Source organism: Kocuria sp. (assembly GCF_030538595.1).
Classification (GTDB): Bacteria; Actinomycetota; Actinomycetes; order Actinomycetales; family Micrococcaceae; genus Kocuria.
In genome coordinates, this window is the sequence record NZ_JAUNTS010000001.1 from 255,112 (window position 1) to 370,454 (window position 115,343).

The window sequence follows — 115,343 nt, forward strand, 5'->3', positions numbered from 1 at the left end:
GAAATTGGCGGCCTGCGGATCAGGCCAGGGTGGTCACAATGCGCTCGGTGACCTGGTCAATGGAACCCAGGCCATCCACTTCTCGCACGATTCCACGTGCGGCATACAGATCGACGACCACCGCCGTCTCCTGCTCGTACACGTCCAGCCGGTGGCGGATGACGTCCTCGGTGTCATCGGCGCGGCCCTGCTCTGCCGCGCGGCCCAGCAGACGAGCCACCAGTTCCTCGGTGTCCGCGGTCAGCTGCAACACCACGTCAAGGTTCTCCCCGCGTTCGGCCAGGATGCTGTCCAGCTCCTCAACCTGCGCGGCGTTGCGCGGGTAGCCGTCCAGCAGAAAGCCGTTCTGAGCATCGTCTTCTGCCAAACGGTCCCGGACCATGCGATTGGTGACGGAATCGGGAACCAAATTTCCGGCGTCGGTGTAGGACTGAGCTTCCTTGCCCAGCTCCGTGCCGTTCTTGATGTTGTAGCGGAAGATGTCTCCGGTGGAGATCGCGGGGATGCCCAGCCGCTCGGAAATGCGCACGGCCTGGGTACCTTTGCCCGCACCGGGCGGACCGATGATCAACATGCGTGTCATATTCACTCTCCTATGAGTTCTGCATTTGCCGTCCACACCTGGTGCACGACGACGTTGGGGTCAAGTGGCGGGGTGCGTTCGCCTCAGCGCAGCAGACCTTCGTAGTGACGTTGCTGCAGCTGAGCGTCAATTTGCTTGACCGTGTCCAGCCCCACACCCACCATGATGAGCAGGGACGGACCACCGAACGGGAAGTTCTGGTTGGCGTTGAACAGCACCAGAGCGATCAAAGGGATCATCGACACGATACCCAGATACAAGGCACCCGGCAGGGTGATGCGGTTGATGACGTAACGCAGGTAGTTCTCCGTGGGTTTGCCCGCACGGATTCCGGGGATGAATCCGCCGTAGCGCTTCATGTTCCCGGCAACTTCCTCCGGGTTGAAGGTGATGGACACGTAGAAGTACGTGAAGAAGACGATCAACAGGAAGTAGGTGGCCATGTAGACCGGATGGTCCCCGGAAGCCAGATAGGTGTTGACCCAGTTGATCCACGCCGGGACCGGAGAGCCGTCCGTGGGCATGGCGAACTGGGAGACCAGTCCGGGCAGCATCAGCATGGAGGAGGCAAAGATGATCGGGATCACGCCGGCCATGTTGACCTTCAACGGGATGTAGGTGGTGGTGCCGCCGATGGTGCGCCGGCCGACCATGCGCTTGGCGTACTGCACCGGCACCCGGCGCTGGGACTGCTCCACGAACACCACGCAGATGATGACCACCAGGCCCACCAACAGCACCAGCGCAAACGGACCCCAGCCCTGGGTATTGAAGATCTGCCCCAGCGCAGACGGGAAAGTGGCGGCAATGGAGGTGAAGATCAGCAAGGACATGCCATTGCCAACACCCTTGTCCGTGATCCGCTCACCCAACCACATGATCACGGTGGTTCCGGCGGTCAGCGTCAGAATGATGATCAGGATGGTCACAATGGTGTCGTTGGGGATCACCGGAAGCGGGCAACCTGCCAGCAGCTGGCCGCTGCGGGCCAGGGACACCACGGTGGTGGCATTGAGCAAGGCCAGTCCGATGGTCAGATACCGGGTGTACTGCGTGAGCTTGGCTTGCCCCTGGGGGCCTTCCTCATGCAGTTCCTGGAACCTTGGGATCACCACGCGCAGAAGCTGCACAATGATGCTGGCCGTGATGTAGGGCATCACACCGAGGGCAAAGATCGACACCTGCAGCAACGCGCCGCCACTGAACAGGTTGACCAGGTCATAGACACCACCGGACGTATTACCCAACGCCAGGCACTGCTGGACGTTGCCGTAATCCACGCCGGGGGCGGGCACAAAAGTGCCCAGCCGGTAGATCATGATGATCCCGATGGTGAACAGAATCTTGTTCCGCAGCTCGGGAGTCGTGAAAGCACGACCGAAAGCGCTGAGCACAGATCTCTCCTTGGGTCTTGTTCTCGACCGTGGGCCGGTCAAATCTCCGGCCCCATCCCGGTACGCATCACAATGCGTTGAACGGATCGCGTTGGGCGAATCCACCCGGGCGGGTGTCGGTGCTGATATTGCAAAGGCCGTCTTGGCCCCGGCAAGTCTAACGAAAGGGTGACGAATCGCAGCATCTTGGGTCGGAGGGAAGTCTCACACTCCGCCTTTACAGGGACGAATTCGCACTTCCTTGGTTCCTGACGCACTCAGGTGCCGCATGTTTGAGTACTCGACGCCGGGTACCCGGCAGCCGGACCACCACCAGCCAGTTACCACCCGGGCATGACACTGGCCCTCACCCCTGTGCGGGATGAGGGCCAGTGTCATGGTCGCCGGTTCACACCGACGACGCCGCTCTCACGATGATCACACCGTGGTGGTGGAACCACCGGCAGCAGCGATCTTCTCCGCAGCGGTGGCGGAGAACTTGTTGGCGGTCACGTTGACCGCAACGGTGATTTCGCCGTCGCCCAGGACCTTGACCGGCTGGTTCTTGCGAACCGCACCATTGGCCACCAGATCCTCGATGCTCACGGTGCCGCCCTGCGGGAACAACTCGCCCAGACGGTCCAGGTTGACCACCTGGTACTCGACGCGGAACGGGTTGTGGAAACCACGCAGCTTGGGCAGACGCATGTGCAAGGGCAGCTGGCCACCGGCAAAGCCGGGCTTCACCTGGTAACGAGCCTTGGTGCCCTTGGTACCGCGACCTGCGGTCTTACCCTTGGAACCCTCACCACGGCCCACACGGGTGCGGGCCTTCTTGGCGCCGGGGGCCGGCTTCAAGTGGTGGATCTTCAGGGCATCCTTGGTGCTGCCGTCAACAGCAACATTCTCAGTGTTCTCAGCCATGCTCAGGCCTCCTCAACCGTCACGAGGTGGGCCACGGTGTTGATCATGCCCGCGGTTGCCTCATCGGCTTTGCGAACCACCACGTTGCCGGGCCGCTTGAGGCCCAACGAACGCAGGGTGTCGCGCATGTTCTGCTTCTGGCCGACCTGGGAGCGGATCTGGGTGATCTTCAGCTCCCGACCGTCAGCCTGGATTCGCTTCTGCGTCATCTCACGCACCTGCCTTCTGCTGGAGTTCGCGCAGCAGCGGGGCGGGGACGACCTCGTCCATGGGCAAGCCACGGCGAGCCGCGACAGCCGCGGGCTCTTCGAGCTGGCGAAGGGCCTCGATGGTCGCGTGCACGATGTTGATCTGGTTGGAAGACCCGAGGGACTTCGAGAGAACGTCGTGAATACCGGCGCACTCCAGAACCGCACGCACGGGACCACCGGCGATCACACCGGTACCCGGGGTTGCCGGACGCAGCATGACGACGCCGGCAGCGGCTTCACCCTGCACACGGTGCGGGATGGTGCGCTTCTCCACGCGAGGAACCCGGAAAAAGTTCTTCTTGGCTTCCTCGACGCCCTTGGAGATGGCGGCCGGAACTTCCTTGGCCTTGCCGTATCCGACGCCGACCATGCCGTCGCCATCGCCCACAACCACCAGTGCGGTGAAGCTGAAGCGACGACCACCCTTGACCACCTTGGCCACGCGGTTGATGGTCACGACGCGCTCAAGGAACTTGTCCTTGTCTTCATCACGCTCGCGGCCACGACCACCGCGCTCACCACGGCCGCCACGGTCGTTGCGACCGCCGCGATCGTTGTTGCGGCCACCGCGGTCATTGCGATCGCCCTGGGCGCCGCGCTGCTCGGTGTTGGATTCCGTGCCAGCCTCAGCTGCCACGTTGTTGTTCTCGGTGTTCTGCTCGCTCACAGTGCCAGACCTCCCTCACGGGCGCCGTCGGCGACGGCAGCCACTCGACCGTGGTACTTGTTGCCACCGCGGTCGAACACGACGGCTTCGATGCCGGCGGCCTTGGCGCGCTCGGCGACGAGTTCGCCAACGCGCTTTGCCTTTGCGGACTTGTCAGCCTCGGAGCCACGCAGCTCAGCTTCCATGGTGGAAGCAGATGCCAGGGTGACACCGCGGGCGTCGTCGATGACCTGCACAAACATGTGCCGGGTGGACCGGGTCACAACCAGGCGCGGACGCTCGGCAGTGCCCGTGACGTACTTGCGAACGCGGGCGTGCCGGCGCGCACGCTGTGCGGCCTTGGACTTGCCCTTGATGTTCAGAGCCATGATCACTTACCTGCCTTTCCGGCCTTGCGGCGGATCTGCTCGCCCGCATAGCGGACACCCTTGCCCTTGTAGGGCTCGGGGGCGCGCAGCCCGCGAATCTTGGCGGCCACGTGGCCAACCTGCTGCTTGTCGATGCCCTTGACGGTCAACTTGTTCGCACCTTCGACGGCGAACTCGATGCCTGCGGGGGCTTCAAACGTGATCGGGTGCGAGTAACCCAGAGCGAACTCCAGGTTCTGGCCCTTTGCCTGCACGCGGTAACCGGTGCCGACAATCTCCAGACCCTTGCTGTAGCCATCGGTGACACCCACGATCATGTTCTGGACCAGGGTGCGGGTCAGGCCGTGCAAGGAGCGGGACTCGCGCTCGTCATTGGGACGGGTGACCGTGATCGTGCCGTCTTCCTGAGACAGTTCGATCGGTGCGGCCACGGTGTGGTTCAGCTCGCCCTTGGGTCCCTTCACGGAAACCTCGGAGCCGTCAATCTTCACCTCGACGCCGGCGGGCACAGAGATGGGGAGACGTCCAATACGTGACATGTTCTCTTCCTTCCTTTCTGCGCTACCGGATCACCAGACGTAGGCCAGGACCTCGCCGCCCACGCCCTTCTTGGAAGCCTGCTTGTCAGTCAGCAGTCCCGAGGAGGTCGAGAGGATGGCGATGCCCAGCCCGCCCAGAACGCGCGGCAGGTTGGTGGACTTTGCGTAAACACGCAGGCCCGGCTTGGAAATACGGCGCACGCCAGCGATCGAACGCTCGCGCTGCGGACCGAACTTCAGGGTCAGAACCAGGGTCTTGCCGACCTTGGCGGGTTCCTCGGACCAATCGGCAATGTAGCCCTCGGTCTTCAGGATCTCTGCAACACGTGCCTTGAGCTTGGAGTACGGCATGCTCACGGTGTCGTGGTAGGCAGAGTTTGCGTTGCGCAGACGGGTCAGCATGTCTGCGACAGGATCTGTCATGGTCATGTGGGCTCGTGCCCTTCCTCGTCTTGGTTTCCTAATGCGGTTGCAGCGCTGCGCGCCGCCGCACGTTCAAGGACCTGAGACGTAGTCGTCAGTTGGTCTTGAAGGGGAAACCGAGCGCCTTCAGCAGCGCACGGCCCTCGTCGTCGGTCTTTGCCGTGGTCACCACGGTGATGTCCATACCGCGCACGCGATCAATCTTGTCCTGATCAATTTCGTGGAACATGGACTGCTCGGTCAGACCGAAGGTGTAGTTGCCGTTGCCGTCGAACTGGCGGTCAGAGAGACCGCGGAAGTCGCGGATACGGGGCAGAGCCAGGCTCACCAGACGGTCCAGGAACTCCCACATGCGATCGCCACGCAGAGTGGTGTGGCAACCGATCGGCATGCCTTCACGCAGCTTGAACTGCGCAATGGACTTCTTGGCGCGGTTGATCACGGGCTTCTGGCCGGTGATGGCCGTCAGGTCCCGGACAGCCCCGTCAATGAGCTTGGAGTCCTTGGCGGCGTCGCCCACACCCATGTTGACGACAACCTTGACGATGCGGGGCGTTTCCATGACGTTGGCGTAGTTGAACTGCTCCTGCAGAGCGGGAACAACCACGTCCTGGAACTTGGTCTTGAAGCTAGGTGCGGTGGTCTCGGTCATCACAGATCCTTACCAGTGCTCTTGGACACGCGCACGCGAACGGTCTTGGTGCGGCCGTTGCGTTCCACGGTCTCGGTGCGGTAGCCAACCTTGGTCGGCTTCTTGGTCTCGGGGTCAACCAGTGCCACGTTGGAGATGTGAATCGGGGCTTCGAGCTTCTCGATGCCGCCGGTTTCACCCTGCATGGTGGCGCGCTTGTGGCGAGTCACCACGTTGACGCCCTCGACGACCACACGCTGGGTCTCGGGGATGACACGCAGGACCTTGCCCTGCTTGCCCTTGTTGTCCTTCTTGCCGGAGATGACCTGCACCAGGTCGCCGGTCTTGATCTTGAACTTGGGCATCAGAGCACCTCCGGTGCCAACGAGACGATCTTCATGAACTTCTTGTCACGCAATTCGCGCCCCACCGGGCCGAAAATACGGGTACCGCGGGGGTCACCGCCGTCGGACTTGAGGATCACTGCGGCGTTCTCATCGAAACGGATGTAAGAACCATCCGGACGGCGGCGCTGCTTCTTGGTACGAACGACGACAGCCTTGACGACGTCGCCCTTCTTGACGTTGCCACCGGGGGTGGCGTCCTTCACGGTGGCAACGATGGTGTCACCGATGCCTGCGTAGCGGCGACCTGATCCACCGAGAACGCGGATGGTCAGGATTTCCTTCGCACCCGAGTTGTCGGCGACGGTCAGCCGCGACTCCTGCTGAATCACTTGTTGTCTCCTGTCGTCACGCCGGTTCCAGCACCCTTCACTTCACATGCTTCAGGGGCGGGCCTAGCGGAACAGCTAGTCGGATAGATTCCCCTCCACCGCGTCTCGGCACGCTGGGCGCACACTGCGGCAGGGGCTCGGCCTATTCGTGCCAGAAGCATCTGAACTCGCAGTGGATTCATTGCTGCCCGGTGGGCGCAGAGTCATGCTGCGGGCATTATGCGCTGGCACGAAAGAGCAGAGGGGTGAGGGCATAGTGCTGCCCACACAAGACGTCAACATTACCACGCTGACCACAGAGCCGCACCCTGAGTGTGAGCAGCACAACGGCCCGCCCTCCCCCGAGTTTTCGGGATCGGACGGGCCGTTGCAAAGTGTTCAATCTGCTCCGTCAGCCGTGTGAGCCGCGAGCGCAGATCGGCACCGGATCACTTGGCCTTTTCGATGATCTCCACCACGCGCCAGTGCTTGTCAGCAGACAGCGGGCGAGTCTCAGCGATCAACACCAAGTCGCCAATGCCGCACGAGTTTTCCTCGTCGTGGGCCTTGACCTTCTTGGAGCGGCGCATGACCTTGCCGTACAGGGCGTGCTTGACGTTGTCCTCAAGCTGCACCACAACGGTCTTGTTCATCTTGTCCGAGGTGACGTAGCCACGGCGGGTCTTGCGGTACCCGCGCTCCTCGGTCTTCTGTGCCTGTTCGGTCACTTGGCATCATCCTCATCAGTGGTGTTCGTGGCACGGATGCCGAGCTCGCGCTCGCGCAGGACCGTGTAGATGCGGGCGATGTCACGCTTGACGGCCTTCAGACGACCATTCGACTCCAGTTGCCCGGTGGCCGACTGGAAGCGCAGGTTGAACAGCTCTTCCTTGGCCTTCTTCAGCTCGGTGTAGAGAGCGTCGTTGTCGAGCTCGTCGAGCTTTTCAATGCTCAGATCCTTGGATCCAACAGCCATGGATCATTCACCGCCTTCGCGTCGCACAATGCGTGCCTTCATGGGGAGCTTGTGGATGGCCAGACGCAGAGCCTCGCGGGCGACCTCTTCGGACACGCCGCCGAGTTCAAACATCACGCGACCCGGCTTGACGTTGGCAACCCACCACTCGGGGGAACCCTTACCGGAACCCATACGGGTTTCGGCGGGGCGCTTGGTCAGGGGACGGTCCGGGTAAATGTTGATCCAAACCTTGCCGCCACGCTTGATGTAGCGGGTCATGGCAATACGAGCTGCCTCGATCTGCCGGTTGGTCACATATGCCGGGGTCAGTGCCTGAATACCCCAGTCACCGAAAGTTACTTCGGTGCCGCCCTTGGCCATGCCACTGCGCTTGGGGTGGTGTTGCTTCCGGTACTTCACACGACGGGGGATGAGCATCAGTTACCACCCTCTGCGTTGGACGCCGAAGCCTGGGCTTCAGCGGCAGGAGCCTCGCCGGAACGCTCGGTGCGCTCCCCGCGGCGGCCCCCACGGTCATTACGGTCGTTACGACGACGACGCTCGCCACCACCGCGACGGTCGTTGCCGCCACGGCCGCGGGACGGAGCTGCAGCTTCCTGTGCTGCCAGTTCCTTGTCCGTCAAATCGCCCTTGTAGATCCAAACCTTCACACCGATGCGGCCGAAGGTGGTCTTGGCTTCAAAGAAGCCGTAGTCGATGTTCGCGCGCAGGGTGTGCAGGGGCACACGGCCTTCGCGGTAGAACTCCGAACGGGACATTTCCGCACCGCCCAGACGGCCGGCGCACTGGATACGGATACCCTTGGCGCCCGCACGCTGTGCGGACTGGATGGCCTTCTTCATGGCGCGGCGGAAAGCCACACGGGAGGCCAGCTGCTCGGCAACACCCTGGGCAACCAGCTGAGCGTCAGCCTCGGGGTTCTTGACCTCAAGAATGTTCAGCTGGATCTGCTTGCCGGTGAGCTTTTCCAACTCACCGCGGATGCGGTCGGCTTCGGCGCCGCGGCGGCCGATCACAATGCCCGGACGGGCGGTGTGAATGTCCACGCGGACGCGGTCACGGGTGCGCTCGATCTCCACCTTGGAGATGCCGGCGCGCTCCATGCCGGTGTCCATCAACTTGCGGATCTGCACGTCCTCGCGGACGTAGTCCTTGTACTGCTGGCCTTCCTTGTTGGAATCAGCGAACCAGTGCGAAACGTGGTCCGTGGTGATTCCAAGGCGGAAACCGTTGGGGTTGATCTTCTGTCCCACTTAGCGGACCTCCTCGTTCTCCGGGGTGGCCACGACCAAGGTGATGTGGCTCGTGCGCTTGTTGATCCGGTAGGCGCGGCCCTGGGCACGCGGGCGGAACCGCTTCATGGTGGGTCCTTCATCCACGAAGGCTTCGGACACAACCAGGTCCTCTTCGCGGAACGGCAAACCCTGGCGGTCAGCCGCCTGGCGGGCGTTGGCCACTGCGGACGACAGAACCTTGAACACCGGCTCCGAAGCACCCTGGGGGGCGAACTTCAGGATGGCCAGTGCCTCGTGTGCCTGCTGGCCACGGATCAGGTTGACGACGCGCCGGGCCTTCATCGGCGTCACGCGGACATATCGCGCGGATGCCTTGGCTTCCATTGCTTTCCTCTTCTCGTCTCTTGACGAAGTGCTAAACGCTACTGATCACGGGGATCAGCGGCGCTTGCCCTTCTTGTCGTCCTTCACATGGCCACGGAAAGTGCGCGTGGGAGCGAACTCGCCGAGCTTGTGACCAACCATGGACTCGGTGATGAACACCGGGATGTGCTTGCGGCCGTCGTGCACGGCGATCGTGTGCCCGAGCATGTCGGGAATGATCATCGAGCGGCGCGACCAGGTCTTGATCAGGTTCTTGGTGCCCTTCTCGTTCTCCTTGGCCACCTTCACAAAAAGGTGCTGGTCGACGAAAGGGCCCTTCTTCAGGCTGCGTGGCATGGTTAAAGGCTCCCTTAGCGCTTGTTCTTGCCGGTACGGCGACGGCGGACGATGAGCTTGTCGCTTTCCTTGTTGGGGCGACGGGTACGGCCCTCGGGCTTACCGTTCGGGTTGACCGGGTGACGACCACCGGAGGTCTTGCCTTCACCACCACCGTGGGGGTGGTCAACCGGGTTCATGACCACACCGCGCACGGTCGGGCGAATGCCCTTCCAGCGGTTACGGCCTGCCTTGCCCCAGTTGATGTTGGACTGCTCAGCGTTGCCGACCTCACCGACGGTCGCGCGGCAGCGGACGTCGACGTTGCGGATTTCGCCGGAAGGCAGACGGAGCTGACCGTACTTGCCCTCCTTGGCAACCAGCTGCACGGAGGCACCTGCGGAGCGGGCCAGCTTGGCACCGCCACCGGGGCGCAGTTCAACCGCGTGGATCACGGTACCCACGGGGATGTTGCGCAGCGGCAGGTTGTTGCCGGGCTTGATGTCCGCCGCGGGACCGGTTTCAACGACGTCGCCCTGTTTGAGACGGTTGGGCGCCACGATGTAGCGCTTGGTGCCGTCCACGTAGTGCAGCAGAGCAATGCGTGCGGTGCGGTTGGGGTCGTACTCAATGTGAGCAACCTTGGCGTTCACGCCGTCCTTGTCGTGACGACGGAAGTCGATCACGCGGTACTGGCGCTTGTGTCCACCGCCCTTGTGACGAGTGGTGATACGGCCCAGGTTGTTACGCCCGCCCTTCTTGGGGAGGGGGCGCACCAGGGACTTCTCCGGCGTGGACCGGGTGATCTCTGCGAAGTCCGCGACGGACGAGCCACGGCGGCCCGGCGTCGTCGGCTTGTGCTTACGAATAGCCATGTTTGAAATTCCTCGATAGGTGTGGCCTTTGGGCTTTTCAGCCCTGGCCTCCGAAGATGTCGATGGTGCCCTCGGAGAGGGTCACGATGGCGCGCTTGGTGCGGTTGCGCTGGCCCCAGCCGAAGCGGGTGCGCTTGCGCTTGCCGTCACGGTTGGCGGTGTTCACGGATGCCACCTTGACATCAAAGATGGCCTCAACAGCCTGCTTGATCTCAATCTTGTTGGCATCGGTGGCGACGAAGAAGGTGTACTGCCCCTGGTCGATCAGGCCATAGGCCTTTTCGGAGACCACGGGGGCGATGATGACGTCGCGCGGGTCCTTGTAGGTCACGCTCACTTGGCGTCCTCCTGCTTCTTGCCGTTCTGGGCGACCTCGACAAAGGCGTCGTAGGCAGCCTTGGTGAAGACCACGTCGTCGTTGACCAGAACGTCGTAGGTGTTGAGCTGGTCGGCGTAGAGGCTGTGCACGTTGCCCAGGTTGCGCACCGACAACGCGGTGACGTCATCCTGGCGGTCCAGCACCACGAGCACGTTCTTGCGCTCGGTGATCCCGGCCAGTGCAGCCTTGGCAGCCTTGGTGGAAGGGGTGTCCCCCTCAACCAGGGAAGCCACGACGTGGATGCGATCGTGGCGCGCCCGGTCAGACAGGGCGCCGCGCAGGGCAGCAGCCTTCATCTTCTTGGGGGTGCGCTGTGAGTAGTCACGCGGCTGTGGGCCGTGGACAATGCCACCACCGGTCATTTGAGGTGCACGGATGGAGCCCTGACGAGCCCGGCCGGTGCCCTTCTGCTTGAACGGCTTGCGGCCTGCGCCGGACACTTCACCGCGACGCTTGGTCTTGTGGGTGCCCTGGCGGGCGGCAGCCAGCTGAGCGACGACGACCTGGTGCATCAGCGGCACGGAGGTCTTGGCGTCGAAGATCTCGGCGGGCAGTTCCACGTTGATGGTCTCAGTTGCCATGGCTTGATCAGGCTCCCTTCACGGCGGTGCGGACGAAGACGACCGAACCCTTGGGGCCGGGGACGGCACCCTTGATGAGAAGCAGGGAGTTATCGGCGTCAACGGCCTGGACCTTGAGGTTCATGGTCGTGTGGCGGTCGTGACCCATCCGGCCCGCCATGCGCATGCCCTTGAACACGCGAGCGGCGAAGGAGGCGTTACCGATAGAACCCGGCTTGCGGTGGTTCTTGTGCTGACCGTGGGAGGCGCCCACACCGGCAAAGCCGTGGCGCTTCATGACACCGGCGGTGCCCTTGCCCTTGGTCGTGCCGACGACGTCGACCAACTGGCCGGCCTCGAACAGCTCTACGGAAAGTTCCTGGCCGAGCTCGTACTCGCCGGCATCGGAGGTGCGAACCTCAACGACGTGGCGGCGCGGAGCAACACCGGCCTTCTCAAAGTGCCCTGCCAGGGGCTTGGTCACCTTGCGGGGGTCGATCTGGCCGTAGCCGATCTGGATGGCTGAGTAGCCATCGGCCTCCGCGGTGCGCAGCTGAGTCACAACGTTGGTGTCGGCCTGCACGACGGTGACCGGGACGAGCTTTCCGTCCTCGTCCCAGACCTGGGTCATACCGAGCTTCTTGCCCAGGATGCCCTTCATCTGGCGTTCGTAAGTCGTAGTCATTACGTCTGCGGTCCTTATCAGAGCTTGATTTCGATGTTGACGTCGGCCGGGAGGTCCAGGCGCATGAGCGAATCAACGGCCTTGGGAGTCGGGTCGACGATGTCAATCAGCCGCTTGTGAGTACGCATCTCAAAGTGCTCACGGCTGTCCTTGTACTTGTGCGGCGAACGGATCACGCAGTACACGTTCTTTTCGGTCGGCAACGGCACGGGGCCAACCACGGTTGCCCCAGCGCGGGTCACCGTCTCGACGATCTTGCGGGCCGAGACGTCAATGACCTCGTGGTCATAGGACTTCAGCCGGATGCGGATTTTCTGTCCCGCCATGGCGTCGTGACTCTCTTTCTTCAAGTACTTCCCTGTGACGGAGCGTGAAGCTCCTTGTGTGTGGCACTTTCACAGTGCCGCTTCGCATGGGCCGAATCCGGATCATCCGGGTTCCTCGCCCCATCGAAGCACCGGTCCCCGTACTCGGGCGTGTCGCTCACGCGCCTTGCGCATGCCGATGCCTTTGAGGTTTCGGGGTGGTCGTTCATGGGTTGTTCCGTGACGCACACGTGGGTTATCTGTCCCGATTTTTACCGGAATCTCCGCACGCGGACATGCCACGGCTTGCGAACAACAGCGTCTATCCTGCCACGCGGCTCCACTCCCCCGCAACCCCGCACCCAACCATGTGCCACACCTCACCCACCCCCTGACTGCCGAACGTCCGAGTTTGGCTGTTTTTCCGCCTCGGAAACGACCAAACTCAAACGTTCGGCAGTAAGGGGGTGGGGTGCCAACTGTTGTTGCCCGAAGATGTATTCATGAGCTGTCAAGTTCTAAGCTGAGCACATCCGGCCTGGTGGCAGACAGCTGAGGAGGCCACACATGTGGATGTTGTTCGGAATCGTGGGCGGATTGCTCGCTGGACTGATCGTCCGGAACGTCAGTGGCATCAAGGCCATGCTCGTCTTGGCGGCCCCACTCCTGGTGTGGTGGTTGGCCTACTTTGGCGTGATCGGGCCGGGCATGAATGACAACAACCATCCCCAGTTCATGCTCGCCATGCTGGGGATCATGATCGGGATCGGACTGCCGAGACTGCTCGACTGGCGTCGTGAGAAGAGCTCAGCCACAGAGCTCTGACCCGTGGCACGCCGTCGAGCTCCCCCTACCCTCTCCACTGCCGAACGTCCGAGTTTGGCTGCTTTTCCGCCTCGGAAACGACCAAATTCGGACGTTCGGCAGTGGAGGAGGGGGGCGGGTGGGAACGGCAGAAGGCCCCGTACCGGATATGCGGTACGGGGCCTTCAAAGCAGTCCCGGATCAGGTCCTTACGGACCTGAGTCCCAGATCAATCAGCGAGTGATCACTTGATGATCTTGGTGACCTTGCCGGAGCCAACGGTGCGGCCGCCTTCACGGATGGCGAAGCCGAGGCCGTCTTCCATGGCGATGGGCTGGATCAGCTCAACGGTCATCTCGGTGTTGTCACCGGGCATGACCATCTCGGTGCCTTCCGGCAGGGTGATGACGCCGGTGACGTCGGTGGTCCGGAAGTAGAACTGCGGACGGTAGTTCGAGTAGAACGGGTTGTGACGGCCACCCTCGTCCTTGGAGAGGATGTAGACGTTCGCCTCGAAGTCGGTGTGCGGGGTGATGGAGCCCGGCTTGCAGACAACCTGGCCACGCTCGACGTCGTCGCGCTTGAGGCCACGCAGCAGCAGGCCACAGTTCTCACCGGCCAGAGCTTCATCCATCTGCTTGTGGAACATCTCGATACCGGTCACGGTGGTCTTCTGGATCGGGCGGATGCCAACGATCTCGACCTCGGAGTTGATCGGCAGGGTGCCACGCTCGGCACGGCCGGTCACCACGGTGCCACGACCGGTGATGGTGAAGACGTCCTCGATGGGCATCAGGAAGGGCTTGTCGGTCTCGCGGACGGGGTCCGGGATGAACTCGTCAACAGCTTCCATCAGGTCCTCAACGGACTTGACCCATTCGGCGTCGCCTTCCAGAGCCTTCAGAGCGGAAACGCGGATCACGGGAGCGTCGTCGCCGTCGAAGCCCTGGTCGGACAGCAGTTCGCGGACCTCCATCTCGACCAGGTCCAGCAGCTCTTCATCGTCGACCATGTCGGACTTGTTCAGAGCAACCATCAGGGAGGGCACGCCCACCTGACGGGCCAGCAGAACGTGCTCGCGGGTCTGGGCCATGGGGCCGTCAGTTGCAGCAACCACCAGGATTGCGCCGTCCATCTGGGCGGCACCGGTGATCATGTTCTTGACGTAGTCAGCGTGGCCGGGGGCGTCCACGTGAGCGTAGTGACGCTTTTCGGTCTGGTACTCGATGTGCGCGATGTTGATGGTGATACCGCGCTGGCGCTCCTCGGGAGCGGAGTCGATCATGCCGAAATCGCGCTGCTCGTTGATGTCCGGGTACTTGTCAGCCAGGACCTTGGAGATGGCAGCCGTGAGCGTGGTCTTGCCGTGGTCGACGTGGCCGATGGTGCCGATGTTGACGTGCGGCTTGGTGCGCTCGAACTTGGCCTTCGCCATGGTTGTTCCTCCTAGAACGTGAGTGGAAACCTTGCTTGCCCGCTCGCGCAGGCATAAGAGGCGCTGAAGCGAACAGAAACCTCTGCAAGTGTAGTCATGTGGTGGTTCGTTATGAAATTGGAGATTGTGTCCCGCGCCCGCTGGGAACGGGACACAATCTCAGGGCTCGGATGGGTCACCCGAGCGGCGATTCGCTACCGGGACACACCCGTTGCGAATCGCTGACGACTCATTCGCCGCGGTTCTTCTGGATGATCTCGTCAGCCACGGTCTTGGGAACCTCTGAGTAAGAGTCGAACTGCATGGAGTACACCGCGCGACCCTGGGTCTTCGAGCGCAGGTCTCCGATGTAGCCGAACATCTCAGACAGCGGAACGTTGGCCTTGACCAGCTTGACTCCGGTGACGTCCTCCATGGACTGGATTTGTCCACGGCGGGAGTTCAAGTCACCGATGACATCGCCCATGTACTCCTCCGGAGTACGGACCTCAACGGCCATGAGCGGTTCCAGCAGCACCGGGTTGGCACGCTTGGCGCCTTCCTTGAACACCATGGAACCGGCGATCTTGAACGCCATTTCGGAGGAGTCGACGTCGTGGTAAGCGCCGTCGATCAGCGTTGCCTTGACACCCACCATGGGGTAGCCGGCCAAGATGCCCAACTGCATGGCGTCCTGGATACCGGCGTCCACCGACGGGATGTACTCGCGCGGCACACGACCACCGGTAACGGCGTTGTCGAACTCGTAGAGCTCTTCGGCATCCAGCTCGATCGGGGCGAAGGAGACCTGCACCTTTGCAAACTGACCGGAACCACCGGTCTGCTTCTTGTGGGTGTAGTCGACCTTGTCCACGGCCTTCTTGATGGTTTCGCGGTAAGCCACCTGGGGCTTGCCCACGTTGGCTTCCACCTTGAACTCGCGCTTCATGCGGTCCACCAGGATGTCCAGGTGCAGCTCGCCCATGCCGCCGATTTCGGTCTGACCGGTTTCGTCGTTCAAGGACACCGTGAAGGTGGGGTCCTCTGCGGAGAGCTTCTGGATGGCCGTGGACAGCTTCTCCTGGTCACCCTTGGTCTTGGGCTCAATGGCCACAAAGATCACGGGAGCCGGGAAGGACATGGACTCCAGCACAATCGGGTTGGCCGGATCGCACAGGGTGTCACCCGTGGTGGTGTCCTTCAGACCGATGGCCGCATAAATGTGGCCAGCCTGAATTTCCTCAACCGGGTTCTCCTTGTTGGAGTGCATCTGGAACAGCTTGCCAATGCGCTCCTTCTTGCCCTTGGTCGAGTTCAGCACCTGCTCGCCGGCCTTGGCCTTGCCCGAGTAAACGCGGGTGTAGGTCAGGGTGCCGTAGAACGGGTGAGTTGCCACCTTGAACGCCAGAGCGGAGAAGGGAGCAGCCGAGCTCGCGGGGCGAGTCATGACTTCTTCTTCGTCGTTCACGGCGTGGCCCTGGACGTCGGGGACGTCCAGCGGGGAGGGCAGGTAGTCGATCACGGCGTCCAGCATGGGCTGCACACCGCGGTTCTTGAAGGCGGAACCACACAGCACGGGGTAAGCCTGGGAGCTGATGGTCAGCTTACGGATGCCGGCCTTGAGCTCCTCAACGGTCAGCTCTTCGCCGCCCAGGTACTTCTCCATGAGGTCGTCGTCGGCTTCGGCGACGTCCTCAACCAGCTTGTTGCGGTATTCCTCCGCGCGATCCTGCAGATCAGCCGGGATCTCCTGGGTTTCGTATGAGGCACCCAGGGAGACATCGCCCTTGGAGTCGCCTTCCCACACGAGTGCCTTCATGGTCAGCAGATCAACCACGCCGACGAACTCGGATTCGGAACCGATCGGCAGCTGCAGGACCAGAGGCTTGGCGCCCAGGCGGGAGATGATGGTGTCCACGGTGAAGTAGAAGTCCGCACCGAGCTTGTCCATCTTGTTGACAAAGCAGATACGGGGGACGTCGTACTTGTCAGCTTGACGCCACACGGTCTCCGACTGCGGCTCAACGCCTTCCTTGCCATCGAACACGGCAACGGCACCGTCGAGCACACGCAGGGAACGCTCCACCTCAACGGTGAAGTCCACGTGACCGGGGGTGTCGATGATGTTGATCTGGTTGTCGTGCCAGTAGCAAGAGGTGGCAGCGGAGGTGATCGTGATGCCACGCTCCTGCTCCTGCTCCATCCAGTCCATCGTCGAGGCACCGTCGTGGGTCTCGCCGAGCTTGTGGTTGATGCCGGTGTAGAACAGGATGCGTTCGGTTGTGGTCGTCTTGCCGGCATCAATGTGGGCCATGATGCCGATGTTGCGGACCTTCTTGAGGTCGGTAAGCACGTCAAGTGCCACGGTGTATCCCTTCTGAGGTGTGGCCATCGGTCTGCCGCCCGAACCACCCGGGGGTGGTTGTCAAAGGAGCGGCAGACCGGGCCGATGGTACCAGCGGGGCTGGTATTACCAGCGGTAGTGAGCGAAGGCCTTGTTGGAGTCAGCCATCTTGTGGGTGTCTTCACGGCGCTTGACCGCTGCACCGAGGCCGTTGGAGGCGTCCAGGATCTCATTCATGAGACGCTCGGTCATGGTGTTTTCGCGGCGGGCTTTGGCGTAACCGACCAACCAGCGCAGCGCCAGAGCGGTGGAACGTCCGGCACGGACCTCAACGGGCACCTGGTAGGTGGCACCACCGACGCGGCGGGAGCGCACTTCCAGAGCAGGCTTGACGTTTTCCAGAGCCTTCTTCAGGGTGGCGACAGGCTCGGAGCCGGTCTTCTGCTCCACACCGGCCAGGGCGCCGTAAACGATGCGCTCGGCGGTGGACTTCTTGCCATCCTGCAGGACTTTGTTGATCAGCTGGGTGACGACCGGCGAACCGTAGACGGGGTCGACAACGAGCGGGCGCTTGGGAGCGGGACCCTTACGAGGCATTACTTCTTCTCCTTCTTCGCGCCGTAGCGGGAGCGGGCCTGGCCGCGTCCCTTGACACCCTGGGTGTCCAGGGCGCCGCGGACGATCTTGTAGCGAACACCGGGGAGGTCCTTCACACGACCACCGCGAACCAGCACGATCGAGTGCTCCTGGAGGTTGTGGCCCTCACCGGGGATGTACGCGGTGACCTCGATGCCGCCGTTGAGGCGCACACGAGCGACCTTACGCAGAGCGGAGTTCGGCTTCTTGGGGGTGGTGGTGTACACACGGGTGCACACGCCACGCTTCATGGGGTTGCCCTTCAGGGCAGGCGCCTTGGTCTTCACGACCTTGGGGCTGCGGCCCTTCCGGACCAACTGCTGAATAGTTGGCACTTTGTCTCCTGGTGACGGCGGCCCGCAAGGAACGGCACCGCTTTCATGGTGGTCTGTGGCTTTTGACGGCCTGCTCGTCACCCGCCGCTCACTGGAGCGTGGACATACAAAAAAGTGGCACTGAGGTTCATCTTGCGATCCTCGGGACGGTGTCCAAATTGCCACTGGAATGCGATCTCATGTTTGCCATAATCGCGGTCTGCTGAATTCACAGATTCCGCTAAAGGCAGGCATGGGTGATCGAGCCAATCCCGGACAGCTTAGCAGAGTCCCCGCTGCGTGGCTACTGCTCGGGTGCGCCAGTCTGCGGGACGCACGGGCTTGCGAGACAGCATGGGCTGGTGGGACGGCATGGGCTGGCCAGATGCAGAAGTAGCGGCGAGGCCGCGTGGGTGGCCCGGTGGCGGCGAGGATGGCTAACTGGCTGCACTGGCCACCAGATCGCGGTGCACTGCGGCGGCGCAGCTTTGCAGGTGGGGCAAGATCTGCCCCACCGGATCATCAGCCGCCGGACTTGCCCCCACCCTCATGGAGACATTGGCTGCGGCCACGGTCACCCCGCGGGAATCCTGGAGCGGGACCGCCACGGAACGTAGCCCGGCTTCCAATTCCTGATCCACGACGGCGTAGCCACGCCGGCGAACCTCATCCAGTCGCCTGATGAGTTCTTGCGGCGTGGAAACCGTCCGAGCCAGGAGAGGATCACCCAGGTGCTCAGCGCACCGGGCCACGGCGTCGTCGTTGCTCAGTTGCGCCAACAGGACCCGGCCCATGGACGTTGCGTGCGCGGGGAAACGGGTTCCCACGGCGATGGCCACGTTCATGATGTGGCGCATCTGCACCCGGGCCACATACACAATGTCTCCGCCGTCCAGGACCGCCACCGAGCAGGATTCCTGCACCTGTTCGGAGAGCTGGCGCAGGTGCGGGGTGACCAACTCGGGCAAGGTCAGTGCCGACAAGTAGGAGTAGCCCAGCGTGAGAACTTTTGCGGTGAGCTCGAACTGCCGACCGTCACTGCGCACGTAGCCGAGTTCTTCCAGGGTCAACAGAAAACGCCTGGCCGTGGCGCGCGTGAGGCCGGTTCGGCGCGCCACATCCGAGAGCGTCATGCTGGGGTGGCGGTCGTCGAAGGCCGCGATGACCGCCAGACCCCGCGCCAGGGATTGCACAAAGTGCCCGCCACCCTCGCGTGCATTCGGACCACCTTCACCACCCGCGGTGCTCATACAGCTCGCTCCACCGGGAATGGCACCAGGTCTTGGACATCGTCAAAATCGCAGCCGAAGGTTTCCCGAACCACCACGGTGCCGCCTCCCTGCATCAAAAAGACTGCCTGATCGGTGTAAACCCGAGAAACACAACCCACTCCAGTCAGCGGCATGGTGCATTCCTCCACCAACTTGGGCTGGCCGTTCTTGGCGGTGAGGGTCATCATCACGAACGTTTGTTTTGCTCCCGTGGCAAGATCCATGGCCCCACCCACCGCAGGAATGGCATCCGGTTTGCCCGTGTGCCAGTTGGCCAGGTTCCCCGCACGGTCCACCTGAAAGGCGCCGAGCACACAGCAATCCAGGTGACCGCCGCGCATCATGGCAAAGGAATCCGCGTGGTGAAAGTAGGAGCATCCCGCAGTCTCCTGGACGGGGATTTTCCCGGCGTTGATCAAATCCACGTCCACGTCATCACCGTGGGCCTCTGCTCCCATGCCGAGCATGCCGTTTTCCGTGTGCAGCGTGACATCATCCTCCGGGGTCAGGTAATTGGACACCAAGGTGGGTTGGCCGATCCCCAGGTTCACGTAAGCCCCCGCTGGAATGTCCGCCGCCACCACTTCAGCCAGTTCCTGCGGACTCAGCGCCGCCTCCCGAGTCTTGCGAGTCATGCTGTGCTCTCCTTCAACAGTTCCGGACAGTGCCGCTCAGGCCTGTCCCACGGCAGATTCGGACACGGCGACCACGGTGTCCACGTAAATCCCCGGGGTCACCACCACCTCCGGGTCCAGTTGGCCACGTTCCACAAGGTGGCTGACTTGAACAATCGATTGTGTGGCGGCAGCGGCCATGATGGGGCCAAAGTTTCGCGCGGTTTTGCGGTAGACCAGATTGCCCGCACGATCCGCGGTGAGCGCCTTGGTCAAGGAATAGTCCGCGGTGATGGGGTACTCCAAAATCTGCATTTTTCCACCGAGCTCACGGACCTCTTTGCCGTCAGCCAAGGGCGTGCCGTAACCGGTTGGCGTGAAAAAGGCCCCGATTCCCGCACCGGCCGCACGGATTCGTTCCGCAAGACTGCCCTGCGGCACCACTTCCAGCTCGATCTCACCGGCGTGGTACTTGGCATCAAAATGGTGAGAATCCGATTGCCGCGGGAAAGAGCAGATGATCTTGCGTACTCGCCCCAGGTGGATCAGCTTGGCCAGCCCCACATCCCCGTTGCCTGCGTTGTTGTTCACCACGGTCAGCTCCGTGGCGCCCTGCTCGATCAAGGCGTCAATGAGTTCCACGGGCTGCCCGGCAACACCAAAGCCCCCGATCATCACGGTGGAACCATCTTTGATGGGAGCCACGGCCTGGGCCGCTGATTCAACGATATTGAGCATGACGGCAGTCCTTCACTTCGCGTCTTCGTTTTCGAGCACCACGGCAAGCCCCTGGCCAACGCCGATGCACAGGGAGGCCACGCCCCAGCGCTGATTCTCGGCCTTCAGACGCCGCGCCAAGGTCCCCAGCACGCGAGTTCCGGAGGCTCCCAGCGGGTGCCCGATGGCGATGGCACCACCCCAGGCGTTGACAATGTCCGTGTCCACACCCCATTGCCGTGTGCACGCCAGCGACTGTGCCGCAAAGGCTTCATTCAGTTCGACGGCGCCCACCTGGCTCCAGGTGACACCCGCCCGTTGCAGTGCCACATTCGCGGCCTCCACGGGAGCTTCACCAAAAAACTGTGGCTGATTGGCTGCGGAACCACGTCCGGCGATCCGCGCCAGCGGGTCCATGCCCAAGAGCTGTGCGCCGGCTTCTGATCCCAGCCAGGCTGCGGAAGCGCCGTCGTTCATGGGGGATGCGTTACCTGCCGTGATCGTCCCGTTCTCCGCACGGAACACGGTGCGCAGTGCGCCCAAGGATTCCGTGGTTGAGTCCGGGCGAACCGTCTCATCCGTGTGGACATCTGAACCACGTGTGGAGTTGGCCGGCACACTGACCACAAGATCTTGGTAGCGTCCCTGCTCCCAAGCTGCTGCCGCCAGCTGGTGGGAACGCGCAGCGAATTCGTCTTGCTCGCCACGGGTGATGCCGTGCTTTTCCCGCAGTTGCTCCGTGGCCTCCCCCAAGGACACCGTCCACTCCCCCGGCATCTGGGGATTCACCAACCGCCACCCCAAGGTGGAGTTGGCCAAATGCAGGTCCTGCACAGGGAATGCTCGTTCGGTTTTGGGCAGAACCCAGGGCGCGCGGGACATGGACTCCACACCACCCACCAGCATGAGATCGGACTCCCCCACCTCAATCTGGCGGGAGGCGATCATGGCAGCGTCCAGAGAGGAGCCGCACAGGCGATTGACCGTGGTGCCGGGTACAGACGTGGCAAGACCAGCCAACAAAGTGGCCATGCGTGCCACATTGCGGTTCTCCTCCCCCGCCCCGTTGGCATTTCCGAACACCACTTCATCAATGCGTTCCTGATCCAGCGCGGGGGCCCGCTCCACCATGGTGCGCACCACCAGTGCCGCCAGATCATCCGGACGATGATCGGAGAGAGCGCCGCCAATTTTGGCAAAGGGCGTGCGAACGGCGTCGTACACATAAGACGGGCTCATGACTTTTCCTTCTGCTCTGCCGTGAGGTCACTGTGACTCTGTTGACCACCGGTGTGATCTGTGCGGCCGTTTTTGTTGCTCGCGGGGCCATCAGGGTGGTCAGCAGCTTCTGCATCCAGTCGATGAAAAACCGCTCTGGCGTGGGAGAAAGCGTTGTTGGCCGCCGGCACGGAGAGATAGATGGCAGATTGGAGCAGGACTTCCTTGATCTGCTCCCGCGTCAAACCGTTGCGCAGCGCCGCCCGGACGTGCATCTCGAATTCGCCCCAATGTCCACCGGCAATCAACGCAGTCAAGGTGATGGCGCTGCGCATGGGCCGGTCAAGTCCGGGCCGAGTCCAAATCTCCCCCCACGCGTACCGGGAGATGAAGTCCTGCCATTCAGACGTGAAGTCATTTTTGGCGGCTTCCGCGCGATCCACGTGAGCATCGGAGAGCACCTCTCGGCGCACCTTCATTCCGTCCGCGTGCGCTTGTGCTTCAGTTCGCTGTGGGTTGTTGATACTCATGGCTCAGGCCTCCTGCCCGCTTTGGCTCACACGGTCCAGCACGGCGGCAATTTGTGCAGCCACGCGCTGGGGGGCTTCCGCGGGTGGGAGGTGAGCGACGTCGTGGTACTCCACGTACTCCGCCCCGGTCATGGCATCGGCCAGTTGCCGGAGCTGCTCCGGGGGTGTGGCCACATCCTGACCACCGGCCACCACGGTGACCGGCACCCCGACGCCGCCCAGTTGCCCGCGGAGGTCGAACTGGGCCAGGGCCTCACACACCTGGGCGTAGCCGTGACGGTCCGCATCTTGCAGGTCATGTAGGAGGCTGGTGGAAATACCGGTACCGGACTGTGCATCCCGGGCAATGAACCCTTCCGCAAACCACCGCTTGGCGCTGCCAATCACCTGAGTGGGAGTTCCCGCCTGGGCCACCAACTCGGCTCGTTCACGCCAGCCCTGCGCCTCACCCACTTTTTGTGCCGTGGTCACCAGCACCGCGCCCAGGACCCGCCTGGGCACATCCACCAGAAGTTGCTGGCCGACACAGCCGCCCACCGAACATCCTGCATAAACGAAAGAACGTTCTGTTTTTGTAGTTTCCCCCGCAGCCAGGACGGCATCCAAACCTGCCAAGACTCCTTGAGCCAACTCCGCCATGGTGAACTCCTGCGCAGCGGCAGGCGAGTGTCCGTGCCCGGGCAGATCCCAGCCCAAAATCCGTGCCTGCCCCTTCAACTCACGGGCCACGGGGCCCCACAGGTTGCTCACCGACGTTCCCAAGGACGGACCCACCACAACCAGGGGTGCTTCTGAGCTCGGGTCTGACAGGTTCTGGTTCTCCGTCAGTTGTGGTTCGGAGAGCATCACCCAGTGAATGTCAGGAACGGTCATTGTTGCTTGTCCTCCATCAGATCTGGTCTTCCCGCACGGAAGCCGGTTTTCCTGCAGACGAACTGGCCTGCACCTGCTCCAACCGGCACAGCGCGTCATCCACCAACTGCGCAGCTTGGCCCGTGTACCCAGCGGGATCACACAGCTCACGAATGAGCTCTGCCGTGACCGCTGAGCCATCCGGAAGAGTGCGGCCCTGCGTCAGGGCCAAGAGTTCACGCCACACGCCATCGCCATCGCCGTCACCGTCGGTCAGGGCATCAGAGCCCGGTCCGGACCTGGAACTGGGTGCATGAGTCACAAGCACCTCCTGAATCTGAGCTTTGGCCTCCAGGCCGTGATCGGTCAGCGCCGGACCCAGCACCCTCACCAGTCGCTCAGACACCAAGCCGGGATCGCTGAGTGCAAGATTGGCACGCATGGCATCCGGGAAGATCTGCAAGCCTGCGATCAACTCACCGGCCTGCAGGGTGGCCGTACCGGTGAGCTCCAAAAGATCTTGAAAGGCCGGCCACTCGCTGTGCCAGGCCCCGTCTGGACGTTCGTCCACAAATTCACCAGCGGCCACAAACAGCTGAGCCACCAACTGCGGTGTACTCAATGCTGTTCGCTTGATCAGCACCGAGAGCACAGGGTTCTGCTTTTGTGGCATGGCTGAGGACACCCCGCGGCCCGGCGCCACAGGTTCGCGCAGTTCGGCGATCTCCGGGCGGGAGAGCAACAGGACATCGTTGGCAATTGCGCCCAGTGCGGCAGCAGTCTGCCCCAGAGCCGCCCCACACTGCAGGACGGCTTCACGCGATGTGTGCCATACATGTTCAGGTGGATTCAGACCGAGCTCCGCCGCCCAGCGGCTGTTCAATGCAGTCACGGTGGTGCGATCAGCCACGCCGTCCGGGTGCATCCCCGCCGATGACTCAACCAGGGAATCAACGCCCGCCAAGGTGCCGGCAGCACCTCCCACCGCAAGCGGAAAGCGCAGATTCGCCAGCGCCTGATTCGCATCCAAAACCGCGTGCATCCACCGTGCACACCGCAGCCCGAACGTGGCGGGTACGGCGTGCTGAGTCAAGGTTCGGGCCACGCAGGGGGTGTCCCGATGCTGCGTCGCCAGCTTTCCCAGTGCCCGCGCACAGTCCATCAGTTCGTCACGAACAGCCTTCACACAGCGCTGGGCCACCACCATGAGCGCCGTGTCCAGAACATCCTGACTTGTCAGACCGCGGTGAATGCTGACCGCTGCCTCAGAGTCAACGGCACGAACCGCTGCACGGACATCGTGCAGCATGGGGATCACGGGGTTCCCCCCGGCCTCAGCCCGAATGGCAAGATCTGCAACGTCCGTGAAGTCCACCAGCGGGCCGCAGAGAACCTGCTGCACCACGTCTGCGTGTTGCGCAGGGATCAGTCCAGACGCAGCCTGAGCCCGGACCCACGCGATCTCCACGTCCACCAACGCACGCACTACGGCGTCGTCGTCCGTGAACGTGGCGAACCGGTGGGCCCCAGGCCGCAGCAATCCTCGCTGAGTCACGGCGTGTGGTTCGGGAAGGTGAGGAACACGGTTTCGCCATCACCCTGCAGGTGAATGTCAAAGTGCAGTGATCCATCGGGCTCACGCTGAGCAATCAGTGTTTGCGCACGCTGCTCCGGAAGTGCTGAGAGCACCGGATCTTGCGCCAACGCCCGGGTGTCCTCCGGCAGATAAATCCTGGTAAACAGACGATTGAGGAGACCGCGCGCAAACACGGTCATGGCAATGAACGGGGCCTTGCCTTCATCTGTTGCCCCCGGGTTGACCGTGATGAAGTCATAGTGGCCCACGTTGTCCACTGCCACGCGGCCAAAGCCGGTGAAGGTGTAGCCGTCACGGATCAAAGAGCCCGGCTCCTGCGAGACCCGGCCGTTGGCATCAGCCTGCCAGATTTCCAGCATGGAGTCCGGCACGGGATCCCCGTTGCCGTCGTAGACCGTACCGTGCAACCGCACGGCGTCCGGATGATTACGGTCCACCAGGTATTCGCCGCGTTCATAGGGCAGGGCGTAGCCGTAGAACGGCCCAATGGTCTGTCCCGGGGTGGCCACCAGATGACCGTGCCGCTGTTCGATTGACTCAGACATCGGTGTCCTCCTCGGTGGGGGTGCGGTGGGAACCAGTCAGCACAATGTCCCAGGTGTAGCCCAATGACCATTCGTGCTCAGAGGTGCTGTGATCGTAGGTGGCCACAAGGCGTTCGCGGGCCTTGGGGTCCACGATCGCCTGATAAATCGGATCCAGGTCAAAGAGCGGATCTCCCGGAAAGTACATCTGGGTGATCATGCGCTGCGTGAAATCAGTACCGAACAGGGAAAAGTGAATATGCGCCGGACGCCACGCATTGTGGTGGTTCTTCCACGGGTAAGGACCGGGCTTGATGGTGGTGAAGGAGTAAGAGCCATCATCCCCGGTCAAACAGCGGCCCACGCCGGTGAAGTTGGGATCAATGGGCGCAGGGTGCTGATCGCGCTTGTGGATGTAACGCCCAGCGGCGTTGGCCTGCCAGATTTCCACCAGCTGGTTGCGTACCGGGCGGCCATTGCCATCCAGTACCCGTCCACTCACCGTCATGCGCTCCCCGATGGGTTCGCCGCCACCTTGAATGGTGAGATCAGCTTCCAAGGCGTGCACGTCCCGCTGACCGAATGCCGGGGCCCACAACTCAATGGTTTCCGGATCCGCGTGGTGCAGGTCCTTGGTGGGGTGGCGCAGGATGGAACTGCGATAGGGCGGGAAGTCGATTCTGGGCTGCGTCTCCACCACGCCGCTGGCAGCGTAGTCACGGTATATCTCCTGCATGTCCGCAGTGATCTCCGCCTGAGAGTTCGCGGCGGCATCCGACGAAACGACGGGTTCTGCCATGGTCATCTCCTTTGATGAATCTCCAGCACGTCATGATCCGTACTGGTCAGGGACTTGTCTGTGATGACCGCCCGCTGGACGATTGCCGGCACTGGGAATTGTTCCCGATCGACTGGCTCCAGCATAACGCACATCACACGCTATGCGAACAGGTGTCCGTATAGCGCACACTTTGATGAGGGCGCCTCCTTTCGTCATGACTCACTCGTATGCTCTTTGAGCAATTCACCCGCGTGAGACTTCATTGCCACCCCGTGTAGCACTCCGCAAAATACGCGCGGCCGTGCTCCGAGTCCGTGATGGAACGCAACTGTCCGCGGCGGCGCTGCTGTTCAAAGGAGTTCTCCCCTTCCACGGTGTGCATCATGCTGGTGGCCCAATAGGAGAAGTTCTGCGCCTTCCACACTCTTTCCAGTGCTGCGGCGGAGTATCCGGCCAACAGCTGGGGGTTGCCGTCACGCAGCAAACTGACCAGAGCTGGTGCCACAACACGAACGTCACTGAAGGCCAAATTCAACCCCTTGGCACCAGTGGGCGGCACAGTGTGCCCCGCATCTCCGACCAACACCAGACTGTGATGGCGCAGCGGTTCGCAGACGTAGGAGCGAAACTTCAGGACTGTCTTGTCAAAGATTCGCCCTTGCTCAAGTCGGAAACCATCCGACCCCTGGACGCACTCCTGAAGGCGAGCCCATATCCGTTCATCACTCCAGTCAGCCACATCTGTTTGAGGGTCACACTGGAAGTACATCCGCTGCACTGTCTCTGAACGCTGGGAGATCAGGGCGAATCCTGCCTCCGAATTGGCGTAGATCAGTTCCGGCCAGCTGGGTGGCGCCTCACACAAGATGCCGAACCAAGCGAACGGATATTCGATGAAGTGCTCCGTGCGCACATCCTCCGGAATGAGCTGACGGCACATGGACCGCGACCCGTCGGCCCCCACCACAATTCGAGCGGAAATTTCCGTGGCTTGGCCGTCTTCGTCCGTGAAGGTGATGCGCGGGTTCCGGGTCTCAATGTCATGCACAGCGGTGTCCATGACGGACCAGAACAGGGTTCCGCCGTCACGTTGACGTGCCTGGTACAGGTCCCAGAACACCTCGTTCTGCGGATAGAGCCACACGGACTGGCCCACGGCATCTTGGAAGTCAATGTGATGGTTTTGGCCGTCGTAACGCAGTGTGGTTCCGCGGTGCTCATGGCCTTCGGTGAGCACCCGGCCATCCACACCGGTGTCCGTGAGCATCCGCACGCTGGCAGCTTCAAGGATCCCCGCACGGTGCGTGTGGCGAATGGTCTCCGGGTCACGGATGTCAACAACTGCGGAGTCAACACCTTCCTGAGCCAGCAGGTGGGAGAGCATCAGCCCTGCCGGGCCGGCGCCCACAATGCCCACTTGAGTCTCAATGACCCGACCTCCCGATTGCTGACCCATGGGAACTTCCTTCTGATCGACAGGCGAACATCTGTGCGATCAGTGTGACACTGCTCTGTGGCGGAGGCCCTAAAGTTTCCGTTCAATAGGATATGCCCGCTCACCACACTTGTCCGTGGGCTATCGGGAGAGCTGGACGTTGTGCGGGTGCTGCCGCATGATCCGCTCAATGCCGTGAGCCGCTGCCCTCAGCACTTGAACGGTGGCCTCCGGATCAACCACCACCGCCGAGCGATCAAGCACCGCTCCCAATCCCGCCACCACCTCTGCGCGGGCGGAGTGGACCGGTACCGCAATGCCCGTGCGGTCCGGCTCCAGATTCCCCGTCTGAATCACGTGCCCCACCGAACGGATGGAAGCCAGGACAGCTTCCAGCTGAGCCACACCGCCCTGCGGAATCACGTGGTCACCGGCGCGCAGCGCAGCCAGATACTCCTGACGCCCTCCGGTGGGCATGCCCGCCAAAAGCACCAGTCCCACTGCGGAGACGTGCAGCGGCAACCGACCCGCCACCCCCGAACTGATCTCCCGGGCGCCATGCGCGGACAGCCGCTGCAGAATCAGTACCTCGCGGCCTTCCACCCGCCCCAGCTGGACGTGCTGGCCCAGCACCGTTTGGGCATCCTGCATGAACGGCAAGGCAATGGCCGCAAGTGTGGATTCCCGTGCCGCGCGTGTGGCCAGTTCCCACAGCCTGGTGCCGATCACAAAAGCACCGCCTTCTGCCTCCAGCCATCCGCGCTGGGCAAGTTCGGTGCACAACCTGTGGACCGTACTCACCGGCAGATCTGCGTTACGGGCCACTTGCGTGACGGTGAGTCGCGGGGTCTGCGGGGAGAACACACCCAGAATCCGGTCCACACGCTCAAGCACAGATTCGCCGCTACGGGAGTTGGCCATGGTGGCATTGTGCCGGATCGGTTGGCTCCCCCGCGCTACCCACGGTGCCGGTCAGATACCCCCAATCACGACGTCGGTCACCCGCTGACCGTGAAGCTCCGGCTGGTTCCACTCACCGCCACAGTGGTACCGATGGCAGTGCGGCGATTGCCCCTGTAGACAAAACGATAGGTCCCGGCCGCCCCTGGCGGTACGGTCCAGGACAACGTCACGCGGGAGACGCCCAGACCGCGGTCCTGCCATTCAAAACGGGTGTCGAAATCCTGGTCATCGCGTACGCGTACCCACGTCCCGGCGTCGTTGCGCTCCACCGCCATGAAGGTGTCCCCGCGGCGCTGATCGTGATTGGGGTGGGCACCTGCAAACTGGGCGCGCACCGTGTTTCCGGGGTGAGTGTTGACCGGTTGTTCGATCACCTGCCCGAACCAGCGGCCCAGCTCCGGGAGGTCGGTGGGAGGGACGCCCTGTAGCGACGGTTCCGCGGTCCAGGACTTGTCCGGTGGCACGGCACCCAATCCCACGGGGGTTTTGTTCACCACGGCGCGGGCCAACTGATCCAAGATCTGGCAGTAGGCGCGGGCCGTGAAGCGCCCGTACAGAGTTGCCGCGCCTTCATATTGCTGGGAGTCGTACTCCTCCGGTGTGCTCACGTAATGCGTGTATCCGTTACAGGTTCCGTGCACAATCACATCCGACTCCGCAGCACCCGTGGCGGCAGCCACAGCCCGGCGGTACAACACCCCGGTTGCTGCCGTCATCTCACCGGGCATGGCTGCCAGCCACAGCCGACCCAGCCGAATGAGCTGGACAGGTACCGACTGCTGCACCCAGTCCATGGCGCCCACTGCCAGCAGACAGACCTTTGGTGCTTGCACGGCAGCTTCAAAGCGGTCAGTCCTGTACCGCCAGGACTGCAAGGTGGACAGCAGGGGGTTGCCGCTCAGCCCTTCACTGAAGATCGAGACACCCCCGCCGTCTTCCGTACTCCCCGCTGCAAAGGCTGTACCCAGGCTGGCCCAACCTGTGCGTTCGGTTTTGCCCGTGCCGGAGAACTCGGGCCTGATGGCATACCCCCGCAGATCCACGTACGTGACCCGAGTTTCCAGCCCCGAGCCCACGGGATCTCCGGGTGAACTGAGTTGGGCACGCACCGCATCGGCCTGCCGGCTGCCAATGATCCGCATGTTTTCAAACTGGTCCCCGGTGGGGCCCTGTCCGGGAGCCAAATTGAGATTGGGCGTGATGTCACCCGAATTTGAGTTGGCGAAAGCCGCCACAAACGGTGGCCGGGCCGTGCTCATGAGATCAACACCCTGGTCCAAGCGCTCCAAAGCGTATTGGGCGTAGCCCTTGTTGTCGCCGGAGATCAGGCGGTTGGTGTTCGTCAGGGACGTGGCATGGGTGGCAAACCAGTTGAGCACCGCATCCGTGCGACCCTCCCGCTCCAGCCGCAGGGTCACGGACGCGGGATCAATTCCACCGGGCAGTGCCGCCTGGAGCTCTGCGGGGTTACGGCGGAACGCTTCCGCCGATCGGTTGACTCCGGCATCGGTCAGACTGGACCGACTGATCCGCAGGCGCCCCGGAGCGCGGTCGGCATCCGCGTTGACAACGGCTTGAACCATGGCTTCCACCTGTGCTTCAAAGCTGCGGCGCTGAAAACCCCAGGTGGTCACATTGTGGAGCTGATCATATGTTGCCCCACCCGGAGTGGCGTGGGTGTGGGTGCTGGAGATCACCACCTGCGCCTGACTCCACCGTCCGGGTGCACGCCGCGCCAGTCGATCGAGCACAGCCTGACGCACTGCATTGGACGGCGAGAGAATGTCCGCCACCACAATGGCCACGTGTTCCCCTGTCGCTGCGTCCTCCAAGACAAAGGCACGGGCGCGCTGACGCATGTGGACACCCCGGCCGGTCTGCTGGGTGTCCCCGTAGCCGAAGAAGGCCACTCCCCCGGCTGGGCCCGTGCAATCCGTGACGGCACGGCCGATCAGGTAATCGCCATCCCCACCCCATTCAGCAGGAACAGCCGCGGCGGGGGTGAGCGCGGTTGTGGCACCGGCCAGGCCCGTACCTGCAACGGCCAGGGCGCCTACGGCAGCCCACCGCCCCAGTTGACGGCGGGTGGGGCCACCACAACCTGGTGTGGTTCCAGCCTGAATCGTGTCACACGTGGCCGCCCCTGCGGAATCGGGCTGCCGGTCACGCTGCGCGGTGGTACTCATGAGCCACACGCTAGACCGGTGCCGTGCAGATGCACCCGCCCGCACTCATTTGTGGGAACAGATGTGGACACACACGCGCCCCCGCAGAGAAGGGGAAAAGCCAAGGGCCCTTTCCCCGCGACAGCGAGGAAAGGGCCCTTGGGCGGGCTGATCAGGAATCAGCCGAGCGGCACATCAGTTGGCGCCGAAATCGTAGTCCTCCAGCGGGATCGCCTGGAACTCGGAGGCCAGCCCCGAGTTCTCCTCCGCGTAGGAGAAGTCCGCGTAGGCACCGGAATCCGTGAACAAGGTGGCTTTGGCTTCATCCGTGGGCTCAACGCTCACGTTGTTGTAGCGAGCCAAGCCGGTACCGGCCGGGATCAACTTACCGATGATCACGTTCTCCTTCAGGCCCACCAGCGGATCCGACTTGGCTTCCATGGCAGCCTGGGTCAGAACACGAGTGGTTTCCTGGAAGGAGGCGGCCGAGAGCCAGGAGTCCGTGGCCAAGGAGGCCTTGGTGATGCCCATCAGCTCGGGGCGGCCGGAGGCCGGACGCTGCTGCTCGGAGACCGCCTTCAAGTTGGCCTCACGGTAGCGAACGTCGTCCACCAGCTCACCCGGCAGCAGGTCGGTGTCACCGGATTCAATCACCGTGTTACGGCGCAGCATCTGGCGGACAATGACCTCCACGTGCTTGTCGTGGATGCCCACGCCCTGGGAGCGGTACACACCCTGGACCTCGTCCACCAAGTGCTTCTGAGCGGCACGGCGACCACGGATGCGCAGGACCTCCTTGGGGTCCACGGCACCGGCCACCAGCTGCTGACCGACCTCCACGTGATCGCCGTCGGCAATCAGCATCTTGGCACGGCGCAGCACCGGGTAGGCGAACTCTTCGTCACCGTTGTCCGGGGTGACCACCACGCGAACACCCTTGTCGGTGTCCTCGATGTTCACCCGGCCGGCCACCTCGGAGATCGGTGCCACACCCTTGGGGGTACGGGCCTCGAAAAGCTCCTGGATACGGGGCAGACCCTGGGTGATGTCACCGTCGGAGGAAGCCACACCACCGGTGTGGAAGGTACGCATGGTCAGCTGGGTACCGGGCTCACCGATCGACTGTGCGGCAATGATGCCCACGGCCTCACCAATGTCCACCAGGTTGTTGGTGGCCAGGGAGCGGCCGTAGCAGGCAGCGCACACGCCCACGGCGGATTCGCAGGTCAGCACCGAACGGACACGAACCTCATCCACACCGGCATTGAACAGCGACTCGATCAGGGCATCCGAGATGTCCGAACCGGCCTCCGCCAAGATCTCACCGTTGGCATCCACCACGTCCACAGCCAGCACACGGCCGTGAACGGTGTTCTCAACCTCTTCGTGCAGGACCCGGGCACCGTTGTCCTCGACCGCCAGCGGCAGCGTCAGACCGCGGTCTGTACCGCAGTCCGCCTCACGGACAATGACGTCCTGGGAGACATCCACCAGACGACGGGTCAGGTAACCCGAGTTGGCGGTACGCAAAGCGGTGTCAGCCAGACCCTTACGAGCACCGTGGGTGGCGATGAAGTACTCCAGCACGGACAGGCCCTCACGGTAGGAGGACTTGATCGGGCGGGGCATGATCTCACCCTTGGGGTTGGCCACCAGGCCGCGGATACCCGCGATCTGACGTACCTGCATCCAGTTACCACGCGCACCGGAGGAAACCATGCGGTTGATGGTGTTCAACTCGCCCAGGTTCTCCCGCATGGCCTCGGCAACCTCATCGGTGGCCTTGGTCCAGATGTCGATCAACTCGGAACGGCGTTCGTCGTCGTCAATCAAACCGGTGTCGTACTGGCCCTGGATCTTGGCAGCCTGAGCCTCGTAACCCTCCATGATGCCGGGCTTGGCGGGAGGCGTGGCGATGTCGGAGATCGCCACGGTGATCCCGGACCAAGCAGCCCAGTAGAAGCCCGCGTCCTTGAGGTTGTCCAGGGTCTGGGCAACCACACCCATGGGGTAGGTCTCCGCCAGGTCATTGACCAGCTTGGAGAGGAACTTCTTGTCCGCAACGCCCTCAACCCACTGGTAGTCGGCCGGAAGCTGCTGGTTGAAGATCACACGACCCAGCGTGGTTTCCAGGGTGACCGCGTCCCCGGCCTGGTAGCCCTCGGGGGCAACCCAACCCGGGTACGGCACAAAGTCCTGGACCACAATCTTGGCCTTGGCGTTCAGGTGCAGCGTGTGCGCGTCAAAGGCCATGATGGCCTCCGCCACGGAGGAGTAGCTGGTACCCGTGCCAACTTCCTCAGCACGCTCGGTGGTGAGGTGGTACAGGCCAATGATCATGTCCTGGGAAGGCAGAGCAATCGGCTTGCCGTCTGAAGGCTTCAGGATGTTGTTGGAGGACAGCATCAGAATGCGTGCCTCCGCCTGGGCCTCCGGGGACAGCGGCAGGTGCACAGCCATCTGGTCACCGTCAAAGTCGGCGTTGAACGCAGAGCAGACCAGCGGGTGCAGCTGGATGGCCTTGCCCTCCACCAGCTGCGGCTCAAAGGCCTGGATGCCCAGACGGTGCAGGGTTGGTGCACGGTTGAGCAGCACCGGGTGTTCGGTGATGACCTCTTCCAGCACGTCCCACACCTGCGGACGGTAACGCTCCACCATTCGCTTGGCGGACTTGATGTTCTGCGCGTGGTTGAGATCCACCAGACGCTTCATCACAAACGGCTTGAACAGCTCCAGAGCCATCTGCTTGGGCAGACCGGCCTGGTGCAGCTTCAGCTGCGGACCCACCACGATCACCGAACGGCCCGAGTAGTCCACGCGCTTGCCCAGAAGGTTCTGACGGAAACGCCCCTGCTTGCCCTTGAGCATGTCAGACAGCGACTTCAGCGCGCGGTTGCCCGGTCCGGTGACGGGGCGGCCGCGGCGGCCGTTGTCGAACAGGGAGTCCACGGCCTCCTGCAGCATCCGCTTTTCGTTGTTCACGATGATCTCGGGGGCACCCAGATCCAGCAGACGCTTCAGGCGGTTGTTGCGGTTGATCACACGACGGTAGAGGTCGTTGAGGTCGGAGGTGGCAAAGCGGCCACCGTCCAACTGCACCATGGGGCGCAGTTCCGGCGGGATCACCGGCACGGCGTCCAGCACCATACCCAGCGGGGAGTTGTCCGTGGTCAAGAAGGCGTTGACCACCTTCAGGCGCTTGAGCGCACGGGACTTCCGCTGGCCCTTGCCGGTGGCAATGATCTCCTTGAGAGTCTCTGCCTCACCGGCCAGGTCAAAGGTCTCCAGGCGCTTCTTGATCGCCTCGGCGCCCATGGAACCCTCAAAGTACATGCCGTAGCGGTCCACCATCTGGCGGTACAGGGCCTCATCACCTTCAAGGTCATTGACCTTCAGGTTCTTGAAGCGGTCCCACACGCGCTCCAGGGCCTCGACCTCACGGTCGGCGCGCTTGCGCACGTTGGCCATCTGGCGATCAGCAGCGTCACGCAGCTTGCGCTTCTCGGCGGCCTTGCCACCTTCGGCCTCGACCGTGGCCAGATCCTGCTCCAGGTCACCGGCAATGGCGACGACGTCGGCATCCCGCTGGTCTTCCAGGGTCTTCTTTTCCCGGTCAATGGCTGCCTGCAGGTTGGGGAGATCGTCGTGACGAGCCTCCTCATCCACCTTGGTGATCATGTAGGCGGCAAAGTAGATGACCTTCTCCAGGTCCTTGGGCGCCAGATCCAGCAGGTAGCCCAGACGGGAGGGCACACCCTTGAAGTACCAGATGTGAGTCACGGGTGCGGCCAGCTCAATGTGGCCCATCCGCTCGCGGCGCACCTTGGCGCGGGTCACCTCAACGCCGCAGCGTTCGCAGATGATGCCCTTGTAGCGCACGCGCTTGTACTTACCGCAGTAGCACTCCCAGTCGCGGGTGGGGCCAAAGATCTTTTCGCAGAACAAGCCATCCTTCTCAGGCTTGAGCGTGCGGTAGTTGATCGTCTCGGGCTTCTTGACCTCGCCAAAGGACCAGCTGCGGATCTGATCGGCCGTGGCCAGGCCAATGCGCATGAGGTTGAGTGAAGAATCGTTGGACATAAGGATCCTTGATCTCTTTCTGTGAATTCTTCTGAAAATCTTGTGTGGATGAAGTCTGCGGGTGCCCCGCCGTCGTCACGGCCTCATCAGGCAACGACGACGGCGGGTCACCCCGGCGCGAACTGGCCGCTCAGACCTCTTCAACCGAGCTGGGCTCGGAGTGGGAGAGGTCGATACCGAGTTCTTCAGCGGCGCGGAAGACTTCGTCATCGGCGTCACGCATCTCGATGGTCTGGCCGTCAGCCGAGAGCACCTCGACGTTCAAGCACAGGGACTTCATCTCCTTGATCAGGACCTTGAAGGATTCGGGGACACCCGGTTCGGGGATGTTCTCGCCCTTCACGATCGACTCGTAGACCTTCACGCGACCGTGAACGTCATCGGACTTGACCGTCAGGATTTCCTGCAGCGTGTAGGCGGCGCCGTAAGCCTCAAGGGCCCAGACTTCCATCTCACCAAAGCGCTGGCCACCGAACTGAGCCTTACCACCCAGCGGCTGCTGGGTGATCATGGAGTACGGGCCGGTGGAGCGAGCGTGGATCTTGTCATCCACCAGGTGGTGCAGCTTCAGGATGTACTGGTAGCCGACCGAGATCGGGTCCGGGAACGGCTCACCGGAGCGGCCGTCGAACAACTGAGCCTTACCCGTGTGGTTGATCAGGCGATCCCCGTCCCGGGTGGTGTTCGAGTGGTCCAGGAGGTCAAAGATTTCGTCCTCGCGGGCGCCGTCGAACACCGGGGTGGCCACGTTGACCTGACCGGTGGACTTGGGGAAGTCCGTCAAACGATCCAACCACTCGGGGTTGCCTTCGATCTCCCAGCCCTGTTTGGCCAACCAGCCGGTGTGAACCTCCAGCACCTGGCCCAGGTTCATACGGCCGGGCACACCCAGCGGGTTGAGGATCACGTCAACGGGGGTACCGTCGGCCAGGAACGGCATGTCCTCCACGGGCAGGATCTTGGAGATCACACCCTTGTTGCCGTGCCGGCCGGCCAGCTTGTCGCCGTCCGTGATCTTGCGCTTCTGGGCCACGTACACGCGGACCACCTGGTTGACACCTGCGGGGAGGTCGTCGCCGTCGTCGTCGCGGTCGAACACGCGCACGCCGATCACGGTTCCGGACTCGCCGTGGGGCACCTTCAGAGAGGTGTCGCGGACCTCACGGGACTTCTCGCCGAAGATGGCGCGCAGCAGGCGCTCCTCCGGGGTCAGCTCGGTTTCGCCCTTGGGCGTGACCTTGCCGACCAGAATGTCACCGGCCTGGACCTCGGCACCGATGTGGATGATGCCGCGCTCGTCCAGTGCGGAGAGCACTTCCTCGGAGACGTTGGGGATGTCACGGGTGATTTCCTCGGCACCGAGCTTGGTGTCGCGGGCATCAATTTCGTGTTCCTCAATGTGGATCGAGGTCAGGACGTCGTCGGAAACCATGCGCTGGGACAGGATGATGGCGTCCTCGTAGTTGAGGCCTTCCCAGGACATGTAAGCCACCAGCAGGTTCTTGCCCAGAGCCAACTCACCGTGATCGGTGGAGGGGCCATCGGCAATGACCGTACGGGTTTCCACGCGGTCGCCTTCGGAGACGATCACACGCTGGTTGTAAGTGTTGCCCGGGTTGGACCGAACGAACTTACCCACCACGTAGTCCTTGGTGGTGCCATCGTCATTGGCCACGGTCACGTGGTCGGCGGCAACCTCGGTCACCACACCCGGCTTGACGGCCAACACGGAGTCACCGGCATCCATGGCGGCAAACCGCTCCATGCCGGTACCCACCAGCGGAGCCTCGGTGACCAACAGCGGCACAGCCTGACGCTGCATGTTGGCACCCATCAGGGCTCGGTTGGCGTCGTCGTGCTCCAGGTACGGGATCAGGGCCGTTGCCACGGACACCATCTGGCGCGGGGAAACGTCCATGAACTCAACGGCGGAGGGCTCCACCAGCACGGCTTCACCCGAGCCGTCTGCGGCACGGGCCAGCACGGCGTCCTCGGCAAAGCGCAGATCGTCGGTCAACGGGGCGTTGGCCTGGGCGATCACAGCACCGCGTTCGTCGTCGGCGGTCAGGTAGACGACGTCGTCGGTCACCACACCGTCCACCACGCGGCGGTAGGGGGTTTCGATGAAACCGAACGGGTTGATCCGCGCGTAGGTGGCCAACGAGCCGATCAGGCCGATGTTGGAACCTTCAGGGGTTTCGATCGGGCACATACGGCCGTAGTGCGACGGGTGGACGTCACGGACCTCCATGCCGGCGCGGTCACGGGAGAGACCACCCGGGCCCAGCGCGGACAGACGCCGCTTGTGCGTCAAACCGGCCAGCGGGTTGTTCTGATCCATGAACTGGGACAGCTGGGAGGTGCCAAAGAACTCCTTGATCGCAGCCACCACGGGGCGGATGTTGATCAAGGTCTGCGGGGTGATGGCTTCCACGTCCTGCGTGGTCATGCGCTCACGCACCACACGCTCCATGCGGGACAGGCCCGTACGGATCTGGTTCTCGATCAGCTCGCCCACCGCACGGATGCGGCGGTTGCCGAAGTGGTCGATGTCATCCACGTCAATGCGGATCTCTTTGGCTTCACCGTCGCGCACACCGTTGATGGAGCTGCCGCCGGCGTGCAGCGTCACCAGGTAACGGATCATGGCCACGATGTCCTCGATGGAGAGCACCGAGGCATCCGGATCGTCAAAGCCCTTGTCAATGCCCAGCTTGCGGTTGATCTTGTAGCGACCCACCTTGGCCAAGTCATAACGCTTGGGGTTGAAGTACATGTTGTCCAGCAGCTGCTGGGCGGCATCAACCGTGGGGGGCTCGCCCGGACGCAGCTTGCGATAGATGTCCAGCAGGGCGTCATCGCGGGTTTCCGTGGTGTCCTTCTCCAAGGTGGCACGGATGGAGTCGAACTCGCCGAACTCCTCCAGGATCTTGGATTCGGTCCAACCCAGCGCCTTGAGCAGCACGGTCACGGACTGCTTGCGCTTACGGTCCAGACGCACGCCCACCTGGTCGCGCTTGTCGATCTCCAGCTCGAACCAGGCACCGCGGGACGGGATGATCTTGGCGGAGAAGATGTCCTTGTCCGAGTTACGGTCCTGGCCCTTTTCAAAGTAGGCACCCGGGGAGCGCACCAGCTGAGAGACCACAACACGCTCGGTGCCGTTGATCACAAACGTGCCCTTGTCAGTCATGAGCGGGAAATCGCCCATGAAGACGGTCTGCTGCTTGATCTCACCGGTGGTGTTGTTCATGAACTCGGCTTTGACGTACAGCGGTGCCGAGTAGGTGGCGTCACGGTCCTTGCATTCTTCGACCGTGTACTTGGGGTCGTAGAACTCCGGTTCCGTGAAGGACAGGGACATGGTGCCCTGGAAATCCTCGATCGGGGAGATCTCTTCAAAAATGTCGGACAGGCCCGAGGTGCTGGGCACGCCGGTCTGGCCGGTTTCCTGCGCCTGGCGCAGGCGCTCCTGCCACTTTTCGTTGCCGACCAGGCGGTCAAAGCTGTCGGTCTGCAGCGCCAGGAGGTTCGGGACCTCCAACGGCTCATGAATTTTTGCGAAAGAGACACGACGCGGGGTGTTGTTCCCGGTCGTGTTTGCGGTGACGGACGAATCGGTGCTCAAGGCGACCAAGATGAGATTCCTTCCACAGATCTGCAAGTGAATCGCGCGGTTCCCGTCCGAAGTGACGGACTCCTCAACTCTGGTCCAGCACCCTGGGAAAAACGTTCCGCTGGGTTGGCTGACATGGGGGAAGTGACAGAGTTGAAGGATCCGAAGGGCGCCCACCGCTATATGAAGGCACGCTGAAATCAGGGACGACGCAAAGATTCAGCATAGGGCATCAAAAGCGCTTTGTCCAGCACATGGTTTGTCCAACGCAGTGTTCGTCAGGCACGGCGCCCCGCCGACTTCCCAGTTGGCTGCCAGATCACCGCCTACAACGTGGGGGCTGGGCGCCCAGGTGGGAAGTCGGCAATAGAGTCCACCACGCATGAACCCCGTGCACGTGATGTGCACGGGGTTCATGGCAGTGAGGTAGCGGGTCAACCCGCCTGGATCACTTGAGGGTGACGGTTGCGCCGGCGCCTTCGAGCTGCTCCTTGGCCTTCTCGGCATCCTCCTTGGAGGCACCTTCCAGAACAGCCTTGGGAGCGCCGTCGACGAGCTCCTTGGCCTCCTTCAGGCCGAGGGAGGTCAGGGCGCGCACCTCCTTGATGACGCCGATCTTCTTGTCACCGGCAGCTTCGAGGACGACGTCGAATTCGGTCTGCTCCTCGGCAGCTTCCTCGGCACCGCCAGCGGGGGCACCGGCAACGGCCACGGCGGCCGGAGCAGCAGCGGTGACGTCAAAGGTCTCCTCAAAGGCCTTCACGAACTCGGAGAGCTCAATCAGGGAGAGTTCCTTGAACGCGTCGATCAGTTCCTCAGTGGAAAGCTTGGCCATGGTGTTGGCTCCTTCTTGGTTTGCGTCTGCGTCCGTTCCCGTGACGGGCAGCGGACCGGTCAGATCTGGGTCTTGCGGTATGTGGTGACGTTGAGAACGTCAGGCTGCTTGGCCGGTCTCCTCGACCTTGGCGCGCAGCGCCTCGGCCGTGCGGACCGTCTTGGACAGCGGGGCCTGGAACAGTGCGGCAGCCTTGGACAGCGATGCCTGTGCGGCACCGGCAACCTTGGCCAGCAGAACCTCACGAGACTCAAGGTCCGCGAGCTTCTTGATTCCGTCTTCATCAAGTGCGGCGCCATCCATGTAGCCGCCCTTGAGGATCAGTTCCGGGTTGTCCTTGGCAAAGTCACGCAGGGACTTGGCGACGGCGACCGGGTCACCGGCAACGAACGCAATGGCCGAGGGGCCGGACAGCTTGCCCTCGAATGCGTCGATACCGACTTCCTGGGCGGCAATGCCGGCCAGCGTGTTCTTCACCACGGCATACTCGGCTTCTTCACCGAGTGCGCGGCGCAGCTGCTTGAGCTGAGCCACCGAGAGACCGCGGTATTCGGTCAGCACAGCAGCATTGGAAGCAGAGAACTGCTCCTTGAGCTCTGCTACCGCGGCGGCCTTTTCCGGGTTCGCCATGGCACTCCTTTCCTGGTGGGCCGGTCGTATCCGTTGCGAGCGCAATGAAAAACGCCCCGGCAGGAGCCAGGGCGTAAAAGATCAGTCATGCTTTCCAGCATGAGCAGAACAGAAACGTTCTAGGACACCTGCGTTGGACGCCCTCACGGGCTCTTACGGCGATCCGTCACGCATGCACCAGGTGTGCTGCAGACATGACGAACCACGACCGACGGTCTTTGGATGGAAGAAACTATATCCGCGTCCCACCGCAATACGCAACCTGTATCTTGATGCGCCGCACTGACCGGAACGCCCGGGGCTCACTCCAGACCCACGCGGCGTGACCACACGGCCGAGCGGCCCAACACGGTGGCGCCCAGTCGCCGATTGACCCAGTTCATGCGGGTGTTGCCGCTGTGGGTCCACACGTAGATGGATTCGACGCCGGGAGCGTGCTGGGCCAGCCGGGCCATGTTGGTCAATTTGAGGCGCAACCCCAAACGACGGCCGCGATGCTCACGCAGCACCACGGTTTCGTCCTGGAAGCAGATGGTGGACTCCGCCCCCGGCAACACCAGTTCCGTCATACCCACCAATTCGCCCGTTTCCAGATGTTCCACAGCACTCATCACGGAGGTGTCGCCGTTTTCTGCCCGCAATGCCTCCGTGCGCCGCACCCGTTCGGCGTCCCACGGCTCCGACGCCCATAGTCTGGGTGGGACAAAGGAGTCCGAGGGAATGCGCTCATGCAGACGTGCCAAAGAGTCCAGCCACCGCTGCGGAGCGGCACCAACCCAGGCGTGCATTCGGTAGGCCTGCGCATCAGGATGCGACTCCACCTCCCCCACCAGCCGGTCTCGGTCCTCAGCATCGAGCGGCATGGAGATCCTGCTGACGTCACTCACGGTTTGCAGTTCGTAACCGAACCGGTGCGCAAATCGCGTTTGGCGGTTGGACACCGGAAGGCGCCCCGATCCATCCACTGCGGAGATCCACGCATCCGGGTCAATGATCGGCAGCGCGCCCGTGGGTGAACCTATCCGGCCATCCCCTTGGATGTCCTGCGGGCCTGGATGCTCCGAGTGGATCACGATCATTCGCCGCGCCTCCGCCTGCGCCACCGATTCGGCCGCTGCCAGGAGGTGGGAGCCCGCTCCCTCGGCCTCATGATCCGGGTCCACGGCCAGAAAGATCTGGGCGCTGCGGGTTTCCACGATCAGTGGCAGACGAACCTCTGCCCGACCCACCAGCTTTTCTCCCACGCGTGCCGTCAGCAGGACAACGCGCTCCCACGGATCGTGAAGATCACGGAAGATGTCCTCCGCGTCATTGGCCAGATCTGCGGTCCCCCACACGGACTCACGTGAGCGACGCACCAGGTGGGCGATCTCATCAAGGACCCCAGCGGCGTCGTGGTCCAAAGAGTCCGGGATGCGCACCTGGCTGACAACCACAGGCTGCAAAACGTTCACGACAAACCCTCCAAGAACACAGCAGCCCCTCCCATTGATACTTCACACCACCCTATCCGCCCGGTCCGTGGGGCAGAGGGCTCATCCAGGGCACAGACGAGAAAAGCCGGTTGCAGCGCCTGAGCACTGCAACCGGCTTGACCGGACCACCTGAAATCAGTCGGTGGAAACCTCGGTGGCGTTCGGGTCAACCGGGACGCCGGGGCCAAAGGTGGAGGCCACGGTCATCTTGGTGACGTAGCGGCCCTTGGAGGAGGAGGGCTTCAAACGCAGCACCTCTTCCAGAGCGGCGCCGAAGTTCTCATTGAGAGCCTTCTGATCAAAGGAGGACTTCCCGATGATGAAGTGCAGGTTGGAGTGCTTGTCCACGCGGAAGTCGATCTTACCGCCCTTGATGTCTCCAACAGCCTTGGCCACATCCATGGTCACGGTGCCGGTCTTGGGGTTCGGCATGAGGTTACGGGGGCCCAGAACTTTACCCAGGCGGCCCACCTTGCCCATCATGTCCGGCGTGGCCACGGCGGCGTCGAAGTCCACCCAGCCGCCGGCAACCTTGGCGATCAGGTCATCCGAGCCCACAAAGTCGGCGCCGGCGGCTTCTGCCGCTGCTGCCTTGTCGCCCTGGGCAAAAACCACCACGCGGGCGGTCTTACCGGTGCCGTTGGGCAGGTTCACGGTGCCGCGAACCATCTGGTCCGCCTTACGGGGGTCAACACCCAGGCGCATGGCAACCTCAACGGTTGCATCTGCCTTGGAGGAGTTGATCTCCTTCACCAGGGCAACGGCCTCGGCCGGGCTGTAGAGCTTGTCCGCATCAATCTTGGCGGCTGCTGCTTTGTACGCTTTGCTGCGCTTAGCCATCTGCTTTGTCTCCTTGTGCAGTCGTGGTCATTACGGACCGCGCTCGGCCCTGCCACGTGTTGTCTGTCTGCTGTTACCAGCGGGTGGAGGTCAGGTGTTCGGGAGAACCCGAATCACTCAACCTCAATGCCCATGGAACGGGCGGTGCCGGCAATGATCTTGGCGCCTTGCTCAACGTCGTTGGCGTTGAGGTCTTCCTGCTTGGTGGTGGCGATCTCGCGTGCCTGATCCCAGGTGATCTTGCCGACCTTCTGGGTGTGCGGAACGCCGGAACCCTTGGCAACGCCGGCAGCCTTCTTGATCAGCTGTGCAGCGGGCGGGGTCTTGGTGACAAAGGTGAAGGAGCGGTCTTCATAAACCGTGATCTCCACCGGGATGATGTTGCCGCGCTGGGATTCCGTGGCGGCGTTGTAGGCCTTGCAGAACTCCATGATGTTGACGCCCTGCGCACCGAGCGCGGGGCCAACCGGCGGGGCCGGGTTAGCGGCGCCTGCCTGGATCTGCAGCTTGATCAGGCCAGTGACCTTCTTCTTGGGAGCCATGGTGATGGTCCTTTTCTGCTGAACGTACCGCCGCGCAGGAGCGCACGACGGCGGGTGGTCACCGTGGCGCGGTGACCGCACGGAAGAGCCCCAGGCAAAGCGTGGCCCAGGGATCTACCGAAGTCTGTAAGGGCTGGATCAGATCTTGGAGACCTGATCGAAGGCAATGGTGACGGGGGTTTCACGCTCGAAGATCGAGACGAGCACCACCAGCTGCTGAGATTCCACTTTGATCTCGGAAATCGTGGCAGGCAGCGTTGCAAACGCGCCTTCCCTGACGATCACGGATTCGCCGACCTCAAAGTCCACGGTCACGGCCGGGGCAGCGGCAGCCGGAGTGGCACCTGCTGTAGCGGAGGTTTCACCATCAGCAGTGGTCTGCGGGGCCTCAAAGACCGGGTTGAGCATGTCAACCACTTCGTCGATCCGCAGCGGGTTGGGGTTGTAAGCATCCTGGCCCACGAACCCGGTGACACCCGGGGTGTGCCGGACCGCACCCCAGGAGGCGTCGGTCAGGTTCATCCGAACCAGCACGTAACCGGGGATACGAACGCGGCGCACGGTCTTGCGCTGGGCGTTCTTGATCTCCACGACCTCTTCCATGGGGACCTCGATCTGGAAGATGTCTTCTTCCATGTTCAAGGACTGGATTCGGGTCTCCAGATTGGTCTTCACGCGGTTTTCGTAGCCGGCGTAGGTGTGGATGACAAACCAGTCACCCTCCTGGCGCCGCAGCTTGGCAGCAAATTCGGCGCGGGGGTCAACAACCTCAGCGGCATCACCTTGGGCGTCGGTCTCTGCCTCAGCAGTGGCCTGACCCTCAACAGCGGGCTCTGCAGGTTCCCGGTCCTCATCTGCGAACTGCAGATCAGCTTCCTGCACCGAGAGGGAGTCGGTGGGCTCCTGGGCAGCCTGATCCACCGTGTCAGCCAGCGGCTGCTCGGCCGTGGAGTCGGCATTGAGTTCGACGTCGTTCTCAGCCTGGTGCTCGGTCACTTCAGGTGTCCTGCTTTCCTCTGCTCTAAGTGGTGCTCCGATGAAACTCGGAGGTTCCGCTGGTGTCCCGCCGGACTGCTTCCGGCAGTGCACCGTTGGGTCGGGCGCAAGCTAGTTGGCGATCGTGCCCTCACCGAAGACCAGCATGGCCAGCTGCCCGAAGCCCAAGTCCAGCACGGAGATCAGCGCCATCATGAAGGCCACGAAGACCAGGACCACCAGCACGTACTGCACCAGCTCCACTCGCGTGGGAGTGTGAACTTTGCGCAACTCACCAAGAACCTGGCGCAAGAACAAAAAGAGCCGACCGAAGATCCCGCGGGGGGCTTCTTCCGGCTCACCGCCGGGGTGATCGGTGACTGTTGTCTGCGACATGGCTGCTCCTGGAAGGACTACGCGCGCTGTCCTCGGTTTGGGTCGATTGGTCACTGCGGGTACAAACCGGAGACTGTGCTCCGGGCCGCACCCGCAGTGACGCGACGCAGGGCAGACAGGACTCGAACCTGCAACCTGCGGTTTTGGAGACCGCTGCGCTACCAATTGCGCCACTGCCCTAAAAATGTTGCGTCTCCTGGTCGGTTCACCGCGTGCGTGAAATCCTGCCGGGGAGGGCGAACATCGGTCCAAGACCTTACCACTGCTCGGGAGCCGCCACGGTGGATTCGTTGCGGGCATCACGAAAGTTCGCCAGCTTTGCGCTGACGCTGCACCGATTGGCACAGGCTGCTTGGACACCAGCGTCACATCTTAGGCCACGTGCAACCGGCAGGCAATTGAAGGTGGCCACGGCACTTGTTCTGCCGCCACAGGACTGTTGTGCCACCAGGGCGGCGGCCGCAGCCTGCGCATGGGTAGCATGGTGGTGACCCGTCTGTCTCAGCCACGGTCTCCCCAGCGGCCTGGAGCGGCATTGCTCAACCGCCGCGCAGGGAGGGCATTAGGAGGATCCGCAAGTGATGTCGGACCGCACAGCCAACTCCACGTCTCATCGCATTTCCCGCCGAATCGGCGCCATTACACCGTCCGCCACACTCGCCGTCGATTCAAAAGCCAAGGCTTTGAAAGCTGCCGGTGAGCCGGTGATCGGTTTTGGCGCGGGCGAACCTGACTTTCCAACGCCGGATTACATTGTGGCCGCCGCCGCCGAGGCTCTGAAGGACCCCGCGAACTTCCGCTACTCCGCCGGAGTCGGTCTCCCTGAACTACGCCAAGCAATAGCGGAGGTCACCGCACGGGACTCGGGTTGGCAGGTGGATCCTTCCCAGGTGATTGTGACCAACGGCGGCAAGCAAGCCGTTTATCAAGCCTTCCAAACCGTTGTTGACGACGGCGATGAAGTCCTCCTCCCCAGCCCCTACTGGACCACGTACCCGGAGGCGATCAGGCTTGCCGGAGGCGTTCCCGTGGAGGTTTTCGCCGGCCCTGAACGCGGTTACAAGGTCACTGCGGAAATGCTGGAGGAGCACGTCACGCCGCGGACCAAAGTGCTGCTGCTGTGCTCGCCCTCCAATCCCACCGGTTCAGTTTTCACCGCGGATGAGATCAAAGCTCTGGGCGCCTGGGCTGCGGCCAAGGGTCTCATGGTCATCACGGATGAGATTTATCAACACCTGGTGTACGACGGTTTGGAGTTCACCTCCATTGCCGGTGCCTGCCCGGAGCTTGCGGAGAACGTCATTGTGCTCAATGGCGTGGCCAAGACCTACGCCATGACCGGTTGGCGCGTGGGATGGATGATCGGCCCACCCGACGTCATCAAGGCCGCCGGAAACCTTCAGTCGCATCTGAGCTCCAATGTGAACAACATTGCCCAGCGGGCGGCTTTGGCCGCATTGACTGGACCCATGGACCAGGTTGAGGTCATGAAGGAGGCCTTTGACCGACGTCGCCGTGTGATCGTGGACGGGTTGAACGCGATTGACGGCGTGGAGGTACCCACCCCGCAAGGCGCGTTCTACGCCTACGCGGACGTCCGTGGGCTTTTGGGCAAGGACTTTGGAGGAAGCACACCGCAGACCTCGGCCGAACTGGCCGAACTGGTGCTCAATGAGGCCAAAGTGGCCGTGGTCCCCGGCGAAGCTTTTGGGCCGTCAGGGTTTTTCCGACTGTCCTACGCCCTGGGTGACGATGACCTTGCCGAAGGGCTGAGCCGCCTCCAGACTTTCCTGGGCTCCGCGCGCTGATCACAGCGTTTCACCACCAGTCGGCCATCCAGTCACCAGTCAGAAGCGACGCCGCCCTGATACGCCCGCGGGAGGCGGGCGGCACTGCTCCATCAGCTCCGTCAGCAAGAGGTTCACATGTCCAACAGTTCTGCATCCGCTAGCGTCACCCTCAAGGATGACCTGACTGACCTGTACACCGGCGCGCGTGCCGCCAATGAACAGATCCCCACCGCCGCGCTGGTCTCCGCCGGTCTACTGGGCGGATATGGCGTAGCACGGTGGACCGGAGTCCGTCCCCTGGGCGGTGCGGTGCTGTTTGCCGCCGGTGCCGCCGCAGCTCACAACTGGTGGCACAAGTCTGGCCCCATCACCACAGCGGCGTTGAGTGCCACCTACCTTCTGGGTTTTGGGCTCTCCCACCCGCTGGCCAAGAAAATCGGCGCATGGCCCTCCGTGTTGGCTGTGACCGGTGTGAATGCCACCGCAGCGTGGGTCCTGGCTGACCGCTCCTGAGCGGCTCACCACTCCCAACCGTCACACAACAGAGCCCTCCGTGACGGCCGTGAGATCGTCTCGATCTTTGGCTGTCACGGAGGGCTCCGTTGTCATGCGTTCAGAGGGTTAGTCGTCCACGGCATCCCGACCGCGGCGCACGATCAGGGGATCAGCGGGGTACACCACGGAAGTGTCCTTGTCGTCATAGTCGAACTGATTGAGGAAGTGACGCATGGCGTTGAGGCGCGCACGCTTCTTGTCATTGGACTTGATGGTGATCCACGGGGCGTGATCGGTGTCGGTACGCCGGAAGGTCTCCTCCTTGGCCAGGGTGTAGTCATCCCAGCGGTCCAAGGAGGCCAGGTCATTGGGGGAAAGCTTCCACCGGCGTACGGGGTCGATCTGCCGGATGGCAAAGCGAGTGCGCTGTTCGTGCTGGGTCACGGAGAACCAGAACTTGGTCAGATGGATGCCCGAGTCAACCAGCATTTTTTCAAAAACCGGCGCCTGATTCATGAAGTCTTCGTACTCGTCATCCGAGCAGAAGCCCATTACCCGCTCCACGTTGCCGCGGTTGTACCAGGAGCGGTCAAACATGACCATCTCCCCAAAGGTGGGGAAATGCTGGATGTAGCGCTGGAAGTACCACTGCCCCCGCTCACGTTCATTGGGGGCATTCAGGGCCACCGTGCGGGCAGCGCGTGGGTTCAGGTGTTCCATGAACCGTTTGATGGTGCCGCCCTTGCCAGCCGCGTCCCGGCCTTCAAACACAATGATGTGGCGCAGGTTGTTGTCCTGGGACCAGTACTGCAATTTGAGCAGTTCGATCTGGAGTTTGTACTTCTCCATCTCATAGTCCTCACGGGACATGCGTTCCTCATACGGGTAGCCCTCCCGCCAGGTCTCCACGGCTGATCCACCGGGATCAATCAAGTCAGGATCCGGAGAGTGCCCCTCTTGGACCGTGTATCCCTGCTCCACGAGTTTGTCGATGAACTCCCGGAGGTTTTCTTTGGGGGCTTCGGCCATGTCCACTACTCCTTCGCGGTTCCTTTGCGGTCACCGGGACACCCACTGTGGTCTCGGACTCACTTCCAGTCTAGTGCTCGGCTGCATCATGACGGCATTTCCTGCCAACTCCAATGATTGAACGGAGACCTGCTCCTAGACTGGACACGGAGTTCACGGATCCATCCCTGACCATGAGGAGTGAGCATGAAAATCGGTTTGCTGACCAGCGGCGGAGACTGCCCCGGCTTGAACGCGGTGATCCGCGGCGCGGTTCTGCACGGCATCAAGTCCTACGACCACGAATTCGTAGGTTTCCTGGATGGCTGGCGCGGCGTGGTGGAGGGCGATGTGATGGACCTCCCCCGCTCCTCCGTCCGCGGTTTGGCACGCGTGGGCGGCACCATTTTGGGCACTTCCCGCACCAATCCGTTCGATGGCCCCAACGGCGGCCCGGAGAACATTGCCAAGTCGCTTGAAAAGCTGGGGGTGGACGCCATTGTGGCCATCGGCGGCGAAGGCACCTTGGCCGGGGCCAAGCGCCTTGCCGATGCCGGGCTCCCCGTGGTGGGCGTGCCCAAGACCATTGACAATGACCTCCAGGCAACTGATTACACCTTTGGTTTTGACACCGCCGTTCAGATCGCCACTGACGCCATGGACCGTTTGCGGACCACCGGGGACTCGCATCACCGCTGCATGGTGGCAGAGGTCATGGGCCGCCACGTGGGTTGGATCGCCTTGCACTCCGGCATGGCAGCAGGCGCCCACGCCATCCTGATCCCCGAGCAGAAGATTCCCATGGAGCAGGTGGCTGCTTGGGTTTCCGAGGTCCACGAACGCGGCCGTTCACCTCTGGTGGTGGTGGCTGAAGGCTTCATTCCGGAGGGCTTTGACGAGGTTCTGCACAACAAGGGCTTGGAAGCTGATGGCCGTCCGCGCCTGGGTGGGATCGGTGACTACGTCACGCAGGAGATCGAACGTCTCACCGGCATTGAAACTCGCAACACCATCCTGGGTCACATCCAGCGCGGTGGCGCTCCCACCAGCTTTGACCGGGTGTTGGCCACACGGTTCGGCATGGGCGTTGTGGACCTGGTGCGCGACGGCGCCTGGGGCCAGATGGTGGCTCTGCGCGGCACCGATGTTGAGCGGGTGGACTTCTCCGAGGCTTTGGACGGTCTCAAGACCGTGCCGGAATCCCGGTACAACGAGGCCAAGATCCTCTTCGGTCGCTGACCGGAAGCGTTTGGCCATTCACCGAAAGTGTTTGGTCACTCACCTGATGTACTGAAAGACCTGTGGGCCCTCACCGTGACGCGGTGAGGGCCCACCTACTCAGCGCGGTCCGCGCAGAAAACCTTTTTCCCGCTGCACCGTTTGGCCGGCTTCCGGAGGAACCACGACGGTCTGGGCCGCCGCCCACTGCTCCCTGGCCTGGTCCGTGGTCCCAGCCGCTCCGGGTGCTGGAGTGGTCTCAGAGATTTCGGGGGTTTCGGGTTGGGGGGCTCGAACCGTGAGATCGGCTGCGGGGTCTACCGACCTTTTCACCACCGCCAGCGCCACGGGGCCGGCCTCATGGTGGAGTTGGGCTGACGTGACTCGACCCACAACACGCTCGCCGAGCAGCACCTCGGACTGGGCGGGTGGCACGGTGTGCTCAGAGCCGTCCAGGTCCAGGAACACCAGGCGGCGGGGCGGGTGGCCCAGATTGTGCACCCGTGCCACCGTCTCCTGCCCCTTGTAGCAGCCTTTTTCCAGGTGCACGGCGGTTCGCAACCAGTCAAGCTCATGCGGCACTGTGCGCTCATCGGTGTCCGCACCCATCCTGGGCCGCCAGGTTTCAATGCGCAGCGCTTCAGCCGCCCACGAGCCGGCCAATCCCAGTCCGTCAGCAACGGGACCGGTCAAGACCTCCACAAGGCGATCTCGCGCCACCAGCACCTCATGCCAGGTGGTCTGCTCAGCGGGATGCCCCTGAACCACCCCGTAGGCCCACCCACCACGGACCACACCGGGCCAGGGATCGGACCACATCAGGGGCAGTGCCACGGGGTGCAGCTCAGCTTCCGCCCGCTGCGGCTCCCCTTCCGTCTTTTTCTGCTCGGCCCCTGGAGCAGTCACCTCACGGGGCAGACCATCCAGTGCGGCATACAGCTCTGCTGAAGCTGCGCGGAGGTGATCCGGCACCGTGGTTGCGCCGATCACAGCCACCTCCGCCGTTCGATCCCTGACATCGACGCGGAGGGCAAAACGCATACGGTCCAGCCAATCGCGCAGGGGCGCTGCGTGGTGAGCTTCCACGATGAGCCACGTGCGAACGCCGTCGTCAAGAACATGCGGGGCGAACTCCACGCGCCCTTGGACGGAGAGAAAGAGAGTTTCCGCGCTGTCCCCGGGCACCAGGTCCGTGAGCACCTGCGAACTCAAGGTGGTCAGCCAGGTCAGTCGGTCCGGACCCTCAACGGTGAGCACCCCTCGGTGGGAAAGGTCGGCCACGGCCGTCCCCCGGGCCAAGGCCCGCTGCTCCCGCAGGGGATCCCCGTAATGGGCGGCCACACCGGCGTCCGCCCCGGCAGCCTCCACGGCCCCCTGAACTTCATCCAGGAGAACAGATCGGTAGGTGGCATCTGCCACGGCGATCAACCCTTCTTTTTCAGCTCTGCGGATGCGTGAGTGCCCAGCTCGTGACCGTCAGCGGCCATGTCCCAGGCCCAAAAGAGGTCACCGTTGACCAGACCCAACATGCGGGTGGCAGCTGTGTACGGTTTGGCTCCTGCCGCACGGAGAACGGCATCCGTGCCCATTTGAATCCGCGGGCCGTTGATCTCCCCCACGTAGAGCTCACTGACTCCACCCGGGCGACTGATGGTGGCCAAAATGGGGAATCCACCCGAACCCGTGCGCAATTTTTCCACGGCCTCTGCATCACGCAGGACCGGAACCACGTCCGGCGGCATCAGGCCGGGGCCCAGATCGCCGTCTTCAAACCGGCGGTCCAACTGCCAGAAACCGGTTTCAACGGCGATCAGGCGGGACGGCAGGCCGTCGTCGTCCATCAGATGTGTTTCAGCCCGGTATTCCAGGAAGGGCAACCCGTGATGGGCAAAGTGAACGTGCTGGCGGAACGGGCGCTGGTCCACATCGGCGTAGCCCAGAAACCCATCCCCCTCCCATTCGCCCAGTAGCCAGGCGAACGGCACCAATTCCGGTGTGAGGTCAGTGGGGATTTCTACCGGCACAGTTACTTCTGACCCTTGAACAGGCCCTTCAGCACGATCCCGGCAACCCCGGCGATGCACAGCGAGGCCAGAACGAGCAGAACAAGGAAGAAAATCTCAAGAGCAAGCATGGCCTCAAGCTACCACGAGGCCGACCAACTGGGAGGTGACCAATACAGCCGGACCCAGCAGCGCCACGGGGGTCACCGCCAAAGATGCCATCCCACGTTTGGGCCCCTCCTGCGGCGCGGAGGCGATCAGCCGGGCACCAATCACACCGATCACCACAAAACTCACCAAACCGGAGATCAGGACGGCCGTCACCGGGGATTGATCCGTGGCGTTCAAGGACTGGGACAGTGCAATCCAGCCGGAGCTGGAAACCACTGCCAGCACCGCCACCACGGAGGAAATGGTGGACTCCAACCGGTGTTGGGCCCCCTCCCCACGCACCAGTTCCGCCAAGAACGTGGCAATCAGGGCCACACCCACAATGGCGGGAAGCCACACCAACCGCTGATCAGGATCCAGCCAGGACAGCAGTGCCGCCAGGATGCCGCTGCTGAGAATGATCACGTTGTGGCGGTAGCGCGCGGGGATTCCCACAGCCAGCGACCAACCGGAACCGATCACCACGCTCATGGCCACCACCACGATCACCGGGGCGGGACCGCCCACTGCGGCACTGACCAGGGCAAGGATCAGCGCCACCACTGATGTGACGATGATCTTGAGGTAACGCATGTGGTGTTTCCTGAAGTGAGAGTGAGAGGGACAGAGGCTCAACGGCCGGATTTGTTCTGCCCCACGATAGCGGCAGCACCGGCAACTCGATTGCAATGAGCTGGAAACAAGGCCTTCTATACTGAAGAAATCCCACATAAAGACAGGAGCGCACCGGTTGCTAGAGATCCTCATGCTCACCGACTCAACCGGTCCATCCGCCGCTGTCCTTCCGGCCCTTGACCTGTTGAACCACAGACTCAGCGCACAGCCCACCCGCGTTGTCTCCGGTGCCGTGGATTCCATGACAGCGGACGTGGTGGTGGTGGATGGCCGAAAAGATCTGATTTCAGCCCGCAATCTGGCGCAACTTTTGCGGGGCAAGGGACTGGAAGCTCCGGTGATCATGGTCCTCACCGAAGGCGGCATGGCAGCGGTGGCCTCCACATGGATGGTTGATGACGTTGTCCTGGAAACCGCAGGGCCCGCGGAAGTGGAGGCCCGCCTTCGCCTGGCTTCCGCCAAGGTGCTGCTGGGAGACGCGGAGGACGATCCCCGGATTCACGCTGGCTCAGTGGTGATTGATGAAGCCGCGTACTCCGCCCATGTCCACGGTGAAGCCTTGAACCTCACCTACAAGGAGTTTGAACTGCTCAAATTCCTGGCCCAGAACCAGGGGCGAGTCTTCACGCGCTCGCAACTGCTCTCCGAAGTTTGGGGCTATGACTACTACGGTGGAACCAGAACAGTTGACGTCCATGTTCGGCGCCTGCGCTCCAAGCTGGGCTCCGATCACGAACACATGATCACCACCGTGCGCAACGTGGGTTACAGCCTGTCCGCCGAACGCTCCTCCGAGCACCGTCTGACCGGCGACTGACGAATCTGCGGTCCACGGGGAAAGTGAACCACCGTGAGCACGCAACCATCAGCCGATTCTTCGGCATCGGTCCAAATCACCGCACTCGACCCGAATCCGCAGACCGTCTCTGAGCTCACCGCTCTGGCCAAGGCCGCAGCGGATCACGACGGCGATCCCCCCTTCTCCGATCAGACCCTGGTGCAGCTGCGCACCGCTGCCCACACCACCACCGTGGTGGGCGCGCTCCTGGAGGATTCACAACGGATGGTGGGGGCCGCCGTCGTGGTGCATTCCGATCAACCGGACACTGCTGCGGTGTTGGAGGCAGTGGTGGACCCTGCCCACCGGGGGTCTGGTACGGGGGCTGCCATGGTCACGGCTGCTTTGGACGGCGGGGTGGGTGACCATGCTGCGATGGATGCCTGGGCGCACGGTGACCACGCGGCCGCGCGGGCTCTGGCCACCACCTTGGGCTTCACCCCCGTACGCGAGTTACACCGTTTGTTACGGCCAATGACCGGAGTCACGGATGAACTCGCACTGCGGTTACCTCCCGGGCTGGCACTGCGCGCGTTTGAAGTGGGTGTGGATGAGGAGGCGTGGCTGGCCGTCAATGCAGCCGCCTTTGCCGATCATCCCGAACAGGGACGGATGACCATGTCCGATCTGCGCGAACGTGAAGCCGAGGACTGGTTTGATCCGCAGGGATTTTTGATTGCCCACCCCGTGGGAGACCCGCGGGAGATCGCAGGTTTCCACTGGACCAAAGTTCATCCGGCCACGCACCGCGAACCCGCCCGCGGCGAGGTCCACGTGGTGGGGATCGCCCCGGACCAGCAGGGACGCGGATTGGGTAAGGCCCTGACGGTGGCGGGATTGCACCATTTGGCGCAGCGTGGTTTGCAGGAAGTTCTGCTCTACGTGGATGCCCAGAACACGGCGGCGTTCAATCTCTACCGCGCGCTGGGCTTTGAACCGTGGCACGTGGACGTGATGTTCAGCCGCCGCTGACCGCTGGGTGCCACCCGAACTCATCCGTTGATGCTCGGGGAACCACGGGCCTCGGGAACGGGTTAGCATGTCCTGGCCACGGGTGGGGCCCAGGAACAGTAGGTGCCCGAGTCAATGGCGCGCACAGCCACCAAGTGCAGCACGGAGAGGAAACCCACAACCTCATGCCCAAATCTGCTTATCGCACCTCGGTGCAAGCTCCTGACGCCACCGCGGACATCCGCGCGGCCGGCTGCTTGTGCTGGCGTCCCACAGCCGATGGTGGCATTGAAGTGCTGGTGATCCACAGGCCGCGTTACGACGACTGGTCATGGCCCAAAGGCAAGCTCGATGACCAGGAAACCCTGCCTGAAGCCGCTCACCGGGAAGTCCACGAGGAAGTGGGGCTCAAGGTCCGGCTGGGGATCCCCCTGGCCATCACCGAGTACCAGGTCAAGGGTGGGCTCAAACACGTCTACTACTGGAGCGCTGAACTTCCCGCCTTCACCAAAGGCCGGGCCGACGGCAAGGAAGTGGATGAGCTGCGCTGGGTCAGCCCCGAACAAGCCGGACGCATGCTGACCAACACCACGGACGTGGAACCGCTGCAGCGACTGATCCAACTGCGTGATGCCGGCGACCTTGCGGTGCGCGCTGTGCTCCTTGTCCGTCACGCCAAGGCCAAACCGCGTTCGTCCTGGTCCCGGGCGGAGGGTGACCGACCCCTGGCGGCCACCGGCAAACGTCAAGCTCTTGCCGTCACCCGTCTTCTGGCGGTGTGGTCCCCCGAACGGGTGGTCTCCTCCCCCTGGCTACGCTGCCTGTCCACCGTGACCCCTTATGCCAAAACCGCCGGGCTCAAGGTCAAGGAACGGCCTGCTCTCACGGAAGCCGCCCACAAGCGCAGCCCGCGCAAAGCTGCCGCTGTGGTGGAAACCCTTTTTGACAAGGACAAAAGTGCAGCTTTGTGCACTCACCGCCCGGTCTTGCCCACCGCCTTGAAAGTTCTGGCCAACCACCTTCCCAGCACTCTGAGCAGCATGTTGCCCCAAGAAGATCCCTATTTGGCACCGGGTGAGATGATCGTGTTGCAGGTTTCGCGGCGTCACCGGCGCCGGGCAGTGTCCATGGAAATTGTCAAGCCATTTGATTCCTGACCGCGGCGCAGGCCTGCACCGCATCCAGAAACCTTTCGCCGCATCCAGTTGCACACCCCACCAGTACCCACGGGCACGCCCCAAGGAGCATTCGCTTGAGCACCGCTGCCACACCCGCATCCCACGCGGCAATTGCCACCCCCTACGAGGATCTGCTGCGTGAAGTTGCCGCCACCGGTACGCAGAAAACGGATCGGACGGGGACCGGGACTCGCTCCGTGTTCGGTCGTCAAATTCGCTACGACCTCTCCGATTCCTTCCCGTTGCTGACCACCAAACGCGTCCACTTCAAGTCCGTGGCGCTGGAACTGCTCTGGTTCCTCAGCGGTTCCTCCAACGTTCGCTGGCTGCAGGAGCGCGGCGTGAGCATCTGGGACGAGTGGGCAGATGACAACGGTGAACTGGGCCCGGTCTACGGAGTGCAATGGCGCTCTTGGCCCACTGCGGATGGTGGAAGCATTGATCAAATTGCCAAGGTCATTGAGCAGATCCGCACCAACCCGGATTCCAGGCGACACATTGTCACGGCGTGGAACCCTGCCGAAGTGGACAACATGGCACTTCCGCCGTGCCACACCATGTTCCAGTTCTGGGTGGAGCCGCAGGAGGAAGGCCCCTCCAAACTGTCCTGCCAGCTGTATCAACGCTCCGCGGACATGTTCCTGGGCGTGCCGTTCAACATTGCCTCCTACGCCCTGCTGACCCTGATGGTGGCTGAGCAGACCGATTTAATACCCGGCGAGTTCGTGTGGACCGGAGGAGACGTACACGTGTATGACAACCACCGGGACCAGGTGGCCAAACAACTGGCCCGCGACCCCTTCCCCTACCCCACCATGCGCTTCAAGCGCCGCCCCGATTCCATCTTTGACTACACCTTGGATGACTTTGATCTGGTGAACTACCAGCACCACCCCGGGATCAAGGCGCCGGTGGCTGTATGAGTGGCGCGCCACCGGTGATCGGCGCCATTTGGGCTCAGACCCGGGACGGGGTGATTGGCGCAGGCGGCAGCATGCCATGGCACGTCCCGGAAGACTTTGCGCACTTCAAGTCCGTGACCACGGGCCATCCAGTCATCATGGGGCGGCGCACCTGGGAATCTTTCCCGGCCAAGTTCAAGCCGCTGCCGGACCGGACCAACATTGTGATGACCTCCCGGCCGCAGGAGTTCGGGGACGCGGAGGGCGCCGTCGTCGTTGATTCCTACGCTGATGCCGTGGCTGCGGCGCGGGCGGCGGAGGGCGGGGAAGAAATCTGGGTGATTGGCGGTGGGCAGCTCTACGGCCATGCCCTGACCAGTCCTCAACATCCCGTGACGCACTGCGTGGTGTCCGTGTTGGACCTTCAGATCGACGGCGACACCCACGCCCCGCAACTGGATGCCACATGGCAGCTGGTGGCGGAGGAGGACCGCGGCACCTCCCGCACCGGGGTGCCGTGGCGGGTGCAAACCTGGCAGCGCCATCCCATGGCGTGAAGCTGCGGCGGTGAAGCGCAGTCAGTCCTGCGGTCTAGAGTGGGATGCACCACATGTCACCTGCCCTTAGGAGGCCCGCGTGAGCACGGAGCACACCGAGTACAACGAGCCCCAGGTCCGCGAAGATCCCGAACTCAAGCTGGTGGACAACCAGGAAAAGAGCCGGGTGGAGCTGTGGAACGGTGCCACCTTCATTGGATTCGTGGCGGTCGAACGCCTGGCCGATGGCACCGTTGACCTGCAGCACACCATCATTGACGAGCGTTTCAGCCGGCAGGGTTACGCCAGGACCTTGATCACGCTGGTACTGGACACGTGCCGCGCCTCCGGAGTGCTCATCCACCCCACCTGCACGTACGTTCAGGATTACTTGCAGCGCTTTCCGCAGTACCAAGATTTAGTGGCATGACGCCCCGTGTGCGAGCTATCTCACATCCGCACCTGTGGCCTCGAAGGCTTCCGGTGCGGTCCGTAGACTGGATCGCATGATTTCTAGCGCCAACTCCACTCCCGCCGTCGGCCTGGTCGGCTGGCGCGGCATGGTCGGATCCGTTCTGGTGGACCGCATGGTCTCCGAAGGTGACTTTGCGGATATTCAGCCGGTCTTTTTCACCACGTCCTCCCCCGGTGCCAAAGCCCCGGAGATTACGGGTATGGGCGACACCGGCACGCTGCAAGATGCTTACGACCTGGACAAGCTGGCAGCGCTACCCATCATCCTCACCGCGCAGGGTGGTGACTACACCTCCCGGGTGCACGGGGAACTGCGTGCCCGCGGCTGGGACGGCCTGTGGATTGACGCCGCCTCCACGCTGCGCACCAACCAGGACTCGATCATTGTGCTGGACCCGGTCAACCGCAATGTGATTGATGCCGGCCTGGAGTCCGGCATCAAGGATTTTGTGGGCGGCAACTGCACCGTCTCCTGCATGCTCATGGGCATGGGCGGACTGTTCCGCAACGGCCTGGTGGAGTGGGCCACGTCCATGACCTACCAAGCGGCCTCCGGCGGAGGCGCCCGCCACATGCGTGAGGTTCTGCAGCAGTTCGGTGATCTGCACGTGGAGGTTGCGGAAGGACTGGCCGATCCGGCGTCGGCAATTCTGGAGATTGACCGCCGCATTCTGGCCAAGCAGCGTTCCGGTGAGCTGGACACCACCCAGTTCGGCGCCCCGCTGTCCGGCTCCCTGATTCCGTGGATTGACTCGGATCTGGGCAATGGGCAGTCCCGGGAGGAAAAGAAGGCCGGGGATGAGACCAACAAGATCCTGGGGCGCAGTGCCGAAAATCGCATCCCGATTGACGGGCTGTGTGTCCGCATTGCCACCATGCGCTCTCACGCGCAGGCCATGACCCTGAAGCTCACGGAGGATCTGCCGGTTCAGGAGATTGAGCGGATTCTGGATGCCGACAACCAATGGGTCAAGGTGGTGCCGAACACCAAGGAAGCATCCTCCGTGGAGTTGACCCCTGTGGCAGCTTCCGGCTCCCTGGACGTACCGGTGGGCCGTATCCGCAAGCTGGAGATGGGACCGGAGTACATTTCCGCGTTCACCGTGGGGGATCAGTTGCTGTGGGGTGCTGCTGAACCGTTGCGTCGCATGCTGAAAATCGCAGTCGGCACCCTCTGAATCCCCGCCGAAAACATGGTTTGACCCAATTTTCGCCTTCCCAGAGCCAACAAACCATGTTTTCGGCGGAGGGGTGGCGGTTAGTGGCCGGGAGGGGCGTTGTGCGGGGAGAATCTGACCGGTTGACCAGCCGCTTGGCGGCGAGCGCCCTCCGCATTGGCCGCATTGCGTTCCTGCGGACCGGACAGGCACCAACGCCACCATTGCATCAGCCGTGTCCGCTGAATCTTGGCCCAGGCCACGCTGAGTTTTTTGATGGCCCACAGATTGAGTTTGTGCGCCCAGTCGAACTCCATGGACCACACGCCAATACCCAGGAATATAAACACCCAGCCGGGTCCGGGCAGCACCAGCATGGCCACCCCGGCAATGAACAAGACAAAGCCGATCACGGCGATGGAACCGCGCACCATCACACGCCGGAACTTGCTCCCCTGATGCGACCAGGCCTGAAATTTCTCGATCCGCCGCCGGATGGGGTGGCTGCGGTCCTGCCCCCGCCGCAGTTCTTCGGCCAACTCCGACGACGCGGGGTCGGGTGCCGCCCGGCCCCGCGGGTTCACAGATCCATCCCCACCATCACGGGCTCGGGAACCAGCTCGACGCCGTAAGCCTCCAAGACACCGTTGCGCACCGTCCGAGCCAGTGCCACCATGTCTGCGGCACTGGCGCGACCACGATTGCTCAGAGCCAGTGTGTGCTTGGTGGACAGCGATGAGCGGCCCTCAGAAACTGATGCGCCGTCAATGGACAGGCGTTCGTTGCGGCTTCCCTCCAGGCCAAAACCTTTGCCGAATCCGGCGTGGTCGATCAGCCAGGCCGCCGAAAGTTTGACTCGTCCGTCCAGGGGGTTTCCGGCGGGATCCACCACCGGGAACCTCGGGGCATCAGAAGGTACCAACTGCGCAGCCGCTGAGCTTTCCACAATGGGGTTGGTGAAGAACGATCCCGTGCTGTAGGTGTCCCGATCTGCCCTGTCCAGGACCATGCCTTTACCGGCTCGCAGCTGCAATACCGCCTCACGCACCGCGACCATTGGTGCGCGCTGGTTGACCTCCACACCCAGGTGCTGGGCCAGCTGACCGTAACGGATGGGTTTGGACAAATCGCCGTGCGTGAACTGGAACTGCACGTCCAAAACCACATAACGCGGAGATCCCTCCACCGTGGTGCGCTTCAGCAGGGAATCCCGGTATCCGAAGTCAAGCTCCGCAAAGGCAAAGGACGTACGTCTGCCGGCTTCACGGTCATAGACCCGCACGCGGGCGATGGTCTGGGAGACCTCCTGCCCGTAGGCGCCAACATTCTGTACGGGTGTGGCCCCGGTGGTGCCCGGGATTCCGGAAAGGGCTTCAATACCCACACGTTCGTTCTCCACCGCCCAGGCCACTACGTCATCCCAAGGATGCCCGGCAGCCACCGTGACCAAAGTTCCGGCACAGTCGGAGACGTGATCCACCTGTATCCCGCGGGTGGCAATGTGCACCACGGTACCGGGGAAACCCGAATCACCCACCAGAAGGTTGGACCCACCACCCACGATCAGGACGGGTTCCCCAGCTTGATCCGCCATCCTGACGGCATCCACAATCTGGTCTTCCGTCTCCGCACGCACGTAACGTTGGGCGGCTCCACCCACGGCGGTGGTGGTCAATTCGGCCAGGGTGATGGGGTGCTGGGTGGTCATGTTCGCCATCCTAACGAGCCCCGGTCTCCGCCGGTTTCACGCGCAGGCCACCACAGCTTGCGCCTTGACCAGAACTTTCAACGGCGCGGCTTCCTGCGCAGCAACGCCTGGGTCCGCAAGATCCGGTGCCGTCACCGTCAGATCAATGCGCGCGGTCCGAGCTTGATCGTCCAGCGCACCTACTTTGGCCACCACGGTCAGCGCTGTGGAAGCGCGCACCTGGGTGTCAAAGACATTGGGCACCACCACGGGTTTGGTGAAGCGGGTCTGCACATCTACGACGGCGGCCGGGTCCCCTGCCCAATCCACCACCACCTGCATGGCAGCACCCATGGTCAGCATCCCGTGAGCGATCACATTCGGCAGGCCCACGGAAGTGGCAAAGTCTTGGTTCCAGTGGATGGGGTTGAAGTCCCCGGAGACAGCGGCGTAGCGGACCAGGTCTGCCCGCGAAAGTTGCACGGTGCGGGAGGCAACTTCCTGGCCCTTTTCCAAGGCGGCAAATTCAGGTCGGGTAGCGGTGGTCACTGGTCTTCTCCCCTCACCAGCAGTGAGGACACGGCGGTGGAGACCGCGTGCCCGTCACCATCAAGAATGTCCGTCCGGAAGCTCACCATGGCACCGGTGCCCACTGCCCGGACTCCATCCACCGTGGTGGCTGCGGTGAGCTCATCGCCCGCCACTATGGCGCGGTGGTGGGTGAAACGTTGGTCGGCGTGGACCACCCGGGAGAAGTCGATCCCTGCGGTTTCATCTGCAACCACTGCCGCTTCTGCCTTCTGCGCCACAATGATGGCAAAGGTGGGTGGTGCCACCAGGTCCGCGTGCCCCGCTGCGCGGGCTGCTTCCACATCCTGGTGGATGGGGTTCTGGCCGCCCACGGTGTGGGCAAAAGCCCGGATGGCTTCCCGGGACACCTGGTACGGGGCAATGGACGGGTAGGTCCGGCCCGCGACGTCGGGATTAACACTCACGGTGGCGCTCCTCTCTGACTGGTCTGACTGGGTGAACTGCGCCTGGGTGCACAAAAGCCCGCGATCCTTGAATCAGATCACGGGCTTTCGGTCCGTAGCGGTGGACGGGCTCGATCCGTCGACCTCACGATTATGAGTCGTGCGCTCTAACCAGCTGAGCTACACCGCCAGGTTGGATGGGGAAACCCGTGACTGACGTTGTTCAAACGTTGATCACGGGCCCTCATCACGAGAGCCCCGACCGGGAATCGATCCCGGGACCTCCATCTTACCAAGATGGCGCTCTACCACTGAGCTATCGGGGCAACGCGGAATACTGTAACAGCCCATTTGGCTCAGGCAAAAACGGCGCGTTGACTCATCCAAGATGCCCGCGTGGAGTGCTTCGTTGACTCACCTCAAAGTACCCGCGTGGGTCCAGGGTGAGTGGATGGAGTTGGAATTGGCTCAACGCAAGGCGATCTTGGCCTCGCAGGTGAAGAAGTGACCCAAGGCCACCAAACAAGAGAAAACCGAGATCCTGGACGCGATCTGCCAGGTCACCCGGTGGCATCGCGACCACGCCCGCAAAATGATCCGACAACGAGTGGCAGGCATCGAGTCTGGTCCTCGCCAGCCTCGGGAACCGGTAATCACCTACAACGAGGACGTGATCGCTGTACTAGTGCGATGTTGGGCACTGTTGGATGGCCCCACAGGCAAACGCCTCCAACCAGCCCTACCGCAGCTGCTCGACTCACTGCGCGCGCATGACCGACTCGACGCTAGCGACGATGTAGTCGAGGCGTTGCTGCGGATGTCACCAGCCACCATCGACCGGCGCCTACAGCCCTACCGAGTAGGGCTGGTCTCATCCAAAGGAATATGTCACACCCGACCCGGGTCGATCCTCAAGGCCAGCACCCCGATCAAGACCTGGGCCGAATGGGACCAGACCGAACCTGGCTTCGTGCAGATCGACCTGGTCGGGCACGAGGGCGGTGACAACAACGGGGTGTTCCACTTCAGCCTAGATGTCACCGACATCGCCACCGGGTGGACCGAAGCGATCAGCATCCGCAGCAAAGGCGAACGCATCGTGCGCACCGGACTGGAAGAACTACACCTGCGTTTCCCGTTTGCGATCCAAGGAATCCATTCCGATAACGGCAGCGAGTTCATCAACCACCACCTCCAGAAATGGTGCGCCCTGCACGAGATCACCTACACACGAGGCCGCCCAACCCGATCCAACGACCAAGCCCACATCGAGCAGAAGAACTGGGCCATGGTCCGCCGCTGTGTCGGCTACAACCGCTACGACACCGCCCGCGAACTGGAGTTACTCAACCAGCTCTGGCCCCTGGAATCGACCATGACGAACCTGTTCATCCCCCAACAAAAACTCGCCACCAAAACACGCATCGGTGCGAAAGTCACCAAGACCTACGACACCGCCACCACCCCATACCAGCGGATCCTGCGCGATCACCCCGACATGCTGGACGCCTCTGACAGCAAAGCCCTGGCACAGCGACTTGCCCAGGCCGACCCCGTGGCTATTCGTGAACAGATCGCGCTGATCCAAGCCAATCTGCTGGAACTGGCCCGACGCCGAGGCAACGTTGAACGCAAAGCCAAACGCAACGCCGTTTACCTCTCAAGAACCAAGCTCACCAAACGGGCATCTTGAGATGAGTCAACGACCCCCAACCACGCGGGCACCTTGACATGAGTCAACAGGACGCCAGTGACCGCTCTGGGCCACTACTATCGCACCGTCTCGACTGCTCGCTTCGCTAGAGCGATGACTGCTCGGAGAGACCTCGTCAGAGGTGTCGGTCAGGGTCCATTCGCTGATGCAGGATGCGGATGATGTCCACAGCTTTGGCAGCATCGTTCACGCGATAGAACAGCGTGTGGCTCACGACGCTGTAGCTCGAGTAGCCCTCCCGGATCTCGTCTCGGGCGCGACCTCGGCGCGGATCTTCAGCGACTCGCTCGACTGCAGCTCGGATCTCACCAATGTACGTCTCAGCCTGCTGGACGTCCCAGCGCTCTGCGGTGTAGTCCCAGATCGAGGAGAGGTCTCGCTGTGCGGCTGGGGTGAGGCGGTAGCCGGTCATGCCTTCTTCGCCGCGACGAAGGCGTCGAAGTCGAAGGGCTCTGCCTCGCCGCTGGCCTCACCCTCGGCAAGCGCCGAACGCAGTGCTGCCAGCTGAGTCTCCTGGTCCTCCAAGAGGCGCAGCCCCGCTCGGACGACTTCGCTCGCAGAGCGGTAACGGCCCGAGGAGATCTCCTGTGCGAGGAAACCGGTGAAGTGGTCATCCAGGCTGATCGAGGTGTTCTGTGCCATGGCGCAAGAATACCAAGGATTGGTACTCACGTGAAGGTCCCGCGTTGACTCATCCAAGATGCCCGCGTGGAGTGCTTCGTTGACTCACCTCAAAGTACCCGCGTGGGTCCAGGGTGAGTGGATGGAGTTGGAATTGGCTCAACGCAAGGCGATCTTGGCCTCGCAGGTGAAGAAGTGACCCAAGGCCACCAAACAAGAGAAAACCGAGATCCTGGACGCGATCTGCCAGGTCACCCGGTGGCATCGCGACCACGCCCGCAAAATGATCCGACAACGAGTGGCAGGCATCGAGTCTGGTCCTCGCCAGCCTCGGGAACCGGTAATCACCTACAACGAGGACGTGATCGCTGTACTAGTGCGATGTTGGGCACTGTTGGATGGCCCCACAGGCAAACGCCTCCAACCAGCCCTACCGCAGCTGCTCGACTCACTGCGCGCGCATGACCGACTCGACGCTAGCGACGATGTAGTCGAGGCGTTGCTGCGGATGTCACCAGCCACCATCGACCGGCGCCTACAGCCCTACCGAGTAGGGCTGGTCTCATCCAAAGGAATATGTCACACCCGACCCGGGTCGATCCTCAAGGCCAGCACCCCGATCAAGACCTGGGCCGAATGGGACCAGACCGAACCTGGCTTCGTGCAGATCGACCTGGTCGGGCACGAGGGCGGTGACAACAACGGGGTGTTCCACTTCAGCCTAGATGTCACCGACATCGCCACCGGGTGGACCGAAGCGATCAGCATCCGCAGCAAAGGCGAACGCATCGTGCGCACCGGACTGGAAGAACTACACCTGCGTTTCCCGTTTGCGATCCAAGGAATCCATTCCGATAACGGCAGCGAGTTCATCAACCACCACCTCCAGAAATGGTGCGCCCTGCACGAGATCACCTACACACGAGGCCGCCCAACCCGATCCAACGACCAAGCCCACATCGAGCAGAAGAACTGGGCCATGGTCCGCCGCTGTGTCGGCTACAACCGCTACGACACCGCCCGCGAACTGGAGTTACTCAACCAGCTCTGGCCCCTGGAATCGACCATGACGAACCTGTTCATCCCCCAACAAAAACTCGCCACCAAAACACGCATCGGTGCGAAAGTCACCAAGACCTACGACACCGCCACCACCCCATACCAGCGGATCCTGCGCGATCACCCCGACATGCTGGACGCCTCTGACAGCAAAGCCCTGGCACAGCGACTTGCCCAGGCCGACCCCGTGGCTATTCGTGAACAGATCGCGCTGATCCAAGCCAATCTGCTGGAACTGGCCCGACGCCGAGGCAACGTTGAACGCAAAGCCAAACGCAACGCCGTTTACCTCTCAAGAACCAAGCTCACCAAACGGGCACCTTGACATGAGTCAACAGGAACGGACTGTTGGGTCCTGGCAACGAGTCGACCTGACCCCGAATCGCCGCCCGAGAGTCACTACTCAGTCGTCGTCCCAGTCATCGTCATCCCAGTCGTCATCGTCCCAATCGTCGTCGTCCCAGTCGCCGCTGTATACGTAGTTGGGAGCAGGCTGAACGGGTACGGGCACCTGAGCGGGGGCGGCCGGAGCAGGCGCCGGTGCAGCGGGAGCTTGTGCAGGGACCGCGGGGGCTTCGGCGGCATCCGCTGAGGCGTCACCCTGGGAGGTTTCAGCGTTGCCTGCATCCGCAGAAGACTCGTCATCTTGGCCGGTCTGCCCCTCCCCCGGGGTGCTCACGGTGCCTGACGGGCTGGGTGAGGAGGACGACGCCGGACCACTTTCGACCACCACGCCGTCACGCAAAATCTGGGAATCTGATGGGGCAGCCGCTGCGATCCACAAGAAGATCGCCACCGCGCCCACCACCACCAAGCTGAGTGTGGACCATAAAACCTTCATGGCATCCATGGTGGCGGACTTAGATAAGACCAAGATGAGAGATCACGGCACCCGGGCTGATGTCACCGAATTGTGACTCTGCTGAGATGACTCCCGGGCTCATTCAAGGATCAGACTTCCGCCACCATCTCCCGCACCAGGTGTTCGGCCCAGGTGCGCGCCAATCCCACCCACTGTGGACGGAAGGCGTAGACACAAACCAGCCGGGCACGGGTGGCTGCGCGATACGCCCGCAAATGCTCAGCAGAAATCTTGAGTTCCTGAGCCACCGTCCCCACAGCCTGGTGCCCCACCCGGTGCAGTGCCGGGCTCAACAAACCTTGGTCACGGTGAAGATCAAGGTGAACCCCCAGGTTGGCCAGGTCGAGCGCGGGGTCTCCCACGGCTGCGGTGTCAAAGTCCAGCAACCCGATTCTTGAGGTGGCGGCATCCACCAGGAGTTGTTTTTCGTGGAGGTCCCGGTGCACAACGCCCCGAGGAATGCCTGCAGCCATTGGTGCAGCACCGTGAGCCCGCCCCCGCTGTGCAAGATCACGCCATGCAAGATCACGAGGTGCCATTCCATGCTGTGCCGAGTCCAGGGGAGCCAAGTCCAGAAGCCTCTGGCTGATCGTCTCCACGGTACGGGTCCAGGCTGCCACCGGAACACCCAAGCACCACGGGAAGGCTTCCAGACGCTGCACCCAACCCGTCAGCGTGTTCACCTCATCGGCCGCGGTGTATTCAGGTAGCTGCCCGGGAGGCACCTCCGCACGTACCAACGCCGGCCAGCACTGCGCCCATGCGTGGAAACCTGTCGTGTAGACAGCCAGGTCCGTATCGGCTCCCACCCGGTGCAAACTGTGCCCCGGCAGCACGGAGAACTCCACACGATCCGCCGCAGCGGCAAGCACCCTGGGAACATCAAATCCGGCGGCGGTGCCCAACTCGTGGAGCGTGTGGGACAGCCGCGCTGCGGGCTCGGCCTTCTCCCCCGCCAGAAGTTTGACGTAGCGGTCCTGCATGGCGACCACAGCACGCCGCGCCCGCCGGTGGACCACCACCTGCCCTTGATCGGCAAGCTGACGGAGGCCGGGAAATTTGTGGTCCTCCCCGTAGGGATTGACCTTCCATCGTGGTAACCCCAGGACTGCGGGGTCCGGGGTACAAACTGCCGCGCGGACACGCCCCGCGGGGTCAATGAGCTCCGCAGTCAAGCCGCCATCGGCCTTGGGCCAGGCACGTTTGACGGTCATCCGCTCGCCAACTCCTTGGGTCACGGCTGCGGGCACAGTGACAGGTACCAGGGCCGCAGCGGAGTCCATGATCTGCCGCATCTGCGTAGCCCACGCCGGGTGACAGTTCCGAAAGGGCTCCATGACTCGCATGAGCAGGTGGAATGCAGCCCAAGCCCGGATCTGGTGATCCTCCGGAGCCTCCAAATGACTGGGCGCGGCTGCCTCCCGATACCCCTGCAGCACCGCGGTCATCACCGGATTCAGCTGCACGTGGCGCTGGTCGAACCTTGCCGTGTGCCCCTCACCTATGGCATGCGGCAGTACGACGGCGGAGACCGCGTTGCCCACATCATCCGCCGCAACACCAACCCGCAGACGGTCAAGGTCGGTGATCAGCACCGACTGCTCGGGCCCAGAATCGTCCACCAACACTTGATCCGCGGAGAAGTCACCGTGCAGCAGCACAGCAGGGAGATCAGTCCGCAGCTCCTCCAGAACTCGGCCGGAAACTGCGGTGAACTTTTGGGCCACATCCGCATCCAGGTGGGCCAAGTCGTTGGCCATGGCAGTGAGCCTTGCCCGTGGGTCCTGGGGCGCGGGAAGTTGCTCCACAGCCAGCAGCCCCACGTCCGCCCCGTGCATTCCCGCTAGCCCTGCACCGGCCATGTGGGCTGCTTTGAGGGTGCGATCCTCGGACGGACGGGTGGAAAGGTCGCCGTCGCCGAACCAGGGGTAGCACTGCACCCGGTCATCGGCCGGCAGGTGGGGGCAGGTGACCGTGGTCTGCACTGGAATACCGCGTGCTGCCAAGAGCTGCGCCACAGTTGGCGTGGCACTGGGTACCCGGGCCGAGAGCTTGACCACGGTGGAAGGAGAGTTTTTTCCGCTGGCATCCGCCAGGACCAACCGGCGCAGCGGATTGAACCGCAGCAGACCCCACGGACTGCCCGGGCTGCCCACCTCCAGGGCGGCTGAGCCAAGGGTCGTCCGCAGAATCTCCGCCAGTTTGGGATCTGCCGCCAGGCGACCCACCGCCAGAACGTGACCGGGGTGGCCTGGAACCTCCCGCACCGTGATGAGCTCCGCCCCTGCCAATCCGTACAGTTCGCGGGCCTTGGCCACCGCTTTGTGCAGCTTGGTCGCAGCCTCCGGCGCGTAGGTGGCCACCCATCGGGTAGAGGTCTCGGGGCTACCGTCCGCGTGTGAGGTGATGTCGAGCCTGGCCACCGCCGTGAAACCAGGTTTGTAGCGCAGATAGGAAGTTTCCGCCGTCAGCTCAGCCCCGGCAAACAGCGGTACAAGTTTTTTCGGGTCAAGAATCCAGGCCACACCGGGCAGCCGGTCGGCCGAAATCGGCAGTGATGGCTGCCCGAGCTGCCCTCCATCACCAACCACGGTGACCCTCCCGGGAATCCGGCGCCGGCCCTGCAACCACGTCAGCACCCAGACCTGCGCGACTGTTCGATGTCTGGGCCTGAACCTCCGAGCCGTCACGGGCCTGTTGTTGCGCCACCCAGGCCGCAAAAACGCCGTGGGGATCTGCCAGCAGTTCCTCCGGAGTTCCGTCCAACAGAATCCGGCCGTCCTGAACCCACAGCACGCGGTCTGAAGCCAAGGCCATGGCGGCATCATGCGTGACTGCCAGGGACGTGCGGCCTTGAATCAGCTCAGCAATGGCATCCACCACGGCCTGGGTGGATTGCGGGTCCAATCCGGTGGTGGCCTCATCCAGCACCACCACCGGGGCATCCCGCAGCAAGGCACGTGCAATGGCAATCCGCTGCCGCTGCCCGCCGGAAAGACTGGAGCCCCGCTCCGCCACCACGGTGTTGTAGCCATCTGGGAAACTCAGCACAAAATCGTGCGCCTGGGCGGCCTTGGCTGCTGCCTCCACCTGGGCATCAGTTGCCTGCTCACGGCCCAGTCGGATGTTCTCCCGAATGGTGCCGTGGAACAGCACAGACTCCTGCAGCAGCAGGGCCACATTGGCCCGTACGGACTCCAGGGAGAGCAAACGTAAGTCTTGCCCGTCCACCGCCACGGAACCGTGGGCTGGGTCCAGCGAGCGCACCAGCAGTGCGGCCAACGTGGATTTACCGGACCCGGAGGGGCCGATCACGCTCACATGTTGCCCGGGAGGAATTACGACGTCGATGTCGCGCAGAACCATTGCCCGGCCAGGGTCTTTGGGGTCACCGTAGGAGGCATCCACGCGGCGGAACGTGATCTCCCCGCGCACAGCGCCCAGGGGTGCGCTGTCCGCGCCGTCGCGGATGTCCGGCACGGTGTCCATCAGGTCTGCAACGCGTTCCCCGGAGGCTGCAGCCCGGGCAATACGGCCCGTGTATTTGGCCATGTCCCGCAGAGGCTTCATGCACGTTTTCAAGTACGTGATGAACAGCACCAGGTCCCCCAGGGTCATCTCCTCCTGGAGCACCCGCCAGCCGCCGCCCACCAGCACGATCGCGGTGGCAACCCCCACGATCACATCCGTGGACCGCTCCAACCCTGCGGCCAAACGGCGGGACTGCACACCCTGGGTGAGTGCCAGTTGATTGGATTTCTCGAAGGAGCGCGCCATACGTTCCTCCAGACCGTAGGCCTGAACCACGCGGATGGCGCCCAGGGATTCGTGTGCGGTGTTGGCCAAGGCGCCCTCGCCCTTGCGGGTTTTGCGGGAAGCCGCAGTGATTTTTCCGGAGGACCCACGGCTGATCAACCAGAACGCCAGGATGGCACCCACCACCACCAGTGCCAGCATCCAGTCCAGGATCAGCATCACAATGCACATGACCACCAGAGTGATCACATTGGCCAGCAGAGGAAGGCCCGCCGTCACGGCAACCTCTTGCAGTTTGCCGATGTCCGACACAATGCGCTGCACCGTGTCCCCGGCACGCGATCCAGAATGAAAGCGGTCGGAGAGACTTTGCACGTGGCGGAACAGCTGACCACGCAACACCGTGGACACCCGCGAACCCACCAGTGCGAATGCCACGGTGGCCAGATAGTTGGTGAGTGCACGGAAGCCCACAATGCACACCGTGGCCAATCCGGCCGCCAGCAGCAGCTGCCAGGAGGCTTCCGGAATCCAAGTGTCCACCGCGGTGGCATCTGCACCCAGGGAGCGGGATATGGAGTCAATGAGGATTTTCAGCGGCCACGGTTCCAACACCCGAAAAGCCACTTCCAGCAGCAGCGCAAGGACACCGCCGGCAATGAGCCAGCGGTGCTCGCCCAAGTGCGGGCGAATCAGGCCGAGAGTTCTACCCAGAGCCCGCTTTTCGATCCGGTTTGCGGTACCGCGCGACTTCCCGCTCATGGGCGCCCACCGGTCACAGCCAATTCCGTGTCCGCCAGGATGGCCGCCAGGACAGTTTCCCAAGAGCGTTCCCGCACGGCCATGTCCCGCGCCGCTCGCCCCATGGCACGACGACGCCCAGGGTCCCCCACCAACTCGTCCACCGCACGTGCCAGGTCGGCGGGGTCGGAGGGTGCCACCAAAAGGCCAGTGACGCCGTCGTCGATGATCGCGGGGACTTGCCCCACCCGCGATGCCACCACGGGGAGGGCGGCAGCGCAGTATTCGTAAATCTTCAACGGTGAAAAGTACTGATCCATGCTCTGTTCGGTGCGCGGATACGGAGCAACAGCCACGGCGCAGTCCATCAGGTGGTCCGGGATTCGGTCCGGTGCCACAGCGCCGGTGAACTCCACCTCAATCCCCAGCTGCCGGGCTTGATCGGTCAGGGATTCCCGTTGAGGGCCATCACCCACCAAGCGCAGCCGCCACGCACGGGTGGCAAGAGCACGCGCCTGAAGCAGATGCTCCACGCCGTGCCAGGGCTTCAACGTGCCCACGAACACCACCGTTGGGACCCGCTCTGCGGAGGGAGAGTCCGCATGCGAATCGGGGCTGGTCGTAAGCGGACCGGGGCCAGTCACCTGCAGACCAGTGCCCGTCACCTGCGGATCAGGACCGCCGATCCCCGAGTCCAGTGACGGCCCGATCCGCTGCACGTTGACCCCGTTCGGTGTCACCACCACCCGCTCGGCCAGCTGCGCAGAAACCAGCCCACTGCCTGGCCCGGCAGTCGTTCGCACCCACTGGGCTACGGGCTCCGACACACACGCAATGCGCGTGGCAGCTCCCACCTGCCGGTCAAGTGCGGCATAGGCAGATTGCTGATCCACCAAATCCCGATGAGTCCGCTGCTCGTCAATCAACGGCGCGTTGACCTCCAAGAAACCTGGCACGGACAAGGTCTCGGTGACCTCAGCCAAGGCGGTTGAAAACAACGAATAGCGTTCGTACACGGCATCCACACCCGCAGCGATCACTTGGGCCGCAATGGCCTGGGCGGCATGCTGCTGGGCCACCTCCCTGGCGATCACGCGGGCTGTGCGGTCATCCTCGGAAACCTGCGCAGCGACGGCGGGAACTGCGGGCACGGGTACATGGACAACCTCCAGATCGGTCAAATCTGCGGGCACCTGGTCCCCAATACGCGTGGCGTAAACCGTGACCTCCCACCCCATGGCCCGCCAGCACCGAATGATCTCCTGAACATGAACGGAAGCCCCCTTGGACCCGAACACCGGGATCCCCGGATCCGCACTGATGTAGGCCAAGCGCATCACTGAACACCTGCTCTCTGGGTTGGGCCGGACATTGGGGCATCGCTGCTTGTGGATGACACGTCGGGTACGGGCGGCAACTGTGTTGGAACGGGTGGTAATAATGCCCGCAGAGCGGCCGCCTGATGCTGCGAGTCAAAATGTGTCTCCACCACCTCTCGTGCAGCACGGGTCACGGTGGCTCGGTCCCACCGCGGGTCGGCAACGGTCGTCAAGGCTTGAGCCAGGGATTCGACGACGCCGGGCTCCAGCAGGATGCCCGTCTGCCCAGAACCGTCAGCGTCACCACCGCGGATCACTTCCGGAATCCCCGTCACCCGCGTGGCAATCACAGGAACGCCCATGGCCATGGCTTCCAGAAGCACCGTGGGCAAACCATCCGCGTTGCCATCCGCCCCCACCACACACGGAGCCACGAACACGTCTGCCTGCCGCAGCAGCTCGCCCACTTCACGCTGTGTACGCGGGCCCTGGAACTCAATCCGATCTGCCAGTCCCACCTCAGACACAAGCTCCTTCAGCTGTTGATCGCGCTCCCCTCCGCCGGCGATGGTGACCCGCACCTCCAATCCTGCACGGTGTGCCACCGCCGCTGCGCGGATCAGGACGTCAAAGCCCTTCTTCTCCACCAGACGCCCCACCCCCACCACATGCAGCGGGCCGCTGGGGTTCGACGGCGCAGCGTACGGGAATCTGCTCAGTTCCAGTCCGTTGTAGACCAGATGCACCTTCTGCCCAGCGACTGACCGGAAGATCTGAAAATTACTGCTGAGGAAACACCGGTTGTACCGGGAGATGGTGACCACGTGGTCAGCGTGGCGGAAAGTGCGCTCCAGCCGCGGGTGACTCACGGATTCGTGGAACAAGTCCTTGGCATGTGTGGTCACGGAGTACGGCACACCGGTCAACCGGGAGGCAATTTCAGCCACCTTGACGGAAAGATTGGCAAAGTGACAGTGCAGATGGGTGATGCCGCGGTACACCACCGAACACGCCAGCTCAATGCCCTGATGCACCTCAGAAGCCTCGGTCTCAGCCAAATCCGGCAACAACCGGGCCAAGCGCAGACCAAAGTCCGGAATGATCCGCTGGGCGCGGGCCATCACTTCCCATGCCTCGGAAGCCTTGAACGGTCGGGGGACATATGTCAGCGGGGCCTGAACCCGAGCCAGTTCCGGATGAAACCGCGGGTCAGTGGAATGCCGCAGGGCAAAGATCTCCACCTGCTCGCCCTGAGCTTCCCGTGCCAGGATCTCCGTGACAATGAAGGTCTCCGAAAATCGCGGGTAGACCTTGAGCACATAACCGATGCGGTGCTGACCTGCAAAGCTGTTGTGCTGAGCTTCCGAGCTGCTGGGCTGAACTTCTGGGCTGCTGAGCTGACCGTCCGGGTTCCCGGGCTGGCCACCAGAGTTCCCGGGCTGGCTATCTGGGCCACCGTGCTGATCTTCTGGGATGCCGGACCAGGAACCAGAGTTACCGTGCTGGGTCATTTCCGCTGTGCTCCTTCCAACCGGGGGCTGGGAGCCAGCGTGGCGGCTGCCAACTGAGCAACGGTGTGCAGACCGCTGAGGTCCACCTGGTGGCGCAGCTTGACGGTTCCCACCACTGCCCGCAGCCACGCGGAGATGGCCTGCGGTGTGAGGTCTTGGAGACGCAGAACGTCCACCGCCCCGGTGCGAGCCAGGGCCTCGGCCCGGATCAGCTGTTCCAGCCGGGGTGTTTCCCGCGGCACAATCAGGGCGGGAGTATTGGTGGTCAAGATTTCAGTCACGGAGTTGTAGCCACCCATGGAAATCACGGCATCGGCTGCCATCACCTCCACCAGTGCATCCGGTACGGAAGCCACCACGGTGGTCCGCTCCCCTGCCATGGATTGGATGCGTTGCACCTGGGCGGGCGCCATCTGCGGGCCGGCGATCACCAGGTGGCGGTATCCGTGCGGTACACGCGCCCGGACTGCCGCGCTGAGGAGGTCAACGCCGTCGGACCCACCGCCTGCCATGGACACAATGTAGGGGCGGCTCATGCCGGAGGTACGTTGACCCACGGGTCGCCCGGCGGCCAGGTACCCGGTGTGCTGAACCATGTCCGCCAGCTGCCCGGGAATCTCACCACTGATCAGAGGATCGTGGACGGTGCGGTCACCGTAGACCCAGATGTGGTCGTACACCGAGCGGAAATGCCCGAGCGCGCCCACCTTCTCCCATTCGCGGGCCGCCACGGATGGGGTGTCCAGTACTTCCCGTAGACCCAGCACAATGGTGGTCTCCGGGAACTGGGCCCGCAGGCGGGTCAGCGGTGCCTCCAGTTCACGGTCAACACCCCACGCATGCCGGTCTATGACCACCAGATGTGGTTTGAATTCCAGCAGGGCGGCCTCAATGAGACCCGAACGCAAAGCGGTCAGGTGCTCCATTCCCACTGCCAAACTGCGGGGGCCGTACCGGCCGCTGTCCTTGGTGACTCCGGGCAGCACCACCGCGTCAAAGCCCCGGGGCTTGTGGCGAATCGCAGCAGAATCGACGCCGGTCAGCAGCAATCCGGTCACCGGACGCCCCACGAGCTGGGGCAGACTGTTCGCCAACGCGTGAGCCAGAGCCACGTTGCGACGGGTGTGACCCAACCCCTGGGAGTCATGCGAGTAAAAAACCACCCGCACTTCTTGGCTGTCCATACCCGTCCCCTCGCTCCTCCGGCATGTGCCGCTGTGCTGTTCAGTCCAGTGGCACAGACTCATCAACGTCTGAAGCCTCCACTGTGCTCACAGGAGATGATGAGGATATGAGCACTTCATGAGGACGTTCTCATGAAGTGCATTGAGCGCTCGGACAGGTCCTAGCGCCCAGCCCTCAGCACAGGCTTGACCTCGTCTCCACTGGCCAGAAGAGTCATTCAGATCTCCGCCAGGCGATAGCCCACCCCGCGAACGGTCACAAACCTCTGGGCGCCCAGCTTGTTGCGCAGATACCGGACGTAGACATCCACCACATTGGAGGAGCCGTCAAAGTCATAGCCCCAGACCTTGTTGAGCAACTGATCACGGGTCAACACCTGCCCCGCGTTCTCCAAGAACACTGTGGCAATGCTGAACTCCCTGGCAGAAAGTTCAACGTGCTGGCTCTCCCCCGATTCGGAGGCCACCACGGCACAGCGTTTACCGAAATCCAGTGACAGCGTGCCGTAGCTGAGGTCATCTTCGGCCGCAGCCGGTGCCGTGTAGCGCAGCCGTGCCTTCACCCGGGCCAATAATTCCTGGAACCGGAACGGCTTGGCCAGATAGTCATCCGCCCCCTTGTCCAACCCCTGCACGGTGTCCTCCACGGTGTCCCGGGCGGTGCACATGATCACAGGCATGGTGGATCCTGTGCTGCGCAGCACGGAAAGCACCTTGAAACCATCCATGCCCGGCAGGCCCACGTCCAGGATCAGAAGGTCAAACTCGCCCGTGGCGGCGTAGTCCAGGGCTGATACTCCGTCCTCCACCACCGTGGTGGTGAATCCGGAGGCACGCAGACCTTTCTGGATGAAGCGCGAGATCCGTTCCTCGTCCTCGGCAATGAGGATATTGGCCATCACAGGTCCTTTCCGTTGAATGTTCTCTGGGTTCATGGCTGCGGCGCCAGTGTCGGTGGGCCTGGGTCGGTGGGCCTACATCAGTGGGCTGTGGCCCGGTCCGATTCCGTAGGTGGCCGCTCCGGTAGCCACAAGGTGAACGTTGAGCCGCGGCCGGCTTCGGAGCGCAACCGCACAGCACCCCCGTGGCCCTCGGCAATTGCAGTCACAATGGCCAGTCCCAGCCCGGAGCCTTCCACGGTGCGCCCGGCTTCTGCCCGTCCAAAGCGTTCAAAAATGCGCTTCTGGTCCGCCGGCGCAATACCGATTCCGGTGTCGCGCACCCACAGCTCCAGGAACCGGCGGGAGGCCGCCCCGGTGACCGCAACGACGTCGTCGGGAGCGGCCGCCCATGCAGCCCCCAGTGCAATCACGTCCCCGGGGTGGGAGAACTTGACGGCGTTGGCCGCCAACTGCAGCACGGCCTGGGTCAGGCGCTGGCGGTCCGCCACTGCCTGACCCGTTGCCGTTCCCTCCAACCGCCAGTCCCGGTCCCCCAACGCGGGTAGCCGCTCCATGGTGGTTTCCAAGAATTCGTGAACCTCCACGGACTGCACCCGAATGAAGTCCGAACGTTGAGACTTGGCCAACAGCAGCAGATCCTCCACAAGACGGTTCATGCGCTCGATCTCGTCCAGCAGCATGGACCGGGTCTCCTCCACATCCGCCGGGTCCTCGGCATCCATGAGTTCCAAGTTTCCGTGCAGGATGGTCAGTGGCGTGCGCAGTTCGTGGGCGGCGTCGTCAAGGAACTGACGCTGCTGGTCAAAGCCGCCTTCAATGCGGTCCAGCATGTAGTTGAAGTGTTGGGCCAACTGACCCACATCTGAATCGTCCTGGGCCACCGGCACGCGCTGTTGGAGATCGTCCACCGTGATGCCCTGCGCGGCCTCACGCAGGCGTGTGATGGGTGCGGTGACCCTGCCCACCAGGAAATAAGCGATCACACCGCCAATGACCAGCATTCCGGCGGAGATACCCATGTAACGCCACCAGGAATCAAAGATCAGTTCCCGTTGGGCACCCAGGTCCGTGCCGATCACCAGGTACGCCGTGCGGTCATCGGTGGGCAGGGACACGTCAATGACCCCGAGCCGCAGGCGTTCACCATCCAGCTCATGATCGAAAATCACCGTCTGGCGTGCTTGGGCACGGTCTTGAACGGCGCCCACCCGTTCCGGGTGGTCCAGCCGGGAACGGGATTCCCCTAGATACTCATAGGCCGGTTGGCCGTCCAGGATGACCATGAAGTTTTCATATTCACCCGGCACCGTGGTGGTCATGAACGTGTAGAGCAGCTGGTCCACGTCTGTGAACGGCTCACCTTCAACCGGTTCTGGACCATCTGGCACGCGGGTCTCACGGCCCAGTGGGCCGCGTTCTGCCAGGCGTTGCAGCTCGCTGACTTCCTGCTCAATGTCCCGCTCAATGCGATGTTCCAGATCCGCCAGCTGGAGGTAATGCGTGATTCCCCCCACCAGCGTCAAGGTGATGGCCATGCACGCAATGGTTGTGGCCAGCACACGGGAGCGGACGGACTGTAGCTCCGCCCGCACCGTTGTCCATCGCCTCATCCAGGGTGGCGCAGCCATGACTGAAAGGTTACTGGGAACTCATGAGACACAGATGAGGCGCCAGCTCACTACCTGCCGTTGACGCTCACCGCCTGGCGTTGCCGCCGCCCACTTCTCATCCAGCTGCAGATTCAACCCCTAGAACGTGGGAAGTCGGCGCAGTTGTGGGAAGTGGGCAGCCAGGTGGGAACTCACCGACCGGCAACGGATGTGCCGGCCGGTAGCCCTCAGTAGCCCTTCTTGAACTTGGGCTTGCGCTTGTCCCGGCCTTCGCCAAAGCCATCGTTGCGCCGGAAGCCCTGCTTGCCCTTGGGACCGCGACCGCCTGAACGCGGGGGACGGTCACCGTAGCCACCACTGCGGGGACGGCCGGCACCGCTGGAGCCACCGCCCTTGGGGCCGCGATCCTGGCGGATGTCCAGGCTTTGACCGTTGATCTTGATGTCGCCCAGACGTTGCAGATCGTCCCGGGAGAGGTCATCCGGCAAGCCGATCAGGGTGAACGACGGGCGGATTTCAATGGCCCCGATGTCGCTGCCGTTCAGGCCACCTTCGTTGGTCAATGCCCCCACAATGGAACCCGGCGCGGCACGGTGCTTGTGGCCCACTGCCATCCAGTACGTGGCCTTGCCTTCCTCGGAGCGCGGCGCGCGGTTGCGGCCCCCGCGGTCGCCGTCGCCGTCTTCACGACGCCGCTCGCGGTCCTTGCGCTTGGGCAGCTCCGGCAGCTCTTCGGCAAAGAACGGGCGGCCATCCTGAGCAATGACGGCCAGCGCTGCGGCCACCTCCACCGGATCCACGTTCTTCTCGGCCACGTAGTCCTCGATCAGGCCGCGGAACAGCCCCAGATCCTCACCTTCAATGGCTTCCGTGATGCCCTGGGCAAAGGTCTGGCGGCGCGTGGCGTTGACGTCGTCGACCGTGGGCATGGGCATCTGCTCCACGGGCTGGCGGGTGGTGCGCTCGATGGCACGCAGCAGGTACTTCTCCCGCGGGGTCATGAACAGCACGGCATCCCCGTCACGTCCGGCGCGCCCGGTACGGCCGATCCGGTGGACGTAGGACTCGGTGTCGTGGGGGATGTCGTAGTTGACCACCAGGGAGATGCGCTCCACGTCAAGGCCGCGGGCGGCAACGTCCGTGGCCACCAGAATGTCGATCTTGCCCTCGCGCAGCTGATCCACGGTCTTTTCGCGCAGCTGTTGCGGGATGTCGCCGTTGATGGCGGCAGCGGCGTGCCCGCGGGCGCGCAGCTTCTCCGCCACTTCCTCTGTGGCGGCCTTGGTACGGACGAACACAATGATGCCGTCGTGCTCTTCAACTTCCAGCAGGCGGGTCATGGCCTCTAGCTTGTGGGGGCCCATGACCTGGAGGTAGCGCTGGCGGATGTTCTTGGCGGTGGTGGTCTTGGCCTTGACCGTGACCTCTTCAGGATTGCGCAGGTATTGCTGGGCGATCTTGCGGATGGCCGGCGGCATGGTGGCGGAGAACAGGGCCACCTGCTTCTCCACCGGGGTTTGCGACAGGATGGTTTCCACGTCCTCGGCAAAACCCATGCGCAGCATTTCATCGGCTTCATCCAGCACCACGTACTGGAGGTCTTCAAGCTGCAAGGAACCGCGCTTGAGGTGGTCGATCACGCGGCCCGGGGTGCCCACCACAACCTGTGCACCACGGCGCAGGCCGCCCAGCTGCGGGCCGTAGGAGGAACCGCCGTAAACCGGCAGCACGGTGAAGTCCTCCAGGTTGACGGCATAGGAGCTGAAGGCCTCAGCCACCTGCAACGCCAGTTCACGGGTGGGGGCCAGCACCAAGACCTTGGTGGAGGTGCTGGTTCCGTTGAGGTCAGCCAATTCGGCCAAGCGGGACAGTGCGGGGACTGCAAAAGCTGCGGTCTTGCCGGTACCGGTCTGGGCCAGACCTACGACGTCGCGGCCCTGCAGCAACAACGGAATGGTGGCTTCCTGGATGGGCGACGGCTTTTCATATCCGATGGTTTCCAAGGCTGCCAGCACGCGGCCGTCAATGCCCAGATCGGCAAAGGTGGGACCAACCGGTTCCCCGGAGTTTTCTTCCGGCGCGGTCTGGTTCTGGTTTTCTTCTGCGGTGTTTTCAGTCAAAGCGGGGGCTCCCTACGGTTTCAGGGCACGCTCCACCGATCATGTGGGATCGGTGTGGTGCTCACGTGACTCCGGTGTTCCCCCAACATGAACCGCTTGTACAAGGGGTTCCAACGCCATGGGCCGCCGCTCACAATACCGATTGGGTGTGTGGGAGACGGCAGAACCAGGTGGAAAATCCACTAACCACCGATTCCTGCAATTGCGGATCGGTGCACAGTTAAACCAAGTAGATCCAGGGAATGGACCGGAATGAATACGTCAATCTTAACGTAGTGGACACCTGCCTGGGTACCCGGGGTGATGATCAACACCGCAGAGCTTGTCTGCCCCCGGTGCCAAGATGGCTTCATGTCCGCCGCAGCCCCCGCACAGTGCCGTTGGAGCCCCAGCTCACCGGTGAATTTGCGCGCCACCATGCGCGGGCTCACCCGCGGCAGCTCGCACCCCACCGCCCGCATCACTGCCGACGACGCCGTATGGGTCACCACCCGCTGTGACGGCCACCCCGTGACAGCCCGCTTCAGCCGTTGCGGATCGGGGCCCGCACTGTGGCAGGACATCCAGGTTCACGCCTGGGGCACCACGGCGGAGCTTTTTCTGGCGGAGGCACCGGCGTGGACGGGTGAACGGGACGACTGGCAGGGGTTCATGGAGTCACCGGCGTGGTCCACGCTGCCGGACGTTCTGCAACGAGCGCGCCGTGAGCATCCGGGGGTGCGGTTGATCTCCACCGGGCGTCTGGTGGACACCCTTGTGAACACGGTCTTGGAGCAGCGCGTAACGGGTGGGGAGGCAGTGCGCGCCCAACGCTGGTTGAGCCGGGCCCACGGTCAGCCTGCGCCGGGCCCTGCCCCGGATGGTATGCGGGTGTTCCCTGATGCCCCTGCAATTCGCCAGATCCCGTCCTGGGCATGGCATTCAGCAGGTGTGGACGCTGCCCGGGCCCAGACCGTGCAGGCTGTTGTTGTTCGCGCAGCCGCCATCCAGCGCTGGGACAGCGCCCCTTTGGGCCCGGCCCTTCACCGCGCGCTCGGTTCCATACCCGGGATCGGCCCGTGGACCGTTGCGGAGACGCTGCAGCTGACTCACGGAGACCCTGATTCGGTGAGCGTTTTTGACTATCACGTGGCCCACCACGTCACCGAGTTCTTTGACGGGCACCGTGGTGACGATGCCCGGATGTTGGAACTTCTGGAGCCCTGGCGTGGGCATCGCCAGCGCGTGGTGCGCCTGATCGGCGCCTCCGGGCACCGTGCGCAACCCAAGGGTCCGCGCCTGTCCCCCCAGGATTACCGGCGCATCTGAACTGTCCGGTGTGGACTCAGTGAGCCTAGCCTTTCCTAGCTGGAAAGCCCTTTGGGTTAGGCGTTAAATGACTGCCATGAACGCGGCACACAAGAGCAACCCGGATACCAGCCCGGATATTTTCCGCACCCCTCAGCAGCGGGTCCACGTGGAACCCCAAAGCGGGAACTACAGCGAACGCCTGAACAAATTACGAGCTGCCGTGTTGGGCGCCAATGACGGCATTGTCTCCGTGGCCGCCACCGTGGTGGGTGTTGCCGGCGCATCAGCTGACCGCGGGGCACTGTTTTTGGTGGCTGCCGCAGCGTTGTCGGCCGGTGCACTGTCCATGGCGCTTGGCGAATACGTGTCAGTCTCCTCCCAGAAGGATTCACAAAAAGCTCTCATCGAGTTGGAGTCCCGGGAACTGGCCGAAATGCCACAGGAGGAACTGGCGGAATTGGAGCAGATTCTCCGCGACCGTGGGATGTCTGATGACGTGGCACGTGCCGCGGCAGCAGATCTGACCCAGCACAATGCCCTGAAAGCCCACCTGTCCTTTGAGCTTGGGATTGATGAGGACGACATCCCCTCTCCCATAGGAGCGGCCATTGCCTCCGCCTTGGCTTTCGTGACGGGGGCCATGCTGCCCATCCTGGCCATTCTGCTCCCGCCCGCCGGCGTGGCCATCCCCATCACATTTGCCGTGGTCCTCATTGCTCTTGCCATCACGGGATGGTTGGGCGCTGTGCTGGGCGGTTCCCCGCACAGGCTGAGGGCCGCCATGCGCTTGGTGGTGGGTGGCGCCTTGGCTTTGGCCGCCACCTTCGCCATCGGCTCGCTGCTGGGGACCGGAGCCATCGGCTGACTCACCGCACGGTAGTCCCCGGTGGCTGAGCTTGTGAGCGGTTCCGGTGGGGCGGCGTCGTGGTTGCCACCGGAATCCAGCAGAAACAGGCTCATGGGCCAGAAACACAGAGAGGGTGGGCGAGTCCGCGGACTCGCCCACCCTCATGTTCTGTGCAGCTGCGCTGCCTCGGCTTGCTCGTGCAGCCCTGCCCTGGTTTTACTGCTCGGTGTCACCGGCCTGCTGTTCGGCCACCTGCTTGCGAACTTCTTCCATGTCCAAGCCCTTCACGGCGTCGACCACCTGATCCAGTGCGGATTCCGGCAATGCGCCAGCCTGGGAAAACACCAAAATGCCCTCCCGGAAAGCCATGAGGGTGGGGATGGAGGAGATCTGTGCGGAAGCGGCCAGCGCCTGCTGGTCCTCCGTGTCCACCTTGCCGAACACGATTTCCGGGTTCTTCTCTGAAGCTGACTCGAACGTGGGGGCAAACTGCTTGCAGGGGCCGCACCAGTCAGCCCACCAGTCCAGTAGAACAATGTCATTACCGCTGATGGTTTCCTGCAGGTTTTCCTGAGTGATTTCAACCGTAGCCATGGTGTCCAGCCTACGGACCCCAGGGAGAGGTGTCTTGTGCGTTCACCACCAGGGAAAGCCGGAAGCGCACGCCAGCAATGCAAAAGTCCCGGAACCAGGTGGTTCCGGGACTTTGTGGCAGATGAGGGATTCGAACCCCCGTAGGCAGTGCCAGCTGATTTACAGTCAGCCCCCTTTGGCCGCTCGGGTAATCTGCCGAGTTTGTCACGGGCCGTGTTGCCACTGACCCTGACGCGCCCCTGCAACAGGAGCGGTGCAACTCTACTGAACATGGGCGAAGGAGCCAAATCGCTGCCTCGGCCTTGAAGTGTTTGCTCTCCAGCGAGCTCAGACGGAAAAGGCGCGTGCCTGGATCTGGGCAAAGAACGCCAATGCCTGTTCCAGCGTGACTTCCCCTCGGCTCACGGCACGGTCCAGTTCCTCTGCCACGGCACCCAGCCGTTCAGTGACCGCAAGCTGCGAAGTGGTCACGCTTGGTTGATCCCAGAGCACACCTTGATCCGGGCTGACCGCAGGAATCTCTCCCGTGACGTCCACGGCCACCGCCGGGGCCGAGCCCATACCGGTGAGCAGGGCAGCCGCCAGCACGGTACCCACGGCTGCTTTGCCGGTCCGGGCTGCCTGGCGGTTCAACTGTGAGACCCCATTGGCTATCCGCGAGCGCCGCTGCGGATCCGACGGCGAGTTCAGCAAAAACTTCGACGACGTTGCACTCATGAGTGCAGTGTGCCGGATCTACCTGCAGAAGTCCTCAGACGGACATCACAAATCCATCACACCTCTAGACTGGCCTGTGACTTCCACGGGGCACCGCTGCCCCACAACCCCGTCATGAAAGCGAGTTACCCATGGCCAGCGACTCAACCTTCGATGTTGTCAGCAAGGTGGACAAGCAGGAGGTGTCCAACGCATTGAACCAGGCGCAGAAGGAGGTGGCGCAGCGTTACGACTTCCGGGGCGTTGGCGCGGACATCGACTTCTCCGGCGAAAAGATCCTCATCAAGGCCAACTCCCAGGAGCGCGCACAGGCGGTTTTGGACGTGTTCCAGTCCAAGTTGGTCAAGCGCGGCATCTCCCTGAAGTCCCTGGATGCCGGGGAACCGTACGCCTCCGGCAAGGAGTTCCGTATTGAGGCCACCATCAAGGAGGGCATTGCCCAGGACCAGGCCAAAAAGATCTCCAAGATCATCCGGGATGAGGCCCCCAAGTCCGTCAAAGCCACCATCCAGGGTGATGAACTGCGCGTCTCCTCCAAGTCCCGCGATGACCTCCAGGAGACCATCAACCTCTTGAAGTCAGCGGACGTTGAGGTGGATCTGCAGTTTGTGAACTTCCGCTAGAGCCCCTGCGGCAACCCCCTGACCAACGACGACGCCGGTGCTCACCTTCCGAAGGTGAACACCGGCGTCGTCGTTGGTCCACTCACGTGGTGGACCTGCTCCATGCGTTGTGTGGACTGTGGTCAAGCGGGTGAACGCTCAACGCTGTGTGTAGCCCCCGCGAGCCATGTTTTGCAGGCGAGCAATGCGATCCGCCGTGGGCGGGTGAGTGCGGAACAGATTGGCCATGCCGCGACCTGCAAATGGGTTGGCGATCATCATGGAAGAGGTGTTGACCACCCTTTGATCGTTGGCGTTCAGCGGCCGGGCGTTGACACCATTCTCGATCTTGTTGAGGGCATTCGCCAGGGCGATGGGGTCACCGGTGAGCTTGGCACCGTCCTCATCGGCGTCGTACTCGCGGGTGCGGGAGATCGCCAGCTGGATCACGGTGGCAGCCACGGGCGCCAGGAACGCAATGGCCAGGCCACCCAGCACGTTTCCGCCGTTGTTGCTGTTTCCACCGCGGCCAAAGATCGCGGCGAATTGAAGCATCTGCGCCACGGAAGTGATCACACCCGCAATGGCTGCCGCAACCGAAGAGGTCAGGATGTCTCGGTTGTAAACGTGCATGAGTTCGTGTCCCAGAACCCCGCGCAGCTCGCGCTGATCGAGCAACTGCATGATGCCCTCGGTACAGCACACCGCCGCATTCTGCGGGTTACGTCCGGTGGCAAAAGCATTGGGGCTCATGGTGGGTGAGATGTAAAGCCGCGGCATGGGCTGGCCCGCCTGGTCTGAAAGCTCACGAACAATCCGGTACAGCTCCGGCGCCTGCTGCTCCGTCACCGGAACGGCGCGCATGGACTTCAGCGCAATTTTGTCGCTGTTCCAGTAGCTGTAAGCGGTGGTGCCCAACCCGATCAGCGCAAAGAGGAAAATGAACATGGAGTTGTTGGCGGCCACGGCCACCCCGTAGCCGATGGCCAACAGCAGAAGCCACATGCCACCCAGAAGAGTTACGGTTTTCAACCCGTTGAAATGTCGGTGCATGGTGTTCGTATCATTCCTTGATGTGTGATCCGTAATGTTCACTTACCTCAACTGAAGTCCCCGCGGATGTGTTCCGGGCTGCGGCGTAGCAACAGCAGAGTCTGGGTGAACATGCACCATTCTCTCAGCTGAGCCGAACCCAGCCCTGCGGTGTCCAGAGCCACCAGCCGCCGGGGCCTTGGCCCTGGCCCGGAGTGGCATTCTCCCCCTGTCCCGGGTCCTGCGTGGTGGTATCCCTGGGGCCTACAGCATCCTCGTCCGTGTTGGTGCTGTCTGAATCATTCGTGGTGGCGTCTGCCGTGTCTGTACTGTCCGCGGTGTCTGTGCTGTCCGCTGGGGTGCTCTCAGGGGCCGTTGGATCAGCATCAGTGGAATCGGTGGCTGAATCGTCCACGGGCTGGACAGGCTCCGCCGGTTCGGCCGGCTCTACTGGGTCTACTGGTTGAGCTGCTTCGGTCGACTCGGGCGTGGAGTCATTACCCGTCTCGCCACTGTTGGAGGTGGGCTCCGGCTCGGATGCCGTGGGCTCCTGGTCCGGAGCGGGTTCCGGGGCAGTGCCCAGATCAGTGGTTGGTTCCGGATCAGCAGTTGGTTCCGGATCAGCCACGGGGGCAGGGTCGGCAGCTGGTTCCGGATCTGCGCTTGATTCCGGCTCAGTGGTCGGTTCCGATTCAGCGGGTGAGACGCGCTCGGGGCTTGAGGCGGCTCCGGCGTCGTCACCTGCCGTGGAGTCCTCAACGGCCGACGAATCCTCGACCGCAGGGGTGCCAGGCACCGCGGGGGCAAAGTTGGTCGCAGGGGAGGATTCGATCGGTGCCGATGTTTCAGGGGCACCGGGAGCCACCGGGGTCGCAGGCGCACTGGGGACTGATGGCACGGGAGGATCAACGGTGGGATCAGCTGTGCCCGGTTGGGCGGGTGCTGTGGGAGTGGTTGTCTGCGGCGGCGCCACCGGGCTGGTAGGAGCTGCGGGCTCAGGAGCAGTCGGAGCCAGGGGCGTGGTCCATGTGGGAGCCGGCAGAGACCCTGAGTTCTGCTGCGGCACATTGGGAGCCCAGGGAGTTGGCCGAGTCCCGGACTGCGGGTAGCCAGATTCCGTGGCCGCACTGTAGCTGGTCCCGGCCTGGCCAAAGGACAACAGACCGCTACCGCCTTGGCTCTCGGCGGACTGCTGCGCTCCAGAAGGTTGCTGCCCAGCGGAAGGCTGCCCGAATCCGGCGGAGGTATCGCCGCCACCGCCATCCGATCCACCAGCCATGTCCGGTCCGGCAGCTACATCTGTGTCGCGGTTTTGGGCCCGGTCCAAGGCGGTGATGAATGACGGCTCGCTCGGGGCGTCGTCGTCGTTGACAGCACGCATCTGAGTGGCGCCGGGGACCTCCGGCTGCTCCGGGTCAGTTGCGGAGTCGGAATTGCCCGAGGGCACGGAGGTGGCTGCGGTGTCCCCGGAATCCTCCGGAGTCACGTTTCCGTTGGCCGGGAAGGGAAGGCCGCCCAACGTGGTGGAGTTGTTGGTGCCATCGTCCTGAACCAGTGTGCTGACCCCAACGCCCACCAGGGCCACGGCTGCAGATGCGGCAACCGCGCCCACCGCGATTTTCAGTCCCAGTCCCGCACCTGCTCCGGCAACCACTCCCGTGACCCCGGCGCCACCTGACCCGCTGTTGGCGGTGGAGGCAGACTCGCCCGCCGGCCCGGTGGCGCTTGCAGCGGAACCGGCACTCACGACGTCGTCGGGCGCCGTTGCATCCCCCGCTGCGGCTGTGGTGGCAGGGTCAGCATGAGATGCTGCGGCCCCGTTGGCTGCGGCACCCTCACTGGTTGCTGCGGCCCCGTCGGTTGCGGGAGAGCCCGCCGCATCTGCGGTCCCAGCCACTGTGGCCTGAGTTCCCGTGGTGACACCCGCCAGGCCGCCGGTACCGGAAACCATCAGCGCAGCCAGCACCTTGGACTCGGTTCCCCACAGCGGCAACGCGGCCAGGGCAGGCAGCAGCCAGGTGCGCATACCCACTCCAGTGTCTTGCAGCTGAAGGTACTCGGCCGTGCAGCGCGGGCAGGAATCCAGATGCTGCTGAACCTCGCGGCGAGCCCTTGAGCCCAAACTGCCTTGAACAAAGGCACCCAGCTCTCCGGCCACCTCCGGGCAGGAGGCTGTGGCGGCGTGTGAAACCTGCGCTTGGAGATAAGCGGCTTGCAACCCTTCCCGGGCGCGCTTGGCCAGGGCAGAAACGGCATTGGGGGTCATCCCCAACAGACCTGCCACGGCCCGCGGCTTCATCTCCTCCACTTCCGTGTGCCATAGCACCGCTTGCCAGCGCTCCGGGAGGGAGGCAAAGGCGTTGGCCACGGTGATGGAGTCGCACTGTTTGACCACGACGTCGTCAAAATCTTGCGGTCGGTCCAGGACCGTGTGCTCATCCACCGGCCGAATCTTGCCGGTGCTGACCGCATGATCCACCGCCAAGCGGCCGATGGTGGTGACCAAGTAACTGCGCATGAACTTCTGCGGCCCACCACCGCTACGAATCACCGCCAACACCTTGGCAAAAGCCTCGGACACAAGGTCCTCGGCGTCGTGAACATTGCGGGTGTGCATGCGCGCCACATTGAGCGCCGTGGAGCGGTGCCGTTCGTAGAGCACACCGTAGGAGGATTCATCCCCTGCCCGGACAGCCTCCAGCAGTTGCTCATCGCCCACGACAGAGGGGGCGTCTTCTACGGAGCCGGCCTGCGACGTCGCCCCCTGGTTCACGTCCGAAGGCTGTGGCTCCGCTGCGGGAGCCTCGGCATGGGGAGCCTGCGCGTAGGAGGTTGCGGTATCCGCTTGGCCGGGGGTGGGCACGGCCGGGGAGGCGCCCGTCTGGTCGATCTGGGGCGGGGACTGTGAATCGCGTGGGGCTCCGATGGCGCAGCCTCCTCCTAACAAGCATCCTGGGCGGGCAGGTATACCCGCGAGCCTCCCTAGTCTACGTGCCGTGCGGTAGCCATCCAAGGCGCTTGACCTGGGTAAATAATCATCCAGCCTTTGCCCAGCCAAAGATCAGTGAACTTTCCTGTTGGACGTACCCGGCGATTCCGGCCCCTGGGTTACGGTGGCTGAAGGCACGTCAACATTCAGGAGGAATCATGTCTGCCGATTCGCAGAGCACCAATCAGAACATTGTGGAGACTGGGCTGCGCGCCACGGGCAGTTTCACCACCGATCAGCTGGGCAAACCCGTCAGCTCGGATGCTCACTCCCTGACCAGCGGCGGCCCGGACGGCGTGATTGCCCTGCATGACACCTACGTGGTGGAAAAGCTGGCGGCCTTTGACCGCGAACGCATCCCCGAGCGCGTGGTGCATGCCAAGGGCGGTGGCGCATTCGGTGAACTGGAAATCACGGAGGACGTCTCCCAGTACACGCGAGCCGCAGTGTTCCAGCAGGGCACCAAAACTCCCATGCTGGCGCGTTTCTCCACCGTGGCCGGCGAACAGGGCTCGCCGGACACCTGGCGTGACCCCCGTGGTTTTTCGCTGAAGTTCTACACCACCGAGGGCAACCTGGACATCGTGGGCAACAACACGCCCGTTTTCTTTGTCCGGGACGGCATCAAGTTCCCGGACTTCATCCACTCCCAGAAGCGCCTTCCCGGCTCCGGTCTGCGGGACAACACCATGCAGTGGGATTTCTGGACCCAGTCCCCCGAATCTGCGCATCAGGTGACCTACTTGATGGGTGAGCGTGGCATTCCCACGTCCTGGCGTCACATGAACGGCTACGGTTCGCACACCTACCAGTGGGTCAACGACTCTGGCGAACGGTTCTGGGTCAAGTACCACTTCATCTCCGAGCAGGGTGTTGAAGGGCTTTCCGAGGAGGAAGCCGCCAAGATTGCCGGTGATGACGCCGATGCCCACCGCCGTGACCTCTACGACTCCATTGAGCGTGGCGAGTTCCCGTCCTGGTCCGTTGAGGTCCAGGTGATTCCGTATGAAGATGCCAAGACTTACCGCTACAACATCTTTGATGTGACCAAGACTGTGCCCAAGGGTGATTACCCGAGGATCAAGATTGGCCGCTTCACGCTGAACCAGAATCCGTTGAACTTCTTTGCCCAGATTGAGCAGGCGGCGTTCTCCCCGGGCAACACGGTTCCGGGGCACGAAATCTCCCCGGACAAGATGTTGATGACCCGCGTGTTCTCCTACCCGGACACCCACCGTCACCGCCTGGGAGCCAACTTTGCCGAATTGCCGGTGAACTACCCGCATTACGCCGAGCAGAACTCATATTCGCAGGACGGCCCCATGCGGCATTCCTTCAAGGCCCCCGATCAGCCTGTTTACGCACCCAACACCAAGGGTGGTCCGGTTGCCGGGCAGGGTGTGAAGCCCGCCGATGAAATGCGCTGGGAGACCGATGGAGAGATGGTCCGCGCCGCAGCCACGCTCCATGAGGCCGACGACGATTTTGGCCAGGCGGGAATCCTCTACTCGCAGGTTCTCAATGCCGATCAGCAAGCCGTACTGGTGGACAACATTGCCGGTCACGTGGGTGAGGTTCAGGATGCTGAAATCCTGGAACGCGCCCTGCAGTACTGGGAAAACGTGCACCCGGAGTTGGGCCAGCGAGTCCGCGCGGCACTGAACTCCTGACCCCCTCCGCCGAAATCATGGTTTGACCCAATTTTTGGGCCAGATTTTCCATCAATCCATGATTTCGGCGGAGGGGTGCTGGGTGGGAGAGGTGGACGGGGTTGCGATGGAGTCCAGGACACTGCGAATGTCCTCCATGCTGAACGTGGCCACCGGCGGACGGGCGTTGATGCACACCTGCTCGGCCCCGGTGCCCAACGCGTAACGCAGGACATCCCTGCCCGCTGCCGAGCGAATCTCCAGCGTGGGGTCCAGCGCCGCCACCTCAGCCGCAGAGGTGAACAGCAAAAGAGTGTCCGCGTCCTGCCCCTCCTGCGGCTTGGCCCACACCGGCTCCACATCATCCGCCCCCTGGGCGCCTTCCACTGGCCGAACGCCCAGCAGAAGAACTCCGTTGGCCGCCACAAGCCCGGAGAGCACCTGTGGGATGTTGTCCACCAGCAGACCGTTCTTGGCGACGTCGTTGCGCGGCGAGGAGAGCAACCACTCAATCTGGCGGCGCGGAATCCGGCAGGAGGCACCACCGGCGTCCAGAATCAAGTGGTCGTACTGGTCATCAGCACCCACCAGGTCCAGAACGGCTGCGGCGGGCTGGCGTAGCAAGACCGGCTCCCCCTCCTGGCCCGACCGTTCAAACATGGCTCGGGCATCCACTGCTGCGGTGTAGGCCGCCAGGGTCCGCGTCCCATCCGGTTCGGCAAAACTCTGCAATTGAATCTGGGATTCCGGGCTCAACTCGCCGCTGTCGGTGCGAATCAAGGTGGAGCCGGTGGCATCCACCAGCAAATCGCCGGCGGTTGCTTGGCGCATGACCTCGATCAGGGCCGTGTCTGAGGGGGCTGCGGCAAAGCCCGCAACGGCTTCACGCAACCGTGGGTTCACGGTGCCTTCCGGTGTGGATTCCGCCTCCGCCTCCGGGGCCAGAACCTGAATGCTCTGACCTGACTCCGCAGCCAGCTGGGCCAGCCAGCCAGGCACACGGGCCTGAGTCCGGGGAAAACTCTCCAGGTGCTCCAACCCGTCCTCCAGGGAGTAGGAGCCTTCCTCCCCCAGTGTGGGGGGACGCTCGTCGAAATTGTGCGCGGTGGCAAAGGAGTACTGCGGGGTTGGCCAGCCATCCGCCATCACGCTGACCACGGTGGAGAGCCAGGTACCCCGCCCCGGCCGGTAGGACAGGGACTGCAAGCGGTTGATCCGCCGCAGCACTGGACTGCCCGGTTTGATGGGTCCCACTGTCCCCGGAAGAACTCGGCCGTCGCGGTGCTCGGTGATCCGCAACCAGATGCGGCCACCTTGCGGTTTGAGGTCAACCTCCATCCGCTCCCACCCCGGTTGGGCGTTGAGCACCCCCAGCACCCAATCCCCCACGGCTCGCAGCTCCTCCTGGAGAGCCTGCGCCACTTGCTGATCTGTCAGTTTGGCCGCCGCGTGGTGACCGGAGCGGTCCCGCGAGCGCCGGGTGGGTTGTTCTTGATCCTGCGTCATGAGCCCACCCTATCCGGGGGTTCTCAGTGATGATCCGCTCACATCCGCCCTTCATGTGGGGTTGCTGATGTCCTCCGCACAGCCACCGTTGCTAGCCTGGGGAGCATGACGACTTCACTGCAGGAATTGATCGACGACTCGATCTTTATTTCGACCGAGCATCAGGCCCGGTTGGCTGAATTGAGCCAGGGTGTGGAGTGGGACGTGGACTTCTCCGTTCCCTCCTTCACTCTCCAGTCCGATCCCCCCGTGGTGCTGACCCCTCACCTGCTGGGCACGGATTCCGCAGACCGCGGTTCCTGGGTGTGGTCTTGGCAGGAATTGGGGCATTTCCCGTCCGAGGTGGTGGCCGCCGCCGTGCAGACCCGTGAGTCCGCTGCGCGCTCGGATGTTGCCGAACTCATCACGGATGAGGTGCCCACGCAGGACGGTTTTGCCCGCCAGGTCACGTTGGCGGCCAAGGCCCTGACAGGGCTGTGGGCCCATTACCCCGCACGCGTTGGCAAGAATGTGACGGCATGGCTGCTGTTGGACGGTCCGGAATTGGAACTGGAACCGATCAGCCTGGAAACCATGATGCGCGTGATCGCGGAGGGTCTGCAGACCGGCACCGCCGTGGATCACAACCGCGCGCTGGACTCCTACGCCAAGCTGCGCGGCGCCCACATTGAGTGGGACACGGATGCCATGTGCGTGATCACCACCCGCGACGGTGCCCAGCGCTTCTGGCTTGAAGAGCACCAGATCTCCGGTGTGGAACCAGCAGAGGCCACGGTCAGCGACGACGAACTCACCCGCCTGGAGCAGGACGCCCGCACCCGCCGTGAGGCTCTGGCTGCGGACCGCGCGGACGCACGCCGCATTGCCGATGAACAGGCCGCCCGGGACACTGCGGCCCGTCAGGAGCAGGAAGCGTCACGCAGGCAAGCAACTGCCGCTGCCGCCCCGGTTTCCACACACGACGACGCCGCCGCCCAGCCGAGCTCCGACGCTACGGATTTGAGCACCGATGCTTCCGAGCAAGCTGCAGAGGCCAGCGAGTCGGCCACCGAGCAGCCCTTGCCCGCCGAGCTGGCTCAGGAAGAGATGGACGCCCCCGTCCCCGGCGCCGCCACGGAACACGAGCAGGACTTGCCGTACGACCAGGAGCCGCGCCGCGACGTCGCTCCCGGGGAAGTCACCACCACCACGGTGCCGTCCCTGGCCGAGGACCGCGATGCTCAGGTCGATCAGCCTGCGGATCAGCCGGCAGCTCACCAGTCCGAGCAGGCCGCTGAGCCCGCCGCGTCCAGCGAGTCGGTTGCTGAGTCCGCTACGGACGAGGACTTTGCCGCAGATCTGGAAGCTGCCGTGGAAGGTGACGAGCAGGCCCAAACCGAGCAGACAGAGACCGAGCAGGCCGAAGACCGCGCACCAGATGTGGACGGCGCGGACCTCGACGAGCAGCGCCCCGCCGTGGTTCAGCCCCGTGTGGAGGAGCCCGCAACGGCTCGTCCCATCGAGGAGGACGCTGTGGCCCCGGTGGAAACTGGTCAGCCCGCAGACGCCACGGAGGCCGCCGCTGCGGATACGTCCGCGGATCAGCCCGAACGCGACGAGCAGCAGGACGACCAGCCGCGCAAGAAGGGCTTCTTCAGCCGCTTCTTCGGACTCTGATTGGCCTGTGATTGGTCAGTGACCGTGTGAATCCTTCCGGGGATCACCGCCCGGCCTCGGAGGGGCGGCGCGGGCTGATCTACGGAGCGAGCGCCTACGGACTGTGGGGGTTGTTGCCCCTGTATTTCGTGGCGCTCGCGCCGTCTGGGGCATGGGAAATCGTGTCCATGCGCGTGCTGTTTGCCCTGGCCCTGTGCCTGGTGTTGCTGGGCGCCTTTGGGCAGTTCGGCCGCTTCCTGGCGGTATTCGCCCGGCCGCGAACGTTGGGGCTGTTCGCCCTCTCGGGTGCTCTGATCGGTTGCAACTGGCTGCTCTACACCATTGCCACCACCACGGGACACACGCTGGAGGCCTCCCTGGGGTACTTCATCAACCCGCTGGTGGCCATCACCTTGGGGGTGGTGGTGCTCCGGGAACGTCTGCGCCGGCTGCAATGGGTGGCTGTGGGTCTGGGCGCAATAGCAGTGGGCGTGATGTCCGTGTTCTACGGCCAGGTGCCGTGGCTGTCCCTGGGCCTGGCCTTCACTTTTGGGCTCTACGGGCTGACCAAGTCCATGCTGGGGGGCAGCTGGCCGGCACTGGTGGCCCTGACCGTGGAAACCCTGGCGATCATGCCCATCGCCGTGGTGATCGTGGCTCAACAGGCCGCCCGTGGGGATCTGACCTTGTTCGGTTACGGCTGGCTGCACACCACTTTGTTGGCCGCCACGGGTGTGGTCACCGTGGTTCCACTACTACTCTTTGGGCTGGCCGCTGCGCGGTTACCGCTGAGCACCGTGGGAATGCTGCAATACATTGCCCCCATCATGCAGTTCTTGATTGCGGTGTTCATCCTGCATGAAGCCATGCCCCTGGAGCGCTGGATGGGGTTCGGCTTCGTGTGGATAGCGGTGGCCGTTCTGATGGTGGATGCAACACGGTTACGACGACGCCGTCGTCACCCACCCCGGCGCTGACCCCATCGCCCCTAGGCCCCAGACGCCGACTTCCCATCTGGCTGCCAGATCACCGCCCACAACGTGGGGGCTCGGCGTTCAGATGGGAAGTCGGCGTCAGCGCGGTGGCGCTTCGGCGGGTGGAGGTCGGGCGTTATTCGTCCCCGCCTTGGTCCGGATTGCGTCGCAGGTTCACGATGGATGCGGCCAAGCCGCCCCACACGGTCACGCCCGCCACGATCAACATGATGATGGCTGAAGTGCTCATCGGTTGCCCTCCTTCCCTGCGGTTGTCTCAGCTTCCGTGGCCACGTGCCTGCCTGTGGATGGTGCGGATTCTGCCTCTGCTGACCACGGTTCAGGGGTGGCAGCAGCGTCCCGGTCATCCCAGGGTGAGCCATCGCGCACGGAGGTGCTGGTGATGGTGGCCAGAGACCCCGTGGTCATGTACTTCCGGTCCACTCCGGGATCCAACACCGGCAGCGCCGGAGAAGGCTGTGCACCACGGGAGCGCTGGGACCACGGGACCTTGGCGATGATCACGGAGATCACCACCAGGGAGATGGCCATACCCCAACCGAAGGTGGCCACGTACCAGCCGGGGAAGTCCCCGTAGCCCTCAGACAGCACGGTGGTCAGCTGACCGATGAGCGAGTAGCCCAGAACCACGGTGACCACACCACCCAGCAGGATCATCCAGGTACGGCCCACCTTGAAGGCAGACACCGCGTTGAGGTGATCGCGCAAACCGGGCAGGGCGGAAAGCCCAGCAGTCAACAGAATCACGCAGACCAGGGCGGCAGCCATGATGCCAAAGTTGTTGACAAAGGCATCTGTCACGTCCAACAAGTTCAACCCCGTGGTGGTGGGGAACAACAGCAGGGAGGCAGCGGCCAGCGGGATGATGACGGCCAGGGTACCGGCCACGCGGTTGAGGCCCAGCTTGTCCTGAATCCCGGCGATGATCACCTCCACAATGGAGATCAGGGAGGTGAAGCCCGCAAAGGTCAGGGCACCGAAGAACAGTACCCCCAGCAGAGCGCCCAGCGGTGCTTGGGAGATGATCGTGGGGAAGGCGATGAACGCCAACCCGATGCCGCCGGAAACCACCTCTGAAACACCCACGCCGGAGGCCGCAGCCATGAAGCCCAGTGCCGCAAAAACACCGATGCCGGCCAAAATCTCAAAGCTGGAGTTGGCGAATCCGACCACCAGTGCGGTGCTGGTCAGATCAGACTTCCGCTTGAGGTAGGAGGCGTAGGTGACCATGATGCCGAAGCCCACGGACAGGGAGAAGAAAATCTGGCCGTAGGCAGCCATCCACACAGCGCTATTGCCCAACGCCGACCAGTCCGGGGTGAACAGCGCATCCAGGCCGGCCGCTGCCCCGTCCAAGGTGAGGGCCATGATCACCATGACGGCAAACATGATGACCAGTAACGGCATGAAGATCACGTTGAAGCGGCCAATGCCGCGTTGAACGCCCAGCGCCATGACAATCAGCAGAACAATCCAGACCAGGGCAAGACCCAGCAAGACCTGCGGGACAAAATCAAAGCCGAGTCCAACGTCCTCAGCCACCTGGAGGTACTGGCCCATGAAGAAGCCTTCGGGGTCATCCCCCCAGGCCTGCGTCACGGAGAAGATGGTGTAGGAGCCGGCCCAGGCAATGATCACGGCATAGTACGCGGCGATCACAAAGCAGATGCACAGTTGCCACCATCCCAAGAACTCAGCTTTGGGGTGCAGGCGGCGGTAGGACAGGGGCGCGGAGGCACGGTATCGGTGACCCACCGCGTAGTCCAGCATGAGCAGCGGCAAACCTGCGCTCAGAAGAGCAATCAGGTACGGCACCATGAAGGCGCCGCCGCCGTTTTCATACGCAACGTAGGGGAACCGCCAGATGTTTCCCAAGCCGATGGCTGAACCCATGGCGGCAAGGATGAAGACGGTGCGATTGGAGAAGACCTCGCGCTGCCGCGCAGCGGGGGGTGCAGTTTTGTTAGAGGACACTGGTCCACCTCGTGGTGCTCAGGTGCCGTGAGTCGCATGGGGCGCTCCGGCGCAGTTTGGAACCTGCCGTGATTCTGGTGAGGGTGGCCGAATCAGCGGCTTGAGCGTTAGGTTACCCCCGAGTCACGCGCGGCGATGAACCATACCGCGGGCAAAGCTGTGCAGAGCGGCCTTTGCGGTAGATTCCGGAAGCGGTTCCAGAGCCGCTTCGGCTTGGGCCACCCACTGTTCGGCAACCTCCCAGGACGCCTGGATGGCTGCATGTTCGGACAGCGCAGCAACAGCGGCCTCCAAAGCGCTGTCCGAGCTGAGATCGCCGTCCACCAGGGACAAAACCTCCCTGGCTGAGTCGTCCCCCTGATCGGCCATGCGACGCAGCATCAGCACCGGCAGGGTGGGAATGCCCTCCCGCAGATCCGTGCCGCGGGCCTTGCCGGAGGTGGCCGATGGTGAGGTAATGTCAATGACGTCATCTGCCAGTTGAAAAGCCACGCCAAGCTTTTCACCGTAGGTCTCCATGATTCGCTCCGCCTCGGCGGAACCACCGGCCAGCACGGCGCCGAAAACACCGCAGGCCGCAATCAAGGAGCCCGTTTTACCGGCCAGCACCTGCAGGTAGTGCTCCAGGGCATCTGCCCATTCAGGCGGGCCCGAAGTCTCCTGTAACTGCCCGATCACCAACCGCTCGAAAGCCAATGCCTGGATCTGATAGGCCCGCCCGGAGATGGTGGCCACCAAGGAGGAAGCCCGGGCAAAGATCAGGTCACCGGTCAGGATCGCCACGTTGTTGCCCCACACCGTGTGGGCGGTGTCCACACCGCGGCGTACGGGCGCCGAATCCATGACGTCGTCGTGATACAGGGAAGCCAAGTGGGTCAGCTCCACCACGACGGCGGCGTTGATGACGTCGTCGTTGATGCCTCCACCAATTTCCCCGGCCAAAAGGGTCAGCAACGGACGAATGCGCTTCCCACCTGCATTGAGCAGGTGGGATGCGGTCACGTGAATCAGGGGATCCGAACTTTCGACGTGCTGAGCCAGCCGGGACTCTATCTGGCCCAGAGCTGCCAGCACGCGGGCCGCGAACTCGGGGTCCTGGGTGAGTACCTCCATACCCGCGGGAAGATCTGACTCAAAGGCCTCCGGCACAGCGGCAGCACCGAACTCACCCGTGGGGGTGTGCGCGTGGCCGGGCCGCGGTGTTGAGGTGGAGGAGTCAGTCACGGGGTATCACTCTACTGGTTTCTGGTGGACGGGGTGAGGGCATCCAGAACGGCCACGGTGCGGTCCTGCCACGTGCGGGCCGGGTGATCCGTGAGCTCGGTCATGGTCTGCACCACAAACCGCATGAGCGGCGGGACGGACATGCCTGTGGCCAGCGCAGCCTTCATGATCCGCGGGTGCCCGATGGCCTCTGCCAGCAGACGCCCCTGCGTGAAATGCGCGCCCCATTCCCGGCGAAGCCGGTGGGGGTACCCCGCCAGAACTGCATCCCTCTGAGCGGGCCCGTTGGCACGTTGGGATTGCAGAATGTGCTCGGCTGCGTAGCGGGCAGACTCCATGGCATTGGAGATTCCCTCCCCGTTGAAGGCAGAAACCAACCCGGCCGAATCTCCCAGCAGCAACATTCCCGGGATCCAGTGTGGGGTGCGGTTGAAAGCCATGGGCAAGGCTGCGGAGAGCACCCTTCCCTGCCGGTGCTCCGGGTCGAACTGCCATTCGGGAGGCATGGATGCGGTCCAGTCCGTGAGGACCTGCCGGTAGTCGATCTTGCCGAACGCCGGAGAAGTGTCCAGGATGCCCAACCCCACGTTGGCGGTGCCGTCTCCGGCGCCGAACACCCACCCGTAGCCGGGCAGCAGTCCACCCTGGGGATCGGTGCCGTCCGTGAGTTCCAGCCACCCTTCCATCCAGTCCAGATCGGCCCTCGGAGATCGGTAGTAGGCACGTACGGCCACCCCCATGGGGCGGTCCTCGCGCCGGTGCAACCCGGCGGAAACAGCGGTTCGGGAGGAGACGCCGTCGCAGGCCAGAATCACATCCGCGCGGTGGTCCTCCGTGTCCCCGGTGCGGCGTCCACGTTCATCCAGGACATTGGCGCGCAGACCGATCACGCGGTCATCGTCCTGGCGCAGCACGTGCGTGACCGAGCGGCGTTCAATGATCTGGGCGCCCGCCCCGCGAGCGTGCTCCGCCAAGTGCTGGTCAAAGCCCGCGCGCGAACGCACCAACCCGTAATTCGGGAAGTCCGTCAGCTGCGGCCACGGCAACTCGATAGAGCGACCCCGAGCACGAATCCGCAAACCCTGATTGCGTTTATACCCCAACTCGGGACCGTGCGGCAGACCCATCAACTGCATTTCCCGCACCGCACGCGGTGTCAGACCATCCCCGCAAACCTTCTCCCGGGGGTAGGAGGTTTTTTCCAGGACAGTGACCTCAACACCCTGGGAGGCCAGCCAGTAGGCCGCGGTGGCGCCTGCCGGGCCACCGCCTGAAATCAGAACCTTCACGCCAGTTTGATCTCCGGTGCACCGTAAGACGGAGCCTGGCCCTTGACGGCATGGTGGATTGCCACAATGCCCCCGGAGAGGTTGCGATAACGCACCTGCTCCCAGCCAGCGGCCGTGATGTCCTTGGCCAGACCGTCCTGATCCGGCCAGGCCGCTATGGATTCAGCCAGATATTCATAGGCCTCCGGATTGGAGGAAACCTTCTTGGCCACCCCCGGCAGTGCCTTGACCAGATATTCGCTGTAGACCTTGCGGAAAGCCTTGTTGGTGGGGGTGGAGAACTCCGCAATCACCAACCTCCCACCCGGCTTGGTCACCCGGTACATCTCATGCAGCGCCCGGTGATAACCCTCCACATTGCGCAACCCGTAGGAGATGGTCACGGCGTCAAAGGCATCATCGGCAAACGGCAGCATGGTGGCATCCGCTTGGACGAACTCAATGTCCGGGCGGCGCGTACGCCCCACCTGCAGCATGCCCAGGGACAGGTCCGCAGCAACCACCTGCACACCGGCATCCGCAAACGGCTCCGAGGATTTCCCCGTTCCCGCCGCCAAATCCAGGACAAACTCGCCGGGAACCGCACCCACGGCCTCCGTCACGGCTTTCCGCCAACCCCGGGTCTGCCCCAACGAAAGAATGTCATTGGTGATGTCATAACGCGGGGCCACCTGGTCAAACATTGCGGTGACAGCGTCCTTGCGCTTGTTCAGGTCTGCACGATTCACCCTGACAGTTTCGCATCTCCCGGCACCGGCACTAAACCCACCGCCCTGCGGTGGCCAGTAGCCCCGTCCGGCAGGTAGTCGGTAGCCCCCGTCCGGCAAGTGTCCAGCAGGCCACCCCGGCAGGCAGTCGGTGACTGGTGCCCGGGAGGCACGCCCTGGATCTACACTGACCGGGATGCCCGCCTCCACTCACGCTCTCTCCAGTTCCCTGACCGTGCCGTTACAGGATTTGGCCGCCCTGCCAAACTCCCCGGTCCCGGCCGACTTTGCGGCCGCCCCGGATCTGCGCCGCATCCTGGACGGGCAACGCACCAGCTGCTGGACCATCGGCGGGCTGGGTCTGGTGGGGTTTGGGCGCGCCGCACACGTGCTGGTCACCGGTGAGGACCGCTTCACCGCAGCTCGCGCGTGGTGGGACACTCTGACTTCCGGGCTGAAGATCACCGACCCCGTGCACCGTTCGGCCACGGGACCGGTGGCCTTTGGCGCCTTCACTTTTGCCCGGTCCTCCCCCACATCGTCCGGCTTGGTGCTCCCGGAACTGGTGGTGGGTCACGACGACGACGGCGCCTGGGTCACCTTGGTCTCCACCGCCCCCACGCTCACCGTGGCTGATGTGGCCGCAGCCTGGTCCCGGTGGATACCCACCGTGCGGCCCATCGGTGAGCCGACTCGTGCGCACCTCACATCCTCGGATGCAGTCCCCTCAGCTTCAGATGTTGCACCGGTGGCGCAGGAGAACCCGGCCGCAGACCGTGCCTGGTGTGCGGCCGTGGCGGATGGCGTGGGGCTGATTGCAGACGGCCAGTTGGACAAGCTGGTGCTGGCCCGCCGCGTGGAAGTCCGCGCGCAGACAGAGCATCTTGATCTCCCCGGTGCGCTGCGAGCTCTTGCCGCTGACTACAACACCTGCTGGACCTACTGCGTGTGCGTGGAAGAGCACCGGGACCCCACCGTCAACAGGCTGTTCGGGGCCACCCCCGAGCGCCTGGTGCGTGTTCTCAACGGGCGCCTGCACGCCCGGGTACTGGCCGGAACTCTGGACCGCCGGTCAGTTCCTGCTGGGATGGACGAGTCCCGGTGGGCTCGGGAAAACCTCTTGGAGGACGCCAAACAACGCGCCGAACACGATTTTGCGATCACCTCGTTACTGGATTCGGTGTCCGCCTACACGGATGACGTGGTCTCCTCCCCTGGGCCCTTTGTGTTGGAGCTACCCAATGTTTGGCACTTGGCCTCCGATGTCACCGCTGAGCTGCGCCCCGGGCCGGATGGCAGTGTGCCTTCGGCCTTGGAACTTGTGGAAGCGGTGCACCCCACGGCGGCAGTCTGCGGGACACCCACCCAGCCTGCCGCCGAGGCCATCACTCGTTTGGAGGGTCTGGACCGTGGGCTCTACGCCGGCCCGGTCGGCTGGTTGGATGCACGCCACAACGGCGACTTTGGGATCGCCCTGCGCGGCGGTGTCCAAAGAGATGCCCGCACGGCACACGTCTACGCAGGCTGCGGCGTCGTCGAGGCTTCCGTGCCGGAGGATGAACTGGCCGAAACTCAGGCCAAGTTACGCCCGGTACTAGGCGCTTTGGGGGTCATACCCCGATGAGAGCCCGCGGGCACCGGAGTGCGTAACCTCCAGGCCACAGCGGTACGGCTACCATGAAGCGGTCACCGCCCCGGTTCCCGGGCCTGTGCAGGCCCACGGATGACCGTGGCGGCGGCGCCGTCAGGTCAGCGCCACCGGGTGCTCACCAGCGCGAGTCCGTCCCCTTGCCCACACCACATGACGCACCGAGGTAACACCCATGAAAACCCGCAACCTCTCCACCCTCCTGGCTGCCGGCGGAGCCACCGCTCTGGTTCTCACCGGCTGCACCTCCACAACGGGTGAGAACCAGTCCGCCTCCGGCGTCCCGCTGATTGAAGACGGCAAGCTGACCGTGTGCAGCAACACCCCGTACACCCCGTTCGAGTTCGAACGCGACGGCGAGGTGGTGGGCTTTGACATGGACCTGGCCGATGAAATCGCTGCCGACCTTGATCTGGAGAAGAACGTCATCCAGACCGGCTTTGAAGGCATCGAGTCCGGGGCGGATCTGTCCACCAACAAGTGCGACATCGCCATTTCCGGCATCACCATCACCGAGGCCCGCCAGTCCGTGATGGCCTTCTCCGAGCCGTACTTCGACGACGAACTGGGCCTGCTGGTCACCGCAGGCTCCGACATTCAGAGCTTTGACGACATCGGCGATGCCCGCGTGGCCGTTCAGCAGGCCACCACGGGCCAAACGTACGCCGAGGACAACGGCCTGAACTTTGAGCAGCAGGAAGACACCGCGCTGATGCTGCAGTCCCTGGAGACCGGTGGCGTGGAGGCCGTGATCGGCAACGTCTCCGTTCTGGGCAATCGCGCCGCGGAGAATCCGGATCTGGAACTGGTGGACCAGGAATCCAATGGCGAGCAGCTGGGCGTGGCCGTGAATTCGGACAACACGGAGATGGTGGACTCCGTGAACTCAACCATTCAGCGCATCAACGACGACGGCACCATGGACACCATGCGTGAAGAGTGGATGGGTCTGTGAAAACTTCCACCGCTCGTGTACTGGTGGGCCTCAGCACCGTGAGCCTGCTGGCCCTGACCGCATGCACGTCCACCACGGGGGCGGATACAGGCTCCACCGATGGCACTTTGGAAACCATCTCCGATGGCCAGCTGACGGTGTGCTCGGAATCCAACTACCCGCCCTTCGAGATGGAAGAAGGCGGGGAAATGGTGGGCCTGGACATGGATCTGGCGGCGGAGATCGCCAAGGACAACAACCTTGAAGTCCACAACGTGACCCTGCCCTTTGAAACCATGGTTTCTGGGGCTGCCCTGGACACCCGCCAGTGCGACATTGTCACCTCCGCGTTGACCATGACGGATGAGCGCCGTTCGGTCATGGATTTCTCCGAGCCGTACTTTGACAACCAACTGGGCTTGGTGGTCAAGGACGGTTCCCAGATCACCTCCGTACAGGACGCCGTGGACTCCAAGGCCCGCGTTGGAGTGATGCAGCAAACCACCGGGGACGTCAAGGCCAAGGAACTGGGGCTGAACGCCGTGCAGTTCGAGGACGTCCTCATGTTCCAGGACCTGCAGTCCGGTGGCGTGGATGCTGTGCTTGATGACTTGGTGCCCATTGCCCAGCATTCGGAGGACTACCCGGACTTTGTGGTGGTTGAAGAAGTTGAGGCGGATGACCAGTTCGGGGTAGCTGTCCGTAAGGGAGACACCGCCATGCTGGCGGCGGTCAACTCCACCTTGGAGCGCATCAAGGGTGACGGCACCTTGGAGGAAATCACCCAGAAATGGGTTCCGATCACCGAGCAGTGATCGCGGTTCACACATCAAGAGAAGGAATGAGCCCCACATGGCTATGACCGCCCGCCAGAGGGCCAAGATCTCCCGGGGAGTCCAGTACGGGCTGCTGGTGGTGATCGTGGTGGCCCTGATTCTGATTGCAGACTGGAACACTCTGATCTCCCGAGCCCTGAACCCATCGGTGATGGCTCAGCAGTTCCCGCAGATCATCACGGTGGCCTTGAAGAACACGCTAATCTACACGGCACTGGGCTTTGTGGCGGGTATGTCCGGGGGCATTCTGTTGGCGCTGATGCGGCTGTCCTCCGTGGCCCCGTACCGCTGGATTGCCACGCTCTACATTGAGCTCTTCCGTGGTGTCCCAGCGCTGTTGGTGTTCTTGGCCTTGGGGTTCGGCGTGCCGCTGGCTTTCCAGGTCCGATTCAACAATCTGGTCACCGTGATGCTGGCTCTGGGCCTGGTCTCAGCCGCCTACATTGCGGAGTCCTTGCGTGCTGGCCTGCAGGCAGTGCCCAAAGGCCAGTACGAGGCCGCTCGGTCCTTGGGCATGACCCATTCGCGGGCCATGATCACCATCATCATTCCGCAAGCGCTGCGCATTGTGCTGCCGCCGTTGACCAATGAGGTCATCCTGCTGGCCAAGGACTCCTCCCTGGTCTATCTGCTGGGCATGACGGTGGCGCAGTACGAACTCACCAAGTTCGGCCGTGAGGCCATCTCCGGCACCGGCGCGGGTCTGACTCCCCTAGTCCTGGCCGGTGTGTGTTACCTGATCATCACCGTTCCCCTGGGCCTGCTGGCCCGGTACTTCGAGACGCGCGCTGACGCCCGTTCGGCCCGTAAGTAGGAGTTGTTCACAGTGAAGAAGTCAACTGCCACGGAAACGGCAGCCCACCCGGCGTCGGTCACCATTGACGGCCTGCACAAGTCCTACGGGTCCCTGGATGTGCTCAAAGGCATCTCCCTGGACGTCCAGCCCGGTGAGGTGGTGTGCCTGATCGGGCCCTCCGGCTCGGGCAAGTCCACTCTGCTGCGCTGCGTCAACCTCTTGGAGTCCCCGCAGCGTGGCCGCATCCATATCGGGGATGTGGAGGTGACCGATCCCGACGTTGACATCGACGCCGTTCGACGCCGCGTTGGCATGGTCTTTCAGCAGTTCAATCTGTTTCCCAACATGTCCGTGCTGAAGAATCTGACGGTGGCTCAGCGCAAGGTGCTGGGCCGTTCGGAGTCAGCCGCGCGGGAGACAGCGCTGCACAATCTGGAACGCGTGGGTCTGGCTGACAAGGCAGACAGCGCCCCCGCCCAGCTCTCCGGTGGCCAGCAGCAGCGCGTGGCCATTGCCCGGGCCCTGTCCATGGACCCGGAGCTGATGCTCTTTGACGAACCCACCTCCGCCCTGGACCCGGAAACCGTGGGTGATGTGCTGGCCATCATGCGGGACCTGGCCAAGGAGGGCATGACCATGCTGGTGGTCACTCACGAGATGGCTTTCGCCCGCGACGTTGCAGACCGCGTGGTGTTCATGGACGGCGGTGTGGTGGTGGAGGAAGGCCAAGCCCGTGACGTGATCGGTGCTCCCCAGCACCAGCGGACCCAGACTTTCCTGTCCCGGGTGCTCAACCCCACGCAGGTGCACGCTCCGGAGTCCTGAGATAGCACACGCTACACATAGCAGTAGGGCCCTATTGATACTTTTTAGGTAATCAATAGGGCCCTGGTGGTTTCCAGGGTTTTCCCCCAATATGAGCCGCATCACATCCCTGTCACGATCTTGGTCAACCCTCCGGTTGATCGAAAGGATCCGACTCTGATGTCCACCGCCAATACCCTCGTGACCGCTGACAAGCGGTTGGAGATGAAAACTGCCATCTGGGTGGCAGCCATTGCCTGCACGGCATTGATCTTCGACGGCTACGACCTCGTGGTCTACGGAACTGTCATGCCCACCCTGATGAACGACCCCAGCCACATCGGCGTTCTGGATGCTTCAACGGCCGGCACCGTGGGCTCACTGGCCCTGATCGGTGTGCTCCTGGGCTCCTTTGCATCCGGGTTCATCGGCGACATCCTGGGCCGCAAAAAGATGATGATGTTCGGCATCGCATGGTTCTCCATCGGAATGGCGATCACCGCGGCCACCGGCACTGTGTTCACTTTCGGACTGATGCGCTTCATCACCGGTTTGGGATTGGGTCTGGTGATCGCCACGGCCGGGCCGACCATCGCGGAGTTCGCACCCAAGGACAAGCGCGGCGTCTTCAACGCGATTGTGTACTCGGGTGTCCCCGCAGGCGGCATGTTCGCTTCCCTGTGCGGCATTCTCTTGGCCGAACACATCGGGTGGCGCGGCCTGTTCCTGATCGGGGCCACTCCCATCCTGTTCCTGGTCCCTCTGGCTGCCATGAAGCTACCCGAATCCCCACGGTGGCTGCTCTCCCGCGGACAGGAGGCCCGCGCGATTGAGTTGGCCCGCCAAACCGGCGTTCCCTTGGAAGAGGAACTGGCCGTGCGCCGCGCCACCACCGTGCCCAAGCGCACCGGTTACGCCGCGCTGTTCACCCGCGAATTCGGTGTGGCAACCCTCTTGATGGCCTCCATGTCCTTTGCCGGGTTGTTCCTGACCTACGGCATGAACACCTGGCTGCCGCGCATCATGGAGTCCTACGGCTACGCCGAGCAGAAACTCTGGTTCCCCTTTGTGCTCAACGGTGCCGCCGTGATCGGTGGTCTGATCGCCGCACGGGCCTCCGACCGCCTGGGCAAACCACAGAACATCATTGCCAGCACCTTCTTGTTGGCAGCGATCGCCCTGGTATTGATGACCTTCCAGTTCCCACTGGCGCTGCTCTTCACCTTCATTGGCGTGGCAGGAATTGGCATCCTGGGCACCCAGGTGTTGATCTACGGCTTCCAGTCCAACTACTTCACCTCCGACTCCCGCGCCGCAGGTGTGGCAGCCTGTGCCACCATCGGCCGTGCCGGTGGCGTGTTCGGGCCGTTGATCGGTGGCTGGTTGGTGGCCGCGGGCCTGGGTGCAACCCAGCAGTTCCACGCGTTCGCCGCCGTGGCCCTGGTGGGAGCCATCGTCACCTTCATTGTGCCCCGCAAGCACAACACGTATCTGATCGAACGGGAGGCCGTGCAACGCGCCACGACTCAGCAGACCACGGAGCGCGACCGCGAACCCGTGGTCTGACCCGCAGGTCGGGTCCTAGCGCTCAACCGAGTCACCACGCAGCCGGGGGTTGGTTCGTCGATACTGACGCACCAGCCCCCGGCTCGTCCTCTTCATCCACATCCCATCGCGCTGCCAGATCACCGCCCACAACGTGGGAACTCGGCGAGTTCGTGGGAGGTCAACCGCTGAGTGGGAGCTCGGCAGCCGCCGCGGCAACGGCAGCCTTGATCCTGGCACTCATGGACCGTAGACCCTCCCGGCTGGCCGGAACGACGACGACCGACACCCCGGCACGCGGCTGCGCCAGAGCACGGTGTAGATCTTGCACCGTGGTGACCGTCTCCACGGCCACGCCGTAACCGGCACACAGAGCAGGAATGTCCACGGCGGGTTCTGTGCCGAAAAAGCGTTCCACGGTCTCAGCCCATTGAGGCTGTTCGCCCAGCGCACCGTGTTCCAGAGTGTTGAAAATCCCACCTCCACGGTCGTCAAGCACCACAATCTGCAGATCAGGCTGGGTTTCGTGCACCAGACGGATCAGAGACCCGGCGTCGTGCAGGAACGTCACGTCCCCCATCAGGGCTCGCACGCGACGCCCAGTGGCCAGAGCAGCGCCGGCTGCGGTGGCCACCGTTCCGTCAATGCCGGCAAGTCCCCGATTGGCCATCACGGTCACGCCGCGGTTCGGCTCGGTCCCCCCTGCGGGAGTCTGATCCGCCGCCTCCATAAAGCTCTGACCCGTCTGCCCCAGATAGCTCGGACCCGTCTGCCCCGCAGAGTTCTGAGCCGCCTCCCCTACAGCGGCCCATGGATCAGCACACAGGTCCAGATCCCGAATGGGGTTGGAGGAACCTGCCACCAGCGGTGCGCCATCCCTGAGACAGGCTGCCCACACTTCACGGGCCACCACGGGACCGGGAAGTACGCCGGTCGTTGCGCTCACCACCCCATCCGGCATCGCCTGCGGTTGGGGCTGCTCAGGCAGGGCAAGTTCGTGATTGACGGCGCGTTGCGCAGCCGCGCCCAGACGTTGCCACGCCCCCAGCCAACCCTGCGGTGGGCGGCCAACAAAAGCGGTGACTTCGGTGAGTGTGCGCAACACGGTTTCACGGCGTCGGCCGGGGTCGTACCACGCCACCTCACGCGGCTGCCAGGCCGCCGTCTGCACGTGGCACCGTGCCAGTAGGGCACCCACCGGACGGGACAGTGTGGGGCGACCGATCAACAGCACGCGTTCGATCTGGCTCCCCAACTCGGTGTCCAGCAGCAGCCGGTACGGGCCCACCGCGTTAGGTCCGTACCGAGCATTCGAGGATGGCTCGGCCAGCAGCGGAAGACCCAGGGACTCCGCCAGTAGCCTGGCCCCGTCTCCGGCACCGTCCCCGGCCAGGATCACGGTGGACCGCGGGGGGTGCTCACTGCCCTCCCGGCGCAGAAGTGCTTGCGACAGGTGGGCTGGCACAACGCTCACCGCAGAACAGGGTTTCAGCTCCGCCGGTTGCCACCTCTGCGGTGGGGACTCGATATGAGTGGCTGCCACATGGTCCAACGCCGGTTGTAGGGGTTCACGCAGCGCCACATTGACGTGAACGGGACCGGGCACGTGGGCGTCGTCGTCGTGAAGGGCAGCGAGCACAGGTTCCAAGGCCGACTGCACCCGGGCGGTGATCTGTTGTGCCTCCGCCCCCTGATCCACCACCAGATCCACGCTGTCCCGAACGTGGTCGCCAAAGATCCCCGGCTGCCGGGTGGTCTGATTGGCACCGGTCCCCCGCAATTCCGGGGGACGATCCGCGGTCAGCAGGACCAGGGGGACCTGCGCGTGATCAGCTTCCATGGCAGCGGGCATCAGATTGCCCACAGCGGTCCCGGACGTGGTCACCACCACCGCGGGACCGCCGGTGACCTTGGCCGCACCGAGGGCGTGGAAAGCAGCCGAACGTTCATCCAAACGGACATGAGTGCGCAGGTCAGCGCCATCGCGTTCGGCGGCGGCATACACGAATGGCGCCGAACGCGAGCCAGGGCAGAAGAAAAATTCACGTGCACCGGCAGCAACCAATTGGTCCAGGACGGCGGCGGCGGTCAGCAGGGATTCGGCGGTCACCGTCTCACCCTACTGACCGCTGCCGTGCCCGGCTGAGTACCGGGCCACTCGCGGTGGGTCACACCCTCAGATCAGCCATCCGTGTAGGAGCGCGGGGCGTTACGCGCTTTGTTGCGCAGCTCCTGAGTGGAGCGCCCCCGATACCCCTGGCGCTGGGGACCGCGCCCATTGCCGGGCCCACGGCCCTTACCATGGCCACGGCCTTTACCTCGTCCCTTGCCCTTCCCGGGGTGCTGCTCCTCCTCCACGAACGGAGGCTCCCCTGCGGCCGTGGAAAAGACCTGGACGACGGCGGGGCGGGCAATCGCAAACTGGCCTTCACCTTCCCGCGTGGGCAACACGTAGTCCGGGAAGTAGGAACGCGGCACCTCAAAAGTGCCGTCCTCCCCGGGGTGCTGAACAGCCACGTACACCATGTTTTCGCGGTCGTGGATCACCGGACCGCAGGTCTCCGCATCCTGTGGCACGGAGAGGAACTGTTGGGTACGCCCCCGCAGCTCACCCGTGAGATCCACGCGGAACAAGCCGTCGTTGTACCCGATGGTTCCGGGTGCGCCGTCGGTGGAGATCCACAGGTGCCCCTGAGAATCAAAAGCCACGTTGTCCGGGCAGGAGATCGGTGACACTTGATCCGTGGGAAATCCGGAGAAATAGGCGGAACCGTCCTTGGCCGGGTCACCGCAGACCAGCAAGATGTCCCAGTGGAAGGTGGTGCCTGCCGAGTTGGCGGTGTCCTCCGTGATTTCAATGACGTGACCGTCACGGTTGTTGTTGCGCGGATTGGCTTCATCCGCACCGGCACGCCCGGACTCACCACGACGCGTGTTGTTGGTACAGGCCATGTAGACCTTGCCGGTGTGGGGGTTGGGCTCCACGTCCTCTGGTCGGTCCATTTTGGTGGCACCGGCCTTGTCAGCGGCCAGACGGGTGAAGATCAGCACCTCGTCCACGTCCATGCCCTCAATCTTGGACTCACCGCCCACCACCAGCGGCAGCCATTCACCCGCTCCGTCAAAAGCACCGTCCGCCGGGAGACGGCCGGAACCATCAATCTCATCTTCCGAGTTGCCGGTGAACTTGGCCACGTAAAGATCGCCGAAGGAGAGCAGAGTCATGTTGTGGGTGCGGTCACCTTCCACATACTTCTTCTCCGAGACGAACTTGTAGAGGTAGTCAAAGCGCTCGTCGTCCCCGGAGTAGGCCACCACGGTGCCATCGGCTGCCACGTACACGTTGGCGCCTTCGTGCTTGAACCGGCCCATGGAGGTGTGCTTGACCGGGGTGGAGCTGGGATCGGATGGGTCGATTTCCACGATGTAGCCAAACCGATTGGGCTCATTTTCATAACCCGCATTGTTGCCGTCCCAGCGGGGATCCACCAGGTCCCAGCGCCGCCTGGGAGGCTCGGCCGGGATGCCGTAGCGCCGATTCTCAGCGGTGTCCGGACCGGAGAGGACGTTTTGAATGTTCTCCTCCCCGGACAGGATGGTGCCCCAGGGAGTCACACCGCCGGCGCAGTTGTTCTGGGTGCCCAGAACGGTGGTGCCCTCCGGATCGGCCACGGTCTTGAGCAGATCGGAACCAGCCGCCGGCCCGTCCACGCGGAACGGAGTTTCTGCGGTGATACGCCGGTTGCGGGCTCCCCCGCGCACGTAGGTCCAGGGTTTGCCGGGGCCTTCACGCACCATCTCCACCACGGCCATGCCGTGCGCTGCAATACCCACGCTGGCTGTGCGCTGCAGGTCTTCGCTCTGATCGGACGGAAACATGGTGTTTTCATTGGTGTATTCGTGATTGCACACCAGCACACCGGTGGTGCCATTGGCATCCGGCATGATGTCCAGGTAGTCGTTGTTGAACCCGAACTGCATGGCTTGGGCTTCGGCAGTTTGGTTACGGGGATCAAACTCCGGGGAATCTTCAAACAGGGGGTCTCCCCAGCGAATGATCGGGGACCAGTTGTAATTCGTGGGCACGTTGAGGTCATCCACGGTGGCCGCAACGGGGGCGATCGGTTCAAAGTCCAGTGACCCGTTGTTGGCGCCCCAGTAGGCAAAGGTTGCTTGCGCTTCGGTGCGGGTACCAGTCACGGCCACCCCAACGGTCACTGCGCCGGCAGCACCAAATCCCAGCGCCGCCCGCCGAGAGAGCGCAGTGGAGGCCACTTCATGAAACGTGGAGTTGTCGGAGGTGTTGCACACCGGTTTGGCGCACTGGGAACCGCACTTCAATGCGCAGGTCAGTGGACTGCGTTTGCCATTGGTGTGTCCCAGCATGGGCAGAAGGAGTCGAGCCATCATTACCTCTCCGCGCAGGCCAGCTGCGCTTTTTCAACGACGGCGACCATCTGACACCCGGGAGGTAATGAAATAGGGCTACTTGACCCAACAGCACGTGAAGTGCAAACGACTAAACGCCCATGTCAGAACGCATTAATATGAATTAATTTCTAGCGCATGAACCAATATGGGCGGTATGAATCAATCCCGAGCGGGCGAATCTTGTGACATCAGCAGCTGGTGCACCCGGCGTATTCGCTGCAGCCACCATTGGCGCCGCGCTCCTTCCAGCAGCACTTTTTCAAGGCAGGCGGGATCAACCGTCGCCGACCCCACGGGTAGTGCCCCTGCCTGTGGCTTCAAGGGGGGATGCGCCACGTCACGCTGCAGCAGCGTTCCGGTGCCCAATCCGCAGGCGTAGGGCAGCTGCGGGAGACTTGCGGCCAGAGCCACCCCGGCGCTGAGCCCAACAGAGGTGTCTATGGCGGAGCTGACCACCGCGGGCAGTCCCGCCGCGCGCACAATCTCCAAGGCCCGACTGACCCCACCCAGTGGTGCCACCTTGACCACAATCACATCTGCCGCCCCGGAACGGGCCACTTCCAAGGGGTCATCCGCTTTGCGGACGGACTCATCCGCTGCAATGGGCAAAGTCACCCCGCGGGCTGCCAGCCCTTCCTTCACAGCGTAGAGACCGTCAATGCCCGCTGCGGGCTGCTCCGCATATTCCAGGCCGTACTCGCAAAGCACCGCAAGCGCCTCCACAGCCTGAGCCGCACTCCACCCCTGGTTGGCATCCACCCGCACTGCGGCGTGCGGGGCATGGGCGCGTACGGCAGCCACTCGGGCAACGTCTTCAGCCAGGCTTTGCCCGGACTCGGCCACTTTGACCTTGACGGCTGTGATGCCATCGCCGTATCCGTCCAGCAGGTGCGGCACGCGATCCGCAGAAATGGCGGGGACGGTGGCATTGACGGGAACCCGGTCACGTACCGGAGCGGGGAACCCCAGCCAGGCGGCTTCAAGACAGGAACGCCACCACGCGCAGGCTTCGGCGTCGTCGTACTCCAGGAAGGGGGCAAACTCCCCCCACCCCTGCGGGCCGCGGACCAAGACTGCCTCCCGCGAACTGACCCCGCGAAAGCGCACGGTCAACGGAATCCGCACGACGACGGCGCCGCTCAAGATCTCTTCCAGCTCCAGCGTGTGGGGGCTCAGGCGGGGTGGTGTGGTGCTCTGCGGCATGACCACCACCCTATGCGCGGCTCAGCGCACGTTTGCCGGGTGCTCAGGCAATCCCCAGACTTTGCGGTTTACGGCCTGAGAATGTCAGCGGACTCGAAGGCTGGGCTGGCACACTGAGCGTCAAATATCTGCGTGGCGGAACGATCCACCCGCTGCGCAGCAAGTTTTTGCTGGCCGGCCCCCGTGTCGGCCGCGGCTGAGCCGTACGCCAAACCCATGTGGCCAGATCTGAACCTATGTGGCCACAGCTGAACCCATGTGCCCAGACCTCAACTAGGACCCAGTTACCAACATCCCCGCCGAGAACGACCCCGAGACCCCTCAGCGTTCCCGGGCCCGCGGCGGTGCGGAAGAAACCCCTACTGAGGCGATCACCACGCAGAAGAGCCAATCATCACAGGCTGGCAAGTCATCTTCTCAGTCTGGCCATCCTTCACTTCTGGGCCTATCATCACAGGCTGGCCACTCATCTTCTGGCCGCGCCTGGCAGGGGGATCGGTCCGGTTCGGAAGCGGGGGGCGGTGACACCCAACAGATCAGCGCTTCCTCGGACCCCACGATGACTCGTCCCATGCCCTCGGTGAGTGGCTCGGGCGCCGGCCAGCGGTATGAATTGTCTGCCGATCCCGCAACGGCCCCCATCCAAACCACCTACCTTGACCGCAGCGCAGACGCCGGCGCACCACCGTGGCAGGAGCCAGCGCCCACCCAACCGGCAGCAAGCGTTCCCCCCGCGGCCTACACCCGGCAGCAGCAACCGAGTCAGCAAGCGCAGTACGGCGGCTCCGCTGCCAGCCAGGGGCAGGGGAACTACGGGCAATACGGCCAACCCGCCCCGGCGGGACAGGCCGCGCCTTCCGGTTACCAGGCCGGACCTCATGCCACCCAGCAACCTCATCCACCGGCCGCCTACGGTGCCACCGCACACCCCTCTGCGGCTCACACCCCGGCGCGGGATCTGAGCTTCGGCATTGTGATGGGGCTTTTGCTGCGCGCTGTGATTCTCCTGGCTGCTGCCGGGGCTCTGGCGTACTACGCCCTGCGGACCATCGGCGGACAGTGGTCTGATGAACTCGCCCTGCAAGAAGGTCAGAGGCTACTGACCCAATTGCCCTCCGCCGTGCTCCCGTGGGTTGATCTGGTTCCCGTGGCGGTCTGCGTGTTGTGGGGCGTGGTGGCGCTGCTGTTTGCCGTGGGTTCCAATCGCTGGGTACCGCTGCTGGTCGGTATGCTCAGCGGCTTGGGTGCGGTGGTCTCCGTCCAACTGCTCAAACGCGAGTTCTTGGTGAAAGCTCCATTCGGCATTCAGGAAACCACCATGAACTCGCTGCCATCGGGTCACACGGCGGCTGCCGCCACGGCGGCCATGATTGCGGTGATGGTTGCACCAGCCCGTTGGCGCGGCAGCATTGCCTTCTTCGGAGCGCTCACCACCGCGCTGGCCGGGTTCTCCACGGTGCTCAATGGATGGCACCGTCCCATGGACACCATGGTCTCCGTGCTGGTGGTTGCCTTCTGGGGTGTGGTGGGTGCTCTGCTGCTGCGCTGTTTGATTCGTCCGGAGCGTTTCAGCGCCAATCTGTCCATCACCACGTTGGTTTTTGCCATCTTGCTGATCCTCGCCGCTGCGGGGGGCCTGGCAGCCCTGCAGACCACCACCATCTCAGGTTTGCCCCTGGCCACAGGTGCCGCGGGCATTCTGGGCTTCAGCTTGTTGGCTGCCCATCAGACGGTGCGGGCGCTTCGTCCGCGACGTCGAGCTCCATGAGTCGATCCAACAGAATCCTGGAGGCCCCCGCCCCGTAGGGCAACCGGAACATGCTGGCGGTCACGGGCCCCAGCCGGTGCTGGGCGGTTTGCTGCGCGTTGGTTTCCATGATGCGTTCAATGGCGGTTGCCATGGTGGCGGCCATTCCGCGCACATCCGCGTGGTCCACGGGCAGCCCGTGACCCGGCACCACCACTCGGTACCGCTCCAGGTCTGCCAACTGCTCCAAGGCGCTGACCCAGTCCTGGGGGAAGGAGTCCTCAAAGGACGGGTCCGCCCCCTGCTCCACCACGTCACCGGCAAAAACGACGTCGTCAATGCCCACCAGGACATCGTTGTCCGTGTGCCCTCGGCCCAGGGAGAACACCAGAGCTTGGCGCTCACCCAGGTCAATGCGCGTCAGGGCGGGTCTGCGGCCAGTGCCCGGCAGATGTCTGCTGGGAACCACGATCCGGGTGTCCAGGCCGGACCCCTCCCCCATTTCCGGTTCCAGAACGCCCACGAATGATCTCTGGTAGTCGCCGTATTTTTCCATGGCATGTGCGGCGGCCCTGTGGGACCAGAAGTCTGTGGCCCCGGCGCGCTGAAACACTGCGTTGCCCATGTAATGGTCAAAGTGGGCGTGGGTGTTGAGCACCACCAGCGGCAGCTGGGTGACCTTGCGGACGGCTTCCAGAATGGCGCGGCCCTGGCGGGGTCCCGCACCGGTGTCTATCACCAAGGCACGGTTGGCACCCACGATGAGCCCGGAGTTCAGCCTCCAGTTCTCCGTGGTGATGACGTGGACGTCAGTTCCGACCTCGTTGATGGTGATCACTGTGTCAGCGTAAGGCCAGGCACCGGCTCCCTGCGAGTTTGCGCGGCCACATCCGCTGGAACCTGACGTAACCTGGCCCGCATGACTGCGATTCCCCGGCCGCACCCCGACCACCGCGTATGACCACTGGCCGCTACGCTCCGTCCCCATCGGGTGATCTTCACATCGGCAATCTGCGAACGGCCGTCTTGGCGTGGGTTTTCGCCCGTGGCGACCGCGGTCGGTTTGTCTTGCGGTTTGAAGACCTGGACCGGGTCAAGGACGGTGCCCAGCAGCGGCAACTTGCGGATCTGGCGGAAATCGGCCTGGAGTGGGATCAGCCGGTGCTGGTGCAGTCAGATCGGGTGGCAGCTCACCGTGCCGCAGTGGCGGAGCTGACCGCACGGGGGCTGACCTACGAATGCTTCTGCACCCGGCGTGAGATTCAAGCCGAAATCGCCGCGGCTGGTGGGGCCCCGCATGGAGCGCCCGGGGCCTACCCCGGCACATGCCGTCACTTGACCCGGGAACAGCGTGCACAACGACGTCGTCAACGTCCTCCCGCCATTCGCCTCCGCGCGCAGGTGGATCAGGCCACGGTCACTGACCGTTTGGCAGGTGAGGTCACGGATGCGGTGGATGATCTGGTTCTGCTCCGTCAAGACGGTCAACCGGCTTACAACCTTGCCGTTGTCCTGGATGACTTTTTCCAGGGGGTGGATCAGGTGGTGCGCGCAGATGATCTGTTGTCCTCCGCTCCACGTCAGGCGTATCTGGCGCAGCTGTTGGGGCTGCCCGCCGTGGAGTACGTCCATGTGCCTCTGGTGCTGAACACCTCCGGCCAGCGTTTGGCAAAGCGTGACGGAGCTGTAACCCTTGATGACTTGCGTTCGGCGGGATACACCACTGCCGATGTCATGGGATGGATCGGTGAGTCCCTGGGACTTCCGCAGCCGGTACGTTCAGCGGATGATGTCCTGACACAACGCAATGACTTACGCCTGAGAGACGGCCCCTGGGTTTTCACCGCTCCGGCCTAGAGCTGGGGAACCGGGGACTGACCACGGCGTGTAGGACCAAGATCCAAGGCACCCCAAGGCTCATGGGGTGCCTGCCTGAGAAAGGAATCAAATGGTTGACTTCGGCTCAGGGTTCTGGTGGATGATGTCCGCCATTGCCCTGTACTTCGTGGCCATGCTGGCCGTGGGCGTGTGGGCCTCCACCCGCACCCGCGACAAGGACGATTACATGATCGGTGGGCGTAACCTCCCGCCCACCGTTGCGGCTCTTTCCGCCGGTGCCTCCGACATGTCCGGGTGGCTGCTCATGGGTTTGCCCGGCGCCCTGTACATGGGCGGTTTGGTGCAGGCCTGGATTGCCATTGGCTTGACCATTGGCGCATGGGTGAACTGGAAGGTGGTTGCCCCGCGCCTTCGCATGTTCACGGAGAAGTACGACAACGCCATCACCCTGCCCTCCTTCCTGGGCAATCGTCTGGTGCGCGGTGGGCGCATGCTGCGCATTGTGGCTGGCCTTGTGATCCTGGTGTTCTTCACCTTCTACATCTCCTCCGGCATGGTGGCCGGCGGCAACTTCACCATCTCCGCCTTTGGTGGGGCCCTCTCCGAGAGCTTCGGCTGGGAGCTTGAGCAGACCTACCTGGTGGGCATGCTGATCATTGCCGGTGTGACCATTGCTTACACCTTGATCGGTGGATTCTTGGGCGCCAGCTACACGGATTTCTTCCAGGGCACTCTGATGTTCCTTGCCCTGCTGTTGGTGCCGATCGTGGTGCTGTTCATGGTGGGTGACCCCGCACGTATTGTGCAGCGCGTGGATGAGGTGCATCCGGGTGCGTGGAACCTGTTTGACTTTGGCGCCGCCGGTGGCGTGATTGGCGTGATTTCCCTGGCGGCCTGGGGGCTGGGGTACTTTGGCCAGCCGCACATTCTGGTGCGTTTCATGGCTCTGCGCAGCCATGAGGATGCCGTGGCGGGGCGTCGCATTGGGGTGGCCTGGATGGCACTGTGTGTTCTGGGAGCCATTTTCACCGCGCTGTTCGCCATCCCGCTGGTGCAGCGGGGCCGGATCTCCTTGACCAACACGGAAACAGCCGAAACCGTGTTCTTGGATGCCGCGATTGGCTTGTTCCCGGCGTTCCTGGCCGGTTTGGTCTTGGCTGCCGTGCTGGCTGCCATCATGTCCACCGTGTCCTCCCAGCTGGTGGTCACCACCTCCGCCATGGTGGAGGATCTTGCGCTGATGTTCCGCAGCAAGCCCTTGGCACCCAAAACCGCGCTGTGGATCAGCCGCGCCGGGGTGTTGGTTGTGGCGCTGGTGGCGGCCTACATGGCCTTGGATCCGGCGCAGTCGATCTTGGATCTTGTGGGCTTTGCCTGGGCGGGCTTTGGTGCGGCCTTCGGCCCGATCGTGCTGCTGTCCCTGTACTGGCGCAAGCTCACGGGAATCGGCGCCACTGCAGCCATGGCCACCGGAGCCGTGGTGGTCGGCGTCTGGCCCAACTCCCCGTGGGCAGACGTGTACGAAATCATCCCGGGCTTTGTTGCCGCGACCATCGTGGCCGTGGTGGTCTCCCTGATCACCTACAAGGAAGACCCTGTAGGAGAGCAGCGCTTCACGGAGGCCGTGGCGCTCTCCCACCGCGGTCTGCCGCCGCAGGAAGAGTCAGATCAGGCGGAACCCATTGACGGTCAAACCGCTACCGCTGCCGGCAACAAAGCCCCCTGGGATTCCAGCCGGTGACCGATTGCAGGTGATGAAGCCATAACCTTCAACACCTCTACGACGACGCCTGTGGCCCGGACCAATTGGTCCGGGCCACAGGCGTCGTCGTACTTCAGGAGACTCAGAAGCCCAGGGAGGTCAATGACTTCTTGAGCGCTTCCGCGGAATTGTGCAGCTGCTGGATTTCAGCATCTGACATGGGTACGGGCAGCTGCTGCAGCACGCCCGAGCGGCCCACCACGGAGGGAACGGAGAGGGCAACGCCGGTGATGCCCTGGTAGTCATCCAGGATGGTGGAGACCGGCATGACCGCGTGCTGATCGGAGAGGATGGCCTGGCAGATGGCACCGCCTGCCATGCCGATCGCGTAGTTGGTGGCGCCCTTGCCTGCGATCACGGTGTAGGCGGCGTGCATGACCTCATCCGCGATCTTCTCCCGGACGTCCTCCGGGAAGGCCAGCTGGCCGGAATCGTTCTTCCAGTCCACCAGGGGAACGGTGCCGATGTTGGCAATCGACCACAGCGGGAACTCGGTGTCTCCGTGTTCACCCACGATCATGGCGTGTACGGACGTGGGCGAAATGCCGGCTTCCTCTGCCAGGCGCAAGCGCAGGCGGGAGGTGTCCAGCACGGTGCCGGAGGACATGACCCGTTCCTTGGGCAGCCCGGAGAGTTCGCGGAACACGCTGGTCAACACGTCACAGGGGTTGGTCACCAGAACGTAAACAGCATCCGGTGCCACTTCCAGCAGCTTGGGGGTCAGCGAGCGCAGGATGTTCACGTTGGCCTCGGCCAGCTCCAGGCGCGGCTGTCCCGGCTTCTGCTTGGCGCCCGCGGTGATCACCACGATGTCAGCACCGGTCAACACGGAGACGTCATCCGAACCGGTGACCACGGTGGACGGGGAGAACATGGCGCCGTGGGACAGGTCGGCTGCCTCCGCGCGAACCTTGTCCCCGGCGACGTCGAAAATGGCGATTTCGCGGGCGATCCCACGGATCTGGCAGAAGTAGGCAAGTGATGATCCCACTGCCCCGGCACCCACAATGCCGATCTTGGAACGGCGATCGGACTGGGTTCCGGTGGACCAACTGGACGGTGCGGTTGCGGCGGCGGTCGGCTCGGACATCGGGGTCCCTTCGGATCGGGTCTGTTGCGCCGGTTTGGATCTCACCGACGGTGCGGGGCCTCTGTGCCCCACGACCACCAGTTTCCAACAACATCGCAACGGGCGGCAAGCAATTGCCGCCCGTTGCCGATATTTTCCACGTTCTTACCGTGGGTTTATGTGGGATTGGTTGCGGTTCAGCAGTGGTAGGTGTCTGTGGGTGCCTCAAAGTGAACGTCGTAGCCCTGCGGCACCGTCAACCCGAAGGCAGCCGCCAGCCCCAAGACCTTGTTGGCGCGGGCCAATCGCGGCAAATCCGAGCCGTTGCGAATCTGCCCACCGGCGGCCTCGAACTCCGTCAAGAACTCACTGGCCCAGGTCATCTCTTGCAGCGACGGGGACAGGCCCTCATTGACCGTGGCAGTTTGCTCGGGCATCAAACACAGTTTGCCGGTCATTCCGAACTCCGCTGTCACTGCGGCGGCTTCTGCCAGCTTGGCCCCCAGCGCACCCACGGAGGGCCC

The 115,343-nt window shown here is 63.2% G+C and carries 110 protein-coding genes and 4 tRNA genes (1 of these 114 running past the window's edge); 28 read left to right on the forward strand and 86 right to left on the reverse strand.

What is annotated here, in order from left to right; all coding sequences use genetic code 11:
• Positions 1–19: 19 nt before the first annotated feature.
• The 22 genes from Q4G32_RS01170 to rpsJ form a co-directional block, all read right to left on the reverse strand.
• The gene (locus Q4G32_RS01170; protein WP_303348622.1) at positions 20–583 is read right to left on the reverse strand and encodes an adenylate kinase; all 564 of its coding nucleotides are present in this window, start codon (positions 581–583) and stop codon (positions 20–22) included.
• 83 nt (positions 584–666) lie between these two features.
• Entirely contained in the window at positions 667–1,977 is a 1,311-nt protein-coding gene (gene secY, locus Q4G32_RS01175) for a preprotein translocase subunit SecY (protein WP_303348623.1), read from the reverse strand.
• Between the two features lie 417 nt (positions 1,978–2,394).
• Entirely contained in the window at positions 2,395–2,880 is a 486-nt protein-coding gene (gene rplO, locus Q4G32_RS01180) for a 50S ribosomal protein L15 (RefSeq protein WP_303348625.1), read from the reverse strand.
• Positions 2,881–2,882: 2 nt separating this feature from the next.
• Positions 2,883–3,089 carry a 50S ribosomal protein L30 gene (gene rpmD, locus Q4G32_RS01185; RefSeq protein ID WP_047691979.1) on the reverse strand — a complete coding sequence of 69 codons (207 nt, stop codon included), beginning with the start codon at positions 3,087–3,089 and terminating at the stop codon, positions 2,883–2,885.
• A gap of 1 nt (position 3,090) precedes the next feature.
• Positions 3,091–3,768, reverse strand: a complete 678-nt coding sequence (gene rpsE, locus Q4G32_RS01190) for a 30S ribosomal protein S5 (RefSeq protein WP_303348948.1) — start codon at positions 3,766–3,768, stop codon at positions 3,091–3,093.
• Positions 3,769–3,794: 26 nt separating this feature from the next.
• A complete protein-coding gene (gene rplR / locus Q4G32_RS01195) occupies positions 3,795–4,166 on the reverse strand; it encodes a 50S ribosomal protein L18 (RefSeq protein ID WP_303348627.1) in 372 nt (123 codons plus the stop codon).
• A gap of 2 nt (positions 4,167–4,168) precedes the next feature.
• Positions 4,169–4,705, reverse strand: a complete 537-nt coding sequence (rplF, locus tag Q4G32_RS01200) for a 50S ribosomal protein L6 (RefSeq protein WP_303348629.1) — start codon at positions 4,703–4,705, stop codon at positions 4,169–4,171.
• A gap of 30 nt (positions 4,706–4,735) precedes the next feature.
• Complete coding sequence (gene rpsH / locus Q4G32_RS01205) at positions 4,736–5,134, reverse strand: 30S ribosomal protein S8 (RefSeq protein WP_303348631.1); 399 nt, start codon at positions 5,132–5,134, stop codon at positions 4,736–4,738.
• A gap of 88 nt (positions 5,135–5,222) precedes the next feature.
• Positions 5,223–5,780, reverse strand: a complete 558-nt coding sequence (gene rplE, locus Q4G32_RS01210) for a 50S ribosomal protein L5 (protein WP_303348633.1) — start codon at positions 5,778–5,780, stop codon at positions 5,223–5,225.
• Positions 5,780–6,124: a 50S ribosomal protein L24 gene (gene rplX, locus Q4G32_RS01215; RefSeq protein ID WP_303348635.1), complete on the reverse strand. Its 345-nt coding sequence runs from the start codon at positions 6,122–6,124 to the stop codon at positions 5,780–5,782. The genes rplE and rplX overlap by 1 nt, the downstream gene beginning before the upstream one ends.
• Entirely contained in the window at positions 6,124–6,495 is a 372-nt protein-coding gene (rplN, locus tag Q4G32_RS01220; RefSeq protein ID WP_303348636.1) for a 50S ribosomal protein L14, read from the reverse strand. The genes rplX and rplN overlap by 1 nt, the downstream gene beginning before the upstream one ends.
• A gap of 428 nt (positions 6,496–6,923) precedes the next feature.
• The gene (rpsQ, locus tag Q4G32_RS01225) at positions 6,924–7,202 is read right to left on the reverse strand and encodes a 30S ribosomal protein S17 (protein WP_303348637.1); all 279 of its coding nucleotides are present in this window, start codon (positions 7,200–7,202) and stop codon (positions 6,924–6,926) included.
• On the reverse strand, positions 7,199–7,450 hold the full coding sequence (rpmC, locus tag Q4G32_RS01230; RefSeq protein WP_303348638.1) for a 50S ribosomal protein L29: 252 nt from the start codon (positions 7,448–7,450) through the stop codon (positions 7,199–7,201). The genes rpsQ and rpmC overlap by 4 nt, the downstream gene beginning before the upstream one ends.
• Positions 7,451–7,453: 3 nt before the next feature.
• Positions 7,454–7,870 carry a 50S ribosomal protein L16 gene (rplP, locus tag Q4G32_RS01235; protein ID WP_303348639.1) on the reverse strand — a complete coding sequence of 139 codons (417 nt, stop codon included), beginning with the start codon at positions 7,868–7,870 and terminating at the stop codon, positions 7,454–7,456.
• Positions 7,870–8,706: a 30S ribosomal protein S3 gene (gene rpsC / locus Q4G32_RS01240; RefSeq protein WP_303348641.1), complete on the reverse strand. Its 837-nt coding sequence runs from the start codon at positions 8,704–8,706 to the stop codon at positions 7,870–7,872. The genes rplP and rpsC overlap by 1 nt, the downstream gene beginning before the upstream one ends.
• Complete coding sequence (gene rplV, locus Q4G32_RS01245; RefSeq protein WP_303348643.1) at positions 8,707–9,072, reverse strand: 50S ribosomal protein L22; 366 nt, start codon at positions 9,070–9,072, stop codon at positions 8,707–8,709.
• 54 nt (positions 9,073–9,126) lie between these two features.
• The gene (rpsS, locus tag Q4G32_RS01250; protein ID WP_303348644.1) at positions 9,127–9,408 is read right to left on the reverse strand and encodes a 30S ribosomal protein S19; all 282 of its coding nucleotides are present in this window, start codon (positions 9,406–9,408) and stop codon (positions 9,127–9,129) included.
• A 14-nt stretch (positions 9,409–9,422) separates the two neighbouring features.
• Positions 9,423–10,262 (reverse strand): 50S ribosomal protein L2, encoded by an 840-nt coding sequence (rplB, locus tag Q4G32_RS01255; RefSeq protein WP_303348646.1) that lies wholly within the window; start codon positions 10,260–10,262, stop codon positions 9,423–9,425.
• A 37-nt stretch (positions 10,263–10,299) separates the two neighbouring features.
• The gene (gene rplW, locus Q4G32_RS01260) at positions 10,300–10,599 is read right to left on the reverse strand and encodes a 50S ribosomal protein L23 (protein WP_047691966.1); all 300 of its coding nucleotides are present in this window, start codon (positions 10,597–10,599) and stop codon (positions 10,300–10,302) included.
• Complete coding sequence (rplD, locus tag Q4G32_RS01265; RefSeq protein WP_303348650.1) at positions 10,596–11,222, reverse strand: 50S ribosomal protein L4; 627 nt, start codon at positions 11,220–11,222, stop codon at positions 10,596–10,598. Before rplD ends, rplW begins: the two co-directional genes overlap by 4 nt.
• 7 nt (positions 11,223–11,229) lie before the next feature.
• Positions 11,230–11,886 carry a 50S ribosomal protein L3 gene (rplC, locus tag Q4G32_RS01270; RefSeq protein ID WP_303348652.1) on the reverse strand — a complete coding sequence of 219 codons (657 nt, stop codon included), beginning with the start codon at positions 11,884–11,886 and terminating at the stop codon, positions 11,230–11,232.
• A 17-nt stretch (positions 11,887–11,903) separates the two neighbouring features.
• Complete coding sequence (gene rpsJ, locus Q4G32_RS01275; RefSeq protein WP_013349689.1) at positions 11,904–12,212, reverse strand: 30S ribosomal protein S10; 309 nt, start codon at positions 12,210–12,212, stop codon at positions 11,904–11,906.
• A 546-nt stretch (positions 12,213–12,758) separates the two neighbouring features.
• Between rpsJ and Q4G32_RS01280 the strand changes: the two genes are divergently transcribed.
• Complete coding sequence (locus Q4G32_RS01280; protein ID WP_303348653.1) at positions 12,759–13,016, forward strand: hypothetical protein; 258 nt, start codon at positions 12,759–12,761, stop codon at positions 13,014–13,016.
• A 223-nt stretch (positions 13,017–13,239) separates the two neighbouring features.
• Here the strand turns inward: Q4G32_RS01280 and tuf are convergent, their stop codons facing one another.
• The 26 genes from tuf to Q4G32_RS01410 form a co-directional block, all read right to left on the reverse strand.
• Positions 13,240–14,430, reverse strand: a complete 1,191-nt coding sequence (gene tuf / locus Q4G32_RS01285; RefSeq protein ID WP_303348655.1) for an elongation factor Tu — start codon at positions 14,428–14,430, stop codon at positions 13,240–13,242.
• A 229-nt stretch (positions 14,431–14,659) separates the two neighbouring features.
• A complete protein-coding gene (gene fusA, locus Q4G32_RS01290) occupies positions 14,660–16,774 on the reverse strand; it encodes an elongation factor G (protein ID WP_303348656.1) in 2,115 nt (704 codons plus the stop codon).
• Between the two features lie 105 nt (positions 16,775–16,879).
• On the reverse strand, positions 16,880–17,350 hold the full coding sequence (gene rpsG / locus Q4G32_RS01295) for a 30S ribosomal protein S7 (RefSeq protein ID WP_047691286.1): 471 nt from the start codon (positions 17,348–17,350) through the stop codon (positions 16,880–16,882).
• Positions 17,350–17,724, reverse strand: coding sequence for a 30S ribosomal protein S12 (gene rpsL / locus Q4G32_RS01300; RefSeq protein WP_303348659.1), 375 nt, complete (start codon positions 17,722–17,724; stop codon positions 17,350–17,352). Before rpsL ends, rpsG begins: the two co-directional genes overlap by 1 nt.
• 416 nt (positions 17,725–18,140) lie before the next feature.
• A complete protein-coding gene (locus Q4G32_RS01305) occupies positions 18,141–18,953 on the reverse strand; it encodes an IclR family transcriptional regulator domain-containing protein (RefSeq protein ID WP_303348660.1) in 813 nt (270 codons plus the stop codon).
• Positions 18,950–19,609, reverse strand: coding sequence for a 3-oxoacid CoA-transferase subunit B (locus Q4G32_RS01310; protein ID WP_303348661.1), 660 nt, complete (start codon positions 19,607–19,609; stop codon positions 18,950–18,952). The genes Q4G32_RS01305 and Q4G32_RS01310 overlap by 4 nt, the downstream gene beginning before the upstream one ends.
• Positions 19,610–19,645: 36 nt before the next feature.
• On the reverse strand, positions 19,646–20,326 hold the full coding sequence (locus Q4G32_RS01315) for a 3-oxoacid CoA-transferase subunit A (protein WP_303348664.1): 681 nt from the start codon (positions 20,324–20,326) through the stop codon (positions 19,646–19,648).
• 12 nt (positions 20,327–20,338) lie between these two features.
• Positions 20,339–21,544 (reverse strand): thiolase family protein, encoded by a 1,206-nt coding sequence (locus Q4G32_RS01320; protein ID WP_303348666.1) that lies wholly within the window; start codon positions 21,542–21,544, stop codon positions 20,339–20,341.
• Positions 21,541–22,053, reverse strand: a complete 513-nt coding sequence (locus Q4G32_RS01325) for a carboxymuconolactone decarboxylase family protein (protein WP_303348668.1) — start codon at positions 22,051–22,053, stop codon at positions 21,541–21,543. Before Q4G32_RS01325 ends, Q4G32_RS01320 begins: the two co-directional genes overlap by 4 nt.
• 3 nt (positions 22,054–22,056) lie before the next feature.
• Positions 22,057–22,926: an alpha/beta fold hydrolase gene (locus tag Q4G32_RS01330; protein ID WP_303348670.1), complete on the reverse strand. Its 870-nt coding sequence runs from the start codon at positions 22,924–22,926 to the stop codon at positions 22,057–22,059.
• A 16-nt stretch (positions 22,927–22,942) separates the two neighbouring features.
• Positions 22,943–24,460, reverse strand: coding sequence for a lyase family protein (locus tag Q4G32_RS01335; RefSeq protein WP_303348672.1), 1,518 nt, complete (start codon positions 24,458–24,460; stop codon positions 22,943–22,945).
• The gene (gene pcaG, locus Q4G32_RS01340; RefSeq protein ID WP_303348673.1) at positions 24,457–25,047 is read right to left on the reverse strand and encodes a protocatechuate 3,4-dioxygenase subunit alpha; all 591 of its coding nucleotides are present in this window, start codon (positions 25,045–25,047) and stop codon (positions 24,457–24,459) included. Before pcaG ends, Q4G32_RS01335 begins: the two co-directional genes overlap by 4 nt.
• Complete coding sequence (gene pcaH, locus Q4G32_RS01345; protein WP_303348675.1) at positions 25,040–25,825, reverse strand: protocatechuate 3,4-dioxygenase subunit beta; 786 nt, start codon at positions 25,823–25,825, stop codon at positions 25,040–25,042. Before pcaH ends, pcaG begins: the two co-directional genes overlap by 8 nt.
• A 241-nt stretch (positions 25,826–26,066) precedes the next feature.
• Positions 26,067–27,263, reverse strand: a complete 1,197-nt coding sequence (locus Q4G32_RS01350; protein WP_303348677.1) for a 4-hydroxybenzoate 3-monooxygenase — start codon at positions 27,261–27,263, stop codon at positions 26,067–26,069.
• 120 nt (positions 27,264–27,383) lie between these two features.
• A complete protein-coding gene (locus tag Q4G32_RS01355) occupies positions 27,384–28,163 on the reverse strand; it encodes an IclR family transcriptional regulator (RefSeq protein ID WP_303348679.1) in 780 nt (259 codons plus the stop codon).
• A gap of 77 nt (positions 28,164–28,240) precedes the next feature.
• The gene (locus Q4G32_RS01360; protein ID WP_303348681.1) at positions 28,241–30,391 is read right to left on the reverse strand and encodes a neutral/alkaline non-lysosomal ceramidase N-terminal domain-containing protein; all 2,151 of its coding nucleotides are present in this window, start codon (positions 30,389–30,391) and stop codon (positions 28,241–28,243) included.
• Between the two features lie 174 nt (positions 30,392–30,565).
• On the reverse strand, positions 30,566–34,450 hold the full coding sequence (locus tag Q4G32_RS01365) for a DNA-directed RNA polymerase subunit beta' (RefSeq protein WP_303348682.1): 3,885 nt from the start codon (positions 34,448–34,450) through the stop codon (positions 30,566–30,568).
• A 130-nt stretch (positions 34,451–34,580) separates the two neighbouring features.
• Positions 34,581–38,087 (reverse strand): DNA-directed RNA polymerase subunit beta, encoded by a 3,507-nt coding sequence (gene rpoB, locus Q4G32_RS01370; RefSeq protein WP_303348684.1) that lies wholly within the window; start codon positions 38,085–38,087, stop codon positions 34,581–34,583.
• 427 nt (positions 38,088–38,514) lie between these two features.
• Positions 38,515–38,901 (reverse strand): 50S ribosomal protein L7/L12, encoded by a 387-nt coding sequence (gene rplL, locus Q4G32_RS01375; protein ID WP_303348685.1) that lies wholly within the window; start codon positions 38,899–38,901, stop codon positions 38,515–38,517.
• 99 nt (positions 38,902–39,000) lie between these two features.
• The gene (rplJ, locus tag Q4G32_RS01380) at positions 39,001–39,531 is read right to left on the reverse strand and encodes a 50S ribosomal protein L10 (RefSeq protein ID WP_303348686.1); all 531 of its coding nucleotides are present in this window, start codon (positions 39,529–39,531) and stop codon (positions 39,001–39,003) included.
• A gap of 302 nt (positions 39,532–39,833) precedes the next feature.
• Positions 39,834–40,985, reverse strand: coding sequence for a GNAT family N-acetyltransferase (locus Q4G32_RS01385; RefSeq protein ID WP_303348687.1), 1,152 nt, complete (start codon positions 40,983–40,985; stop codon positions 39,834–39,836).
• Between the two features lie 156 nt (positions 40,986–41,141).
• A complete protein-coding gene (gene rplA, locus Q4G32_RS01390; protein ID WP_303348688.1) occupies positions 41,142–41,846 on the reverse strand; it encodes a 50S ribosomal protein L1 in 705 nt (234 codons plus the stop codon).
• Positions 41,847–41,959: 113 nt separating this feature from the next.
• On the reverse strand, positions 41,960–42,388 hold the full coding sequence (rplK, locus tag Q4G32_RS01395; RefSeq protein WP_303348689.1) for a 50S ribosomal protein L11: 429 nt from the start codon (positions 42,386–42,388) through the stop codon (positions 41,960–41,962).
• 138 nt (positions 42,389–42,526) lie between these two features.
• Positions 42,527–43,384: a transcription termination/antitermination protein NusG gene (gene nusG, locus Q4G32_RS01400; RefSeq protein WP_303348690.1), complete on the reverse strand. Its 858-nt coding sequence runs from the start codon at positions 43,382–43,384 to the stop codon at positions 42,527–42,529.
• 111 nt (positions 43,385–43,495) lie between these two features.
• Positions 43,496–43,759, reverse strand: coding sequence for a preprotein translocase subunit SecE (gene secE, locus Q4G32_RS01405; protein WP_303348692.1), 264 nt, complete (start codon positions 43,757–43,759; stop codon positions 43,496–43,498).
• 107 nt (positions 43,760–43,866) lie between these two features.
• Positions 43,867–43,939, reverse strand: a tRNA-Trp gene (locus Q4G32_RS01410).
• A 401-nt stretch (positions 43,940–44,340) separates the two neighbouring features.
• Here Q4G32_RS01410 and Q4G32_RS01415 point away from each other — a divergent pair.
• On the forward strand, positions 44,341–45,567 hold the full coding sequence (locus Q4G32_RS01415) for a pyridoxal phosphate-dependent aminotransferase (protein WP_303348694.1): 1,227 nt from the start codon (positions 44,341–44,343) through the stop codon (positions 45,565–45,567).
• A 117-nt stretch (positions 45,568–45,684) separates the two neighbouring features.
• Entirely contained in the window at positions 45,685–46,062 is a 378-nt protein-coding gene (locus Q4G32_RS01420; protein WP_303348696.1) for a hypothetical protein, read from the forward strand.
• Positions 46,063–46,170: 108 nt separating this feature from the next.
• Here the strand turns inward: Q4G32_RS01420 and ppk2 are convergent, their stop codons facing one another.
• The gene (ppk2, locus tag Q4G32_RS01425; RefSeq protein ID WP_303348698.1) at positions 46,171–47,073 is read right to left on the reverse strand and encodes a polyphosphate kinase 2; all 903 of its coding nucleotides are present in this window, start codon (positions 47,071–47,073) and stop codon (positions 46,171–46,173) included.
• A gap of 186 nt (positions 47,074–47,259) precedes the next feature.
• On the opposite strand from ppk2, the gene Q4G32_RS01430 reads away from it, so the two are divergent.
• A complete protein-coding gene (locus tag Q4G32_RS01430) occupies positions 47,260–48,291 on the forward strand; it encodes a 6-phosphofructokinase (protein WP_303348699.1) in 1,032 nt (343 codons plus the stop codon).
• Between the two features lie 99 nt (positions 48,292–48,390).
• Here the strand turns inward: Q4G32_RS01430 and ygfZ are convergent, their stop codons facing one another.
• The 3 genes from ygfZ to Q4G32_RS01445 form a co-directional block, all read right to left on the reverse strand.
• Positions 48,391–49,695 (reverse strand): CAF17-like 4Fe-4S cluster assembly/insertion protein YgfZ, encoded by a 1,305-nt coding sequence (ygfZ, locus tag Q4G32_RS01435; RefSeq protein WP_441327444.1) that lies wholly within the window; start codon positions 49,693–49,695, stop codon positions 48,391–48,393.
• Positions 49,695–50,294 carry an FABP family protein gene (locus Q4G32_RS01440; protein ID WP_303348702.1) on the reverse strand — a complete coding sequence of 200 codons (600 nt, stop codon included), beginning with the start codon at positions 50,292–50,294 and terminating at the stop codon, positions 49,695–49,697. Before Q4G32_RS01440 ends, ygfZ begins: the two co-directional genes overlap by 1 nt.
• 114 nt (positions 50,295–50,408) lie before the next feature.
• Positions 50,409–51,017: a hypothetical protein gene (locus tag Q4G32_RS01445; protein ID WP_303348704.1), complete on the reverse strand. Its 609-nt coding sequence runs from the start codon at positions 51,015–51,017 to the stop codon at positions 50,409–50,411.
• Between the two features lie 172 nt (positions 51,018–51,189).
• Between Q4G32_RS01445 and Q4G32_RS01450 the strand changes: the two genes are divergently transcribed.
• The 7 genes from Q4G32_RS01450 (at position 51,190) to asd (ending at position 57,116) form a co-directional block, all read left to right on the forward strand.
• Complete coding sequence (locus tag Q4G32_RS01450; protein ID WP_441327439.1) at positions 51,190–51,876, forward strand: response regulator transcription factor; 687 nt, start codon at positions 51,190–51,192, stop codon at positions 51,874–51,876.
• A 75-nt stretch (positions 51,877–51,951) separates the two neighbouring features.
• The gene (gene mshD, locus Q4G32_RS01455; protein WP_441327445.1) at positions 51,952–52,869 is read left to right on the forward strand and encodes a mycothiol synthase; all 918 of its coding nucleotides are present in this window, start codon (positions 51,952–51,954) and stop codon (positions 52,867–52,869) included.
• A gap of 164 nt (positions 52,870–53,033) precedes the next feature.
• Complete coding sequence (locus Q4G32_RS01460; RefSeq protein ID WP_303348709.1) at positions 53,034–54,005, forward strand: NUDIX hydrolase; 972 nt, start codon at positions 53,034–53,036, stop codon at positions 54,003–54,005.
• Between the two features lie 95 nt (positions 54,006–54,100).
• Entirely contained in the window at positions 54,101–54,949 is an 849-nt protein-coding gene (locus Q4G32_RS01465) for a thymidylate synthase (protein WP_303348710.1), read from the forward strand.
• Complete coding sequence (locus Q4G32_RS01470; RefSeq protein ID WP_303348711.1) at positions 54,946–55,485, forward strand: dihydrofolate reductase; 540 nt, start codon at positions 54,946–54,948, stop codon at positions 55,483–55,485. Before Q4G32_RS01465 ends, Q4G32_RS01470 begins: the two co-directional genes overlap by 4 nt.
• A 79-nt stretch (positions 55,486–55,564) precedes the next feature.
• On the forward strand, positions 55,565–55,894 hold the full coding sequence (locus Q4G32_RS01475; RefSeq protein WP_303348712.1) for a GNAT family N-acetyltransferase: 330 nt from the start codon (positions 55,565–55,567) through the stop codon (positions 55,892–55,894).
• 76 nt (positions 55,895–55,970) lie between these two features.
• Complete coding sequence (asd, locus tag Q4G32_RS01480) at positions 55,971–57,116, forward strand: aspartate-semialdehyde dehydrogenase (RefSeq protein ID WP_303348713.1); 1,146 nt, start codon at positions 55,971–55,973, stop codon at positions 57,114–57,116.
• A gap of 80 nt (positions 57,117–57,196) precedes the next feature.
• On the opposite strand, the gene Q4G32_RS01485 is transcribed toward asd, so the two are convergent.
• From Q4G32_RS01485 to Q4G32_RS01510, 6 genes are all read right to left on the reverse strand, one after another.
• Positions 57,197–57,679: a PGPGW domain-containing protein gene (locus Q4G32_RS01485; RefSeq protein ID WP_303348715.1), complete on the reverse strand. Its 483-nt coding sequence runs from the start codon at positions 57,677–57,679 to the stop codon at positions 57,197–57,199.
• A complete protein-coding gene (locus Q4G32_RS01490) occupies positions 57,676–58,803 on the reverse strand; it encodes a UDP-N-acetylmuramate dehydrogenase (RefSeq protein WP_303348716.1) in 1,128 nt (375 codons plus the stop codon). The genes Q4G32_RS01485 and Q4G32_RS01490 overlap by 4 nt, the downstream gene beginning before the upstream one ends.
• 36 nt (positions 58,804–58,839) lie before the next feature.
• Positions 58,840–59,331 (reverse strand): MaoC/PaaZ C-terminal domain-containing protein, encoded by a 492-nt coding sequence (locus tag Q4G32_RS01495; protein WP_303348717.1) that lies wholly within the window; start codon positions 59,329–59,331, stop codon positions 58,840–58,842.
• Positions 59,328–59,777: an FAS1-like dehydratase domain-containing protein gene (locus Q4G32_RS01500; RefSeq protein ID WP_303348720.1), complete on the reverse strand. Its 450-nt coding sequence runs from the start codon at positions 59,775–59,777 to the stop codon at positions 59,328–59,330. The genes Q4G32_RS01495 and Q4G32_RS01500 overlap by 4 nt, the downstream gene beginning before the upstream one ends.
• A 95-nt stretch (positions 59,778–59,872) precedes the next feature.
• Positions 59,873–59,946: transfer RNA gene (locus tag Q4G32_RS01505), tRNA-Met, on the reverse strand.
• Between the two features lie 64 nt (positions 59,947–60,010).
• Positions 60,011–60,082: transfer RNA gene (locus Q4G32_RS01510), tRNA-Thr, on the reverse strand.
• A 344-nt stretch (positions 60,083–60,426) separates the two neighbouring features.
• Here Q4G32_RS01510 and Q4G32_RS01515 point away from each other — a divergent pair.
• Positions 60,427–61,449 (forward strand): integrase catalytic domain-containing protein, encoded by a 1,023-nt coding sequence (locus tag Q4G32_RS01515; protein WP_303348721.1) that lies wholly within the window; start codon positions 60,427–60,429, stop codon positions 61,447–61,449.
• A 136-nt stretch (positions 61,450–61,585) separates the two neighbouring features.
• On the opposite strand, the gene Q4G32_RS01520 is transcribed toward Q4G32_RS01515, so the two are convergent.
• Together Q4G32_RS01520 and Q4G32_RS01525 are read right to left on the reverse strand one after the other, a co-directional pair.
• A complete protein-coding gene (locus tag Q4G32_RS01520; RefSeq protein ID WP_303348722.1) occupies positions 61,586–61,882 on the reverse strand; it encodes a type II toxin-antitoxin system RelE/ParE family toxin in 297 nt (98 codons plus the stop codon).
• A complete protein-coding gene (locus tag Q4G32_RS01525) occupies positions 61,879–62,112 on the reverse strand; it encodes a type II toxin-antitoxin system ParD family antitoxin (RefSeq protein WP_303348724.1) in 234 nt (77 codons plus the stop codon). Before Q4G32_RS01525 ends, Q4G32_RS01520 begins: the two co-directional genes overlap by 4 nt.
• Positions 62,113–62,452: 340 nt before the next feature.
• Here Q4G32_RS01525 and Q4G32_RS01530 point away from each other — a divergent pair, with 340 nt between their 5' ends.
• Positions 62,453–63,475 carry an integrase catalytic domain-containing protein gene (locus Q4G32_RS01530; RefSeq protein WP_303348725.1) on the forward strand — a complete coding sequence of 341 codons (1,023 nt, stop codon included), beginning with the start codon at positions 62,453–62,455 and terminating at the stop codon, positions 63,473–63,475.
• A 78-nt stretch (positions 63,476–63,553) separates the two neighbouring features.
• Here the strand turns inward: Q4G32_RS01530 and Q4G32_RS01535 are convergent, their stop codons facing one another.
• The 9 genes from Q4G32_RS01535 to Q4G32_RS01575 all read right to left on the reverse strand — a co-directional run bounded on the left by Q4G32_RS01535 (position 63,554) and on the right by Q4G32_RS01575 (position 77,155).
• Positions 63,554–63,991, reverse strand: coding sequence for a hypothetical protein (locus tag Q4G32_RS01535; RefSeq protein ID WP_303348726.1), 438 nt, complete (start codon positions 63,989–63,991; stop codon positions 63,554–63,556).
• 110 nt (positions 63,992–64,101) lie between these two features.
• On the reverse strand, positions 64,102–66,603 hold the full coding sequence (locus tag Q4G32_RS01540) for a phosphotransferase (RefSeq protein ID WP_303348727.1): 2,502 nt from the start codon (positions 66,601–66,603) through the stop codon (positions 64,102–64,104).
• Entirely contained in the window at positions 66,593–68,530 is a 1,938-nt protein-coding gene (locus tag Q4G32_RS01545) for an ABC transporter ATP-binding protein (RefSeq protein ID WP_303348728.1), read from the reverse strand. Before Q4G32_RS01545 ends, Q4G32_RS01540 begins: the two co-directional genes overlap by 11 nt.
• Complete coding sequence (locus tag Q4G32_RS01550; RefSeq protein WP_303348729.1) at positions 68,527–69,846, reverse strand: glycosyltransferase family 4 protein; 1,320 nt, start codon at positions 69,844–69,846, stop codon at positions 68,527–68,529. The genes Q4G32_RS01545 and Q4G32_RS01550 overlap by 4 nt, the downstream gene beginning before the upstream one ends.
• The gene (locus tag Q4G32_RS01555; protein WP_303348731.1) at positions 69,846–71,339 is read right to left on the reverse strand and encodes a glycosyltransferase family 4 protein; all 1,494 of its coding nucleotides are present in this window, start codon (positions 71,337–71,339) and stop codon (positions 69,846–69,848) included. Before Q4G32_RS01555 ends, Q4G32_RS01550 begins: the two co-directional genes overlap by 1 nt.
• Positions 71,336–72,523: a glycosyltransferase family protein gene (locus Q4G32_RS01560; RefSeq protein WP_303348733.1), complete on the reverse strand. Its 1,188-nt coding sequence runs from the start codon at positions 72,521–72,523 to the stop codon at positions 71,336–71,338. The genes Q4G32_RS01555 and Q4G32_RS01560 overlap by 4 nt, the downstream gene beginning before the upstream one ends.
• A gap of 218 nt (positions 72,524–72,741) precedes the next feature.
• Positions 72,742–73,422 carry a response regulator transcription factor gene (locus Q4G32_RS01565; protein WP_303348735.1) on the reverse strand — a complete coding sequence of 227 codons (681 nt, stop codon included), beginning with the start codon at positions 73,420–73,422 and terminating at the stop codon, positions 72,742–72,744.
• An 80-nt stretch (positions 73,423–73,502) separates the two neighbouring features.
• A complete protein-coding gene (locus Q4G32_RS01570) occupies positions 73,503–75,053 on the reverse strand; it encodes a sensor histidine kinase (RefSeq protein WP_303348737.1) in 1,551 nt (516 codons plus the stop codon).
• Between the two features lie 209 nt (positions 75,054–75,262).
• Entirely contained in the window at positions 75,263–77,155 is a 1,893-nt protein-coding gene (locus tag Q4G32_RS01575) for a DEAD/DEAH box helicase (RefSeq protein ID WP_441327440.1), read from the reverse strand.
• Positions 77,156–77,506: 351 nt separating this feature from the next.
• Here Q4G32_RS01575 and Q4G32_RS01580 point away from each other — a divergent pair, with 351 nt between their 5' ends.
• Entirely contained in the window at positions 77,507–78,463 is a 957-nt protein-coding gene (locus tag Q4G32_RS01580) for a DNA-3-methyladenine glycosylase family protein (protein WP_303348739.1), read from the forward strand.
• A gap of 76 nt (positions 78,464–78,539) precedes the next feature.
• Complete coding sequence (locus Q4G32_RS01585; RefSeq protein ID WP_303348741.1) at positions 78,540–79,310, forward strand: VIT1/CCC1 transporter family protein; 771 nt, start codon at positions 78,540–78,542, stop codon at positions 79,308–79,310.
• Positions 79,311–79,508: 198 nt separating this feature from the next.
• Here the strand turns inward: Q4G32_RS01585 and trxA are convergent, their stop codons facing one another.
• The 3 genes from trxA to Q4G32_RS01600 form a co-directional block, all read right to left on the reverse strand.
• Positions 79,509–79,886: a thioredoxin gene (gene trxA, locus Q4G32_RS01590; protein WP_303348742.1), complete on the reverse strand. Its 378-nt coding sequence runs from the start codon at positions 79,884–79,886 to the stop codon at positions 79,509–79,511.
• Between the two features lie 115 nt (positions 79,887–80,001).
• A tRNA-Tyr gene (locus tag Q4G32_RS01595) sits at positions 80,002–80,083 on the reverse strand.
• A gap of 130 nt (positions 80,084–80,213) precedes the next feature.
• The gene (locus tag Q4G32_RS01600) at positions 80,214–80,603 is read right to left on the reverse strand and encodes a hypothetical protein (protein WP_303348743.1); all 390 of its coding nucleotides are present in this window, start codon (positions 80,601–80,603) and stop codon (positions 80,214–80,216) included.
• Between the two features lie 131 nt (positions 80,604–80,734).
• On the opposite strand from Q4G32_RS01600, the gene Q4G32_RS01605 reads away from it, so the two are divergent.
• Positions 80,735–81,226 (forward strand): YajQ family cyclic di-GMP-binding protein, encoded by a 492-nt coding sequence (locus tag Q4G32_RS01605; RefSeq protein WP_303348744.1) that lies wholly within the window; start codon positions 80,735–80,737, stop codon positions 81,224–81,226.
• Positions 81,227–81,364: 138 nt separating this feature from the next.
• Here the strand turns inward: Q4G32_RS01605 and htpX are convergent, their stop codons facing one another.
• Together htpX and Q4G32_RS01615 are read right to left on the reverse strand one after the other, a co-directional pair.
• Complete coding sequence (htpX, locus tag Q4G32_RS01610) at positions 81,365–82,258, reverse strand: zinc metalloprotease HtpX (protein WP_303348746.1); 894 nt, start codon at positions 82,256–82,258, stop codon at positions 81,365–81,367.
• 124 nt (positions 82,259–82,382) lie between these two features.
• Positions 82,383–85,100 carry a sigma-70 family RNA polymerase sigma factor gene (locus Q4G32_RS01615; protein ID WP_303348747.1) on the reverse strand — a complete coding sequence of 906 codons (2,718 nt, stop codon included), beginning with the start codon at positions 85,098–85,100 and terminating at the stop codon, positions 82,383–82,385.
• Positions 85,101–85,384: 284 nt separating this feature from the next.
• Between Q4G32_RS01615 and Q4G32_RS01620 the strand changes: the two genes are divergently transcribed.
• Positions 85,385–86,896, forward strand: coding sequence for a catalase (locus Q4G32_RS01620; RefSeq protein WP_303348749.1), 1,512 nt, complete (start codon positions 85,385–85,387; stop codon positions 86,894–86,896).
• A 51-nt stretch (positions 86,897–86,947) separates the two neighbouring features.
• On the opposite strand, the gene Q4G32_RS01625 is transcribed toward Q4G32_RS01620, so the two are convergent.
• Positions 86,948–88,381: an SseB family protein gene (locus tag Q4G32_RS01625; protein WP_303348751.1), complete on the reverse strand. Its 1,434-nt coding sequence runs from the start codon at positions 88,379–88,381 to the stop codon at positions 86,948–86,950.
• Positions 88,382–88,486: 105 nt separating this feature from the next.
• On the opposite strand from Q4G32_RS01625, the gene Q4G32_RS01630 reads away from it, so the two are divergent.
• Both Q4G32_RS01630 and rarD read left to right on the forward strand, forming a co-directional pair.
• A complete protein-coding gene (locus Q4G32_RS01630; protein ID WP_303348753.1) occupies positions 88,487–90,037 on the forward strand; it encodes a DUF6882 domain-containing protein in 1,551 nt (516 codons plus the stop codon).
• Positions 90,038–90,063: 26 nt separating this feature from the next.
• Complete coding sequence (gene rarD / locus Q4G32_RS01635; RefSeq protein ID WP_303348755.1) at positions 90,064–90,993, forward strand: EamA family transporter RarD; 930 nt, start codon at positions 90,064–90,066, stop codon at positions 90,991–90,993.
• 133 nt (positions 90,994–91,126) lie between these two features.
• Here rarD and Q4G32_RS01640 read toward each other — a convergent pair whose 3' ends face one another.
• The 5 genes from Q4G32_RS01640 to Q4G32_RS01660 form a co-directional block, all read right to left on the reverse strand.
• A complete protein-coding gene (locus tag Q4G32_RS01640) occupies positions 91,127–91,240 on the reverse strand; it encodes a methionine/alanine import family NSS transporter small subunit (protein WP_303348756.1) in 114 nt (37 codons plus the stop codon).
• Positions 91,237–92,985, reverse strand: coding sequence for a sodium-dependent transporter (locus Q4G32_RS01645; RefSeq protein WP_303348757.1), 1,749 nt, complete (start codon positions 92,983–92,985; stop codon positions 91,237–91,239). The genes Q4G32_RS01640 and Q4G32_RS01645 overlap by 4 nt, the downstream gene beginning before the upstream one ends.
• A gap of 123 nt (positions 92,986–93,108) precedes the next feature.
• Complete coding sequence (locus Q4G32_RS01650) at positions 93,109–94,209, reverse strand: polyprenyl synthetase family protein (RefSeq protein ID WP_441327441.1); 1,101 nt, start codon at positions 94,207–94,209, stop codon at positions 93,109–93,111.
• Positions 94,210–94,220: 11 nt separating this feature from the next.
• Positions 94,221–95,498, reverse strand: coding sequence for a geranylgeranyl reductase family protein (locus Q4G32_RS01655; RefSeq protein WP_303348758.1), 1,278 nt, complete (start codon positions 95,496–95,498; stop codon positions 94,221–94,223).
• Positions 95,495–96,226: a demethylmenaquinone methyltransferase gene (locus Q4G32_RS01660; RefSeq protein ID WP_303348759.1), complete on the reverse strand. Its 732-nt coding sequence runs from the start codon at positions 96,224–96,226 to the stop codon at positions 95,495–95,497. The genes Q4G32_RS01655 and Q4G32_RS01660 overlap by 4 nt, the downstream gene beginning before the upstream one ends.
• Before the next feature lie 175 nt (positions 96,227–96,401).
• Here Q4G32_RS01660 and Q4G32_RS01665 point away from each other — a divergent pair, with 175 nt between their 5' ends.
• The 6 genes from Q4G32_RS01665 (at position 96,402) to Q4G32_RS01690 (ending at position 102,789) form a co-directional block, all read left to right on the forward strand.
• Complete coding sequence (locus Q4G32_RS01665) at positions 96,402–97,829, forward strand: isochorismate synthase (protein WP_303348760.1); 1,428 nt, start codon at positions 96,402–96,404, stop codon at positions 97,827–97,829.
• A 199-nt stretch (positions 97,830–98,028) separates the two neighbouring features.
• Positions 98,029–98,808, forward strand: a complete 780-nt coding sequence (locus Q4G32_RS01670) for a transporter substrate-binding domain-containing protein (RefSeq protein WP_303348761.1) — start codon at positions 98,029–98,031, stop codon at positions 98,806–98,808.
• The gene (locus Q4G32_RS01675) at positions 98,805–99,602 is read left to right on the forward strand and encodes an ABC transporter substrate-binding protein (RefSeq protein ID WP_303348763.1); all 798 of its coding nucleotides are present in this window, start codon (positions 98,805–98,807) and stop codon (positions 99,600–99,602) included. Before Q4G32_RS01670 ends, Q4G32_RS01675 begins: the two co-directional genes overlap by 4 nt.
• Positions 99,603–99,639: 37 nt before the next feature.
• Positions 99,640–100,437 (forward strand): amino acid ABC transporter permease, encoded by a 798-nt coding sequence (locus Q4G32_RS01680; RefSeq protein WP_303348766.1) that lies wholly within the window; start codon positions 99,640–99,642, stop codon positions 100,435–100,437.
• 12 nt (positions 100,438–100,449) lie between these two features.
• Positions 100,450–101,244, forward strand: coding sequence for an amino acid ABC transporter ATP-binding protein (locus tag Q4G32_RS01685; RefSeq protein ID WP_303348768.1), 795 nt, complete (start codon positions 100,450–100,452; stop codon positions 101,242–101,244).
• Positions 101,245–101,403: 159 nt separating this feature from the next.
• Positions 101,404–102,789: an MFS transporter gene (locus tag Q4G32_RS01690; RefSeq protein WP_303348770.1), complete on the forward strand. Its 1,386-nt coding sequence runs from the start codon at positions 101,404–101,406 to the stop codon at positions 102,787–102,789.
• Between the two features lie 160 nt (positions 102,790–102,949).
• Here the strand turns inward: Q4G32_RS01690 and menD are convergent, their stop codons facing one another.
• From menD to Q4G32_RS01705, 3 genes are all read right to left on the reverse strand, one after another.
• Positions 102,950–104,878 (reverse strand): 2-succinyl-5-enolpyruvyl-6-hydroxy-3-cyclohexene-1-carboxylic-acid synthase, encoded by a 1,929-nt coding sequence (menD, locus tag Q4G32_RS01695; protein WP_303348772.1) that lies wholly within the window; start codon positions 104,876–104,878, stop codon positions 102,950–102,952.
• A gap of 71 nt (positions 104,879–104,949) precedes the next feature.
• On the reverse strand, positions 104,950–107,175 hold the full coding sequence (locus Q4G32_RS01700; protein WP_303348997.1) for a PhoX family protein: 2,226 nt from the start codon (positions 107,173–107,175) through the stop codon (positions 104,950–104,952).
• 183 nt (positions 107,176–107,358) lie between these two features.
• Complete coding sequence (locus Q4G32_RS01705) at positions 107,359–108,402, reverse strand: o-succinylbenzoate synthase (RefSeq protein WP_303348774.1); 1,044 nt, start codon at positions 108,400–108,402, stop codon at positions 107,359–107,361.
• 571 nt (positions 108,403–108,973) lie between these two features.
• On the opposite strand from Q4G32_RS01705, the gene Q4G32_RS01710 reads away from it, so the two are divergent.
• A complete protein-coding gene (locus Q4G32_RS01710; protein ID WP_303348775.1) occupies positions 108,974–110,170 on the forward strand; it encodes a phosphatase PAP2 family protein in 1,197 nt (398 codons plus the stop codon).
• Here Q4G32_RS01710 and Q4G32_RS01715 read toward each other — a convergent pair.
• Positions 110,109–110,987 (reverse strand): MBL fold metallo-hydrolase, encoded by an 879-nt coding sequence (locus Q4G32_RS01715; protein ID WP_303348776.1) that lies wholly within the window; start codon positions 110,985–110,987, stop codon positions 110,109–110,111. The two genes, Q4G32_RS01710 and Q4G32_RS01715, sit on opposite strands and share 62 nt — an antisense overlap.
• 119 nt (positions 110,988–111,106) lie before the next feature.
• Between Q4G32_RS01715 and gluQRS the strand changes: the two genes are divergently transcribed.
• Complete coding sequence (gene gluQRS / locus Q4G32_RS01720) at positions 111,107–112,006, forward strand: tRNA glutamyl-Q(34) synthetase GluQRS (protein ID WP_303348777.1); 900 nt, start codon at positions 111,107–111,109, stop codon at positions 112,004–112,006.
• Positions 112,007–112,097: 91 nt separating this feature from the next.
• Positions 112,098–113,729: a sodium/proline symporter PutP gene (gene putP, locus Q4G32_RS01725; protein WP_303348778.1), complete on the forward strand. Its 1,632-nt coding sequence runs from the start codon at positions 112,098–112,100 to the stop codon at positions 113,727–113,729.
• A gap of 103 nt (positions 113,730–113,832) precedes the next feature.
• Here the strand turns inward: putP and Q4G32_RS01730 are convergent, their stop codons facing one another.
• Positions 113,833–114,840 (reverse strand): L-lactate dehydrogenase, encoded by a 1,008-nt coding sequence (locus tag Q4G32_RS01730; protein ID WP_303348779.1) that lies wholly within the window; start codon positions 114,838–114,840, stop codon positions 113,833–113,835.
• A 176-nt stretch (positions 114,841–115,016) separates the two neighbouring features.
• A protein-coding gene (locus tag Q4G32_RS01735; RefSeq protein WP_303348781.1) for an HpcH/HpaI aldolase/citrate lyase family protein crosses the window boundary here: on the reverse strand, positions 115,017–115,343 show its 3' portion. 633 nt of this gene lie beyond the right edge of the window; 327 of the gene's 960 nt are visible here — the last part of the coding sequence; the start codon falls outside the window, past its right edge; the stop codon is at positions 115,017–115,019.

Bases quoted from the DNA above. Each gene is read 5' to 3' on its own strand.
- Q4G32_RS01170 (WP_303348622.1), bottom strand. From the start codon at position 583: ATGACACGCATGTTGATCATCGGTCCGCCCGGTGCGGGCAAAGGTACC.
- rplO (WP_303348625.1), bottom strand. From the start codon at position 2,880: ATGGCTGAGAACACTGAGAATGTTGCTGTTGACGGCAGCACCAAGGAT.
- rpmD (WP_047691979.1), bottom strand. From the start codon at position 3,089: ATGACGCAGAAGCGAATCCAGGCTGACGGTCGGGAGCTGAAGATCACC.
- rplR (WP_303348627.1), bottom strand. From the start codon at position 4,166: ATGGCTCTGAACATCAAGGGCAAGTCCAAGGCCGCACAGCGTGCGCGC.
- rplF (WP_303348629.1), bottom strand. From the start codon at position 4,705: ATGTCACGTATTGGACGTCTCCCCATCTCTGTGCCCGCCGGCGTCGAG.
- rpsH (WP_303348631.1), bottom strand. From the start codon at position 5,134: ATGACCATGACAGATCCTGTCGCAGACATGCTGACCCGTCTGCGCAAC.
- rplE (WP_303348633.1), bottom strand. From the start codon at position 5,780: ATGACCGAGACCACCGCACCTAGCTTCAAGACCAAGTTCCAGGACGTG.
- rplX (WP_303348635.1), bottom strand. From the start codon at position 6,124: ATGCCCAAGTTCAAGATCAAGACCGGCGACCTGGTGCAGGTCATCTCC.
- rpmC (WP_303348638.1), bottom strand. From the start codon at position 7,450: ATGGCTGTTGGATCCAAGGATCTGAGCATTGAAAAGCTCGACGAGCTC.
- rplP (WP_303348639.1), bottom strand. From the start codon at position 7,870: ATGCTCATCCCCCGTCGTGTGAAGTACCGGAAGCAACACCACCCCAAG.
- rplV (WP_303348643.1), bottom strand. From the start codon at position 9,072: ATGGAAGCCAAGGCATCCGCGCGATATGTCCGCGTGACGCCGATGAAG.
- rpsS (WP_303348644.1), bottom strand. From the start codon at position 9,408: ATGCCACGCAGCCTGAAGAAGGGCCCTTTCGTCGACCAGCACCTTTTT.
- rplB (WP_303348646.1), bottom strand. From the start codon at position 10,262: ATGGCTATTCGTAAGCACAAGCCGACGACGCCGGGCCGCCGTGGCTCG.
- rplD (WP_303348650.1), bottom strand. From the start codon at position 11,222: ATGGCAACTGAGACCATCAACGTGGAACTGCCCGCCGAGATCTTCGAC.
- rplC (WP_303348652.1), bottom strand. From the start codon at position 11,886: ATGACTACGACTTACGAACGCCAGATGAAGGGCATCCTGGGCAAGAAG.
- rpsJ (WP_013349689.1), bottom strand. From the start codon at position 12,212: ATGGCGGGACAGAAAATCCGCATCCGGCTGAAGTCCTATGACCACGAG.
- Q4G32_RS01280 (WP_303348653.1), top strand. From the start codon at position 12,759: ATGTGGATGTTGTTCGGAATCGTGGGCGGATTGCTCGCTGGACTGATC.
- tuf (WP_303348655.1), bottom strand. From the start codon at position 14,430: ATGGCGAAGGCCAAGTTCGAGCGCACCAAGCCGCACGTCAACATCGGC.
- rpsG (WP_047691286.1), bottom strand. From the start codon at position 17,350: ATGCCTCGTAAGGGTCCCGCTCCCAAGCGCCCGCTCGTTGTCGACCCC.
- Q4G32_RS01305 (WP_303348660.1), bottom strand. From the start codon at position 18,953: ATGAGCACCGCGGGTGGTGAAGGTGGTCCGAATGCACGCGAGGGTGGC.
- Q4G32_RS01310 (WP_303348661.1), bottom strand. From the start codon at position 19,609: ATGACTCGCAAGACTCGGGAGGCGGCGCTGAGTCCGCAGGAACTGGCT.
- Q4G32_RS01315 (WP_303348664.1), bottom strand. From the start codon at position 20,326: ATGCTCAATATCGTTGAATCAGCGGCCCAGGCCGTGGCTCCCATCAAA.
- Q4G32_RS01320 (WP_303348666.1), bottom strand. From the start codon at position 21,544: ATGAGCCCGTCTTATGTGTACGACGCCGTTCGCACGCCCTTTGCCAAA.
- Q4G32_RS01325 (WP_303348668.1), bottom strand. From the start codon at position 22,053: ATGAGTATCAACAACCCACAGCGAACTGAAGCACAAGCGCACGCGGAC.
- Q4G32_RS01330 (WP_303348670.1), bottom strand. From the start codon at position 22,926: ATGACCGTTCCTGACATTCACTGGGTGATGCTCTCCGAACCACAACTG.
- pcaG (WP_303348673.1), bottom strand. From the start codon at position 25,047: ATGTCTGAGTCAATCGAACAGCGGCACGGTCATCTGGTGGCCACCCCG.
- pcaH (WP_303348675.1), bottom strand. From the start codon at position 25,825: ATGGCAGAACCCGTCGTTTCGTCGGATGCCGCCGCGAACTCTCAGGCG.
- Q4G32_RS01350 (WP_303348677.1), bottom strand. From the start codon at position 27,263: ATGGGTCAGCAATCGGGAGGTCGGGTCATTGAGACTCAAGTGGGCATT.
- Q4G32_RS01355 (WP_303348679.1), bottom strand. From the start codon at position 28,163: ATGGCCAACTCCCGTAGCGGCGAATCTGTGCTTGAGCGTGTGGACCGG.
- Q4G32_RS01360 (WP_303348681.1), bottom strand. From the start codon at position 30,391: ATGAGTACCACCGCGCAGCGTGACCGGCAGCCCGATTCCGCAGGGGCG.
- Q4G32_RS01365 (WP_303348682.1), bottom strand. From the start codon at position 34,450: ATGTCCAACGATTCTTCACTCAACCTCATGCGCATTGGCCTGGCCACG.
- rplL (WP_303348685.1), bottom strand. From the start codon at position 38,901: ATGGCCAAGCTTTCCACTGAGGAACTGATCGACGCGTTCAAGGAACTC.
- rplJ (WP_303348686.1), bottom strand. From the start codon at position 39,531: ATGGCGAACCCGGAAAAGGCCGCCGCGGTAGCAGAGCTCAAGGAGCAG.
- rplA (WP_303348688.1), bottom strand. From the start codon at position 41,846: ATGGCTAAGCGCAGCAAAGCGTACAAAGCAGCAGCCGCCAAGATTGAT.
- rplK (WP_303348689.1), bottom strand. From the start codon at position 42,388: ATGGCTCCCAAGAAGAAGGTCACTGGCCTGATCAAGCTGCAGATCCAG.
- secE (WP_303348692.1), bottom strand. From the start codon at position 43,759: ATGTCGCAGACAACAGTCACCGATCACCCCGGCGGTGAGCCGGAAGAA.
- Q4G32_RS01415 (WP_303348694.1), top strand. From the start codon at position 44,341: ATGTCGGACCGCACAGCCAACTCCACGTCTCATCGCATTTCCCGCCGA.
- Q4G32_RS01420 (WP_303348696.1), top strand. From the start codon at position 45,685: ATGTCCAACAGTTCTGCATCCGCTAGCGTCACCCTCAAGGATGACCTG.
- ppk2 (WP_303348698.1), bottom strand. From the start codon at position 47,073: ATGGCCGAAGCCCCCAAAGAAAACCTCCGGGAGTTCATCGACAAACTC.
- Q4G32_RS01430 (WP_303348699.1), top strand. From the start codon at position 47,260: ATGAAAATCGGTTTGCTGACCAGCGGCGGAGACTGCCCCGGCTTGAAC.
- Q4G32_RS01445 (WP_303348704.1), bottom strand. From the start codon at position 51,017: ATGCGTTACCTCAAGATCATCGTCACATCAGTGGTGGCGCTGATCCTT.
- Q4G32_RS01450 (WP_441327439.1), top strand. From the start codon at position 51,190: ATGCTCACCGACTCAACCGGTCCATCCGCCGCTGTCCTTCCGGCCCTT.
- Q4G32_RS01460 (WP_303348709.1), top strand. From the start codon at position 53,034: ATGCCCAAATCTGCTTATCGCACCTCGGTGCAAGCTCCTGACGCCACC.
- Q4G32_RS01470 (WP_303348711.1), top strand. From the start codon at position 54,946: ATGAGTGGCGCGCCACCGGTGATCGGCGCCATTTGGGCTCAGACCCGG.
- asd (WP_303348713.1), top strand. From the start codon at position 55,971: ATGATTTCTAGCGCCAACTCCACTCCCGCCGTCGGCCTGGTCGGCTGG.
- Q4G32_RS01490 (WP_303348716.1), bottom strand. From the start codon at position 58,803: ATGACCACCCAGCACCCCATCACCCTGGCCGAATTGACCACCACCGCC.
- Q4G32_RS01520 (WP_303348722.1), bottom strand. From the start codon at position 61,882: ATGACCGGCTACCGCCTCACCCCAGCCGCACAGCGAGACCTCTCCTCG.
- Q4G32_RS01525 (WP_303348724.1), bottom strand. From the start codon at position 62,112: ATGGCACAGAACACCTCGATCAGCCTGGATGACCACTTCACCGGTTTC.
- Q4G32_RS01535 (WP_303348726.1), bottom strand. From the start codon at position 63,991: ATGAAGGTTTTATGGTCCACACTCAGCTTGGTGGTGGTGGGCGCGGTG.
- Q4G32_RS01545 (WP_303348728.1), bottom strand. From the start codon at position 68,530: ATGAGCGGGAAGTCGCGCGGTACCGCAAACCGGATCGAAAAGCGGGCT.
- Q4G32_RS01550 (WP_303348729.1), bottom strand. From the start codon at position 69,846: ATGCGCTTGGCCTACATCAGTGCGGATCCGGGGATCCCGGTGTTCGGG.
- Q4G32_RS01555 (WP_303348731.1), bottom strand. From the start codon at position 71,339: ATGACCCAGCACGGTAACTCTGGTTCCTGGTCCGGCATCCCAGAAGAT.
- Q4G32_RS01560 (WP_303348733.1), bottom strand. From the start codon at position 72,523: ATGGACAGCCAAGAAGTGCGGGTGGTTTTTTACTCGCATGACTCCCAG.
- Q4G32_RS01565 (WP_303348735.1), bottom strand. From the start codon at position 73,422: ATGGCCAATATCCTCATTGCCGAGGACGAGGAACGGATCTCGCGCTTC.
- Q4G32_RS01570 (WP_303348737.1), bottom strand. From the start codon at position 75,053: ATGGCTGCGCCACCCTGGATGAGGCGATGGACAACGGTGCGGGCGGAG.
- Q4G32_RS01580 (WP_303348739.1), top strand. From the start codon at position 77,507: ATGTCCGCCGCAGCCCCCGCACAGTGCCGTTGGAGCCCCAGCTCACCG.
- Q4G32_RS01585 (WP_303348741.1), top strand. From the start codon at position 78,540: ATGAACGCGGCACACAAGAGCAACCCGGATACCAGCCCGGATATTTTC.
- trxA (WP_303348742.1), bottom strand. From the start codon at position 79,886: ATGGCTACGGTTGAAATCACTCAGGAAAACCTGCAGGAAACCATCAGC.
- Q4G32_RS01600 (WP_303348743.1), bottom strand. From the start codon at position 80,603: ATGAGTGCAACGTCGTCGAAGTTTTTGCTGAACTCGCCGTCGGATCCG.
- Q4G32_RS01605 (WP_303348744.1), top strand. From the start codon at position 80,735: ATGGCCAGCGACTCAACCTTCGATGTTGTCAGCAAGGTGGACAAGCAG.
- htpX (WP_303348746.1), bottom strand. From the start codon at position 82,258: ATGCACCGACATTTCAACGGGTTGAAAACCGTAACTCTTCTGGGTGGC.
- Q4G32_RS01620 (WP_303348749.1), top strand. From the start codon at position 85,385: ATGTCTGCCGATTCGCAGAGCACCAATCAGAACATTGTGGAGACTGGG.
- Q4G32_RS01625 (WP_303348751.1), bottom strand. From the start codon at position 88,381: ATGACGCAGGATCAAGAACAACCCACCCGGCGCTCGCGGGACCGCTCC.
- Q4G32_RS01630 (WP_303348753.1), top strand. From the start codon at position 88,487: ATGACGACTTCACTGCAGGAATTGATCGACGACTCGATCTTTATTTCG.
- Q4G32_RS01640 (WP_303348756.1), bottom strand. From the start codon at position 91,240: ATGAGCACTTCAGCCATCATCATGTTGATCGTGGCGGGCGTGACCGTG.
- Q4G32_RS01665 (WP_303348760.1), top strand. From the start codon at position 96,402: ATGCCCGCCTCCACTCACGCTCTCTCCAGTTCCCTGACCGTGCCGTTA.
- Q4G32_RS01670 (WP_303348761.1), top strand. From the start codon at position 98,029: ATGAAAACCCGCAACCTCTCCACCCTCCTGGCTGCCGGCGGAGCCACC.
- Q4G32_RS01680 (WP_303348766.1), top strand. From the start codon at position 99,640: ATGGCTATGACCGCCCGCCAGAGGGCCAAGATCTCCCGGGGAGTCCAG.
- Q4G32_RS01690 (WP_303348770.1), top strand. From the start codon at position 101,404: ATGTCCACCGCCAATACCCTCGTGACCGCTGACAAGCGGTTGGAGATG.
- Q4G32_RS01700 (WP_303348997.1), bottom strand. From the start codon at position 107,175: ATGGCTCGACTCCTTCTGCCCATGCTGGGACACACCAATGGCAAACGC.
- Q4G32_RS01705 (WP_303348774.1), bottom strand. From the start codon at position 108,402: ATGCCGCAGAGCACCACACCACCCCGCCTGAGCCCCCACACGCTGGAG.
- Q4G32_RS01710 (WP_303348775.1), top strand. From the start codon at position 108,974: ATGCCCTCGGTGAGTGGCTCGGGCGCCGGCCAGCGGTATGAATTGTCT.
- gluQRS (WP_303348777.1), top strand. From the start codon at position 111,107: ATGACCACTGGCCGCTACGCTCCGTCCCCATCGGGTGATCTTCACATC.
- putP (WP_303348778.1), top strand. From the start codon at position 112,098: ATGGTTGACTTCGGCTCAGGGTTCTGGTGGATGATGTCCGCCATTGCC.
- Q4G32_RS01730 (WP_303348779.1), bottom strand. From the start codon at position 114,840: ATGTCCGAGCCGACCGCCGCCGCAACCGCACCGTCCAGTTGGTCCACC.